Raw genomic sequence first — 107,861 nt, 5'->3', positions numbered from 1 at the left:
GCGTGCTCGTCATCATCGCGTCCCCTGCGGTCGGCATCCTGCCCGGCCCCGGCGGGGTCTTCGTGTTCGCCTTCGGGCTCGCGCTGTGCCTGCGCACCTCGCGCTGGGCGCGACGGCAATATGTGCGCTTCAAGCGCTGGCAGCCCGAGGCGGGGCGCTGGGCCGACTGGGGCCTGCGTCGAAAATCCGCCCGCCGCCGTGCCAAGCTGCGCAAGCAGGGCGCCGACGTCCACGACGCAGCGCGCATCGGCTATCGCGAGGAACAGTCGTGAGCGGTTTGACTTTGCGCGCCGATGACAGTAATGCCGCGCGCAACGGGAGGCCGCCGCAGCGCGGCCCTTTTTCATTCAACCGCTTTTTCGAGGATTTGAGCGATGAAACGCACGTTCCAACCGAGCAACCTGGTCCGCAAGCGTCGTCACGGTTTCCGTACGCGCATGGCCGATGCCAATGGCCGCAAGGTATTGGCGCGTCGCCGCGCCAAGGGCCGCAAGAAGCTCTCGGCCTGACGATTTCGACGGTCCGGGCACGACGCGATTTCCTTGCCGCCAATGCCGGCAAGCGCGTCGCCACCCCGGGCTTCGTCCTCCTCGTCCACGACCGCGGGGACAAGGATGCCGCGATACGCGTCGGCTACACAGTCTCGAAAAAGGTTGGCAATGCCGTGGTGCGCAATCGCACCAAGCGCCGCCTTCGCGAACTGGCCCGCGTGTTGCTGCCCGATCACGGGCGACCCGGCGCCGATCATATCATCATCGCGCGCGCCAAGGCTGCCGAACGCGACTTCTGGCTGCTGCGCGATGAACTCCATCAGGCACTCGATCGGGCGGCGCGATGATTACAAGGGCCCTGATCCTCGTCGCCAAGGCGTGGCAGAAGGGCCCTTCGCGCATCCTGCCGCCGTCCTGCCGATTCACGCCGAGCTGCTCGGCCTATGCGATCACCGCCTGGACGCGCTATGGGCCGGTGAAGGGCAGTTGGCTCGCCACCAAGCGGATCTGCCGCTGCCATCCTTGGGGGGGACAGGGTCATGACCCCGTTCCGTAATCCTTATTAAACGGGGCCTATCCACGTGAACGACAACCGCAACATGATGCTCGCGATCGTGCTGAGCATCCTCGTCCTCATCGGCTGGAGCGTGGTCAGCGACCGCTATTTCCCCACCGCTGCCGACGAGACCGTTACCGTGCAGGACGGCGAAGTCGTTGACGTACCCGGCCCCAGCGATGTCGATATCAGCCCGGCGGGTCCGACCGACACCACCGCGCTTCGCGATTATGACGAGGTCGTGGGCGAGACCGATCGCGTGGCGATCCGGACCCCCAGCCTCACCGGCTCGATCAATCGCACCGGCGCGCGCTTCGACGACCTGATGCTGACGCGCCACACCGAGATGCTCAATGGCGAGGAGCGCATCCACCTTCTCTCGCCGCAGGGCGTGGATAAGAGCTATTTCGCGCAGTTCGGATGGGTTGGAGACGGGATCGAACTGCCCGGCGCCGATACCGTCTGGCAGGCCGACGACACGACGCTGACCACCGAGGATCCCGTCACGCTGCGCTGGCAGAACGGCAGTGGGCAGACCTTCATCCAGCGCATCTCGGTCGACGAGGATTATCTCTTCACCATCGACCAGCGCGTGGAAAACCGCGGCTCGGGTGCGATCGCGGTGCGGCCCTACGCGCTCACGACACGTGCCGAACAACCCGAGACGCTCGGACTGTGGACCGTCCACGTCGGCCCCATGGGCGTCTTCAACGATGCCGCCGAATATGGCGTCGGCTATGATGATCTCGAGGACGCCGGATCGAAGGGCGAGCGTTTCGAGAGCGAAGGCGGCTGGCTGGGGTTCACCGACAAATATTGGCTCACGGCCATCGTCCCCGACCAGTCCTCGAACGTGAACGCGCGCATGGTCGAAACGCCGAGCGGTTCCTATCAGGCCGATTATATCGCCGCTCCCGTCGTGGTGCAGCCTGGACAGGCCACCACCTTCGACGCGCGTTTCTACGCGGGCGCGAAGGAGAAGGGCGTCCTCGACCGCTACGACGCCGAAGGCATTCCGCGTCTCTCCAAGGCGATCGACTGGGGCTGGTTCGAGTGGTTCATGCGCCCGATGTTCGACTTGCTGCGCTTCCTGTTCAAGGTCACCGGCAATTTCGGCGTCGCGATCATCGTCCTGACGTTCCTCGTCCGCCTCGTGCTATTCCCGGTTGCGAACAAGCAGTTCCGCTCGATGGCGGGCATGCGCAAGGTGCAGCCCAAGCTGAAGGCGCTGCAGGAGCGCTACAAGGACGACAAGCAGAAGCTTCAGCAGGAAATGCTCAAGCTCTACCAGACCGAGAAGATCAATCCGCTCGCGGGCTGTCTGCCGATCTTCATCCAGATCCCGATCTTCTACGCGCTCTACAAGGTGCTGCTCGTCAGCGTGGAAATGCGCCACCAGCCCTTCGTGCTCTGGCTTCAGGACCTCTCGGCGCCCGACCCGCTGACCCCCGTCAACCTGTTCGGCCTCCTGCCCTTCACCCCGCCGGGCTTCCTTGCGATCGGCATCCTTCCGATTCTGCTCGGCATCACGATGTGGCTGCAGTTCCGTCTCAACCCCGCGCCGATGGACCCGATGCAGAAGCAGATCTTCTCGATCATGCCCTGGATCCTCATGTTCATCATGGCGCCCTTCGCGGCCGGCCTCCAGCTCTACTGGGTGACCTCAAACATTCTCACGATCGCGCAGCAAAAGTGGCTGTACCGGCGCTACGATCTGGAAGCAGAGGGGATGGGCAAGGCTGCACATCCGGCGACAGAATGAGCGTCGATCCCAACGAGGCGCGGAAGCTTCTGACCGGCAAGGTCGAGTTTCTGCTGTCGGCGCCCTCGCTCAAGTTTCTGCCCGACGCCACCGTTCCGGAAATTGCCTTCGCGGGCCGCTCCAACGTCGGCAAATCCTCGCTTCTCAACGCGCTCACCGGGCGCAAGAAACTCGCGCGCACGTCGAATACGCCGGGGCGCACGCAGGAACTCAATTTCTTCGAGATCGGCGAGCCCGTCGAACTGCGCCTCGTCGACATGCCCGGCTACGGCTTCGCCAAGGCCCCGGTGCAGATGGTGGCGCAGTGGAAAGCGCTGGTGCAGGATTATCTGCGCGGTCGTCAGGTCCTGAAGCGCACCATGCTGCTCATCGACGCGCGGCGCGGCATCAAGGACGTCGACCGCGAGATCATGACGATGCTCGACGGCGCGGCGGTGAATTATCACATTGTCCTCACCAAGGCCGACAAGCTCAAGGCCAGCGAACTCGAAAAGACCCGCGCCGCGACCGAAGCCGAAGCCAAGAAGCACCCTGCCGCCCATCCCGAGATGTTCGTCACCTCGAGCGAAAAGGGCTTGGGCATCGACGAGCTTCGCGCCGCCATTATCGACTCCTCACGGCTCTAGCGCCGGAACCGCTCGACCTGCATCTCGGGAAAGTCGCTCCCGGCAGCGAATGTCGCGACGGTTTTGCGTGCCGCTACGGGCAACTGCTCGTCCAGCCACCGCGCGATGGGCGCCTCGCACCCGGCAGAAACGATCACCGCATCGTCGAGCATGGCGGGATCGACCACGAACTCCCGATCGAGCCCGCGCTCGCGCAGCGTTCGCGGTTCCCACACACGCGTTCTAAATCGCTCTAGCGCTCCCTCCGCCGTGCCGACCGCGACGATCCTCCGTCCGACCGTCAACATCATGTCGCGCTCGGCGTCGCGTGTCCGATATGCGGAGACGAAGGCCGGCAGGTTCCAGTCCGCACAGACGATCACGGGGCCCTCGCCCTCGGCCTCGACCGCCGTCGCCACGCCGCGCCAGTCGGGCTTCTCACGCGCCGTTGAGAACAAGGCCAGCTGCGATCCGATCAGGACCAGCCCGGCGACACCCAAAGCCGTAGAACCGCTGCGCACGATCATGATGGCGCCCGCGAGCGCGATCCCGATCGTGAACGGCAAGAGCGTACGAGGCATCAGCATCGGCGTGACAAGTCCGGCGCCGAAGAGCGCAAGAGGAAACCCCAACGTCACGACGAGACAGAGGATCAGCGCCACCGGCGGCCATTCTGCCGAGCCGTGTTTCTCGGCAAGCCGTCTCTGGACGACGAGCCATGCAGCGAGCGCGAGGACGGATGTTGCGAGGATCGTGAAGATCAAATTCCCGCCCGACCGACCGTCCTCGACCGGCACCGGCAGCACCAGCCCCGCCAGAATGGCAATGACGCCTCCGATGCTCTCCTGCCCGAGCCAGTTGAACTGGCTGATCCTAGCATAAGCGAGCACCCGCAGCGCCTCGGGCAGCACCAGCAGCGCCGCAACGACCAACGCCGCAAGCACCTGCCAAAGAGGCACCGCATCGCGCCGCATCACCATCGACAAGGCGGCGAGCCCCACCGTCCCCACCAGAAGCCATGCCGTGACGTGCGTGTAGATGGCCAGCACCGCGAACAGGATGGCCAGCACCAGCCGCCCTCGCCGGACTGTGTCGCCGGACAGCGCACTCGCCACCGCCGCCAGCATCAGCGTTCCGAGCAGTACGAGCAGCGCATAAGCCCGCGCTTCCTGCGCATAATCGACGAGCGGCGGCATCACCGCCACCAGCGCGGCGCACCACAACCCCGCCGCAGTCGAATGCGCCGCGCGGCCCAACCAGAAGGCCGCGCCGATCGTCGCCGTCCCGAAGACGAGCGCGGGCATCCGCACTACCCAGCCTGCGTCGCCCGCCGGCAGCCACAAATTCTGCACCGCATAATAGAGCCCCGGCGTCGGATCGACCGGCTCGAAAAACAGCTCGTTCAAGGAATAGCGCGCCACGACGAGGCTGAGGCTCTCGTCCCCCCAGAGTGGCTGCGCGCCGATCGCGACCGCGCGAACGAACAGTCCGCCGAGCAGGATCGCGCCCAGCACCGCCCACGTCCGCGACGTCGTCACGCCCCCCTCGCCGCTCACCCTTGTCATCCCCCCTGAACTACGCGATGCGCCCATGCATTGACTGTCTTCGATGTCCTACCCGCAAAAGGTCCGCGCATGAAATTGATTATCGGCAACCGTGCCTATTCCAGCTGGTCGCTGCGCGGCTGGCTGGGGCTGAAGGCCTCGGGGCTCGACTTCGAGGAATTGGTCGTCCCCCTGTTCGATGAGGAATGGGAACAGCGCCGCGAGGGCAACGAATTCGCCCCCGGTGGCGGCAAGGTGCCGCTCTTGTGGGACGGCGATACCGTCATCTGGGACAGCCTTGCCATCATCGAGACCTGCGCCGAGCGATCCGATTATCCCTTCTGGCCCGAGGACCCCGCCGCGCGCGGCATGGCGCGGTCGATGGCCGCCGAAATGCATTCCAGCTTCCCTCATCTGCGCAAGCTGATGCCGATGAATGTGCGCAAGCGCGTCGAAGATTTCCACATCGGGCCCGATCTCATTCCCGAGATCGACCGCATCCTCACGCTCTGGGCGCAGGCCCGGGCGCGACGCACCGGCACGGGCGACTATCTGTTCGGCGAATGGGGCGCGGTCGACATGATGTTCGCTCCCGTCGTCACGCGCTTCGTCACCTACAAGACGCCGCTGCCGTCCTTCGCCGCCCAATATGCGAGCGCCGTCATCCACCATGCGCATGTCGTCGAGTGGATCGAGCTGGCGCAGGAGGAACCCTGGCAGATCGAGGATTACGAGCAGGGAGCGGGAGGATGAGCATCGATCCCGTCGACCTCGCCGCCCGCCTGATCGCCGAGAAAAGCATCACCCCCGCGCGCGGCAAGGTGTTCGACGTCCTCGCCGGCGCCATCGAACCGCTGGGATTCACGATCCACCGCTTCGTGCTCGGCGAGGAACCCGACGGCCCGACCGAGAATATGGTCGCCATCCGCGACACCGGCAAACCGGGCATCCATTTTGCGTTCGCGGGCCATCTCGACGTGGTGCCCGAGGGCAAGGGATGGGCCAGCGACCCGTACGATCCCGTCATCGAGGACGGCATTCTCTACGGTCGTGGTGCCTGCGACATGAAGAGCGCCATCGCCGCCTATGCCGCCGCCATCGCCGATGCGCTGCCCGAAACCGGCATCCAGTCCTTCCTCATCACCGGCGACGAGGAGGGCTATGCCACCTATGGAACCCCGCGCATCATCGACTGGCTCAACGAGCGCGGCATCCGCCCCGATCATTGCCTGATCGGCGAGCCCACGTCGGTCGATCGGCTCGGTGATACCGTCAAGATCGGCCGCCGCGGTTCGCTCAACGTCTGGCTCGAAGTCCCCGGCCATCAGGGACACGTCGCCTACCCGCATCTTGCCGACAATCCGGTGCCGCGGCTCGCGAAAATCATTACCGCGCTCGAAGAATGGGTCATCGACGAGGGCACCGACGAATTCCAGCCATCGAACCTCGAATTCGTCGCGCTGGACACGCCGACCAAGGCGTCGAACGTCATCCCGGGTCATGCCGACGCGCAGTTGAATATCCGTTTTACCAGCCTTCATAAAGGCGAAGACCTCGCGCGCGAACTCGTCGCCCGCGTGAAGGACGTCGATCCGCAGGCCAAGGTGAAGACCCGCGTATCGGGGGAAAGTTTTCTGACGCCCCCCGGCCCGCTCTACGATGCCCTGACACATGCCATTCGCGACGTGACCGGCATCGAGACCGACCTTTCCACCAAGGGCGGTACGTCGGACGGACGATTCATCACCGCGCTCTGCCCCGTCGTCGATTTCGGTTTGCCCAATGCGACCATGCACAAGGTCGGTGAAGCAGCAGCGGTCGAGGACATTCGCGCGCTGGCGCGCATCTACAAGGGCGTGATCGAGCGCATCACGGCCTAGGCCGCCGCGTTACCGCCCGCGATTAATTCGAGCCGCGTCTCGCCAGGCCCGCGCTCGGCATTGCGCACCCAGGCAAAGAATTCCTCCTCGCCCATCGGTTCGGCGAAGACATAGCCCTGGACCACTTGCGCGCCCATCGTGCGGAGAATGTCGGCCTGCGCGGCATTCTCGATCGCTTCGGCCACGATATCGGCGCCCACCGCATGCACCAGAGTGATCACCGACTGGACGATGTTACGCGCTTTTTCCGACCGATCGATGTCCACCACGAGACTGGGATCGAGTTTAACGCGATCGAGCGGCATCGAACGCAAACGCGCGATGTTCGAATAGCCCGTTCCGAAATCGTCGATCGCGATGGTCGCGCCTTCCGCGCGCAGTGCTGCCATCGCAGCGATATTCTCGTCCGAACAGGACATCGCCGCCGTCTCCGACAGCTCCAGTTCGACGAGACTGAGGGGAACGCCGCGGCTGGCGAACGCGTCGCGCACACGCGCGAAGAAATCGGCCCGATCGAGCTGTCGCGGGCTGACGTTAACCGCGAGGCGCCGTGGATTGCCCGACGCCTTCCACTGGGTCAGGATCTCGGCGCATTCCGCCAGCACCCAGTCCCCGATATCGCTGATGACCCCGCAATTCTCGGCAATCTCGATAAAGCTTGACGGCTTGCGGACATCGCCTTGCGGATGATTCCAGCGCAACAGCGCCTCGGCGCCGATGATCTCGCCTGTCTTGAGGCTCATCTGCGGCTGGAGCGCAAGGCTGAATTCACCGCGCTCGAGACCTTCGGTCAGCGCCCGTTCGGTCTCGATCTTGCGCTGATGTTCCTCGCTCAAGGCATCGGAGAAGAGGCAATATTGGCCGCCACCCAGATTCTTCGCCTCATACATCGCGATGTCCGCCGCGCGCATCAGGCTCTCGACACTCGTGCCGTGGCGCGGGCACATGCCGACACCCACCGAGGCGCCGATGTCGATCGAGTGACCGTGAAGTTCGAACGGCTCGGAAATCGCCTGCGCGATCCGGCGCGCGACCCGTTCGACCTGTTTGCGGTCGATCACGCCCGGCAGGAAAATCGTGAACTCATCGCCAGCAAGCCGAGCGACGAGCGGACGTGCGAGGCTATCGGCCTGCATTTCCGCGGTCACGACGATGCGCAGCCGATTGGCGACCATCGTCAGCAGCTGGTCGCCGCGCGCATGTCCGAGGCTATCGTTGACCGCCTTGAATCGATCGAGGTCGACGAAAAGCATCGCCGCTTTCTCCTCGTCCTCGCGCAGCGCCAGCAGGCGATCGACCTCGCCGCGAAAATGCAGCCGGTTGGGGAGCGAGGTGACCGGATCGAACATGCCCAGCGCGTGTGCATTGTCGATCGAGGCCCGCACCTCCGCAAACAGCTTGTCGACCGCTTGCGCCACCGCGGGCATGTTCTTCTGCACGACCTCGGGTGCCGGGCTGGTGAGATCACCGTCCTCGACAGCGAGCAACCGGTCGCCCAGCGCCACCATCGCCCTGGCGCTGCCCGAATTGGGACGCTCCGATGCGATATAGCAAATGAGCAGGCAGAAGGACCCGGCCACCAAGCTGGCGACGATCTGTTCGTCCAGTTCCTTCAGGAACAGGAAGGCGGTCAGCGAGAACAGAAACGAGGCGACCCCTGCCGTGCCCGAGAGCACTGCATTGGAAATCTTCTGCGCTGTCGCCTTGTTGAATTGCACGGGCTCCAGTCCCCTCCTCGCTACGAATCCGATCGCACGTCCGCCATACCGACCGGGCTCCGAGCCCCACGAGACTTAAAGGAAGGGGGTTAAGAAAGTGTCACGTCGAAAAGGTTAACCGGCGTCTGTCAGCGTCGACGCCGCAGCACGATATAGAGGGCACCACGCCCGCCATGCGCGGGCGCTGCCGGACGCACCGCCGCGATCGCATCGGCATGGCGCGAGGCGCCGAGCCAGTCGTGCACCGCGCCGCGAATTCGCCCGCGCGCGATCGGGGGCTCGCCCTTGGGCGGGTGACCGGTGATGAGCAATACGACGCGCGCTCCAGCCGCGATCGCGCTGGCAAGACCCCGGTCGACCGTCTCCCAGGCATCGTCGAGCCCGAAGCCGTGCAGATCGATTCGCCGGTCGGGAGTGATCTTTCCCTGCCGCAATTTCTTGTCCCATCCGCCATCGAGGGTCGCGTCGAGATGGCGTTCGGGCTGTGCGGAATGGATGAGGGGACGCGAGCGTTCGACCGCACTGCGGGCCTTTGCGCGTTGCTTGTGGGTCGGCGCGGGCGCCTCTATCGGCGCAGGTCCCGCGTTTCCGCAGCGTGCGCGCGAAAGCGGCTCGATCGTCGCGGCCACCTTGGCCCAGAGTTGCGCTTCCTCAGCGCTGAGCGAGCGCACGCGCCACCGCCGTTCGCGGCAACAACAGGCGCGCCGTCCCGCTCGAGGACATCTCGCCCGCGATCCGCTTGGCCGCCGCGCCGGCACCCCAAAAGGTGTCGAAGCGGTTGGCGCCCTTGATGGCGCCGCCGGTATCCTGTGCGACCCACAGGCCGTCTGCGACGTCGTTCTGCATGTCGAGCCACACGGGCGCGCCCAGCGGCACGAACTTAGGATCCGCCGCGACCGAACCCAATGGCGTCACCGCTACCTCAAGCGCGCCAAGCGGCCCCGCTCCCGTGAGTTCGCGAAAGAAAATGTAACTCGGATTCTCGTTCATCAGCGCCGCGCCGCGCGCCGGGTCCTCGCGCAGATAATTCTGGATCGCTTCCATCGTGATGGTGCCGCTTTCCATGATGCCTCGCTCCCGCAAGAGCCGCCCGATAGCGACATATTCGCGTCCGTTCTGGTTGGCATAGCCGATCCGCACGACCTCGCCGCCCGGCAGCAGCAGCCGGCCCGAACCCTGGATCTGCAGGAAGAAGAGGTCGACGGGATCGGCATAAGCGATCTCCAGTCCGCGCCCCGCAAGCGCCCCGTTTTCGATTGCCGCACGGTCGAAATAGCGCACGAAATTGCCCGAGGCGTCGCGTCGTCCCCGGCCTTCGCCCGATCCGTCGCTGAATGTCCCCCGCGTCAGGTCGTCGGGCACGCGATAGACAGGCGCGCTCAGCCGCGCGGTCCGCGTTCGGCTACCCTCGATCTGCGGCTCGAAATAGCCCGTCGCGAACGCCTCGCCCCCCGCAATCTCGACCCAGTCGAACTGCCGCTCGAAGAAGGTCGTGGCACTCGCGGGCGACAGGGTGTTCGCTACCGCGCACAGAGGCTCCCAGTCGGAGCGCATCGTCAGGCCCGACTGGTCGGTTCTTGCCAGCAATTTCGGGCAGGAAAGATTGAAGGACGCCAGCGCGCGCTCGGCCTCCTCCTGGCGAAGCGGCACGGCGCTCGCGCGGCGGATCGGCGCACGGCTCGCATTCTCATAAACGGGGGTGGCGGCTTCGACCGTCGGGGGCACTGCCGCACTCGATGTCGTCACGGGTGCGCTTGATGCAGGCGCACGCCCCACCGGCTCCACGCTCGCGGCGCAAGCAGACAGGCTGAAGAGAAAAGCGGCAACGGCCCCGATCCGGGCCGGGGCGGTCAGCGTCATGCTTCTTCGTCGGTCTCGACGAGGATCCAGTTCGGGTCGCGTGCGCCGACGTCGCGGCGGAAGGTCCAGCGGTCGCGCGTCTGGACGGCATCGTCCATCGAGCCGGCCACGACCTCGCCACTTTCATCGCGCGTCACCGCGGCGATATCGGCTTCGAACCGCACCGTCAGTTCGGCGATCGACTGGTCGAGCTTGGCCGCCACGATGATCGCATCCTCGATGGTGATGAGCCGGTTGTCGAGCGTCAGGCCCTGCGCCTGCCGTGCGTCGACGGCACCTGCAAAGGCTTCGTAGACATTGTCGTCAATGAATTCGCGCACCTCGTCGAGGTCGCCGCGCCAGAACGCCTCGAGGATCATCCGGTAGGCACCCTTTGCGCCTTCGAGGAAACGCGCCACGTCGAACTGGGGATCGGCAGCGAGAAGCGCCCGCACGCCCGGTCCGGCCAGCGGCACATACGCCATCTGGCCCTCCTCGTCGAAACTCGGCGACGTTCCCGCGCCCACCTTGGGCTGCTCTTCGGAAAGCTTTGCCTCGGGCTCGGCGGCCTTCACGAGGTTCTGCTCGTGACCTGTCCGCTCGCCAAGCACGCTGAACAGGCGCAGGCCGATGAAGAGGGCGACGAGGGCGAGGATGACGACTGCGGTCAAGAAACTGTCCTACTCGTGAGAATCCAAAGTGATAAGCGACCCTAACATAAGCGTCTTAACCCGCCCTTTCAAAGGCTCGCTACGTTTCCAACGCACGAAACGCGCGTTGCGTCGCATATGCATGACTGCTAGTCGCCCCTCGATACGATCTCAAGGGCTGCGAAGCGGTTCTGGCCGCGCCCGCGCCCGCCCACCTTCAAGGACAGTTTCATCATGGCCGACGATACGCCCAACGACCTTCCCCCCGCCGGTGACCAGCCTGTCGGCAACATGCCGCCTCCGGGCGATGCGCCGCAGGGAGAGATGGGCAACTCCCCCTCGATCGCCAGCCTCGCCCAATATGTGAAGGACCTGTCGGTCGAAAACCCCGGCGCACCCAAGAGCTTCCAGTATCAGGGCAAACCGCAGATCGACCTCGGTTTCAACATTGAGGTCAACAAGGTTTCCGACGATGTCCACGAAGTGACGCTCAAGGTCGATTGCTCGAGCAAGACCGACGAGGGTATCCAGTTCGCCATCGATCTTGCCTATTCGGGCCTGTTCGCGATCCGCAACATTCCCGAAGAGCAGATGCAGCCGATCATGCTCGTGGAACTGCCACGCCAGCTGTTCCCCTTTGCACGCCAGATCATCGCCGAGGCGACCGCCAATGCGGGCTTCCAGCCGCTGCTTCTCGATCCCATCGATTTCGGTGCGGTCTACATGCAGCAGATGCAGGCGATGGCCCAACAGCAGGCAGGCCAGCAGCCCGGCGGTGAAGGTGGCGCTCCCGCCCCCGCACCGACCGCTGACGCGTAACGCGTCGCAAGCGGGGTCGGAAACGACATGAACCTCGTCAAGGCCGGCGGCACCATCGGCGGGCTCACGCTCGTCAGCCGTGTCCTCGGCTTCGTCCGCGAGATGGTCTATTCCAGGGTCATGGGCGCCAATGCGGCGTCCGACCTGTTCCTGTTCGCCTTCATGATACCCAACCTCCTGCGCCGTCTGCTCGGCGAGGGCGCGTTCAGCCAAGGCTTCGTGCCGCTGTTCGCGCGGCTAGTGGGCAAGGACGACGATCTTTCGGAAGCCGAGCGCTTCGCCGAGGAAGTGCAGGCCATTTTCCTGCCCGTCCTCATCGCGCTGACCGTCCTGTTCGTCATCTTCATGCCGGCGATCGTCGCCTTCATCGCCGATGAAAGCTGGGTCGAGAACCCGACTATCTTCGGCAATGCGGTCGACCTCACCCGCATCACCTTCCCCTATCTCATCTTCATCGCGCTGGTGTCGCTCTTCAGCGGCATCCTCAATTCGCTCTCGAAATTCGCGGTCGCCGCCTTCGCCCCTGCATTGCTCAACGTGGCCCTCGTCGGCGCGCTGTTGCTGGTCGACGAGGGCGGACTCGCGACCGCGCGCGCGATGGCATGGGGCGTCGTGGTCGGCGGCGTCATCCAGCTCGCGACGCTCGTCATCGCGACGCGCCGCGCGGGTGTGAAACTCGCCTTCCGGGCTCCCCGCCTCACCCCGCGCGTCAAGGAGATGCTGCGGCTCATGGTCCCCGCGACCATCGCGGCGGGAGGCTATTACCTGAGCCAGTTCTTCTACCTGAAGTTCGCGACCCGCCTGCCGGACGGCAGCCTCCTCTACCTGAGCCAGGCCGACCGCCTCAATCAGCTTCCCCTCGCGCTCATCGGTTCCGCGATCGGGGTCGCCATCCTTCCCGCGCTCAGCCGCCATATCGGCCAGGCCGAGCATAAGCAGGCGAGCAACGTGCAGAGCCGCGCGACCGAGCTGGCGATGCTCCTCACGCTTCCCGCAACCATCGCGCTCATCGTCATCGCCGAGCCGATCATGACCACTCTCTTCGAAGGCGGCCGCTTCACCGAAGAGGATGCGCGCACCTCGGGCCTCGTCCTGTCCTTCATGGTCATGGGACTTCCGGCCTATGTCATGATCAAGATCTTGGCGCCCGGCTTCTTCGCCCGCAAGGACATGAAGACCCCCGCCATCATCACGATGGTTACGCTGGCGGGCGCGGTGGCAGTCTGGTTCGCGCTCATCGACGAGGTCGGCATCGCCATCCTCCCGATCGGCACGGCGGCGGCGGCCTGGGTCAACGCGCTGTCGCTCTACGTCCTGCTCCACCGCCGCGGTCACTTCAGTCTCGAACCCTGGCTCATCGCACGCCTTCTCAAGCAGTTGCTGTGCGCCGGCATCATGGCGGCCATCCTGTACGTGCTCTCGGGCTTCTTCGCCGACTGGTACGCCGCCGACGGCGGGCGCAAGGCGGTCGCGATCCTCGTCACCTGCGGCGCGGGCGGCATCACCTATCTCGTGCTTGCCTGGATCATCGGCGCGATGGACAAGCAGGACATCCTTCTCCTGCTTGGCAAAAAGAAAGCGAAAGACCTCTAACATGCGTGTCATGTCGGGCATCCAGCCCACCGGAAATCTTCATCTCGGTAATCTGCTCGGCGCGATCCTGCGCTGGCGCGACATGCAGGACGATCCGGGCGAACGCTTCTTCTTCATCGTCGATCTGCACGCCATCACCGTCGACATCGATCCCGACCAGCTGCGCTCCAACACGCGCGAGATGGCGGCCGCCCTGCTCGCCAGCGGGATCGACCCCGATCGCTCGGTCCTGGTCGCCCAGTCCGACGTTCCCGCGCATGCCGAGCTGCAATGGCTGCTGTCGTGCACCGCGCGGATGGGCTGGCTCAACCGGATGACGCAGTTCAAGGCGAAATCGGGCAAGAACCGGGAAAATGCCAGCGTCGGACTCTTCACCTATCCGGTGCTGCAGGCCGCCGACGTCCTTCTTTACCAGGCAACCCACGTGCCCGTTGGCGAGGACCAGAAGCAGCATATCGAGTTGGCGCGCGACATCGCGGAGAGCTTCAACCATCGTGCGGGCGAGGAGATCTTCACCGTGCCGCAGCCCTATATCGGGGCCGGACGGGCAGCGCGGGTCATGTCGCTCCGCGATGCGTCGAACAAGATGTCGAAGTCCGATCCCTCGGACATGAGCCGCATTAACCTCCTCGACGACGACGATGCGATCCGCACCAAGATCAAGAAGGCCCGCACCGATCCCGAACCCTTGCCCGACACGCCCGAGGGTCTCGAGGGCCGCGCCGAGGCGGCGAACCTCGTCGGCATCATGGCGGCCGTACAGAACCGCAGCGAGGAAGACGTGCTCGCCGACTTCGCCGGACAGGGCTTCGGCCAGTTCAAACCCGCGCTCGGCGAAGCGCTCGTCCACCTCATCGCACCCATCCGCGAGCGTCTGACCGCCTGGCGCGCCGATCGGGCCCGCCTCGACTCGGTGCTCGACCAAGGGGCGCAAAAGGCGCGCGACACCGCGCAGCCGACACTCGAGAAGGCCTATCGCGCCCTGGGCCTAAGGCGCTGACTTGAAACGTTAATTCAACGTCGTCTACCCGACGTTATCGCTTCATGCGGTGTTCAGTGCGACTTGTGCTATAAGGCGCGCAATCGATCACACCCCAAGGGAGCCCGAGAAGTATTATGCGTAAGCTCATCAAAGCCGCGGCCGCCAGCACCGCGCTCCTTGGCCTGGCCGGCTGCGCGACGGGAGGTTTTCCCGCGCAGGTGAGCCGCTTCCAGGCCATGCCCGCCCCTACAGGCGAAAGTTTCTACATCGTGTCGAAGGAAACCGGCGATGCCGGAGGCCTCGAATTCTCGCGTTATGCGACGATGATCGCGAGTGAACTTGCCGAGGAAGGCTATAGCGCCGCCGCCTCGCCCGACGCCGCCACCATGCTCGTCGAAGTGGGCTACGACGTCGACGATGGACGCCAGCGTATCGTCACCGATCCGTTCGGCGGACGCTACGGCTTCGGTCCCGCCTACGGCCGTCTCGGTTACGGCTACGGACGGATCGGCTATCCTTATCATCGCGCCCTCTTCGCGCGCCGGTACTTCGGCCCGCGCCTCGGCTTCTCCTGGGGCTGGGACGATCCCTTCTGGTACGGTCGTAGCGGCGTTCGCGTCTACGACGAGTATCGCTCGCGGCTTGACGTCGACATCCGTCGCACCGCTGACAATCAGGCGATCTTCGAAGGGACCGCGCTTGCGCGCAGCCGCACCGACAATCTCGGTACGCTCGTGCCCAATCTCATCGAGGCGATGTTCACCGATTTCCCGGGCCGCAATGGCGAGACCGTTCGGATCACCGTCAAGCCCGAAGACTAGGGTCTCGCATCCTTTCCATGACAAGAAGCCCGCCCGGAGCGATCCGAGGCGGGCTTTTTCATGCCGCGATCCGCTGGGACCCGCGCGTCAGGCCGCCGCGGCGTCCTGGATGCTCTCGAGCGGCGCTTCCATGCACCAGTGGAAGCCTTCGGTGCGGTAGGACGCCCTCACCTTCGCATTCATGACGCTTGCTGGATTGCGCTGCGTAAGGATCGTGCCGAAACCCGTTTCCAGCGGCTCTCGAACCGGTGGCCCGTCGCGCTCGCTCCACTCGACCAACAAGCGGGGCGCCCCCTCGTCGTCGAGTACCTTCCAACGAATGCAGACCGAGCCTCCGCCTTGCGACAGGGAGCCATATTTGATGGCATTGGTCGCCAGTTCGTGAATGACCAGCCCGAGCGCTTCGGCAGCTACCGGGCGCAGGATCAGCGCCGTCCGGGGGCCGTCATATTCGATCCTGTCGCCATAGACCTCCGAGATGAAGTCGAGCTGGAAATCGAGCACGTCGCGTACCGACGCGCCGCGCCATCCGCGCTTGATGAGCAGGTCCTGATTGCTGGCGAGCGCGGCGATACGCCGTTCCAGCGAGGTCACGAACGCGGGATCGACATCTTTCGCAGTGCGATGGACGATCGACTGGAGCACCGCGAGCATGTTCTTGGCGCGATGATTGACCTCGCGCATCAAGACCTCGATCTGCTCTTCGTGCTCGCGCTGCTGCGTGACGTCGGTATTGGTACCGAAATAGAGCTTCACGTCGCCCTTCTCGTCGCGCACCGGAAGCGCGCGCGACAGGAACCAGCGATAATCGCCATTGGCACCGCGCAGGGGGAATGTGTCTTCCCAAGCTTCCTGAACGTCGATCGCAGCCTTAAATCGCTCGCGCACGGCGTCGATATGGTCGGGGTGATGAACCTTTTGCCAGCCCCACCCTTCCATCTCGTCGAAAGTGGTGCCCGTGAAATCGTACCAGCGCTGATTATACCAGAATATCGAGCCGTCGCGGTCTGCCATCCAGGCAAGCTGCGGAATATTGTCGGCGAGCGCGCGAAAGCGTTCTTCGGTTTCGGCAGCATCCCGCTCGCTGTCGATCTGGGGACGAAGGTCGCTGACGATCTTCGAGGCTCCGATGACGTCGCCAGCTTCGTCGAGGACGGGCGACACCGTGATCGCGACCGGCACGAGTTTCCCAGCCTTGGAGAGGCGTTGCGTTTTGAACCGCGGCACCTGCTCGCCCGCGCGGACACGCTTAAGGATCTCGTCTTCCTCGCTCTGGAGATCTTCGGGGATGAGCCGCCGAATCGACTCGCCCACCATCTCCTCCGCGCTCCATCCGAAGATACGTTTGGCCGCGGGGTTCCACGATCGCACGATCCCGTCGAGATCCTTCGACACGATCCCGTCGAAGCTCGATTGCACGATCGCGGCAAGATGAGAGTCGGCCAAGGCGCCGCCCGGCGACGACACCGTGAAGCTGTTGCTCTCAGTCTCGGTCGACATCGCAAATACCCGTTCGCTGCGAGAGATCGTCAAGTGCGCCCCCGGCAGACGAATGCAGACGATGCGGTTGGGTTCCGTGCGAGTGCCGGCTGCCGCGGAAATGAAGTGGCGGTCGGTTCTTTACCGCCGCACGACGAAGCTTCGGAAAGGGAACGCGCCTAGTTTTCGAGCGAGCGCTGGAGCATCCGGATATCGGCGTCCAGTTCCGCATCCGCCGCGCGCAGGCTCTCGATCCGCTTCACCGCGTGGATGACCGTCGTATGGTCGCGCCCACCGAAGCGCCGCCCGATGTCGGGCAGGCTCTTGGGGGTCAGCTGCTTTGAAAGATACATCGCCACCTGGCGCGGCCGCGCAACCTCGCGCGCGCGGCGGGCACTGGTCATCTCGGCCTTGCGGATGGAGAAATGCGCCGCGACCCGCGTCTGGATCTCGTCGATCGAGATGCGCCGCTGGTTCGCACGCAGCACATTGGCGAGCACTTCCTCGACAAATGGCACGTCGATCGTCTTGCCCGTCATCATGGCATAGGCCGCAATGCGGTTCAGCGCCCCCTCCAGCTCGCGGATCGAATTGGTGATCCGCCGTGCGAGGAAGTCGATCACGTCGGCGGGCATCTCCACGCCGGTCAGCTGGTCGAGCTTGGCGCGAAGGATGTTCAAGCGAAGCTCGTAATCCGCCGCATTGATGTCGGCGACCAGCCCCCACGACAGGCGCGACAGGATCCGCGGCTCGATACCGTCGAGATCCTGGGGCGCGCGGTCGGAAGTGATGACGAGCCGCCGCCCGGCAGTGATGATCTCGTTCATCGTGTGGAAGAATTCTTCCTGCGTCGACTCCTTGCCGGCGATGAACTGGACATCGTCCACAAGCAGCAGGTCTGCCGAGCGCAAGCGGTTCTTGAAGGCGAACGTGTCGTTCTCACGCAGCGCGGTCACGAACTCGACCATGAACTTTTCCGCCGACATCGACACGACCAGCGCATCGGGGTGGTTGGCGAGGAATTGCTGTCCGATGGCATGCAACAGGTGCGTTTTGCCGCGCCCCGTGCCGCCGTGGATGAAGAGCGGGTTGAAGGTCGCGCGGTCGGCATCGGCGAGCGTACGCGCGGCCGTCGCCGCCACTTCGTTCGCCTTGCCGACGATGAAATGGTCGAACGTCTGGCGATTGTCGAAATTGGGACGCGGATGCTTGGGCGCCGCGCTGACGGGCGGCACATCGGGAGCGGGCGATGGCTTCGACTCGAGCACGAGGATCCCGGTCGGGCGCGGCGCGCCCTGGGCCGCGACGATGCGGACCTCGCGAACGACCGGCAGCAGATGCCGCCACGCCAGCGCGATTCGGTCGCCGAAATGCGACTTGACCCAATCGGCCATGAACTTGGAGGGCATCAGGATGTCGAGCGCCCCGCTCTCGGGATCGAACCCTCCAAGCTCGCTCGGCTTGATCCACCCGTCGAAAGTGCGCGCGCCCAAGTCCTTGCGAAGGCCGGCGCGAATGTCGTTCCACGCGGCGTCGAACGGTGCTTCCACCTGCCCCCCGTCGCCCGAACGCACAGCTTCGCCCTCGCCTTGCACTTGCTCGCGTCTCCTCGTCTGTGTGCGTCGGACAAAACGGCTCTGTTACGCGCGGCGCACCTTCGTGCCCGCGGCGCCTGTGGCTACCGTCTCTGCCCTGCCCCCCGGGGGCGGAATCGCCGCCGGAGAAGCTGTTCTAAAGCTCGAAACGCATCGCGTTCAAGGGCGGTTTTTTCATTTGCGTGAAATAAATAGTATTGACAGCGCAAAGCCGCGAAAAATCCAAAATCCCCAGAAATCCGTGAGTTTTCGATATGCCTCCACAACGGTCGGGAGGCGAATCGCGGGAAAGCCTAGACTTTTTTCTGTCGTCAAAACGAAACCGATTCCGGTCGAACGCAAAACGGGCCGCCCAGCATCCCGGACGGCCCGTCATCTTGTCTCAGGTTAAGACAGGTCTAGGCGAGCGCCGCGACCCGCTTCGACAGGCGGCTCATCTTACGAGCGGCCGTATTCTTGTGCATCACACCCTTGGCGACACCGCGCGCGATCTCAGGCTGCGCGGCACGCAGCGCCTTCTGCGCCTCGTCCTGCTTGCCTTCCTCGATTGCCGCTTCGACCTGCTTGATGAAGGTGCGGATGCGGCTGACGCGCGCGCCGTTGATTTCGGAACGACGTTCGTTGCGACGGATGCGCTTACGTGCTTGCGGCGAATTCGCCATAGATAAAGACCTCGGTTTTCGTTCTGCTATAAAAAGAAACGGCGCCCGGCCCGTAAACGAGCCTGCACCGGCATGGCCGCTCCCTTACAAATCGCGCCGCGATCCGTCAAGCAGATCGCGCGTCTATCGCTGGCAGTGCGGACAATAAAAGGTCGAGCGCCCGCCCTGCACCCGGCGCCGCACCACCCCACCGCAACGCGTGCAATCCTCGCCCTCGCGTCCGTAGACGTCGAACTGCTTCGAGAAATAGCCAAGCTCGCCGTCGGGCCGGGCATAGTCGCGCAAGGTCGATCCTCCTGCGGCGATCGCCTCCTGCAGCACCGCGGAGATCGTCTCCGCCAGCCGCTCGATCCGAGCCTTGCCCACGCTCCCCGCGCGACGTCCCGGCGCGATCCCGGCGCGGAACAGGGCCTCGCATACGTAGATATTGCCCAGCCCCGCGAGCACCCGCTGGTCGAGCAACGCCAGCTTGATCGCGACTTTCTTGCCCGCCAGCCGCGCGCGCAACTCGGTCGTATCGACTTTCGGCAATGGCTCCGGCCCCATCCCCGCAAATCCCGCGAAGTCCGCCTCCGCCTCGCTGCGCACCAGGTCCACAGACCCGAACCGCCGGGGGTCGTTGAGCGCCACGCGCCGCCCCGCACCCGTTTCCAGCACAAGATGGTCGTGCGCGCCCAGATCCTCAGGGTCGATCCGCCACCGCCCGCTCATCCCCAGATGGAAGATCATCGTGTCGCCGCGGTCCGTCCGCACCAGCCCGTATTTCGCCCGCCGCGCCAGCTCGGTTACCCGCGCGCCCGTCAGCGCCTGCCCCAGTCCTTCCGGAAACGGCCGCCGCAGATCCGCGCGCCGCAAGTCGACACGCGCAATCCGCTCGCCCTCCAGTAGGGGGGCCAGACCGCGAACGGTCGTTTCGACTTCGGGAAGCTCGGGCATGGTCGGTTGAGCAGTTAAGACCCGTTCCCCCTGCCCTCAACCCCTGCTAGGCCTTCCCGCCATGACGCAAGACAAAGTCTGGTTCGGCGATACCGCCGTGGACCCTGCCGAAAAAACCCGCCGCGTCGGCGACGTCTTTACGTCGGTCGCCGCGCGCTACGACGTGATGAACGACCTCATGAGCGGCGGCCTGCACCGCCTCTGGAAGGACCGTTTCGTCGCGCGGGTCAAGCCGCGCCCGGGCGAGGCGATCCTCGATATGGCGGGCGGCACCGGGGATATCGCCTTTCGCATGGCGCGCAAGGGCGCCGACGTCACGGTCGCCGACATCAACCCCGACATGCTCGAGGTCGGCCGCCAGCGCGCCGCCAAACGCGGCCTCGACGGCCTCGCCTGGCGCGTCGAGAATGCCGAGGCGTTGACCACCCCCGACGCCGCCTTCGACGCCTACACCATCGCCTTCGGCATCCGGAACGTCACCGACATTCCCGCCGCGCTGCGCGAGGCTCACCGCACCTTGAAGCGCGGCGGCCGCTTCTATTGCCTCGAATTCTCGACCAGCGAATGGCCGGGCTTCGGCACTGCCTACGACGTCTATTCGGAGAATGTCATTCCCAAGGTCGGCAAGGCCGTCACGGGCGATGCCGACAGCTATCAATATCTGGTCGAATCGATCCGCCGCTTCCCGCGCATGCCCGCGTTCGAAGCGATGATCGCCGATGCGGGTTTTGCCAGTACCGGTCACACCCCGATCCTCGGCGGCCTCGTCGCCATCCACTGGGGCTGGAAGGTCTAGACCCAGGTATCATGGCTTCCCGCCTCACCCACCTCTTCCGCATCCTGCGCTGGGGCCGAACGCTCGCCCGCCACGGTGCGCTGCGCGGCATCGAGCGCGATCCGTTGACCCCACCGCACGTCAAGCGCGTCTTGCGTCTGGCCCGCTTCGGCCTGAAACAGCCCAAGACCGCCAATTATGCCGCCGCCTTCCAGGAGATCGGCCCCGCGGCGATCAAGCTCGGCCAGGCGCTCGCCACTCGCCCCGACCTCGTCGGCGAGGAGGCGGCCGAAAACCTTCTTTTCCTTCAGGACGACCTGCCACCTGCTCCCTTCGGCAAGATCCGCGCGCAGGTGGAAGCCTCGCTCGGCGCCCCGCTCGACCAGCTTTTCGCCGAGTTCGACGAAACGCCCGTCGGTGCTGCCTCCATCGCGCAGGTTCACCGGGCCGTCACCACCGAAGGCGCCACCGTCGCGGTCAAGGTGTTGCGCCCCGGTATCGAGGACATGTTCGCCGACGCATTGGAAACCTACGAATGGGCCGCCGCGCAACTCGAAGGCTTCGGTGGCGAAGCCCAGCGCCTGCGCCCCCGCCAGGTGATCGCCCAGTTCAAGCAATGGACCCGCCGCGAGCTCGACTTCCAGCGCGAGGCCGCCAGCGCGTCCGAACTCAGGGAGAATATGATCGCCGAAGCCGGCTTCTACGTCCCCGAGATCGACTGGCGCCGCACCTCGCGCCGAGTCCTCACGATGGAGTGGCTCGAAGGCACCAAGCTCACCAAGCGCCAGCAGCTCCTCGACAAGGGCCATGACGTCCAGCAACTCGCGCAGATCCTCATCCGCGCCTTCCTGCGCCAAGCGGTGGTCGACGGTTTTTTCCACGCCGATCTGCACCAGGGCAACCTTATCGCCCTGGAAGACGGGCGCCTCGCCGCAGTCGATTTCGGCATCATGGGCCGCATCGACCGGCAGGCGCGGCTCTGGCTCGCGGAGATCCTCTACGGCCTCATCACCGGCAACTACCGCCGCGTCGCCGAAATCCATTTCGAAGCGCAATACGTCCCCGCCCACCACAGCGTCGAGGAGTTCGCCACTGCACTGCGCGCCGTCGGCGAGCCCATCCGCGGGCTTCCGGTGAAGGACATCTCGATCGGACAGATGCTCGAAGGCCTTTTCTCGATCACCCGCGACTTCGACATGGCCACACAGCCCCACCTTCTGCTGCTGCAGAAGACGATGGTGATGGAAGAGGGCGTCGTCGTCAGCCTCGATCCCGACATCAACATGTGGGAAGCCGCCGAGCCGTTCCTCAAGGAATGGATGCGCACCGAACTCGGCCCCGAAGTGCTCATCGCCGACAAACTGACCGCCTTCCGGCGCACTCTCCAGCGCCTCCCCCACCTCATTGACAAGATAGACGCCAGCTATCCCGAAAAAGGCGGCGCTCCCCCCATGGCCCCGCTGCCCGAGATCAAGGTCATCGAACGGCCGAACGTGGGCGCTTACATCCTCACCGCGCTGATCGCGGGCGCGGCGGGGGCGGGATTGGTGGCGATTCTCTGATGGCCCGCCTGCTGCTCATCATCGGCGGAGGAATCGCCGCCTACAAGACTGCCGAACTGGTTCGCGCCGTCCGCAAAGAGGGGCATGACGTCACGCCGGTCCTCACCAACGGCGCCCGGCATTTCGTTACCCCGATGAGCCTCGCCGCGCTCGCGGAAAGCCCCGTCTACACCAGCCTGTGGGACCTCAAGGACGAGGTCGAGATGGGGCACATCGAATTGAGCCGTGCTGCCGACCATGTCCTCATCTGTCCGGCCACTGCCGACCTTATCGCCAAGATGGCCGCAGGGCTCGCCACCGACCTTGCCACCACGCTCCTGCTGGCCACCGACAAACCCGTTACTGTGGCCCCTGCGATGAACGTCCGCATGTGGCTGCATCCCGCCACCCAGCGCAACGTCGCGCAGCTCCGAGCCGACGGCATCACCGTGCTTGAGCCCGACGAAGGTGCCATGGCCTGCGGCGAATTCGGCCCGGGTCGGCTGCCCGGCGTCGACGACATTCTCGCCGCTCTGCCCTTCGGCTCCGCAGCAAAACGCGTCGAACCCTCCGCGCCGCCTGTCGGCAAGCTCGCCGGCAAGCATATCCTCATCACCGCCGGCCCGACCCACGAGCCGATCGACCCCGTCCGACTCATCGCCAACCGTTCCTCGGGCAAGCAAGGCTTCGCCATCGCTCATGCCGCCGCCGCTGCCGGTGCCCGCGTCACGCTCGTCGCCGGTCCCGTCCGCCTCGACACTCCGCCCGGCGTTGCCCGGATCGACGTCGAGACCGCGCAGCAAATGCACGACGCCGTCATGGCCGCGATTCCCGCCGACGCCGCTATTCTCGTCGCCGCAGTTGCCGACTGGCGTGTCGAGCAAAGCCCCATCAAGCTGAAGAAAGGCGGCGGCCCGCCCCATCTTACTTTCGTGCCCAACCCCGACATCCTCGCCGCGCTCGGCGACCATCCGAACCGACCGGCCCTACTGGTCGGCTTCGCTGCAGAGACGAACGATGTCGTCGACAACGCCACGTCCAAGCGCCAGCGCAAGAAGGCCGACTGGATCCTCGCCAACGACGTTTCGGGAGACGTCATGGGCGGCGATCACAATCGCATCCGCCTCGTCACCGAAGAGGGCGCCGACGACTGGGGCGACATGACCAAGAAGCGCGTTGCGCAGACCCTCGTCGAAAGAATTGCGGAAAAGCTGACATGACCATTTCGATCCAGTTGAAACGCCTCCCCCACGGTGAGGGCCTTCCCCTCCCCGCCTACGCCACCGATGGCGCGGCGGGGATGGACGTGGTCAGCGCCGAGGACGTCACGATTGCTTCCGGCCAGCGCCATGCCGTCGCCACCGGCCTCTCGGTCGCTATCCCCCAAGGTTACGAGATCCAGGTCCGGCCCCGGTCGGGCCTCGCCTTCAAGCATGGCATTACCGTGCCCAACACGCCCGGCACGATCGACAGCGACTATCGCGGCGAACTTAAAGTGCTGCTCATCAACCATGGTCCGGACGACTTCGACATCAAGCGCGGCGACCGCGTCGCCCAACTCGTCCCTGCCGCGGTGACGAGAGCGACGTTCGATGAAGTCGAGACGCTCGATGAAACCCAGCGCGGCGAAGGTGGGTTCGGCAGCACGGGCACCAAGTGACCCTCAGCGACGACGAACTCGACCGCTACGCCCGCCACATCGTTCTCCCGCAGATCGGTGGTGTCGGACAGAAAAGGCTGAAGGCGGCGCGCGTCGCCCTAATCGGCGCCGGTGGGATCGGATCGGGTGCACTGCCCGCCTTGGTCGGGGCGGGCATCGGTCACATCACGCTCGTCGACGATGATGCCGTCAGCCTCGCCAACCTCCAGCGCCAGCCGCTTTTCACCACCGCCGATGTCGGCAGCGGCAAGGCCGCGCTGGCCCGCCGCTTCGCCGAAGCACGCAACCCGCACGTCACCCTCGACGCTCACGCCACGAAACTGACCGCCGACAATGCCGCCGATCTGCTCCACCAACATGATCTCGTCATCGACGGCACCGACAATTTCATGACCCGCCTCATCGTCAGCGACACGGCGGTGAAGCTCGGCGTGCCCCTCATCAGCGCTGCCGCGCAGCAACTCCAAGGGCAGATCGGACTGTGGCGCGCTCGGCCCTGCTACCGCTGTTTCGTCGGCGACGCCTTTGATGCGGAGGACTGCGACACGTGCGCCGAGACCGGCGTCGTCGGCGCGCTCACCGGCATGGTCGGCAACATGGCCGCATTGATGGCCATCCGCTTCCTATGCAGCATCGGTAACGAGGACGCTGGAACGCTCCACCTCTACGACGGCCTCCAGAACCGCTGGAAGCCGATCCAAATTCCCGCCGATGAAGCGTGCGCTGCCTGTAGCTAGCTCTTCTTCTTCGCCGCAGCCTTCTTCTTGGGCGCCGCCTTCTTCTTGGCCGGTACCTTGCGTTTCTTCTTCGCCGGACCCTTGGCCGCCCGCTCGTCGATCAGCTGCACCGCCTGTTCGAGCGTGACGTCCTTCGGCTCCGTTCCCCTCGGAAGCGTCGCGTTGGTCGTCCCGTCGGTAACGTAGGGGCCGTAGCGCCCGTCCATCACCTTCACGTCTTCCTCGTTGACCGGATGTTTCCCGAGAACCACAAGCGGTTCCCGCTTCCCACGCTGACCGCGCTGCCCCTTGCTCGCCGCCGCTTCCGCAAGCTTGGCGACCGCCGCATTCATGCCCGTCTCGAACACCTCGTCGGTCGACGACAGCCGAGCATAGTTTCCATCGTGCAGCAGATAGGGCCCGTAACGACCGATCGATGCGGAGATCATGTTCCCCGTTTCCGGATGCGCGCCGATCTCGCGCGGTAGGGACAGGAGCTTCTTCGCCCATTCGACATCGATGTCGTCGGCTTTCATGTCGCGCGGAATGGAGGCGCGCTTCTTCTCCCCGTCGACTTCCTGCTCGACATAGGGGCCAAAGCGCCCGACCTTGAGCTCGATCCCTTCGCCGATCTCGCTCGGTCCAGGGTTCGCCGCTTCACCGCGCACGCCGAAGGGGCGCGTGTAATCGCATTCGGGATGGTTCTCGCAGCCGATGAAGGCACCGAACTTGCCGCCCTTCAGCGCCAGTCTACCGCCATCTTTGGGGCATTTGCGCGGATCCTCCCCCTCTTCCGTCTGCGGGAAGAGATAGGGCTCGAGAAACTGGTCGAGCGCGACGGTGATGTCGCTCGGCTTCTGCTCCATCACTTCGCCCGCCTTGGGCTTGAAGTCGCGCCAGAAGGCCTCGAGCATCGCCTGCCAGCCCATCCGACCACCGGACACGTCGTCCAATTCTTCCTCGAGCTCGGCCGTATAATCGTAGCTCACGTAGCGCTCGAAGAAGCGTTCGAGGAACGCCGTCACCAGTCGGCCGCTCTCCTCCGGCAGGAAGCGCTTCTGGTCGAGCGTGACATAGTCGCGGTCCTTCAGCGTCTGCAGCGTCGCCGCATAGGTCGATGGCCGACCGATGCCGAGTTCTTCCAGCCGCTTGACAAGGCTCGCCTCGGAGAAGCGCGGCGGGGGCTGCGTGAAATGCTGCGTCGCCGTGACCTCGCGCTTGGCAGGCGCATCGCCCTCGCGCAGCAGCGGCATCTTGCCGCCGTCCTCGTCGTCCGAGCGGTCGTCGCGCCCTTCTTCGTAGAGCGCGAGGAAGCCGGGGAATTTCACGACCTGCCCCGTCGCACGAAGCGTGGCGCGCCCCGCACCGTCCGACAATTCGACCGTCGTCCGCTCGAGCCGCGCGGCCGCCATCTGGCTCGCCATCGCGCGGTTGTAGATGAGCGTGTACAGCTTTGCCGCATCGCCCGAGCCTGCGCGATCCTTGCGGAAGTTCACCGGTCGGATCGCCTCGTGCGCTTCCTGCGCATTCTTGGCCTTGGATTTGTATTGGCGCGGTTTGTCGGGGAGGTAGCCCGCATCGTAGCGGTCCGCGATCGCGTGCCGCGCCGCGGACAACGCCTCGCCCGCCATCGTGACGCCGTCGGTCCGCATGTAGGTGATCGCGCCGGCCTCGTAGAGTCCCTGCGCCAGGCTCATCGTGTGGCTCGCGGAATAGCCCAGCTTGCGTGCGGCTTCCTGCTGTAGCGTCGACGTGGTGAAGGGCGGCGGCGGATTGCGCGTCAGCGGCTTCTGCTCGACGCTCTCGACCGAGAAGTCGCCGCCCTCGATCACCGCCTTGGCGGCATCGGCCTCGGCCTTGGATCCGATCGTCAGCCGGTCGATCTTCTTCTCGTCGAGCTTGACGAGCCGCGCGTCGAACGCCGTTCCGCCCTGCTCGAAGGTCGCGCCGACCTGCCAATATTCCTGCGGCTTGAAGACCTCGATCTCGCGTTCCCGATCGACGATCAGACGCAGCGCGACCGACTGGACACGCCCCGCCGAGCGCGCGCCCGGCAATTTGCGCCACAGGATCGGCGACAGGGTGAAGCCGACAAGATAATCAAGCGCACGGCGCGCGCGATAGGCATCGATCAGATCGTCATCGAGACCGCGCGGCGCGGCCATCGCTTCGGTGACCGCGCTTTTGGTGATCTGGTTGAAGGTGACGCGCTTGGTATCTTCCGGCAGCGCCTTCTTCTTCGCCAGATATTCCTGGACGTGCCAGCTGATCGCTTCACCCTCGCGGTCAGGGTCGGTCGCGAGAATGAGCGTGTCGGCATTCTTCGCCGCCTCGGTAATGGCCTTCAATTGCTTGGCCTTGTCCGAATTGTTGGACCATTTCATCGCAAAGCCCGCATCGGGATCGACCGATCCATCCTTGGGCGGGAGGTCGCGCACATGGCCGTAGCTGGCGAGCACCTTGTGCCCCGAGCCGAGATACTTCTCGATGGTTTTGGCCTTGGCGGGCGATTCGACGATAACGAGTTTCATAATTTTAAGCGGCTTCCCCATGGGCCCTACACGTACGCGCGATGGTGCGGCGGCCCATGTGGGGGTCAAGCGAAATCAGCGCAAGCTCACTCTTCCGCCTGCATGCCGATCGAGCCTGCCTGCCAGATCGAGCTCCAGCAGGGCCAGCTGCACTTCGGGCGCGGACAAGGCGGACTGGCGGATGAGTTCGTCGACCGACACCGCAACCGGCCCCAGGAGGTTCTCCACCGTCTGGCTGGCGTGCGGATCGGGGTCGGGAAGCGGTTCGGGAGGCGCCGCGCTGTCCTCGCCCACGGCGCGCATGCGCGCATCGAGCGGCGCGAGTTGGGCGAGGATGTCGCCCACGTCCTGCACCAGCGTCGCCCCGTCGCGGATCAGACAGTTGCAGCCCCGTGCTCGCGGATCGAGCGGACTGCCCGGGATCGCCATCACTTCGCGGCCCTGCTCGCCCGCGAGCCGTGCCGTGATGAGACTGCCCGATTTGGGAGCGGCCTCGACGACTACCGTGCCCGCCGCCAGCCCGCTGATGATGCGGTTGCGGTGCGGGAAGTGGCGCGCAGTCGGGCGCGTGCCGGGGGGCATTTCGGCGACCACCAAGCCCTGCTCGGCGATATCGCGCTGCCGTTGTTCGTTTTCGGGCGGGTAGAAGATGTCGATGCCACCTGCGATGACGGCGATTGTCCCGGTCGACAAGGCCCCATCGTGCGCCGCGCTGTCCACGCCGCGCGCCAGGCCTGACACGATGACATGCCCTTCGCGCCCCAGTCCTGCCGCCAGCTCGCGCGAGAGCCGGCAGGCCGCCGCACTCGCATTTCTCGCGCCGACCATCGCAACGGCAGGTCTACCGCCCAAGTCGGCCTCTCCGATGGCCGTCAGGATCGGAGGCGCATCCTCGATTTGCGCCAGAAGCTCGGGATAGTCCGCCTCGCCGATCACCAGATAGCGAGCGCCGATCGCGGCGGTGCGCTCGATCTCGCGCTCGATCTCACCGCGGTCCGCAAGCGCGGGCGGCCTGCCCCGCCCCCTTCGCGCAAGATCCGGAATGGCTTCCAGCGCTGCGCCGGGGGATCCGAAGCGCTGCAGGAGTTGTCGATAACTGACGGGGCCGATCCCGCGACTGCGGATCAGACGGAGGTGGTCAGGAAGACTGGGGTTCGATTTCATCGTCCGCTCGGACTGCGTCTCGTCGGCGGCCGAAGCGCGGTTCCGTGCCGGAGAGGATCCGGCCGATGTTCGCGCGATGCTTCCACCAGATGAGAAGGGTGAATCCGAGCAACAGGGTGAAATAGTCCTCGCGCCCCAGCGCCATGGCACTGGCCGGCGTGGAAGCAGCAGCGAGCAATCCACCCGCCGAAGACATTTTGGTGATGAGGAAGGCTGCCAGCCAGACGACGAGCGCGATCACGCCGATCCGCCAGTCGAGCGCGACGAGGATGCCGAACATCGTCGCCACCCCCTTTCCGCCCCGGAACTTCAGCCAGACGGGATAGAGATGGCCCAGCAGCGCGCCGATCGCCCCGAAGATTTCGGCTCCTTGGGGGAAATAATGCCGCGCGAGAATGACGGCGAGCACGCCCTTGCCGACATCGAAGAACAGGACGAGCAGCCCCACCCATTTGCCGCCTGCGCGCACCGCGTTGGTCGCGCCGATGTTGCCCGAGCCGACCTTGGTAAGGTCGCCCTTGCCGAGAAGGCGGATGATGACGACGCCGAACGGGATGGAGCCCAGCAGATAGCCGATGAGAAGCGGCAGCCATTGGAAGTTCTCGATCATCGCCCTCGTTCCTAGCAGCGCGGCGCGGAGTGGCAAGCCATCTGCCCGATTACGGTTTGTCCGTAGTTCAAACGGGCGGCGAGCGGCGCTAGAACACGCGCCATGCCCGAGCGTGAAATTCCCGATCTGACCGATGCCGAGCGCGAGACGCTCGAGGGTATCCTGTCGCACAAGACCGCAAAGGAAATCGCGCGCGATCTCGACATCTCGCACCATGCGGTCGAAAAGCGTCTTAAGCGCGCCCGAGAGAAGCTCGGCGTGACCACCTCGCTGAAGGCCGCCAGGCTATACGCCTCCCGGTACGGAACCACCGTATCCAAGGATTCGGACCTCGCGGCGCCGGCCTTTTCCCCGCAGGTTTCCTCCCATGCGACGCCAGGTGGCGATCGCCTGTTCACCATAGGAGGAACCAGTCTCATGTTCACATCCATTCTTCTTTTCGCAGCCGTGTCCGGAGCGGGCGGCGCGCCCATCCAGAACGACGGCTTCGACACGCTCGACAAGGACCGTTCTGGCTATATCGAGATCGACGAATTCAGTGCGACCGTCTTTGCCGCGCCGCAGATCACTCGCGTCAAGGTGGTGAAGGGCGAGAGCGCGACCGCCAACACCATCGAGCCCGAGGAAGCGGTCGCGATGATTCAATCGCTCTACGAACGTCTCGACAAGGATGACGACAACCGCCTCAGCCGCGCCGAATATGGCGCCAAGGGCGACACCGGCAACATCCGGGTCATCGCGGTCGAGCGCGACTGACCGAAGCGACGAGGGGCGGGCGCGTCCGGCGGCACGCCTGCCTCTTCCTCTCGCGGGAGTACGGTCCGACCGGATATATCTTCCGGCGCCCCTCGCGATTATGCTCGGCTCCCATGAGCGAGCCCGACGACATGCCCGACCCCCTAACCCGCCGCGAGCGCGAGGTGCTGGAGGGCATTCTCGACCACAAGACCGCCAAACAAATGGGTCTCGAGCATGGCGTTTCGCATCACGCCATCGAGAAACGATTGAAGCGGGCGCGACAGAAGCTTGGCGCGGAGAGCTCGCTCGATGCGGCGAAGCTCTATCGCGAGAGGTATGGGAGGCCCGTATCCGGTCCGCCGGAGCTCGCCGGAGCGGACGAAGACGATCATCGAGTGGACGAGCCGGCGCCTGCCGGGTTCAGATGGATTGGAAAAAGGATGATCGTCATGTCGATGCTGTTCATTGCCGCGCTCGGTGCGGCAGGTTTCGGGCTTCATTCCGCGCAGCCGGCGGACCAACCCACCGGCACAGAGGCGATGGAGAAGTCGCTCGAATCCGAGGTCGAGGCTGCGCATCGTCTGTTCACCCGGATCGATACCGACGGCTCGAGTTTCCTCGACCTACAGGAATTTACGGCGACCTTGTCGATGGAGAACCTGAAGGTCGACAATCTACCGGCAGGCATCGATCTTGAGGCGGCGATGGCCGCCGTCCAGCGTCGCCGTGGCGCGATCTTCGCCGTGTTCGACAGGAACGAGGACGGCAGGATCGATCTCGACGAATTCACGTCCGGCCATCTCGAGGGTTTGGGGCCGCGCTATTTCGATCGTTCGGATCGCGAAGCCTTGCCGGGCGGACTTCCGACCAAATATTCCACCCGCATCGGCATTCGAGCCAAGAACGGCGACGACATCCATCGCGCGGCCTTCAAGATGGCCGATCGCGACCAGTCGGGCGCCATCGACCTCGACGAATTCGTCAATCTCTCGCCCTCGCGTCGCGCGGCGACTTCGGAGCGCTCGCCCGACCAGGTGGCCGCTGCGACAAAGATCTTCCGCTTCATGGATAGCGACGAGAACGGCACGATCGATCGCAACGAATTTGCCACCGTCACCTTTACCGACGACGAAGGCAATGCCTACGAGTTCGAGGTGTTCGACCAAGCGCGCGGTTGAGGCTCGCGCTTGAAAGACGATGAGAGGGCGGGCAGGACGGCGGACATGTCGCCCGACGCCCCCCTCCTCTTCTTCGATTCCGGCATCGGCGGCTTGTCGATCCTCGAGCCCACGCGGGCGCTGCTGCCGACTGCAGCGATCGTCTATGCCGCCGACAATGCCGCCTTCCCCTATGGCACGCGTACAGAAGCGGAAATCGCGGCGCGAGTGCCGGCGCTGCTTGGCCGCCTCGTCGAGCGGGTGCGTCCGAGGCTCGTCACTATCGCCTGCAACACCGCCAGCACGATTGCGCTCGATCATGTCCGCGCCGCGCTCGATGTGCCCGTCGTCGGCACCGTTCCCGCGATCAAGCCCGCCGCCGAGCGATCGCGAACCCGCGTCATCGGCGTGCTCGGGACGCAGGCCACCGTGCGTCAGCCTTATGTCGATGCGCTCGCGAGCGACTTCGCAGGCGACTGCACCGTCCTCCGCTACGGCTCCCCGACGCTCGTCGAACTCGCCGAGCGCCGTCTCTCGGGACGGGAAATTTCGCCCGACGAAGTCGTCACTGCAGCGCAACCCCTGTTCGATCAGCCGGGTGGCGAAAAGCTCGACACGGTCGTGTTGGCCTGCACCCACTTCCCGCTCGTCGCCGACTGGCTTCGCGCGGCGTACCCGGCCGTCACCTTCATCGACGGCGGCGAAGGCATTGCGCGCCGCATCGCCACGCTGACCGAAGACCAGCCTTGGCCCGACACGACTCCGCCGGGCCGCGCTATCTTCACCGGACCAATTCCCGAGGGGCTCGCCGCCCCGCTCGCGCGCTTCGGGATTACCGACTTATCGACCCTTTGACGTCACACGGCTTTCGCAGTAGAGCGCGACCCGAGAGCACCCATGGACTATAATCAGATCTTCCAGTCGGCGATTGATCGCCTGCACGACGAAGGCCGCTATCGCGTCTTCATCGACATTCTGCGCAACAAGGGAAACTACCCCAATGCGCGCTGCTTCGGTGGGCACAATGGCCCCAAGCCGATCACCGTCTGGTGCTCGAACGATTATCTCGGCATGGGCCAGCATGACACCGTCATCCAGGCGATGGAAGAAGCGCTGCACGATGTCGGTGCGGGCTCGGGCGGCACGCGCAACATCGGCGGCAATACCCACCTCCACGTCAATCTCGAGGCCGAACTCGCCGACCTTCACGAGAAGCAAGCCGCGCTGCTCTTCACCTCGGGCTACGTCTCCAACGAGGCCGCGCTCTCGACGCTCGGCAAATTGCTGCCCGGCTGCGTCATCTTCTCCGACGAACTCAACCATGCCTCGATGATTGCGGGCATCCGCAACTCGGGCTGCGAGAAACGCGTCTTCCGTCATAACGACCTGGGGCACCTTGAGGCGATGCTCGCAGCCGTGCCGCGCGACACGCCCAAGCTCATCGCTTTCGAAAGCGTCTATTCGATGGACGGCGACGTCGCGCCGATCGAGGCGATCTGCGACCTTGCCGACCGCTACAATGCGCTGACCTACCTCGACGAGGTCCATGCCGTAGGTATGTACGGCGCGCGCGGTGGCGGCATTTCCGAGCGCGATGGCGTCGCCGATCGCGTGACCCTCATCGAAGGCACGCTCGGCAAGGCGTTCGGCGTGATGGGCGGCTATGTCGCGGCGGACAAGACGATCATCGACTGCATCCGCAGCTACGCGCCCGGCTTCATCTTCACGACCTCGCTCTCCCCGGTTCTGACGGCCGGCGCGCTTGCCAGCGTGAGGCACCTAAAGTCCTCGGCCGTCGAGCGCGACGCGCAGCAGCGCTCCGCCACGGCTCTCAAGCTGAAGATGGCGGACGCCGGCCTGCCCGTCATGGAAAGCGAGACCCACATCGTCCCGCTGATGGTCGGCGATCCGGTAAAGGCCAAGCACATCAGCGACATCCTTCTCGCCGAATATGGCTGCTACGTGCAGCCGATCAATTTCCCCACCGTCCCGCGCGGTACCGAGCGCCTGCGCTTCACGCCCGGCCCGTTCCATACCGAAACGATGATGGACGAGCTGGTGAAGGGCCTGACCGAAATCTGGGATCGCCTCGAACTGCGCGAGACTCGCGCGGCCTGATGGCCGACCCCGATTTCCGACACGAAACGCCCGACTTTTTCGCTCGTGCGTTCGCCGCCGACGACGCCCTGAAAGCGAAATGGGACGATCTCACCGATCTGGCGCGCAACGAATATATCTGCTGGGTGACGTCGGCCAAGCAGCAGGCGACCATCGATAAACGGTTCGAACGCCTCAAGCAGGAGGTTTCCGCCGGCAAACGCCGCCCCTGTTGCTGGCCCGGCTGTCCGCACCGCCGCCAAAGCGCCGCCAGATACTTCGATTGAGGCCTAGTCGTCCTGCCCGACGTCCATCGGGACGGGTGCCGGCCAGTCCGCTTCCTCGGCGACGCGCACGAGCGTCATCTCGAAGAATTTCATGCGACTGCCGTCCTCGGCGACATTGTAGCCGATCTCGTGCCAGATGCCGTCGTGGATGCGGGTTTCGTAGAGGATGTGTACCGGCCCTTCCTCGATCGCCCAGTCGTAGCCGTCCTCGTGCATGGTAACCGGATAAACGCCGGCATCGCCCTGCGCGAACGTATGGAAGCGATAGGCGCCCAGTTCGGGATGCCATTTGATGATCCCCAACGCGTTGAAGACGCTTTGCCCGGTCGCCTCGACATAGCCGCGTCCCTCGACGATCTTGACCGATCCTCCGAGGAAATCGCCGACTCGCTCTACCTGGATCAATTCGCCCTTGCGACCGCCCATGTCGTAGGTCGCCTTGCCCCGCCACAGCCCGTCGGCCCAGTCGAAAGCGTCGATCTTCTCGCGCTGCTCGGCGAGGCTTTCCAGCGTTCGCGCGTCTTGCGCCACCGCCGGCGTCGCCATCAATGCCGCGCAGATCCCTGTCATCCAAATCTTCATGCGTTTTTCCTCCTTAACCCGCCAGCCAACCGCAGGCCATCACAAGCACGCCCAACAGGATCGAAAGCGGCACGCGCAACGTCATCCACCAGCGCGGCGTATAGCGCCGACGCGCGAGCCAGGCGTCGACGAGTGGCGAGGCCAGAATGAGTCCGCCGACCACCAGCCCTGCGGTCATCGGCGAGAGCGCCGCAAAGCTGAAGAGCATGATCAGCAGCACGAAGGTGATCAGACTGGGAAAAACCGAAAGAACAAGTATGCCAGTCGGCAATTTGCGCGGTGGAAACCGGCTTGCAAACGCCCACCAGGTTCCCCCGAGAAAGGTCAGGATCAGCATCCCGTAGACGACGCCCCAGAACTCGATCGAATGGGTCGCGGGATTCTCGATCTGTCCTGCAATGATCAGCGCGAGCGGCGGCAGCAGCCCGCCAAATCCGAGCAGCGCGATCGAAGTGGGAAGCCCGAAAGGTCGCATCGACGACACAAGTGCAATTTTCCCCTCGCTTTGGCTAGCCCTTGCGACACGCGGCGGCTAACAGTGGCGCCCATGAAAATCGCCCTCGCTTCCGATCATGCGGGCTTCAACTTGAAAGCCCTTCTCGTCGATACGCTGACCACCGCTGGCCACGAGGTCGCCGACCTCGGCCCGACCGATACCGACAGCGTCGACTATCCCGATTACGGCACCAAGCTCGCCGACCATATCGCTGCCGGCGAGGCCGAGCGGGGTATTGCGATCTGCGGGTCGGGGATCGGCATCTCGATCGCGGTCAATCGCAATCCCGCCTGCCGCTGCGCGCGCGTATCGGAGCCGCTTTCCGCCGCGCTCGCCCGCCAGCACAACGACGCCAACGTCATCGCATTGGGCGAACGGCTCATCGGCGCGGATATGGCCAAGGCGATCGTCGAGGCGTTTCTCACCACCGAATTCGAAGGCGGGCGTCACCAGCGCCGCGTCGACAAACTGGGGAATTGTTGATGAACGAGATCCGGAGCGGAGGCTTCTTCACCGACGGCGTGGCGACGAGCGATCCCGACGTCGCCGCGGCATTGAAGAGCGAACTGACCCGTGAACAGAGGCAGATCGAACTGATCGCGTCGGAGAATATCGTCAGCCAGGCGGTGCTCGAGGCGCAGGGCTCGGTGCTGACCAACAAATATGCCGAGGGCTATCCGGGCAAGCGCTACTACCAGGGCTGCGCGCCTTCGGATGCGGTCGAGCAACTCGCGATCGACCGCGCGAAACAATTGTTCGACTGCGCCTATGTCAACGTGCAGCCGCATTCGGGCGCGCAGGCCAACGGCGCCGTCAATCTCGCGCTGCTGACGCCCGGCGACACCATCCTCGGAATGAGCCTCGATGCGGGCGGTCACCTCACGCACGGCGCCAAGCCCGCACAGTCGGGCAAATGGTTCAACGCCGTGCAATATCGCGTGCGCGAGGACGATCATCTCATCGACTATGACGAGGTCGAGCGGCTGGCGAAGGAACATCGCCCCAAGCTCATCATCGCGGGTGGCAGCGCCTATCCGCGCATCATCGACTTCGAGCGCTTCCGCGATATCGCCGATGCCGTCGATGCCTATCTCCATGTCGACATGGCGCATTTCGCGGGGCTGGTCGCGGCGGGCGAACATCCCTCCCCCCTGCCCCATGCCCATGTCGTGACGACGACCACGCACAAGACCCTTCGCGGCCCGCGCGGGGGCATGATCCTATCCAACGACGAGGCGCTGGGGAAGAAGTTCAACAGCGCGGTCTTCCCCGGGCTGCAGGGCGGGCCGCTGATGCATGTCATCGCCGCCAAGGCGGTTGCGTTCGGCGAGGCGCTGCGCCCCGAGTTCAAGACCTATTCGAAGGCGGTCATCGTAAACGCCAAGGTGCTGTGCGAAACGCTCAAAAGCCGCGGCGCCGACCTCATCTCGGGCGGCACCGACACCCATGTCGGCCTCATCGACCTTCGCCCACTGGGCATTTCGGGCAGGGATGCCGACGAAGCGCTCGAGCGCGCGGGCATCACCTGCAACAAGAACGGTGTCCCCAACGACCCGCTCCCCCCGATGAAGACGAGTGGCATCCGCGTCGGTTCGCCCGCGGGCACGACGCGCGGGTTCGGCGAGGATGAATTCCGACAGATCGGCGAGATGGTCGCGGACGTCCTCGACGGCGTCGCCAAAACCGACGGTGCGGGGGACGCGGAAGTCGAGGCCGCTGTAAAAGCCCGCGTGGAGGCGCTTTGCGACCGCTTTCCCATCTATCAGAATCGCTAGATGCGCTGCCCCTTCTGCACCCATGACACCAGCGGCGTGAAGGATTCGCGCCCGTCCGAGGACGGCGCGGCGATCCGTCGTCGGCGCCAGTGCGAGGGGTGCGGCGCGCGCTTCACGACGTTCGAGCGCGTGCAGCTGCGCGACCTTACGGTCGTCAAGAAGGACGGCAAGCGCGAGCCGTTCGAGCAGGCCAAGCTCCAGGCCTCGATCCGCCATGCCTGCCGCAAGCGCAACATTTCCGAAGGCCAGATCGAGCGGCTCGCCCATTCGATCCAGCGGCAGCTGGAGACGCAGGGCGACGAGGTGCCCGCCGACATGATCGGCGAGGCGGTGATGGACGGATTGAAGCAACTCGACGACGTCGCCTACATTCGGTTCGCGAGCGTCTATCGCGACTTCAAGGAAGCAGGCGATTTCGCGACCATCGCAGGTTCGGTCGACGAATGAACGAGCCCGTCATCGTGCTGGTTCGGCCCCAGCTCGGCCAGAATATCGGCAAGGCAGCGCGGGCCATGCTCAATTTCGGGCTCACGGAAATGCGCCTCGTCGCTCCGCGCGACGGATGGCCCAACCCCGAGGCCGGGCCGGCAGCGTCGGGCGCCGATGCGGTTCTCGACCGCGCGCAGGTTTTCGACACCGTCCATGACGCGCTTGCCGATTGCACGCACGTCTATGCCTCGACCGTGCGCCGCCGCGACCTTCACACGCCGGTCGTCGATCCCGAAGCGATGGCCCGCGAGATCCATGCGATCGATCCGCACGGAGGCGGCCGCGCCGCCATCCTCTTCGGCCCCGAACGCTCGGGCCTCGAGAGCGAGGACGTCAATCTCGCGCAGAAGATCGTGACCGTCCCGATCAATCCCGAGTTCGGAAGTCTCAACCTGGCGCAGGCCGTCATTCTGCTCGCCTACGAATGGTCACGCGGCGCCGCCCTCGCGCAACCGACGGTGAAGGAGGTCGAGCCGCCCGCCCAGCGCCACGAACTCGACGCGCTCATTAGCCATCTCGAAGGCGCGCTCGACGAGGCGGGCTATTTCTATCCTCCCGATCGCACGCCGGCGACCAAGGCCACCATCCGCACGATCCTCACCAAGCCTCACTGGTCCGCGCGCGAGATGAAGGCGCTACACGGCATGATCCGCGCCCTGACCAAGCGGTAGAGGTCGAAGCGCTAGACGAGGCTCGGCGCGTCGCCCGAGACGGGGTTGGCGAGCCGTTCCGGCAGTCCGCTCGCATCCCAACGCTCCTCCACCCACCGGCGCGCCTCGGCGATCGAATCCGAGAGATGCCATCCGGGGCGCGACATGTTGCAGCGCATGAAAGCGGCGCATCAGGACGAACCAAAGCGCCGTAGCCTTTTGGGAAACGGAAGGCTCGATCATGGCACAGGCTGCGACATAATCGCCACTCGCGTTCCGACGGGGCCGATGTTAGCCAGCTATTTGAACATCAAAGACTTCTTATCGGAAGGATCGCCATGTTGTCGCTGTTTTTCGTATCGCTTTCCATTTCCCAGCCGCAGGAACTCCCCGATGTCGAGGGCGCGGACAAGATCGACTGGAACGAGGTCGAATGCCGCAAAGTGCGCAACGAGGCGCAGACCGGATCGCGCCTGCGCCGTGCGAGGACCGAGGAAGTTTGCCACACCAAGCTCGACTGGTACGAAATCGATCAGGCCAAGGAAGAATTGATGCGACGCGTCAACGAGAACGCCGGCACGGGTGACGATGTCCCCGGCGGAATGGTCGGCGGCAACCCCGCCAACTAAGGCTCCAGTTCAGCCTTCCCTCAATCCATCCCAGCGGCGCAGTTCGTGCGCGATGCTGGTTTCGATAAGATCTTCATAGAGGCGCGCGCACAGGTCGGGATCGACCCCGGCAGCGCGCGCCGATGCATCAACCTTGTCCTTGACGTCCTGCTTTCGCCATTCGTCGCGCACCGCGTCGCGGTCGGGCTTGATGCGAGCGGCGGCATCCATATAGCCGAAGCGCCGTTCCAGAAGCGCGACGATCTGACGATCGACATCGTCCACGCCGAGCCGCACCTCGGCCATCGTTTCGCAATCGGTCGGTTGCTTGATATCGGTCATGCGCGGCTTCCTACCCGCTCGAGCCGCCGGCTTCCACCCGTTTAACACTTTCAACTTCCTAGCCGTTCATATGCCGTTCATCGAAAATTCAGCGGACGGGCGCTCTTCTCGACATGCCAGAGAGGAGAACGAGGATGATTGATCTTTTACTTTCCGCTTTGTTTGTCGAGCCGCCGCAGAAGCGTGCCAACCAGCCGTCCAGCGAGGAAATGGTGGTCGTCTGCTGGAAGAAGACGATCTCGAACCTGCTCGACCAATGTGCGCGGATCCCAGCATCCAAGGTCGACACGTTCATTCCGCCTGAAGAAGCGTTCGTCATGAACAGCTATGGCCTCTACGCGCTGCTCGACCGGCGGGGCGGCGGGGTGCAGAAAGCCTATCAGATCGTTGCCCGAACGCGTGCGCATGTGCCCATCGACGATGCGCCGCGGATCGCCGACGACTAGAGCGCGTCTCTACGAGCGAAATGTTGACGTGACGACGCGTCTGGGCTAGGCGCGCCCTCGCAATTGATCCCACATGTCCGGTGAAGTGGTGATCGCGGCTGGCCGACAGGCTGCCGGAGCGGTCCGGACATTTTGAAACCAGCTGATTGGAGAAACAGCATGTCGAAGCGCACGAGCGCCAAGTATAAACTCGACCGCCGCATGGGCGAAAACGTCTTCGGACGTCCCAAGAGCCCGGTCAACAAGCGCGAATATGGTCCCGGCCAGCACGGCCAGCGCCGCAAGGGCAAGATGTCCGACTACGGCCTGCAGCTGCGCGCCAAGCAGAAGCTCAAGGGCTATTACGGCGACGTGACCGAAAAGCAGTTCAAGCGCACCTTCCAGGACGCGTCGAACATGAAGGGCGATACGAGCCAGAACCTCATCGGCCTGCTCGAGCGTCGTCTCGACATGATCGTCTACCGCGCCAAGTTCGCGCCGACGATCTGGGCTGCGCGTCAACTGGTCAGCCACGGCCACATCCGGGTCAACGGCGTGAAGTGCAACATCGCCAGCCGCCGCTGCGACGTCGGCGACGAGATCTCGCTGGGCGACAAGGCCAAGGAAATGGCGCTGGTGCTCGAGGCGCAGAGCCTCGCCGAGCGCGACATCCCCGATTATGTGTCGGTCGATAGCGATCACCAGATCACCTACACCCGCGTTCCCACGCTCGACGAGGTGCCCTACCCCGTCCGCATGGAACCGAACCTCGTGGTCGAATTCTACTCGCGCTAATCCTCAGCGATCTGCGCACGAAAAAGGGCGGTGCCGGACCATCCGGCGCCGCCCTTTTTCTATTCCGGGTTCTCTTCTAACCGGGGAAGGGCACTTCGAGCCACGCTTCGAACAGTTTCGTCTGGCGTGCAGTCGCCTTCTTCAGCGGACGGATGGTCGGCGCGGACGCATAGGTGTTTCCCACCGGCACATCGAGCGTCAGGCTGCGCCCACGGCGCAGGACGTCGATTTTGAGGGTGGTCGTCGAGCCTGCATAGTCGAGGCTCTCCTCGAGCAGTTCGGCGGTGGCGGGCTTTCTGTCGATCGACGTGATGACATCGCCGTCGGTCAGGCCGCCGCGCCATGCCGCGCCATCCTTGACGAGACTGCGCACCTCGAGCCCACCGCGCGACGCCGTCGCCAGCATCGCATCCAGCGTTTTCGCCCGTTCGCTCTCCACCATCTCCAGCCCCACCGTCGCGAGCAACGCGCGATAGTCGGGATCGACCGGTTGATGCACGTGGCGCTGCCACCAGCCCGACCAGTCGCGGCCCGTCAGTTCGGCCATGATCGCGAGCATGTCCGCTTCGCCGAAGCCCTGTTGGCCCGCCTTCGCCCGTGCGTAGAGCGCCTGGTGCACGTCGCGATAGGCGACCCGACCATCGGTGGCGTCGAGCAGCGCAAGGTCGAGCATCCAGCTGATCATCTGCCCTTCGGAATAGATGTTCACCCAGTCGTTGCGGCTACGGTCCGGGCTCTCGGGCGAAATCCACTCGTCGAACGAGGCTTCCGCTACCGATTGGACCAACCGCCCGGGACGATTGCGATTGCCGTGGATGAGCTGCCCGACGCTTTCGAGCATCTCCTCGGTGTCGATGAGGCCGGCCTGCAGCAGGAGAGGATCGGTGAAATAGCTGGTCGAACCCTCGGCTACCCAGAACAAGGTGGTGTAGTTGGGTGCGTCGTAATCGTAGGGCACCAACGCCTCGGGACGATAGGCCTTCACGTTCCAGGTATGGACGAACTCGTGGCTCGCAGTGCCGAGGAAGCTCGCATAACCCCGATCCGAAAGGAAGGCCTGCCGAGGCAACTGGATGACGGTCGAATTCATATGCTCGGTCGCGCCGCCCCCGCTTTCGGTGCCGTGGACCATGAAGACGTAACGATCGAACGGATAGTCGCTCCAGAAGCCCGGTACCGCGGCGGCGACCAGCGTTTCGAGGTCGGCGGCCATCTTGTCGACATCGCCCGGCATTTCGGTGGCGACGAGAACATAGTCCTTGCCCCCCACGCTGAACGTCCGGCTCTCGTTGACGCCCGTGTCGATCGGGCTGTCGACCAGCACGTCGAAGTTGGCGGCGCGAAAACCGTTGGTGCCCGCCGCGTCCATCCCCGAAAAGCTGCGCCAGTCGTCGGGCGTGTCGAGCGTGACCGTCACCGGCTCGCCTCGATGCGCGTCGGCATAGACGAAGGTCGCGCTCGCATCGAGAAAGGCGTGCGTATCGTTGATCTGGCGCGTGCGCTTCGTGAGCTCGTTGGCATAGAGCTCGTACGAGACCGTGACCGGCCCCGATCCGCGATCGATGCGCCATGTCTGCTTGTCGATCTTGCGCGCGGGCAGCGGCTTGCCCGCCGAGTCCATCGCGCGGAACTGCGAGACCCCGTTAGCCAGATCGCGGATCTCGTAGGCGCCGGTGCGCCAGTCGGGCATCTTGACGTCGAGCGTGTCGCCCGCAGCGGCCGGGAAAGTCGCGCTGACCATTGCACGGTGGTGCACCGGATCGGTGAAATCGACATGATAGGCGACCTGCGCCCCCGCCGATCCCGCGGTCATCACCCACACTGCCGCACTCGCTACCAAAATTGCCTTCATCGCCGTCCACCTTCCTCGGATACGCTGTCGTGGCGCACGATGGCGAAGCCGGTGGCACGCTGCAAGCCATGCCCGATTGGCGTTCGACGAACGGCCTGCTAGGCGCTCGTTCCATGACTACGCCACCGCTCCCGGAATGGGCACCGCACGCCGCCATGTGGATCGGCTTTCCGAGCCATCCCGACCTGTGGGAAGACGACCTCGCCCCCGCGCAGGCCGAAGTGGCGCTGCTCGCCGCCGCGCTATGGCAGGACGGTAAGGGCGAGGAGATCGTGCTCGTCGCCGCAAATGACGACGCTGCCGCCGCTGCCCGCAAGCTCGCCCCCTTCGCGACTGTCATCGTCGAACCGTTCGGCGACATCTGGCTGCGCGACACGGGGCCGATCGTGTTGCCCGGGGGGAAGGCGCAGGGCTTCGGCTTCAACGGCTGGGGCGGCAAATACGAGCTCGAGGGCGATGACAGCATCGGCGAGCGGCTCGCGGGCAGCCGATCGCTGACTTACGACAAGGCCGACTGGATCCTCGAGGGAGGCGCCATCGACGGCGACGGATCGGGCGTCTTCATCACGACCGAGCAATGCCTGCTCAACCCCAACCGCAATCCCGGCCTTGCGCGCGAGGAGATCGAGGCGCGGCTGACACGGGACCTTGGCGCGAGCCGCGTCGTCTGGCTGGGCGAGGGCCTCGCCAACGACCATACCGACGGCCATGTCGACAATCTCGCGCGCTTCGTGGCGCCCGGCACGGTCGCGGTGCCCGAGCCCGACGGCGAGGACGATCCCAACGCCGACGTCTACGGCGATGCGATGGCTCGCCTGCTGGATGCGGACCTCGACGTCGTCGCCATCCCCTCCCCCGGCAAGGTGGAACGGGGCGGCGAGGTCGTGCCGGCGAGCTACATGAACTTCCTCATCGGCAATGCCGCGGTCGCCGTGCCGCTCTACGGCGCGGCCAACGACATGGCGGCGCTGGAGACGATCGGCGCGCTTTTCCCCGACCATATTGTCGTCGGCGTGCGGGCGGACCATATCCTTACCGGTGGAGGCAGCCTCCACTGTATTTCCCAGCAGGTACCGCAATGACCGACATCACCGTCGCCGCCCTCCAGCTCGAACTGGGCGGGAACACGAACGACAACATCGCCGCCGTCAGCGAGCTCGTCCGCGAGGCCGCGGGAAAGGGCGCGCAGGTCGTGCTGCCCCCCGAACTGTTCGAGGGACCCTACTTCTGCCGCACGGAGGACGAAGGCCATTTCGCCACCGCGCTGCCGACCGCAAAGCATCCGAGCGTCATGGGGATGCAGAAGCTTGCCGACGAACTCGGCATCTTCATCCCGACCAGCTTCTTCGAGGCCGACGGGCACCATCATTACAACTCGCTCGCGTGGATCGCGCCGGGCGGCAAGATTGAGGGCGTCTATCGCAAGAGCCACATTCCCGACGGGCCGGGCTATGAAGAAAAATTCTACTTCCGCCCCGGGAACACCGGTTTCAAGGTGTGGGACGGCCCCGCCGAGCGGACGATGGGCGTCGGCATCTGCTGGGACCAATGGTATCCCGAAACCGCGCGCGCGATGATGCTCATGGGCGCCGAAATCCTCTTCTACCCGACCGCCATCGGCACCGAACCGCACGACCCCGACCTCGACACGAGCCGCCTGTGGCGCCGCGCGATGATCGGCCATGCGGTCAGCAACGTCGTCCCCGTAGTCGCCGCCAACCGTATCGGCACCGAGGGCGGACAACGCTTTTATGGCCACAGCTTCATCTGCGACGAGCGCGGCGACCTGGTGGCCGAGTTCGGCGCTACCGAGACGGGCGTGCTCACCGCCAGCTTCGACATTGCGCAGATCAAGCGCCACCGCGCCGCCTTCGGCTTCTTCCGCGACCGGCGACCGGAATTATACGGCAGGCTCGCCGAGGACTTCTAAAGGTCGCGCCGCAGGAAGACGCTGTCGACCATGCGCCCGTCATATTCCATCGCTTCGGCCTCGAAGCCCGAACGGGCGAATCCTGCTTTCTCCATGATGCGCAGCGACGCCTTGTTGGCGGGATCGACGTCGGCCACGAGATAGGGCATGCCGCGAGCGCGCATATAGTCGATGTAGGCTTCCAGCGCCTCGCTCGCCAATCCCATGCCCCACAGGTCGCGGCGCACGAGGATTCCGAACTCGGGCAACTGATAGGCGCCGACCTTGCCGACCGCCTCGCCGTCATACTCGATGATGAAATCCTCGACATGGGTGTCGCCACCCTCGATCATGCTGCGAAGCCACGCACGGCTCTGGTCGAGCGAGGCGTGTACCGGGGTCGACCAGTGGGCCATCGTCTGCGCGTCGGTGAAGATGGCATGGAGCGGCTCGAGATCGCTCTCCCGCGCCCGGCGCAGCAGCAGTCGGTCGGTTCTCAATTCTGGCGCTTTCTCCCCGACCAGCCCGGGGACGGCAGCAATGCGCATCGCGTCCATGAACATTTCGTCGGTAAGCCGGCCCGTATTCTGGTTGTAGCGCGAGCAATGATAGCTATCGACGAGCCGCAGCCCATCGGGTCCCGCGTGCACCGCTCCATGGCCGAACTTGTTGGCATTGAGCGTCATCCCCAAGGTCTTGCAGGCTGCATCGTGCGCGATCTTGCCGAGGCAGAAGAGCGTATGCACTCGCGGCAATCTGCCGAGCATGTCTTGCAGGAACGGTCGGCAATTGGTCGCTTCCTCGCCTGTCGGCTTGTTCTCCGGCGGCAGGCATTTGACCGCGTTGAGGATGATCGCGCCCTTGAGTTCGACGCCGTCGTCGATCCGTCCCTCATAATCGCCTACCGACAGCCCCAGGCGCCGGAACGTATCGAACAGGAGGTCCCCCGCATAATCGCCCGTGAAGGGCCGCCCCGTCCGGTTGGCGCCGTGCTTTCCCGGCGCGAGCCCGATCACAGCCACGCCTGCGTTCCGGTCTCCGAAAGCGGGCACCGGCGCGTTGTACCAGTCGGGAAATTCGCCGCGCAGCGCCATCCGCAGGTCGACGAGCCTTGGGCACAGCGGACAATCGCGCGACGGTTCGCTTTCCGGGAGCGGCGACAGGTCGGCGGGTCTGGTGTTGTTCATGCCCCTGCCCTATCGGCGAAGCATGGCGAGCGACAAGCATCTTTACGGGATCGGGATCGGGTCCAACCGAGTCCATGGACGCCATGGACGCCCGCAGAGGATTGTCGAAGCCGCCATTGCGAGGCTCGAGGCGGACTACGATCTCTTCGACGCCAGCGCGATTATCGGCAATCCGGCGTTCGGCGGCGCGGGGCGTGATTTCGCCAATGCCGCCGTCCTTCTCGAAAGCGAGCTCGATCCCGAGGCGATGCTGGCCGCCCTCAAGATGCTCGAGTTCGAGTTCGGTCGTCGCGCAGGCAAGCGCTGGGGACCGCGCGTGCTCGATCTCGATATTCTCGCATGGGATGGCGGAGATTATGCGAGCGCCGCGCTCGTCATTCCGCATTCGGCGCTGTTCTCGCGCCAAAGCGCGCTCTTTCCGCTGGCGCAGATCGCGCCCGACTGGCGTATCCACGGCAGTCTGCAGGCCAAGCATCTCGCCGCCCGCTTGCGCGCACCGAAGCGAAAATTCCACCAGACCGCTTGAACCCGCCGCACGACGCGGCTAGGGCCACCCACGGCTGGTAAGGGCCGTTAGCTCAGTCGGTAGAGCAACTGACTTTTAATCAGTAGGTCGCAGGTTCGACCCCTGCACGGCTCACCAGCCACCCTTCCCCATCGAGACGCGGCCGGAATACGGCCTTTGGACCGAAATGCACCAAATTGGCGCAACTTGCGTCCGATTTCGCCCGATGCGGTGCGTTCTCTAACGAGTTGGTAATCGCTTCGGCGGTACGTTTTGCGTAGACGACGCAATCCAACGTCTTGGGAGACGCTTTCGTGACCGATCGGATGATGGAAACGACACTCTATTCGCTCGATGATGCGGCGCCCTCTCCCGACCGCGCGGACCGGCGTGAAGACGAGCGGCATCTCACGCTTTATCGCGTCGGATCGATCGAGCTCGATGACCGTCGCGAACTGTGTCTCATCAAGAATATCTCGGCCGGCGGAATGATGATCCGCGCCTATTGCGAACTCCAGGTGGGCGATGCCTTGCGGGTCGAACTCAAGAACGGCGAACCGATCGAAGGGCGCGCCACATGGATCAAGGGGCAGAATGTCGGGGTCGCCTTCGAGAAACCGATCGACATCCTCGACATCCTGTCGACATCTCTGTCCGGGCCCCGACCTCGGATGCCCCGGATCGAGGTCGCCTGCCCCGTCACGGTCTTCATCGACAGCCAGCCGACCCAGGCCATGGCGGTCGACGTCAGCCAGGGAGGAGTGAAGCTCGCGATCACAGAGAGGCTGCCGCGCAACGACAAGGATATCGGGATCGGTCTGCCTGGATTGGCACCGATCCGCGCCTCGGTTCGCTGGCAGGACGAGGAGTATGCGGGCATCACCTTCAATCGGCTGCTTCCGCTTGGCGACCTCGTCGCCTGGCTCGAAAAGTGCCGCGCACCCTCGCGCAAGGCCAGCTGAGTCGCGGCTAGAAATCCTTGGCAGCAGGCATGAACGCTTAGCTCTGAGGGCCGATCCAGTCTTCGACGTAGCGCTTTTCCCCCGCACTCAATTGCGAAGAGCGAACGCTCGGACGGCGTGATTGCTTTTCGAAACGCGGGCGCGGCTGCGGCACGTGCCGCAGCACCACGTCGGGTTCGAGCGCCTGGGCGAAGGAAATGCCGGCCCGGTTGTCGGCGAGCCATGCGACGCGCGCCGGCACCGTGAGCTTGTCCTTGCGGAACAACAGTTCCACACCTTCGACCGGAAGGCCCTCGCCCTCGACCAGCGCGCCTTCGGCCGAAAGATTGCGCAGTTTCACGTCGATCTGACGGCCGCCAACTTCGAGCGCAGCCTTCATGAAGAGATGTGAGCGGGGGTTGCGGCGATTCTGGTCCATGAATGATGCGTAGAAGAAAAGCGGTAAAAGACTGCTTAAATTCCCCGCCGGTCGAACCGCAGCATGAGATTGTTCGCGGGCATCTGCCGACATTCCATGAGATCGAAGCCCGCGACCTGCGCCAGGCGCTCGAGATCTTCCACTGCGCGCAGCCCCCAGCGCGTATCGCGGCTGCGCAGTTGCTCGTCGAACGCAAGGTTCGAGGGCGCGGTCTCTACATCCGCCTGCAACCACGGCCCGTAGAAGATCAGCCGCCCGCCGTCGGGCAGCAGGTTCGCTGCATGCTCGACGAGCGATCGGGTCGCCTCCCAGGGCGCGATGTGCGCCATATTCACCGAGAGCAGCACATCGGCGGACGCGATCGGCCAATCGTCCGAGCGGACGTCGATAAGGAGCGGCGCGCGAAGATTGTCGGGACCACCCGTTCGCCATGCGGCAATCGAGCGAAGCGCCGCCGGGTCGCAGTCGCTCGGCTGCCATTCCAGATCCGCAAACCGACGCGCGAAGGCGAGCGCATGTTCGCCCGTCCCGCTGGAGGTTTCGAGCACCCGCCCCGTCGGGGGAAGCCACGCGTCGAGCACGTCGCCGATCGCCTGGACATTGCGCGCGGCGGCGGGCGCCTCACGCCGGTCCTCCGCGCCGAGATCCGCCATCTCGTAAGGCGGAATGGGATCGCTCATGCGCGGCTCTTCAGTCCCGCCATCGCCCGTGCGCGACGCTCGCGCACCAGCATCCAGACGAACAGGCCGAGCGGCCCCGCCATCAGAACCAGGAACAGGATCGGCCCCTGCACCCATCGCGAGACCATCTTGTGATCCGCATCCTTGGCGACCCATTGACCGACGAAAAGGTCGAAGGCGAGATAATGGATCCAGCCGATCGTGACCCCCGCGTCGCTTGCGAACAGGCCGCGCACGCCGTCTACCGTTCCCATCGCCTGCCAGTCGATGCCGGCGGGCGAGAATAAGGCGAGGACGATCCCGACGCTGTAGATCGCCGCCAGCAGGCCGATCCCGAGATAGAAGATCAGCGCATGGAGCTTGGGACCCCGCGGCAGGAAGATGAGTGCGAACCACGGGATGAGAACGCCCGTCGTGCAGAGAGAGAACAGCGTCCCCCAATCCATCACTGGCCTCCGACTTCGCTGCGTGCCGCCGGTCCCCCCGGAACATCGCCCCCCTTGTACGCCAGACGCGGTGAGCGCGCGGCCTGCGTTTCGTCGAGGCGGCGACGGGGCGCGTAATAGGGCGCCGCCTTCAACGTCTCGTCGCCGGCCTTCGCGCGTTCGGCCACCGAGCGCAGGGCCGCGATGAACTGATCGAGCGTCGCCTTCGATTCGGTTTCGGTGGGTTCGATCAGCATCGCTCCGTGGACGACCAGCGGGAAATACATCGTCATGGGATGGAAGCCCTCGTCGATGAGGCCTTTCGCGAGGTCGAGCGTCGAAAGATCGTTGGAGAAGCCTTTATCGCTGAACAGGGCTTCGTGCATGCACGGCCCGCTATTCCCGAACGGCGCCTCCAAAACGTCCTCGATCGAGCGCAGGACATAATTGGCGTTGAGCACCGCATCCTCCGCGACCTGCCGCAGGCCGTCCGCTCCGTGGCTGAGGATGTAGGCAAGCGCCCGGGTGAACATGCCCATCTGTCCGTGGAACGCCGTCATCCGTCCGAAGCTCTGCAGCGGTCCGCCCAGATGCTCCTTGGCGAACCTGTCCGCCGTTTCCTCTTCGACGAGATGCACGACCCCGTCCGCCGTCCGCGCCGTGTAGGGCAGCGGCGCAAAGGGGCTCAATGCTTTCGAAAGCACGACCGGCCCCGAGCCTGGCCCCCCGCCACCGTGCGGCGTCGAGAAAGTCTTGTGCAGGTTGATGTGCATCGCATCGACGCCAAGGTCGCCGGGGCGCACCTTCCCCACGATGGCGTTGAAGTTCGCGCCGTCGCAATAGACGAACCCGCCCGCTGCATGGACGGCATCCGAAATCGCCTTCATGTCCGGTTCGAACAGCCCGCAGGTGTTGGGGTTGGTGATCATCACCCCCGCGACATCGGGTCCGAGCCGCTCCTTGAGTGCGTCGAGATCCACCCGGCCGCGCGCGTTGGCGGGGATATTCTCGACCCGGTAGCCGGCGAAAGCGGCAGTGGCGGGATTGGTGCCGTGCGCACTTTCGGGAACGAGGATGACCTCGCGCGCATCGCCGCGGGCTTCCAGCGCGGCACGGATGCACAGGATGCCGCAAAGCTCGCCATGCGCGCCCGCCTTGGGGCTCATGGCGACGCCATGCATTCCGGTCAGCTCGATGAGCCAGAAGGCAAGTTCGTTGATGACCTCGAGCGCACCGCGAACCGTATCGACGGGCTGCAACGGATGGACGTCGGCGAAACCCGGCATCCGCGCGATCTTTTCGTTGAGCCGAGGGTTGTGCTTCATCGTGCACGACCCGAGCGGGAAGAGCCCGAGATCGATGGCATAATTCTGGCGGCTGAGGCGCGTGTAATGGCGCACTGCTGTCGGCTCGCTCAGTCCCGGAAGCCCGATGCTCGCCTTGCGGGCGAATTTACCGAGCCGTCCCGGCGCCTCTTCTTCGGGCGCGCGCGGCGCCGGTTCGACACCGGCGAGATCCATCGGCTGGGGCGATACGAAATCCACGCCCGTCGTATCGGCATCGCCGATCTCGAAGATCAGCGGCTCCTCGAGCATCAGCGCGCGATTGCGCGTGATGGTGTCGGGTGCATCCGCTTCGTCGCCCGCGTGGCGAGGCGATCCGGGCTTCCAACCGGAGACATTCGGATTGCTCATGACAGCGCCTCCTTCAGCGCATCGCACAGCGTATCGATATCCTCCTCGCTGACGGTCTCGGTGACCGCGACGAGAAGCGCATCGTCGAGCCCCGCGCTGTCGGGATAGAGACGCCCCAGCGACACCCCCGCCAGCACGCCCTTGTCGGCAAGATTGCGCACGAGGTCGCGCGCGTCGCGCCCGACCTTGATCGTGAATTCGTTGAAGAAATTCTCGTTGAGAACCGACACCCCGGGCACCTGCGCCAACCGCTTCGCTGCCACGCAGGCAAGGCGGTGATTCTCTTCGGCGAGCTTTCGCAGGCCCTTCTCGCCCAGCAACGTCAGGTGCACGCTGAACGCCAGCGCGCACAGACCCGAGTTCGTGCAGATGTTGCTCGTCGCTTTCTCGCGGCGGATATGCTGCTCGCGCGTCGACAGCGTCAGGACGAAGCCGCGCTTGCCCGCCGCATCGGAGGTCTGACCGCACAGCCGTCCCGGCATCTGGCGCACATGCTTCTCATCGCGGATCGCGAAGAGACCGAGATAGGGTCCGCCGAACTGGAGCCCGACGCCGATCGACTGCCCTTCGCCGACGACGATGTCTGCGCCCAGGTCGCCGGGAGCCTCGATCGCGCCCAGTGCCACCGGCTCGGTGTTGACCGCGATCAGCAGCGCGCCCTTCGCATGCGCCGCCTCGGCGATCCGCTCAAGATCGGGAATACGGCCGAGGATGTCGGGATATTGCACCACCACGCAACTGGTGTCGTCGTCGATCCGCGCGATCAGCCCGTCGTCGTCGGGAAGCGCGGTCAGGCTCGGCGGCGCGCCCGCGATCTCGTCGTCGGTGAACTTGGCCATCGTCCGCACCACTTCGGCATAATGCGGGTGGAGCGCGCCCGAGAGGACGACCTTCTTCTTCTTTCCGCGCGCGATGCGGCTCGCCATCGCCACCGCTTCCCAGCAGGCGGTCGAGCCGTCGTACATCGAGGCATTGGCGACCGCGCAGCCATAGAGCCGCGCGACCTGGCTCTGGAATTCGAACAGCATCTGCAGCGTGCCCTGCGCGATTTCCGGCTGGTAGGGCGTATAGGCGGTCAGGAACTCGCCGCGCTGGATGATATGGTCGACCGATGCTGGCACATGATGTCGATACGCGCCCGCCCCCAGGAAGAAAGGCGCATCGGCCGCCGCCAGATTCTTCTTCGACAGCCGCCGCATGTGGCGTTCGACCGCCATCTCGCTGGCATGCGTCGGCAAGTTCGCGATCGGCCCGTCGAGCCGCGCCTCCTCCGGCACGTCGATGAAGAGATCGTCGATGCTGGAGGCACCGACTTTCTCGAGCATTGCCGCACGATCGGCAGGGGTCAGCGGCAGATAGCGCATCGCGTCGGTCCTTATCGAATTAGAGGGTGGCGACCCATTCCTTGTAGGCGGCCTCGTCCATCAGGCCGTCGAGTTCGCCCGCGTCCGACAGCTTCAGCTTGAAGAACCAGCCCTCGCCCTCGGGATCGCTGTTGACCAGAGCCGGCTCGCCGTCGAGCGCGGCATTGCCCTCGACGATCTCGCCCGACACGGGCGCATAGACATCGCTTGCGGCCTTGACGCTCTCGACCACCGCCGCATCGTCGCCCTTGGCAACCTCGCGTCCCGCCTCGGGAACTTCAGCGAAGACCACGTCGCCCAACTGGTCGGCGGCATGCTTCGAAATCCCGACGGTCGCCACGTCGCCCTCGACGCGGATCCACTCATGTTCCTTGGTGAAATAGAGGCTCATCAGGCTTTTCCCTTCGACTTGCGGTAATAATTGTGGGGCACGAACGGCATCGCCGTCACGGTAAGATCGAACAGCTTGCCGCGCTGCTCGGCCTTGATGACCGCGCCCTCCGTGGCGAGATGCGAGGCCAGATAGCCCATCGCGATCGGCCGCTCGAGCGTGGGCGAAAAGCCGCCGCTGGTGATCTTGCCGACGACATTGCCTTCATCGTCGAGGAGTGGCGCGCCCTCGCGGACCGGCTGACGCCCCTCGAGCGTGAAACCGACGCGTCGCGTGATCGGCCCGTCTTTCAGTTCGGCGAGGATGCGATCGGCACCGGGAAAACCGCCTTCCTCGCGGCGACGCTTGGAGATCGCGAAACCGAGGTCGGCCATGATGGGGGTAGTCTCGGTATCGAGGTCGTGCCCGTAAAGCGGCAGGCCCGCCTCGAGCCGAAGCGAGTCGCGCGCACCCAGCCCGATCGGCCGCACGCGATCGTCGCCCACCAGCGCATCGGCCATCTCACGCGCGCGATCCTTGTGCACCGCGATCTCGTAGCCGTCCTCGCCTGTATAGCCAGAGCGGCTGATCCAGATGTACCCGCCGCGCCAGTCCGCCAGCCCCGCCTGCATGAACGCAAGATCCGGCGCGCCCTTGATGCCGAGCGTCTCGGTTACGACCGCTTCGGCCTCCGGCCCCTGAATAGCCAGGAGCGCCTGGTCGTCGTGATGTTCGAGACCGACACCGTCGGGTAGATGCTTGCGCATGTGCGCGATATCGCCCTGCTTCACCGCGCCGTTGACGACGAGGATGAAGGTTTCTCCCGCATTGGTGACGATGAGATCGTCGATGACCCCGCCATCGTCGTCGAGCAGCAGCGAATAGCGCGAGCGACCGGGTCTCAGATTCCTAAAGTCTCCCGGCATCAGCGCCTCAAGCGCCGCCGCCGCATTATCGCCCCGAATTGAGACCTGTCCCATGTGGCTGACGTCGAACAGGCCCGCATGCTCGCGCGTCCACAGATGTTCGGCGATGATGCCTTCGTACTGGATCGGCATCTCATAGCCCGCGAACGGCACCATCCGTGCGCCGTGATCGCGGTGCCAGGCATCGAGGGGGAGGGTCTTGATATCGCTCATCGCATGCGCATCCTTGAAAGCCCGGACACGGCTCCGCCCATCGCAGCCGCGCATCTCTTCGGGCCTCCGCCTGTCGCATGGACCTGAGAGTTTCAGGTAGTTGCCCCAAGGCCCTACCCTACCCCGTCGGTGGTGACGCCACAGTAGTGCCGTCACGCTTTCCAGGCTGCTTGAATAGAGCCAGGCGGTCCCTGTCGCCTGAGAGATTCCGGAGGCGGTTGCTCCTTCGGCGCCGGACGCCGAGGCGCCCGAACTCTCCCGCATGGCCCCCCGGCAATGGTCACACCGCCGGAAGCCCCGCCGGTGTGCGCGGCGCGCCGATTCGAGTCAATCGCCCACGCGCGTGCGCGTGAAGGCTTAACGTGTGGCGTTGTAGCGCAGCTGGTCGGCGGTGAGCTGGAAGCCGATGAGCTGCTCGAAGCTCGCATTGGCGACCGCGGCGCGAATTTCGGGCTTGGAGAGCGGGTCGATCGCGGCATCCACGTCGCCGGCCTTGCGCTTGCGCGTCAGTTCGCGACGGACGTCCGCCGGCAAGGTGGCCGCCGCACGGCTGATGCTCGCCTGCGCCTGCCCGGAAGCCTCGGCCCGCAGGCCGCCTTCGGGGAACTGGAGCGTGACCTGCCCGACCTTTTTCGAGATGACCGCCTCGCCGCCCCGCATCACGGTGTTGAACACGGGCAGGCTGACCGTGCGCGCGGGACCGGCCTGGCGGCGCTGCGCATAGACGTCGTAGCTCGTGACCGAGACGATCTCGCTCGCATTCTCGTAGCATTGGGGCGACACGTTGGTGATCGCCGCCGTCACGTCGAGCGCGTCCTGCGTCGTATTTCCGGGCATGGTGAACAAGGTGATCGATCCGGTTCCGGCGGGGATGGCGACCTGAGGACACAGGTCGCGCGCGACGACCACCCCCCCGCTTTCGATCGAGCCTTCCTGGGAACAGGCGGCGAGACCCAGCGCAGTGAGGCCGAGAAGAACAGTGCGAACCATGCGAAACACCCTTTGAAATGCGATAAATCGGTCGATCGGTCGGCTCCATCCATAGGTAGCCCCTTCACGCTTGCCAAGCGATGCCTTACCTCGGCCCACATGAACGCATCACGACCTGCCCTCGACGTCCTCATTGCGGCCCCGCGCGGCTTCTGCGCCGGTGTGGACCGCGCCATCAACATCGTCGAGCTCGCGCTCGAGCGGTACGGCCCCCCGGTCTACGTCCGCCACGAGATCGTCCACAACAAGTTCGTCGTCGACCGGCTGCGCGGCCTCGGCGCGGTCTTCGTCGAAACGCTGGACGGCGTGCCCGACGGCAAGCCCGTCGTCTTTTCCGCGCACGGCGTGCCCAAATCGGTGCCGCGCGCCGCCGAAGCGCGCGGGCTCGACTATCTCGACGCGACCTGCCCGCTGGTCAGCAAGGTGCACCGCCAGGCCGAACGGATGATCGAGAACGGCCGGCACATCCTCTTCATCGGGCACGAAGGCCATCCCGAGGTCATCGGCACCTTCGGCCAGGTTCCCGAAGGATCGATGACGCTGGTGGAAACCGAAGAGGATGCCGAGCGGGTCGAGGTAGCGGATCCCGCCTGCCTCGGTTTCCTCACACAGACGACGCTGTCGGTCGACGACACCGACGCGATCATCGAAGTCTTGAAGCGGCGCTTTCCCGCCATCGTCGGACCCAAGGGCGAGGATATCTGCTACGCGACGTCCAACCGTCAGGCTGCGGTCAAGGAACTCGTGCCGCAGGTCGAGAAGATGCTCGTCATCGGTGCGCCCAATTCCTCGAACAGCCGCCGTCTTGCCGAGGTTGCCCAGCGCCTCGACGTGCCCTCGCGCCTCATCGGACGCGCCGCCGATATCGATTGGGAATGGTTCGGAACACCCAGCACCGTCGGGATTACGGCGGGTGCTTCGGCGCCCGAAATCCTCGTGCGCGAGGTCGTCGACGCGCTTGGCGACCGGTTCGACGTGAACGAGCGCGAAGTGCACCATGTCGAGGAAAACATGGTGTTCAAGCTCCCACGCGAATTGGTCGCCTGACGCTTCGTTTTGTACGTGGACAAGGTCGAAATCTTCACCGACGGCGCCTGCAAGGGCAACCCCGGCCCCGGCGGTTGGGGCGCGATCCTGCGCATGGGAGAGCATGAGAAGGAACTGTGCGGCTCGGAAGCGGACAGTACCAACAACCGCATGGAGATGATGGCTGCCATCGCCGCGCTCGAGGCGCTGAAACGCCCCTGCAAGGTCATCCTCACGACCGACAGCACCTACGTGCGCGACGGCATCACCAAATGGATCCACGGCTGGAAGAAGAACGGCTGGCGCACCGCCGCGAAAAAGCCGGTCAAGAATGCCGAACTCTGGCAGCGGCTCGACGCCGCCGCTGCCCGCCACGACGTGGACTGGCACTGGGTCAAAGGCCACGCCGGCCACCCCGAGAACGAACGCGCCGATGAAATCGCGACGCGGGAAGCGGAACTGGAAGCGGAGAGCTAGAGAAAGCGCGCGGGGTCGAACGGCGCGGCACGAAGACCCGCCGCCGGTCCCCCAGGGTTTTCTCCCATGAACAGCGATCGCGCCAGCGCAGAAGCCGCCGGTTGCGTCTGGATGCCCGTTCCCCCCTGCCCCGCGTACCAGAAGAAGCTCGGGCACCGCGGATCGGGTCCCATTACCAGCAGGCGGTCGGGTGCGAAGGTGCGAAGGCCCGACCATGCCCGCTCGACCCGCTCGGGTGTCCAATCGACCACCTCTTCGAGCCGTGCGATGGCGGTCGCCACATCGACTTCCTCCGGCGCGCTGTCGCCCGGTTCCGCGTCCTGCTCGTCGTGCGGGCTGAGCCAGATGGTGCGCTCGCCCTCCCCGCGGAAGTAGAAGCGGCCGCGCGCATCGAGCACCAGCGGCAAGGTCGCGCAATCATCACGGTTGACCCGGAGCTGCACCATCGTCCGGCGCTTCGGGCGGAGGCCGATGGCGCCGACGCCGCACCGCTCTGCCACCTCGTCCGCCCAGGCGCCGGCCGCATTGACGATCCTTCCCGCAACAAGGGTCCGACCATTCTCCAGATCGATCGACCAGATTCCGTGGCCCACGACGGCCTTCGCCATACGGGAATCACATCGGATCTCCCCGCCGGCGCGTCGCAGGGAGGCGAGGTACGCCTGGTGGAGCCCCGCGACGTCGATTTCGCGGCACGAGGGTTCGGCGAGGCCGAGCGTCCATTCGCTGCGTAAGCCCGGGACGAGGCCGCGAAGTCGTGCCGGGTCCAGCGGCTCCGTCGCGATGGTGCGCGGGAGGTCGGCGAATGCGGCTTCATCGCCCGTTCGCGCCACATGGATCGCGCCCCGCGGCGCCAGGAAGCCTCGCGCGGAAAAATTCGCCGGCGGCTGCTCGAGAAAGGCGCGACTCGCTGCCGCCAGCGGCGCCATCACCGGTCCGCCATAACTCTCCAGCCAGAAGGCCGCCGAACGCCCCGTCGCGTGGTATCCGGGCTGCGCTTCGGCTTCGAGAACGACGACCGACAGGCCCCGCCGCGCCAGATGCGCGCCCAGCGCCGCCCCCGCGATCCCGGCGCCGATCACGGCGACGTCATATGTTTTTTCCAAAGCCACGGCGGGCTGGTTACGGTTTGGAAAGAGCTGCCGTCTAGACCGGGCGACATGATGAACGTGGATTTTACCTTGATCCTGACCGGCCTGCTCGCCGCGCTCATGCTCTACATGGCGGTGCGCGACGTGCAGACCTACCGCATCCGCAACTGGATCGTCGCCGCGACGGCGCTGGGCGGCATCGCCTGGTGGGTCGCCATCGGACTGCCGCTCTGGCCCGACGCCGCGATCCGCGTCGGCGTCGCGCTGGGCGTGTTCGTGCTGCTCTACGTCCTGTTCCTGATCGGCGTTATGGGCGGTGGCGACGTGAAGCTCGCGACCGCCTTGTCGCTGTGGTTCACCTGGGCGGGCACGATCAAGTTCCTCGTCATCATGTCGCTGGCCGGCGGGGTTCTCAGCCTCATCGTGCTGGCCCGCCACAAAATCAGCAGAAATCCGGAGAAAGCCGAGGTTCCCTACGGCGTCGCGATCGCCTTCGCGACACTATGGTTACTCACCCAACGCTTTCTTAACCATTTTGCCGGATGAATGGGGACCATTGGATGGGACCCACTTGGGGAGGGCGAATTCGCCATGAACGCTAAGAAAGTCATGCTGCTCGTTGGAGCATTGGTCATCGCGGTCGTCACCGCATTCATGGCCCGGTCGATGTTCACGGGGGCTGGCGCCTCCGAAGCTCAGGCCGCCGCCGTACCGCAGGGCCCGAAGGTCCTCGTCGCGCGAAAGGCGCTGCCCGTGGGCACGCTGATCGATGCGGAGAGCCTCACCTATCAGGCGTGGCCCGAAGAACTCGTTCAGGGCGTCTATTACACCGAAGCGGACGAGGACAGCGATCCGTCGGCGCTCATCGGCACCGTGGTCCGCAACGCGATCACCGCCGGTTCGCCGATCACCCGCGGCAGCCTTGTCGGCCCCAACGATCGTGGCTTCCTTGCCGCGGCGCTCGGCCCGGGCATGCGCGCCATGACCGTCCCCATCGACGCCTCGCGCGGCGCCGGCGGGTTCATCATGCCGGGTGACCGTGTCGACATGATCCTCACGCAGGACGTGCCTTCGACCGACGAGGGTCCGCCGCTCAAGGCCGCCGAGACGATCATCCGCAACCTGCGTGTGCTCGCCACCGACCAGCGGACCGACAGCAAGGACGCCGAGGGCAACACCGTCGTCCAGACCTACGGCATGGTCACCTTCGAAGTGACGCCGAAGATTGCGGAAAAGATCAACGTCGCGCAGAACTTCGGTTCGTTGAGCCTCGTGCTGCGCTCGATCGCGGACAACGAAGCCGAGCTGGAACGTGCGGTCGCCGCTGGCACCGTCCAGGTTCCCGAAGGCGTCACGCCCAGCGAGGAACGCCGTATCCTGTTGCAGGTCGCCAATCGCCCGATCGACACCAATGTCACCGCCACCACCGGCGGCCAGGTGTCACGCTTCCAGCGCTCGAGCATGGCGCCTGTTCGCAAGGCTGCGCCGCAGCCCACTTCGTACGCGGCCGCTCCGGCCCCGGCGCCGCAGGGCCAAGCTGCCCCTGCCCAGCCGACCGGTCCGACCGTCCGTATCGCGCGCGGCAATGCCGTGACCGTCGTTCCTGTCGGGAGCCGTTAAGATGAAGAAGCTTTCCACCAAAACCGCCGTCGGGATCGCGCTCGCCACGCTGGCGCTGACCCCCTTCGCCGCCGCCGCGCCTGCCTTCGGTCAGTCGATGGAGATCGCGCCCTCGGAAACGCTCACGCTGAGCCAAGACAGCGGGCGTCTCGTCCGCCTCCCCGAGCGCATCAGCGACGTCTTCATCGCCAATGATTCCATTGCCGATGTCACGGTCCGCTCGAACCGCCAGATCTACATCTTCGGCAAGAGCGCGGGCGAGACGACCATCTATGCCACGGATGCCTCGGGCAATGCGGTCTATGCCGCGCGTGTCCAGGTCGGGAACAATATCGCGTCGGTCGACCAGATGCTCGACCTGGCGATGCCCGAAGCAAACATTCGCGCGACGCCCATGAACAATCTCGTGCTGCTCACCGGCACGGTGGCCTCGCCGAGCGACGCGCAGGAAGCCGAACGCCTCGTGCAGGCGTATGTCGGAACGGACATGCAGGTCGTCAGCCGGCTGCGCCAGGCAACGCCGCTGCAGGTCAACCTCAAGGTCCGCGTCGCCGAGGTAAACCGGACGTTGCTCAAGAATGTCGGCGTCAATCTCGACTTCGAGGACACGACCGGCGGGTTCACGTTCGGCCTCGGCCAGGGCAGCGCCCAGCTGGAGAACGGCGTCGGCACTGTCGCGCGTTCGACGCTCGGGACCACGATCTCCGCCCTCACGGGTGCCTTCGGCCTCGACATCCTGGGATCGCTCGATCTCGCCGAGAGCGACGGTTTCGTGACCACGCTCGCCGAGCCCAACCTCACGGCCCTTTCGGGCGAAACCGCCAGCTTCCTTGCGGGCGGCGAATTCCCGATCCCGATCAGCCAGGCGGTCGGCGCCGTCGCGATCGAGTACAAGAGCTACGGTGTCGGCCTCGCCTTCACGCCGATCGTCCTCGCCGATGGCCGCATCTCGATGCGCGTGCGCCCCGAAGTGTCCGAACTGTCGACCGAAGGCGCGCTCCAGCTCAACGGCTACGATGTGCCGGCGCTCGTCACCCGGCGCGCGGAAACGACCGTGGAACTGGGATCGGGCCAGAGCTTCATGATCGCGGGCCTGCTCCGTCAGACCGGGTCCAACACGATCAGCAAGGCACCGTTCCTCGGCGATCTGCCGATCCTAGGCGCGCTCTTCCGCTCGACGTCGTTCCGGAAGAACGAAACCGAACTGGTGATCGTCGTGACCCCCTATCTGGTCAAGCCGGTCTCGGGCCAACTCCCGCTGCCGACCGATGGCTACCGCCATCCGAACGATGTCGAACGCATCATCGAGGGGCAGCCCTATGCAGGGGTGTCGGGTCAGCGAAACGTCCAGCCGGTCGCCCGCGTCGGCGCCAACGTGCCCGCCACCGCCGCTCCGGTCCGCCCCGGTTTCAGTCTCTAAGTCCCCCGCGAAAAAGGATATCAAGATGAACAAGCATCTCGTCCTCGTCGGCTCTGCCCTCGTCCTCGCGGGCTGCCAGAGTGCCGGCAACAGCTATCTCTACGACGGTCGCAAGAGCGCCTCCGCGCTCGGATCGGTCAACGTCCCGGTCGTCACGCAGACCAACTACGCCTTCGATGTCGCGGCTCCGGGCGGCAACGTCCCTCCCGCGGAAGCGGCGCGTCTGTCGGCCTGGTTCGACTCGCTGGGGCTGCAATATGGCGACGTGGTCTACGTCGAAGGCGACTCCATGGCGCGCTCCGACGTCGCCGCGGTCGCGGGCCGTTATGGCCTGCTGCTGTCCAACGGCGCTCCGGTAACCGAGGGTGCCCTTAGCCCGGGTTCGGTCCGCGTCATCGTCGGCCGCGCCACGGCAAGCGTTCCCAACTGCCCCAACTGGCGCCGGGACGGTCAGCCCAATCCCCAGAACATGAGCTCGCCCAATTACGGCTGCGGGGTCAATGGCGCGCTCGCGGCGATGATCGCGAACCCCAACGACCTCGTCTACGGACGCGAAGGCACGGGTCTTGCCGACACGGTCACCGCCGCACGCGCCATCGAAACCTATCGTGAAAACGAGGCGCGCAGCGCCGGCGAAGTTCGCGAAGTCGCAACCAGTGGAGGAGGCAACTAATGAACGCTCCGTTCCAAGCACGCGCAGGTCTGCGTGAACCGTTCACCGCTTTCGTCTGCGACGAGGAAACCGCGGACATGCTCCGCCCCGTCGCGGTCGAGCATGGCTGGAGCCCCGACAAGGTCAACAAGGGCGGTCTGCGCAATGCCGTCCAGTCGCTTTCGGTCTCGGCCAGCCCCAACGTGCTGTTCGTCGATCTGTCGGAGAGCGCCGATCCCTTGAACGACATCAACAGTCTCGCGGAAGTCTGCGAGCCGGGCACGATCGTGATCGCGGCGGGTCAGGTCAACGATGTCCGCCTCTACCGCGACCTCGTCGCGAGCGGCATCCACGACTATCTGCTCAAGCCCTTCACGGTCGACCAGCTGCGCGAGACCTTTGCGCAAGCCCAGTCGATCCTGTCGGGTCCGCGCGGCGAAACGCAAGCCGAAAAGCCCCATGTGATGACAGCCGTCATCGGCGTACGCGGCGGCGTCGGTGCCTCGACCATCGCGACCAGCCTTGCCTGGATGCTCGGCGAGAAAGCCAACCGTTCGACGGCGCTGCTCGACCTCGACATCCACTTCGGCACCGGCGCGCTGGCGCTCGACCTCGAGCCGGGCCGCGGCCTCACCGACGCGATCGAGAACCCCAGCCGTATCGACGGCCTGTTCATCGAGCGCGCCATGGTCCGCGCCAACGACAAGCTCTCGGTCCTCTCGGCCGAAGCGCCGATCAGCCAGCCGATGATCACCGACGGCACCGCTTTCTTCCAGCTTCAGGAAGAAATGAAGAACGCCTTCGAATCGACCGTGATCGATACGCCGCGCCATATGCTGATCCAGTATCCGCACATGGTCCACGACGCGCACGTCGCCGTGGTCGTCAGCGAGCTTACCCTCGCCGCGACGCGCGACACGATCCGACTGCTCGCCTGGCTCAAGTCCAACGCGCCGCAGACCAAGGTCGTCGTCGTCGCCAATGCGGTGCCCTCGGGCGGTGCGCTCGAGATCAGCCGCAAGGACTTCGAGCAGTCGATCGAACGGGGTGTCGATATCGTCTTCCCCGAGGACGCGAAGGCCGCCGCGCAGGCCGCCAAGCTCGGCAAGCCGCTTGCGGAAATCGCGACGGGCAAGCTCGCGCAGCCGTTCGCGTCGCTTTCGAACACCGTCCTGAGCCATGCCAGCGAAGAGGGCGCCGAAAGCGTCAGCGCCGCCGACGGCACCAAGAAATCGGTCATGAACAGCCTCAAGGGCATGCTCGGACCCAAGGAAAAGGCCGCGGCCTGACGAAGGGCCCGAGCCGTGGGGGGCCGGGCGCCGGCACGTCGTCCTCCCCCCGCACCCTTCGCCGCCGGTAGCGGCGACCAGCGTTGAACCGAAAAGGATAGCCCGCAATGTCTTCACTCTTCCCGATCGTCCTTATCGTCGGACTGGTGGCGACGCTCGGCATGGCCTTCATCGCCTTCCGGGGCCCCTCGACCGGCAAGGCCTTGAAGCGCCGCGTCGAAGCGGTGCGCGAGCGCCACGCCGAGGGCGGCGCATTGCAGGCGAATGCCAAGGCGCAAATCCGCAAGTTGATGGAACGGCGCAACAATCGTGCGGAAAGCCTCGCCGCGCGGCTGATGCCCAATCCCACGATGATGCAGCGTCGTCTCGACCGCACGGGCAAGGACATCACCCTGGGGCGCTATGCGCTCATCAATGTCGTCATCACGGTCGTCATTGCGGCACTCCTGATGCTGCGCGGCGCGCCGGTGCTGCTCGCGCTTCTCTTCGGCATGTTCGTCGGAATCGGCGTCCCGCATTTCGTGACCGGCAAGATGATCGTGAAGCGTATCAACAAGTTCACGACCAACTTCCCCGACGCCATCGAACTGATGGTGCGCGGTTTGCGCTCGGGTCTTCCGATCACCGAAACGCTCGCCATCGTGGCCAAGGAAATCAAGGGCCCCGTCGCGGTCGAGTTCAAGCAGGTCAACGAGGGCATGAAGATCGGCAAGACCATGGAGGCCTCGCTTCAGGAGGCCGCCAACCGCATCAACACGCCCGAGTTCCAGTTCTTCGTCATCACGCTCGCGATCCAGCGCGAAACGGGTGGCAACCTCGCCGAAACGCTGTCGAACCTTGCCGACGTGCTGCGCAAGCGCGCGCAGATGAAGCTCAAGATCAAGGCGATGAGCTCGGAATCGAAGGCATCGGCGATGATCGTCGGCGCGCTGCCCTTCATCGTCTTCGCACTGATCATGATGATCAACCCGCCCTACATGATGGGCTTCTTCGAGGACGAGCGCCTCATCATCGCGGGCCTTGGCGGCCTCTGCTGGATGGGCATCGGCGTCTACATCATGAGCCGCATGGTCAACTTCGAGATCTAAGGAAAAGAGCGACCAATGGAAGCACAGGGCCCCACCCTCCTCGGAATCGACGTCATCATGGTTGCGACCATGCTGTCGGCAGTCGCAGTCTTCGCCGTCCTCGTCGCCATCTATGCGGCGACCACCGCGAAGGACCCGATGGCCAAGCGCGTCAAGGCACTCAATGCCCGCCGCGAGCAACTCAAGGCCGGCATCGTCGCCTCGACCAACAAGCGCAAGAGCATCGTCAACAAGAACAAGTCGGCCGACAACGTCCGCAACCTCTTGTCGCAGTTCAAGATGCTGCAGGCCGACCAGGTCGAGAAGACCCAGCAGCGCCTCGGACAGGCGGGCATCCGCTCCAAGGAACTCGCCTACTTCATCATCATGGCGCGTTTCCTGATGCCCGTCGTGCTCGGTACGGTGGCGGTCGTCCTCATCTATGTCGTGGACATCAAGCCCGACTGGAGTGCGTTCAAGAAATATGCGGCCGTCGCGGGCACCACGTTCCTCGCCTACAAGGCGCCCGACCTCTGGCTTTCCAACAAGGTCACCAAGCGCAGCCAGGCGATCCAGAAGGGCCTGCCCGATGCGCTCGATCTGCTCGTCATCTGCGCCGAAGCCGGTCTGACCGTCGACGCCGCCTTCAGCCGCGTCTCGAAGGAATTGGGCAAGGCCTATCCCGAACTGGGCGACGAATTCGGCCTTACCGCGATCGAACTGGGCTTTCTCGCCGAACGCCGCATCGCGTTCGAGAATCTCGCCTATCGCGTCGATCTGGAAGCCGTACGCGGGGTCGTCACGACCATGATCCAGACCGAGAAATACGGCACGCCGCTGGCCTCCGCCTTGCGCGTCCTGTCGGCGGAATTCCGCAACGAGCGCATGATGCGCGCCGAAGAAAAGGCCGCGCGCCTGCCGGCCATCATGACCGTGCCGCTCATTCTCTTCATTCTGCCGACCCTGTTCGTGGTCATTCTCGGACCGGCGGCCTGCTCGATCTCCGACAACCTCATGAACGGATAAGGGATCGAATCCACGAGCTTCCCTGGTGGGGGGAAGGGAATCGCCGTCGCTCGCTCGAGCGGCGGCGATTTTCGTTCGAGCATTGACGGGAACCGCGTGCCCCGCAAACCTGTTCTAGGAACGAAACAAGGGGATTTTTCGCCATGCTCGACTTTACGCAAGACCAATGGATCTCGATCGGCCTTATCTTCCTGCTGGGGATCATCATCGGGGCCTTCCTGTTCGCCGGCTCGGGCCGCAAATGGAAGGAGCGCTACAAAGCCGAAGTTGCGCATCGCGAGCGTATCGAAAATGATTACCGTGCCGCGGAAAAAGACTGGCGCGACCAGGACAGCCGCCGCGCCGCCGCCCTTCGCGACAATGACCGCCGCACCGTGCGCGATCAGGATACCGATGGCGACGGCGTCCCCGACCGCCGTGACGACGCGCCGACCAAGCCCGGCGACGCGTAGATTTCTGAAGATGGTCGCCCCAGCGCAGGCTGGGGCCCATATTCTCGCTAGCTAGGGCGATGCGCGAAGGACATGGATCCCAGCCTGCGCTGGGATGACGACTGAGACTAGTCGCCCTACCCCTCGATCTTCGAGAAATCCGCGACCCCGCCGACGAGGCTGCGGAACCGCGCCAGCAGGCCCAGCCGCCGCGCCTTCACCGCATCGTCGTCGACCGCGACCATCACGCCCTCGAAGAAGGCATCGATCGGCCCGCGCAGGCCCGCCAGCGCTTCCATCGCCGCGACGAAGTCCTCGTCGTCCAGCGCCTGGGAGACCACCGGGCCCGTCTTGACGAGCGTATCGGCCAATGCGGCTTCCTCGCCTTGCAGTTCCTCATGGTCCCAGGCTGCCACCGCCCGGTCGAACGCCTGGCTCTCGCCGACGAGCGCGAGCGGGTCTTCTTCGCCCGTCTGCTCGAGTTCGCCCGGTAGCTCGCCCGCACCCTCGTAGCCCTGTTGCTTCAAGATGTTCGACGCGCGCTTGTAGGCGGCGAGCAAGTCAGCACCCGCATCGGTTTCGGCGAAAGCCTGCAGCGCCCTCACACGCGCGAGCAAACGGACCAGATCGTCCTCGGCCCCTAAAGCGGTCACGGCATCGATCAGATCGTGCCGAATTCCTGCTTCACGCTGCTGCACCTTTAGCCGGTCGACAAAGAAAGCCAGCAAGTCATTCTCGGCGACGGCCATGCGGAGACCATTTTCCTCGATCAGGCGGATCGATCCGAGTGCGGCCCTGCGAAGTGCAAACGGATCCTTCGATCCGGTCGGCTTCTCATCGATACGAAAGAATTCGCGGAGGCTATCCAGCTTGTCCGCCAAGCTGACCGCCACCGTCACCGGCGCGGTCGGGACCTCGTCACCCTGCCCCACCGGCTTGTAATGATCGCGCACCGCGTCGGCGACCGCATCGCTCTTGCCTTGCGCGCGCGCCAGATAGCCGCCGATCACGCCCTGCAGTTCGGGGAACTCGCCGACCATTCCGGTGACCAGATCGTTCTTCGCCAGCCGCGCAGCCCGTTCGGCCGCGTCCGGATCGGCATCGACGATCTTCTCCTCCGCCAGCCAGCGCGCCAACTCCGCCACCCGCTCGACCTTGTCGGCGACAGTGCCCAGCTTCTCGTGGAAGACGATATCGCCGAGCTTTGCGCCGAGGCTCTCGAGCGGAACCTTGAGATCATTCTCCCAAAAGAAGCGCGCATCCGAAAGCCTTGCCGCCAGCACCCGCTGGTTGCCCGCGACGACCGCATCGGGGTCCGAACTTTCGATATTGGCCGTGCACACGAACGCCGGCGCCAAACGCCCGTCGCTGCCCCGCATCACGAAATATTTCTGGTCGGTTCGCGCGGTCAGCTGGATGACTTCTTCGGGCACGTCGAGAAAATCCGCATCGAACCGGCCGAGCAGCGGCACCGGCCATTCGGTCAGCCCCGCATTCTCGATCACCAGCCCCTCGTCCTCGATCAGCGCATAGCCAGCGCCTTCCGCCGCTGCCTTCGCGCCGTCACGAACGATCGCCTCGCGCTCTTCATGATCGACCAGCACATGGCAGGCGCGCAGCTTCTCGACATAATCGTCCGCCCCGCCGATCGTGATCTCGCCGGGATGATGGAAGCGATGCCCGAGCGTCGCCGCTCCGCACGATACGCCTTCGATCTCGACCGGCACGATGTCGCCGCCGAGCAGCGCGACGATGCGGTGCAACGGTCGCACCCAGCGAAGGCTCTCGTTCGACGACGAGGCTGCGCCCCAGCGCATCGACTTGGGCCAGGGAAAATCGCGGACGATCGCCGCGATTGCCGGCCCCAGAATCTCCGCTGTCGACTGCCCCGGCTTGTCGATCACCGCGAAATAGGTTTCGCGACCCTTCACGTCGCGGACTTCCAGCGCGTCGCGCTCCATGCCGACCTTGCGCAGGAAGCCCTCGACTGCCTGGTCGGGCGCGGCGGTGGGTGGGCCCTTCATTTCCTCGCGCACCGCCTCGGTCTGCTCCGGCAGTCCGCGCGCAATCAGTGCGAGCCGCCGGGGGGTCGAATAGGTCGTGATCGCCTCCGCAGCGATCCCCGCCTCCTTCAACCGCTCGGCAAACAAGCGCTCCAGATCGCCGCGCGCCTTGGCCTGCATCCGCGCCGGAATTTCCTCGGAAAAAAGTTCGAGCAGGAAATCAGCCATTGGCCGTCTCCATCTCGCGCTCGAGCCAGGCGGCGCACGCCCCCTTCGCCAGATCGCGCACTCGGCCGATATAGGCCTGCCGCTCGGCGACCGAAATCACGCCCCGCGCCTGCAGCGTATTGAAGATGTGGCTCGCCTTGATCGCCTGCTCGTAGGCAGCCAGCGGCACGTCATGATCGAGCGCGTTCTGCGCCTCGGCTGAGGCCTTCCTGAAAGCATCGAACAGCATGTCCGTATCGGCGACCTCGAAGTGATATTTGCTCATCTGGCGCTCGTTCTCGAGAAAGACGTCGCGATAGGTCATCCCGTCGTTGTTGAACGCGAGGTCGAAGACATTGTCGACGCCCTGGATGTACATCGCCAGCCGCTCGAGCCCGTAGGTCAGTTCGCCCGCGACCGGCTTGCAGTCGAACCCGCCGACCTGCTGGAAATAGGTGAACTGTGTCACTTCCATCCCGTCGCACCAGACTTCCCAGCCCAGCCCCCAGGCGCCCAGCGTCGGGCTTTCCCAATCGTCTTCCACGAAACGGATGTCGTGCTTCAACGGATCGATGCCGATCTCGCGAAGGCTCCCGAGGTAGAGATCCTGCAAATTCGCCGGACTGGGCTTCAGCATCACCTGATATTGGTAATAGTGCCCCAGCCGGTTGGGGTTCTCGCCATAGCGGCCATCGGTCGGGCGGCGGCATGGCTGCACATAAGCCGCCTTCCATGGCTTGGGCCCCAACGCGCGCAGCGTCGTCGCCGGATGGAACGTTCCTGCCCCCATTTCCAGATCGTAGGGCTGGAGAATGGCGCATCCCTGCCCGCCCCAATAGGCGTGCAGCGTCAGGATCAGATCTTGAAAACTCAGCATGGCCAGCGCTTTGCGCGAGGCGGATGGCGCCGTCAAGCAAGGCACAGCTTCCAACGAAAAAGGAAGGTCAACGCAACATTTTGTCAGGTCATGTTGACAATGACAGCGAATCACGACATAAAGTCAGCATAACCTGACAAAAAGGGAAGTAGACATGACCAACGAAGATCAGATCCGCGACACGATACAGCGCATCCTCAAACCGCAGACGGATGCCGACCGCCTGCTGATGTGGACGGCGATCAGCGCATTCGTGCTCGGCGCCCTCATCTTCTGAGCAGGGAAGCCGTCGTGAAGAACGACCTTCGCGTCCTGCGCGCCATCAACGGCTGGAGCCAGGCGGAACTGGCGGGGCGGCTCGACGTGTCACGGCAGGCGGTCAACGCCATCGAGACCGGCAAGCACGACCCCTCCCTCCCCCTCGCCTTCAGGATCGCGCGATTGTTCGAAAAGCCGATCGAGGAGATTTTCGATGACGGACAAGGCTGAACTCTCGGGCGAGGACCGCGCGCGTCGCCGTTCCCGTTTCCTGTTCGCACTCAAGGCCGCCTCCTTCGTCATCGGCCTTGCGGTGGGACTGGTCCTCGTCTGGTACGGGGACCTGCCCGACCCTGAACCGAGCGACCGTCTCATCGTCGGGATCGTCACAATTCTCGGCTTCCTCATCCTCTCGCCCGTGCTCACCTTTCTGTGGTGGCGGCGTCTCGACGAGGTCGACCGCCTCGACCAGCTCTGGGCCGGCAGCATCGGTTTTCTCACCTACATCACGGGCTTCGCCCTGCTGCTCGTGACCGAGGAACTGGGTCTGACGCAGGATGGCCCCGTGCTCGCGTGGCAGGAATTCCCGCTGTTCCTGCTCTCCTTTCTCGCCGCCGCCGCCACGCTGCTGGCGCGCAAGCTCCTCAACCGCTTCTGAATGACCGGAGACGATCGAATGACGACCTCTTCCCCTCAAGCGCCGACCGGCGAAGCGCGCGAAGCCCGGCGCGTCCGCCTGCAAAAGATCATCATCGGGCTTGCCATCGGGCTCGGTGCCATCGTCGGCGCCACGCTTGCCGTGACCACCGATGGCCTGTTCGCTTCATCGGGCGGCGGCTGGCCTCCGATCGTCGCGATCGGCGTCGTCATCAACGTCCTGGTGGTGATCCCGCTGCTGATACTCGCCGCCACGAAGACGACCGACGAGATCGAGCTCTCGCACCAGGCCTGGGCGGTGCAGGCCGGCGGCTTCGCGCTCATCTGCCTGTACCCCGCCTGGTACGCGCTCTGGAAAGGCGGCTTCGTTGCCGAGCCACTGCACGAGGCGGTCTATGTCGCTTTCTTCGCTGTCACAATGCTCGGCTATCTTTTCCACCGATACAAATGAACCATTCATCAAACCTATGATAAAAAAGGACGATTCCATGATCAAGAAGACCCTCCTCCTCGCCGCCACCGCGCTCGGCCTTTCCGCCTGCGCCACCTATGACGACGGCATGTCGGTCAGCGCCGCCCCCGCCACCGGCAATGTCGCGCCCGAAGGCACGATCGACCCCGCCATCTGGCGCGTCGCCGACGAGGACACGACCGTCTATCTGCTCGGCACGTTCCACCTGCTGCCCGAGGGCTACAACTGGCGCACCGACACGATCGACGCCGCCCTCGCCGCCTCGGACGAAGTCTATTTTGAGATCGCCGACGATCTTTCTAATCCGGCGGCACTTCAGCCGCTGATTATGGAATTGGCGATTTCGCCCGGCCAGCCCTCGCTAGCCGAACGTCTCGGCGCCGAGAATGCGGCCCGTGTCGTCGAGCTGGTCAAGCCGCTGGGCGTTCCCGCTCAGGCGCTCGACGTCATGGAGACGTGGTTTGTCGGACTGACACTCGCCAATGCGATCGCCACCAAGGCGGGCATGTCCGGCGAGGCCGGTGTCGAGATGACGCTGCGTAATCTGGTCGAGGAACGCGGCCTTCCCATCAAGGGCCTCGAAACCGCCCGCGAGCAGCTCAGCTATTTCGACACGATGTCACCCGAGGCGCAGGTCGCCTTCACCAACGGCAGCCTCGACGATACGACCGACGAGGAAATCGTCGCGATGCTCAACGCCATGCAGGTTGCCTGGTCGCGCGGTGACGAAGCCGGCATCGCGGATGTCTTCAACGAGGATCTCGAGATGGGCTCCGAGGTGCGAGGCGCGCTCCTCACCCGACGCAACGCGGACTGGACCGGCGATATCGTGACGCGGATGGGCCAGCCGGGCACCGTTTTCGTCGCGGTCGGCGCGGGTCACCTCGTCGGCGGCGACAGCGTCGTCTCCATGCTTCGCGAGCGCGGCTACACCGTCACGCGCATCGACGACTGATCTTTCACGCACACACACAATTCGGAGAAAAATCATCATGTTCGTATCCAATATCAAGAAAGCCCTCGGCCTCTCCACCGCCGCATTGGCGCTGATCGCCGCGCCGGCCTGCGCGCAGGAGCAGATCGACGCCGATCCCGCGCTGTGGAAGGTCGCCGACGAGGACACCACCATCTATCTGTTCGGCACCTTCCATTTCCTCGAGGGCAACGAAGTCTGGTTCGACGGCGCCGTGCGCGATGCCTATGACGCATCGAGCGAAGTCTATATCGAGGCGGTGCCCGAAACCGACGCGAGCGTTATCCAGGCCGCGATGATGGAGCATGTCATGCTCTCGGGCGATCAGACGCTCGAAAGCCTCGTCGCACCCGAAGCCTATGCGCTGTTCGTCGAGAAGGCCGAGACGGTCGGCCTCCCCGCGATGGCGGTCGCCAAGATGGAGCCGACGATGGCGAGCTTCACCCTGACGCAGATGAGCCTGCCCGGCATGGGCCTCACGATGGACAAGGGCGCCGACATGACCATCCTCAACTCCGCCAACGAAGACGGCAAGACGCTGGGCGGGTTGGAGACGACCGTCGAGCAGCTCGCCGCCCTCGGCGGCGTGAGCCTCGAAGCGCAGGCCAAGGTGTTCAACGAAGGCATGGCAGAGTTCGACGACTTGCCGGAGATGTTCGAGACGATGCGTACGAACTGGGCCACCGGCAACACCGCGGGTTTCGAAGAAGTCTTCAAGGAAATGAACGACGGTTCGCCTGAAAGCTATCAGGCGATCCTCGTCGATCGTAACGCCAAGTGGACCCAGACGCTGGCCGAACGGATGGACCAGCCCGGCACCGTGTTCGTCGCCGTCGGCACCGGCCATCTCGTCGGCGGCGACAGCGTCCAGTCGATGCTCGAAGCCAAGGGGTTCACGATCGAGCGCGTCCAGTAAGCCATCGCATCCTCTTCCAGACCGCCTCGTCGCTATCCAGCGGCGGGGCGGTTTTGCGATAGGGCTTGCGCTGGCCGACGCCTCGGGCGCATCATCGCGGCCATGAAGAGCCTTCTCGTCAGCGCCGCCGCCCTTGCGCTCACCGCCTGTGCCACCGCGGGCAATCGCGATCTCGACGATTATGACGCCAGCCGCGCCATCTCGGTCGACGCGCCCCGATCTGCCGCTGCGACGGTGGAATCGACCAACCCCGCCCTTTGGCAGGTCCGCGATGAAGACACGACGCTCTACCTGCTCGGCACCTTCGCTTATTTGCCCGAAACCTACGAATGGCGCACGCCCGCCATCGACGCTGCCATCGCCGCCAGCGACACGCTGGTTCTCGAGACATTGATCGACCGCAGCGATCAGGCCAGCGCCGGCCGCCTGATGGCCGACCTCGGTCTTGCGCGCGATCTTCCGCCGCTGCTCAATCGTGTCGATCCGGCGCTCCGACCCACGCTGTCCAACCTCATGGCCCGCTCGGGCGTCGAGACTGCGACCTACGACATCATGGAGAACTGGGCCGCCGCCTTCACGCTCTACTCGGCGCATATGCAGCTCTTGGGCCTCAGCGGCGCGGCGGGTGTCGCACCCGACCTGCGCGCGGCCTTTTCCGGCAAACGCCTCGACCAGCTCGAGACCAACCGCCAGCAGCTGGAAGCCTATGACGCGCTTCCCATCGAAGCGCAGCGCCAGCTCCTCGAATCGGTGATCCTCGGCCCCGACGCCATCAAGACGCGCTTCACCGACATGCTGGCGGCATGGAGCAGCGGTGATCTCGACGCGATCGACGCGACCTTCAACATGGGGATCGCCCCCGGTACCGCGCTCCATGCAGCGCTGGTTACCCAGCGAAACCGACGCCTCGCCGACCTGGTCCGAGCCCGTCTTGCCACGCCCGGCACGCAGATGGTCGCCGTCAACGCGGGTGCGCTCGTCGGACCGTCGGGAGTTCTTGCCGCGCTCGAGGCTGCCGGCCTCACGGTCAGCCGCGTCGCCAGCTAGAGCTTGCGCGCAGGACCGCCGCGCCCTATAGCGCGCCGGTTGCAGCTCTGGTCATCCCTGGAGGCGGTGCTGCACGGCAAGATACATCTAAAGGAAACAAGCATATGAGCGATCAGCTGACGCTGCCCGCCGAGCTGCGCGAACAGGCTGGCAAGGGAGCCTCCCGTGAATTGCGCCGCGAAGGTCGGGTCCCCGCCGTAGTCTACGGCGGCAAGACGGAACCCCTCGGCATCCATATCGAGGAAAAGCAACTGGTGAAGATGCTCCAGACCGGACACTTCATGAACTCGGTCGTCCGGGTCGAGGTCGATGGCGACAGCCACCGGACCCTCCCCAAGGACATCCAGTTCCACCCGGTCACGAGCCGCCCGATCCACGTCGACTTCTTCCGCCTCGTCAAGGGCGCGTTCGTCGAGGTGAAGATCCCGGTCCGCTTCGTCGACGAGGAAGCCTCGCCCGGCATGAAGGCCGGCGGTGTGCTCAACGTCGTGCGTCACGAGCTCGAACTGCTGGTCGATGCCGGCGACATTCCCGATGAGGTCGTCATCAGCCTCGACGGCATGGAAATCGGCGATGCGATCCACATCAGCCAGGTCGATCTTCCCGAAGGCGCCAAGCCGACGGTCGATCGCGACTATACGGTGCTGACGATGGTGGCGCCGCGCGTTCTCAAGGCCGCTTCGGAAGAAGAAGAAGACGAAGAGGCCGTCGATCCGAGCGAAGTCCCCGCGACCGAGCAGAGCGACGATGCCGAAGGCGGCGACGAAGGCGGCGAATAAGCCCGCTTTCGCGCCCATCGCGAACAGACGGAACCGCCGCTCCGCCCCCGGGCTGGGCGGCGGTTTCTTTTTTGGCTAGGAGGCCGCCATGCAATTGTGGGCAGGGCTCGGCAATCCGGGCGGAAAATATCAGGCACACCGGCACAATGTCGGCTTCATGGCGCTGGACACGATCGCCGAGGAACATGGTTTCTCGCCGTGGAAGAAGCAGTTCCGCGGCCAGACCGCCGAGGGCCGCATCGGGCAGACGAAGATCATTCTTCTCAAGCCCGAAACCTTCATGAACGAGAGCGGCCAGTCGGTTCGTGCCGCGCTCGACTTCTACAAACTGGACGTCGAGGCCCTCACGGTCTTCCATGACGAGCTCGATCTTGCGCCGATGAAGGTCAAGGTGCGCGACGGCGGAGGCCTTGCCGGGCACAACGGCCTGCGCTCGATCAACGCGCATCTCGGCCCCGACTTCCGCCGCGTACGGATCGGCATCGGGCACCCCGGCTCCAAGGATCGCGTCACCGGCCACGTCCTCGGCAATTACGCCAAAAGCGAAATCGACGACCTTGCGCATATGCTCGTGTCGATGGCCGCCGAGGCGCATTGGCTAGCGGAAAAGGAAGGCGTGCGCTTCATGAACGATGTCGCGCTGCGGCAGGGAGACTGACGATGGCCGACACCCGCCTCCTATTCGCGACGCCGCTCCACCGCAGCGAAATGCTCGACGCCGAGCGTCTCGACGAGCTTGCCGACACCATCCGCTATCTCGCCGAGGAGGACGAGGCCGGGCAGGAATGGGCCGAAGAGAAGAACTATAGGGGCTACACCAGCTACGCCTCGTTGGACGATCTCGTCACGCGCGATCCGGTCATCGGGGACCTCAAACCGCTCCTCACCCGCCGCGCCCGCGCTTTTGCGAAGGATATCGGCTGGGATTACCGACCGACCCTGGACCATTTGTGGGTCAACCTCATGGAGCCGGGCGCGCATCATAGCTCGCATCTCCATCCCCACAGCGTCCTCTCGGGAACGCTTTACGTCGAAATCCCCGAGGGCGCGGGGGCGATCCGGTTCGAGGATCCGCGCCACGCCATGATGATGGCCGCTCCCTTGCGCCGCGACGACGCGCCCGAGCATCTCCAGCCCTTCGTCACCATCGCCCCAAAGGCGGGGACGCTGCTGTTATGGGAAAGTTTCCTGCGCCACGAGGTGCTTCCCCATCCCGGCCCCGGCGAGCGCCTCTCCATCAGCTTCAACTTCGCCTGACGTCCCGTGCCATCATGCGTTTCAGGCGTCCCAGCGCCACGACGTCGTAGAGCGCATGCGCGATGACGGCGGCGAGCAGGCTGCCCGTCCACCAGTATAGCGCGCCGAGAAAGCAGCCGATCACGAAGGCATAAGCGACATAGGCGCGGCTGAAAGGGTGCAACACGGCGAAGAGCAGCGCCGGCCCGACGATGGCGAGCCACAGCGGTACCTCGCTCGCCAACCAGCCCTGCAAGGCGCCGCGAAAAAGAAGCTCCTCGCCGATCCCAGCGCTTGCCGAGACCAGCAGGATCGTCGGCCAGCCAAGCGACAGTCCACTCTCCCCGAACACCTCGCGCACGAGCTTGTCGAGATCAACCCAGACTCGCGGCAGAAGTGTCCGCGACCCGTAGACGAGCGCGAGCATTGCCGCCGCTCCCGCCACGCCCCAAGCGAGGGCTTCGGGCGCGAAGCGGAGCGCCTCGAACAGCGCGACGTCCTGCCATCGGGCGATCGCATAGGCGAAGCCGACGAACCCCAGTTGGGTCGCGACGATCGTCGAGGTCGCCTGCCACGGTTTCATCGGTGGCCTCGTCGCATTTTCGGGCATGAAACCTCCCCACTCCCCTCCGTCCCGCGCTTGTCGAAAGTCCGTCCTTCTCCTAAGGCACCGGCCAACGGAAAGAAGCACGCGATGCAGATCGCGGCAAACCAAAAGAGTAGAAAATCATGGGTTTCAAATGCGGCATCGTCGGCCTGCCCAACGTCGGCAAATCGACGCTTTTCAACGCGCTCACCGAAACACAGGCCGCGCAGGCCGCCAACTATCCCTTCTGCACCATCGAGCCCAATGTCGGACAGGTCGCGGTCCCCGATCCGCGGCTCGATGAAATCGCCAGGATCGCGGGCAGCGCCAAGATCGTCCCCACCCAGCTCGCCTTCGTCGACATTGCGGGGCTCGTGACGGGCGCCAGCAAGGGCGAAGGGCTCGGCAACCAGTTTCTCGCCAATATCCGCGAGGTCGATGCCATCGTCCATGTCCTGCGCTGCTTCGAGGACGACGACATCCAGCATGTCGCCAACAAGGTCGACCCGCTCGCCGATGCCGAAGTGGTCGAGACCGAACTGTTGCTCGCCGACATGGAAAGCCTCGAGAAGCGCGTGCCCAATGCCCAGAAGCGCGCCACCGGCGGCGACAAGGACGCCAAGATCATGGCAAGCGTATTGGGCAAGGCGCTCGACCTGCTCCGCGAAGGCAAGCCCGCCCGCCTCACCGACGTCAACGACGAGGAGGAAGCCAAGCATTTCGCGCAGGCGCAGCTCCTGACTGCCAAACCCGTCCTCTACGTCTGCAACGTCAACGAAGAGGATGCCGCGAACGGCAACGAATTGTCCGCCAAGGTCTTCGCCAAGGCCGAGGCCGAGGGCGCCGAGGCGGTCATCGTCTCCGCCGCGATCGAAGCCGACATGGTGGGAATGGAACGCGACGAGCGCCTCGAATTCCTGCAAGAGATGGGGCTTGAGGAAACCGGCCTCAACCGCATCATCCGCGCGGGCTACGAGCTGCTCAATCTGCACACCTTCTTCACCGCGGGTCCCAAGGAAGCGCGGGCCTGGACGGTCTTCCGCGGCGCCAAGGCACCGCAGGCCGCGGGCGAGATCCACACCGATTTCGAGCGCGGCTTCATTCGCGCCGAAACCATCGCCTTCGACGATTATGTGGGCCTCGGCGGCGAAAGCGGAGCGCGCGATGCCGGCAAGCTGCGGCAGGAAGGCAAGGAATATGTCGTCCATGACGGCGACGTGATGCTCTTCAAGTTCAACGTGTGATGCCGATGCGCATCATCGGCATCGGCTGGATGGGGGTCGGCACCGACGATCATGCGGAGATGCACCGCTTCTTTTCCGAGACGCTCGGGCTGACGGTCGACGAGACCGCCGCCGACCAGTCGATCCTCTCGATGCCCTCGGGCCAGCAGGTCGAGATCTTCGGGCGCGACGGGCCGGGCAAGCGCAACAACACACCCCCGACGATCGCCTTCACGGTCGAGGACTTCGACGACGCGCGCGACCACCTCGTCGCCGAGGGCGTCGAGCTGGTCGGCGAGCCGGGCAGTTGGGCCGGCCATCGCTGGCAATATTTCCGCGGGCCCGATGGCACGCTCTTCTTCATCAAGGTCATGCCATGATCTACTGGGAAGATGTCGAGGTCGGCGCGGTCGAGCGCTTCGGCGCCTATGAAGTCACCCGCGAGGAAGTGCTCGCCTTCGCGCGTGCCTACGACCCGCAGCCCTTCCACCTCGACGACGAGGCCGCCGCGCGAAGCCTGTTCGGCCGCCTTTCGGCTTCGGGCTGGCACACCTGTGCGATGACCATGCGGATGCTCGTCGATCGTATGACCGAGCAGAAGATGGCCAGCCTCGGTTCGCCGGGCGTGGATGAATTACGCTGGCCGCGGCCCGTCCACCCGGGAGACACGCTCTCGGTGGAGATGGAAATCCTGTCCAAACGCCGGCTCGACAGTCGACCCGGTGTGGGGATCCACAAGAGCCGTATCATTGTCTTCAACCAGGATCAGGTCGAGGTGATGCAATTCACGGCCAGCATGCTCTCGCACTGTCGCCCGGCCTAGTCGCCGGCAAATTCCATCAGGCTCCAGCTTTCGACCCCGAGGTCGCGCAGTTTGCGAGTGCCACCGAGTTCGGGAAGCTCGATGAGGAAGCGCGCACCCACCAGGCGCCCGCCCGCGCGTTCGACCAGTTTCACCGCCGCGCCGGTCGTCCCGCCGGTGGCGATCAGATCGTCGACGAGTAGTACCCGCGACCCCGTTGGCACCGAGCCTTCGTGCAGCGTCAGCGCATCCTTGCCATATTCCAGCGTGTAGGGTTCGCGGATCGTCTCGCCCGGCAGCTTGCCGTCCTTGCGAATGAGAAGAAGGCCCGCGCCGAGACGCTCCGCGACGGCGCCGCCGATCGCGAAGCCGCGAGCATCGATGGCCGCCACCAGATCGACGGGCACGGTCACACTTTCGACGAGACGCTCGACGCTGGCGCGGAACCCCGCGGGGTCGAGAAACAGGGTCGTCAGATCGCGAAACTGCACGCCCTGGCGCGGAAAGTCGGGAATCGTGCGAACGAGTTTGCGTAGATCATCGTTCCGGTCCGATGCGGCGGACAATCTGCTCATGACAGGTCTCCTGAAACCCTGCGGTGAAGCGTGCGACTATCCGCCATGCCAGTGCTGTTCGCCCGGGTCCACATCTCGCACCCCCGAAAAGCAGAACGGCCCGGCAGGGAAGTCCTGCCGAGCCGTCGCTACTTGGTCGCTAAGGACGAAGCGGGTTTCTAGCCCTTCACGCCGCGTCCGTGCTCGGCGGCTTCGTCCTTGGCCTCTTCACGCTCCGCCATATTCTCGGGGTCCAGCGGACCCTTCGCCACGACCTTGCGCTTCGCCTCGGCCCAGATCTGGCGATAGCTGAGGTAAGCAAACACCGTCGCAAAGGCGAGGAAGACGAGGACCGCAATCCCGGCATTCTTGCGCGTGTCCGCCTTGGGCTCGGCCGCCCAGGCGAGATAGGCCGCAACGTCCGCCGACATCTGCTCGACCGTCGCCGCGGGTGCCCCCTCGGGATAGGTCACCTGCCCGTCCGAGGTGATCGGCGCCGGCATGGCGATGTTGAGGTTGGCGAAATAGGGATTGTGATAGAGACCCTCGCCCGGTGCTGCCGAGGGGAATTCCTCCGCCAGCTCGGCGGCCGGCCGGTCATAGCCCTGATAGGGCTGCTGGTAGCCGGTGAGCAGCGAGTAGATGTACGGCGCCCCACCCTCGCGGGCCTTCACGATCAGGCTGAGATCGGGCGGATAAGCATTGTTGTTCGCCGCGCGCGCCGCAACCTCGTTATCGTACGGGCTCGGGATGCGATCGGACGGGATCGCCGGACGCGTGGCACGTTCGCCCGTGTCGGGATTCAGGGTCGGCACCTCGATCGGCCAGTTGGCGGCGAACGCCTTCACCTGGTCGGGCGTGTAGCCGAGATCCTCGAAATTGCGGAACGCGACATATTGCATGCCGTGACACGAGGAACAGACTTCCTGGTAGACCTGAAGCCCGCGCTGAAGCTGTGCCTGGTCGTAGCGACCGAAGGGGCCGTCGAAGGTGAAGCCGATATCTTTGGCTTCCTTGTGCAGCACATGCTCGGCCGTCTCGGGCGGCGGGTTCTTCAGGTAGGTCGACAGGTCGCCGATCAGCGCGATCGCCAGGACGAGGATGAAGCCCGCGCCGACGAGGAAGGCGATGCCGCGGACACCGATGAATTTCAGGATCTGACCCATGTTCTAATCTCTTCTCGCGTCCCGTGTCTTACGCCTTGGCGAGCCCGTAGGGCGCGCTTTCCTCCGCCTCGCCGTGCAGCGTCGAACTCGAGATCGAGTTGGGCAGCGGCAGCGGCTTCTCGAACTTCGAGATGAGCGGCAGGATGATGAGGAAGTGGGCGAAATAATAGATGGTGCCGAGCTGGCTCAAGGCCACCCAGGGCTGTTCGGCCGGCATCACCCCGCAGGTGGCGAGAAGCACGATGTCGGCGACGAAGATGAAGAAGAACACCTTGAACAGCGGGCGATAATGACCCGAGCGCACCGGCGAACGATCCAGCCACGGCAGGAAGAAGAGCAGCAGGATCGCCGCGAACATCGCGAGCACGCCCCACAGCTTTGCCGGCAGGATGAAGTCCGCGGTGAACGCACGCAGGATCGCGTAGAACGGCCAGAAGTACCATTCGGGAACGATGTGCGCGGGCGTCGCCAGCGGGTTCGCCTCGATATAGTTGTCGGCATGGCCGAGCGCGTTCGGCAGGAAGAAGGTCACGGTGACGTAGACCATCAGCACCGCGAGCACGAACCAGCCGTCCTTCGCGGTGAAGAAGGGGTGGAAGGGCAGCGTATCCTTTTCCGTCTTCACGTCGACGCCCGTGGGGTTCGACGAACCCGGAATATGCAGCGCCCACGTCTTGAGGATCACGACACCCGCGATCACGAACGGCATGAGATAATGGAGGCTGAAGAAGCGCGTCAGCGCCGCCTGGTCGGGCGCATAGCCGCCCAGGAGCCAGACGCGCAGCGGTTCGCCGATCAAGGGGAACGCACTGAAGAAGCCGGTGATGACCTGCGCGCCCCAATAGCTCATCTGGCCCCAGGGAAGCACATAGCCCATGAAGGCGGTCGCCATCATCAGGAGGTAGACGACGAGACCCAGCATCCAGACGAGTTCGCGCGGCGCCTTGTAGGAGCCGTAGAAGAGCCCGCGGAAGATGTGGATGTAGACGACGATGAAGAAGAAGCTCGCGCCGTTGGCGTGCGCATAGCGCAGGAACCAGCCCGAATTCACGTCGCGCATGATGTGCTCGACCGAACTGAAGGCGGTACCCGTATTGCTGTTGTACCACATCGCCAGCACGATACCGGTGACGATCTGGATCATCAGGAAGACACCCGCCAGAACGCCGAAGTTCCACGCATAGTTGAGGTTGCGCGGCACCGGATAGCCCCCGCCGACCGCGCCGTAGATCATGCGCGGAAGCGGGAGGCGCTGGTCGACCCAGTGGCCCAGCTGCGTCTTGGGTTCGTAAGGCTTGGCCCAGGCGAAACTCATGGCGTTGTCCTTTAGTCCTTTAGCCGATGCGGATCAGCGTATCGGAAACGAATTCATATTCGGGAACGACGAGGTTGGTCGGCGCGGGTCCTTTGCGGATGCGTCCGGCCGTGTCGTAGTGCGAGCCGTGGCACGGGCAGAAATAGCCGCCATACTCGCCCTTGTTCTCGCCCTCGGCGACGCCCAGCGGCACACAGCCAAGGTGCGTGCAGACGCCGAGCGTCACGAGCCAGTTGCGATGCCCTTCCTGCGTGCGCTCTTCGAGGCTCTGCTGGTCGCGAAGGCTGCCGACCGGCACCGAATCCGCCTCGGCGATCTCGGCCTTCGTCAGGTTGCGGATGAAGACCGGCTGCTTTCGCCAGCTGGTCTTGATCGCCTGCCCCTCGGCGATGCGAGAGAGATCGACCTCGATCGAGGCCAGCGCCAGCACGTCGGCGGGCGGGCTCATCTGGTTGATCAGCGGAAAGGCCACCGCGCCCACGCCTACCGCACCGAAGCTCAGCGCGGCGATATCGAGAAAGTCGCGTCGACGAACGCCGCCCTCGGGGGCGCCGTCATCTTCCTTCAGGAGGGGGTCCGGCTGTTCCGGTTGTGCAGTCGTGGCCATCGAATGTCCCGTAGATGGTTCGTAAACGTGAAGGGCGGATCGCTCGAGAGTATCAGCGCCACCCCTTCGGTTGGGCGCCTGATAGCCTCGCACCGCCCCGTTTGCCAAGGCATGATTTTGGCCGTCGTCGATCTGGCGCCTTGCACGCTCGCGCAGCCTCGCTAAACCGGCGCCCCATGCAACCCCTAGACCCCCAGCAACAGGCCGCGCGCGACTGGTTCGAGGCGCTGCGCACCCGCATCTGCACCGAATTCGAGACGATCGAGGCCGAAGCCGGATCGGACGCGACGTTCGACTATACTTCTTGGGAACGCGAGGACCCGTCGGGCGAGGATGGCGGCGGCGGCGTGCGCGGCACGATGAAGGGCAAGGTCTTCGAAAAGGTCGGCGTCAACGTCTCGACCGTCGGTGGCACCTTTTCCGAGGAATTCGCCAAATCGATTCCCGGTACCGAAAACGACCCCTCGTTCTTCGCGACCGGCATCAGCCTTGTCGCGCACATGGCCAATCCGCACGTCCCCGCCGTCCATATGAACACGCGGATGATCACGACGACCAAGCGCTGGTTCGGCGGCGGCGCGGATCTCAACCCCGCCATCCCCTACGCCGAGGACACGGATGCGTTTCACGCGCGGTTGCGCGCCGCCTGTGCCGCGCACGACCCCACCTATTACGAACGTTTCAAGAAATGGGCGGACGATTATTTCTATCTGCCGCATCGCGAGCGGCACCGCGGCGTCGGCGGCATCTTCTATGATCGCCTCGATGCCGAAGGCGCGCTGTTCGAGCCGCATTTCGCCTTCACCCGCGACGTCGGCGAGGCCTTTCTCGACATTTTCCCCAAGATCGTTCGCGCCCGCATGCACGCCGATTGGACCGACGCGGACATGGACGCGCTGCTCGACTTTCGCGGCCGCTACGTCGAGTTCAACCTGCTCTACGACCGCGGGACCTTGTTCGGCCTCAAGACAGGCGGCAACGTCGATGCCATCCTCATGAGCCTGCCACCGTTGGCGCGCTGGAGCTGACGGCTTACTCCGCCGTCGGCGGCACGCTCGCATGCAATTCGGCTGCGTCCGGATCGGCGGGACGTCCTGCGAGCTGGAGATAGATGCGGGCGACGATCGTCGAATAGACGACCGTGATCAGCGCCCCCGCCAGACCGCTTCCCAGCCCGAGAAACAAGGCCGACACGCTCATCGGTTCGGGCTCGCCGAACATCAGCGTCACCGCCAGGCCGAAGATGAGCGAGGCCGCGCCCATGATGACGAGCAGGCCGAGCACGAACAGGATGATAAAGCCGAGGATGCGCCAGAATTGCCCCTTGGTCAGCGCCCAGCTGCGCTTGAGAATATGCAACGGCCCGCCGTCCTCCGCCGCGATGACGGGCGTGACGAGCAGGAATCGCACCGAAACCCAGAGGATGAAGGCGATGAGGCCGATGATCGCCAGCGCGGCTGCGGGCGAGATCTGCTCGGCAGTCAGCGCTTCGGGATTGTCAAGCGCGGCAAGGCTCACCCCCGCGATCATCACGATCACGACGAAAGCCACCGCCATCACGGCGATCACCGCCACGAGGAACGTGCCGATCGTCGGCAGCAATCGCTGCAAGCCGCGCCGCAATCCGTCCCCGACGCTCGCGCCTTTGGTGAGCGCCAGATAGCTGATCGCGATCGACCCGACGATATTCACCAGGCTGAAAACGATGCCCAGCAGCGACTTCCAGCCCTCGTCCGCAGCGACCGCCGCCGCCTCGCCCTGCTCCGGCGCGACCAGCATCATGATCGCCTGCGGCAACACTACGGTGGCCAGCGCGATGATGAACATCAGCCGCCCGTCGCGCGCGATAATCGGCCGCGCGTCGTCCCAAGCCTTACTGATCGAAAGTCGTGCCATCGTTAGTGCTCCCCTGTCGGGTGCTACCCTAACAGCCGCGCGCCCCTTGCCAAGCCCGCGCGTCCGCCGCACATCGCGGGCCATGTCGCCCGAATGGACCGTTTCCCCTACACTCGTCGCCTACGAGGATGCGCTGGCCGAGATGGAGGCACGCGCCGCCGCGATCCGCGAGAGCGATGCGCCCGAGCGGGTCTGGCTCCTGGAACATCCGCCCCTCTTCACCGCCGGCACCAGCGCCGATGCGGCCGAACTGACGAACCCCGACGATTTCCCCGTTTACGATGCCGGGCGCGGCGGGCGCTACACCTATCACGGCCCCGGGCAGCGCGTGGGCTATCTGAACCTCGACCTCGCAAGGCGCGGCAAGGACATCCGCCGCTTCGTTCATAGCCTCGAGGGGTGGATGATCGAGGCGCTCGGCACCCTGGGCGTCGCCGCTCGGCGCGAGCCCGGGCGCATCGGCATCTGGGTCGGCAGCGGCGTGGAGGAAGCCAAGATCGGTGCGATCGGCGTGCGGGTGAAACGCTGGGTCACGCTCCACGGTTTCTCGATCAACGTCGCGCCCGACCTCGCCCATTTCGGTGGCATCGTGCCGTGCGGTATTTCCGATTATGGCGTAACCAGCCTCCAGAAACTCGGCACCGGCGTCACCATGGCAGACGTGGACGACGCGCTAGAAAAGCATTTCCCCGCCTTCCTCGCCGCGCTAGGCGAGACCCAAGGAGATTGATGATGCGTTTGTTGATGCTCGCCCCGATCGCTTTTCTGACCGCCTGCGGCGGCGCTGCCGATGAGGCAGACGCACCCGAGGACACGCCGCAGATCGAAGAGATCGAAACGCCGCGCGCCCGCGACATCACCGCCATCGACGCGGCCACCGACTATGACGCCGGCCTTGCTGATGAAGACGTCCCCGGCCTTGACGAGCCGGCGGAAGAGGAAGAATAAGCTAGGCCAGTCCCAGCAACTTGTGCGTCTGGAGCGTCAGGCGCCACTTGGGCCGCTCCATCACCAGGGCAATCGCCGCTTCGGTCGCTTCCTCGACTGCTTCGCCGTCCATCGGCTGAAGCAGGAAATGATCGAAGTCGAGCGCTTCCAGTTCATCGAGATCGAACGGCTGCGGCCAGACGAGCTTCAGTTCGTCTCCCGAATGCTGCACCAGTTCCGACCCGAACTTGGGCGAGATGCACAGCCAGTCGATGCCCTCGGGCGCTGCAATCGTCCCGTTCGATTCCACCGAGATACGAAAGCCGCGATCGTGCAGCGCATCGATCAGCGGCGCATCGAGTTGCAACAGGGGCTCGCCCCCCGTCACCACCACCATCCGGTCTGACCCGCCCGCGCCCCACAGCCCTGCGACCGCATCGGCCAGCGCGTTCGGCTCGGCAAACTTGCCCCCGTTGACGCCGTCGACCCCGACGAAATCGGTGTCGCAAAACCGACAGATCGCCTTCGCGCGGTCGCGTTCCAGCCCGCTCCACAGGTTGCACCCCGCAAAACGCAGGAACACCGCCCGCGCCCCCGATTGCATCCCCTCGCCCTGCAGCGTGAGGAACATCTCTTTCACCGTATAGGCCATCACGCGCCCGCCGCGTATCGCGTCGGGTCGGGCAGCCCCGCGTCCTCGAAGCCCTTGGCGCGCAGGCGGCAACTGTCGCACAGTCCGCAGGCACCCCCGTCCGCGCCGGGATCGTAACAGCTGTGACTGAGCCCCGCGTCCATCCCGAGCCGGTCGGCCTCGCGCGCGATGTCGGCCTTGGTCATGTCCTGAAGCGGCGTGCGGATCGTCACCAGCGCGCCTTCGTCGCCTGCCTTGGTCGCCAGACGCGCCAGCTTCTGGAACTGGGCGATGAATTCGGGCCGGCAATCGGGATAGCCGGAATAATCCAGGCTGTTCACGCCGATGAAGATGTCGTCCGCCCCGCGCGTTTCGGCGAAGGCGAGGCACAGGGAGAGGAACACCGTGTTGCGCGCGGGCACATAGGTGACCGGAATGCCCTCACCGACGCCCTCCTTGGGCACGTCGATATCCGCCGTCAGCGCGGACCCGCCGAACACCGTCAGGTCGAGCGGCATCACGACATGCTCCGCCGCGCCCACGTCGGCCGCGATGCGCTTCGCCGCTTCCAACTCGACGCGATGCCGCTGGCCATAGTCGATGGTCAGCGCATGGACGGCAAAGCCTTCCTCGCGCGCCAGCCCCGCGCAAACCATCGAGTCCAGTCCGCCCGACAAGAGAACGACCGCCGGTTTCATACCCGGAACCCTAGACGCGACAGGCCGTAGAAACTGAGGGCATAGAGCGCGAGCGTCGCTGCCACCCCGACCGTCATCGACACGCCAAACGACACGCCCTGCCGCAACAGTGTCGGCAGCAGGATGAAGAACGGAATGCTCGGCAGGATGAATGCGAGGATCGACGTCGACAGCGCGGCGACCTTCTCGCCGTCGCGCGTGTCGTAATAGAGCAGGCTCAGCGCAAGGATCGAGGTCAACGGCAGCGCCGCCACCAACCCGCCCCAGCTGGGATAGCGTTTGGCGATCGCGACGATCAGCGCGGTCACGACGCCCGCAAAGGCGGCCTTGGCGATGAAGGACAACATGGCCGCGCCTTTAGCGCGAGGACATTATAATCAGCAAGCGCCCGTGCGTCGTGCGATCAGCGTGCGGTTGAACGGCAGTCCGTCCTTGATGCCCTGCGTGCGGATAGTGAGCGATCGGGGCGTCGTCACTTCGATCTCGCTCGTCCCGAACCCGCCCTTCGTGCAGGTGTAACGGATGAGCGCCTTCTTCCCGCTCTCCGACACCGTCACCCGCGTACATTGGTTGCCGCGATGCTCGTATTGCGCGAGTGCCGAGACGTCGGCGACGCACAGTTTGCGGCCCGAGCCTTCCTTGCCGACATCGCTCACCTGCCAGCTACCCCCCGGTATCGGGGCGAGGATCCGCGGCGCACTTGCGCTATCGGCGGCCATCGCACCGGCACCCATGAGCGCCAGCGCCGCTCCACTCATCGCTATCAAGGCTCGTTTCATCGTCGTCATCCCTAGAGATATGGGGATGAACGGGAGTGAAACAATATCACACGATTATTTAGTCTGCGCCGCCCACGCGCTCGGGCGAGATCGGGAAGCTGGTCGCGCAGAAGGCGCAATCGACGCGGATCATGCCGTCTTCCGCCACCATCGCTTCCTGCTCCTCGGGAGGGAAACGCGCGATGACGCTGGCGATATAGTCGGGACTGCAGCGGCACCCCTTGGAGAGCCGCACCGGTTCGGTCAGCCGCACTTCGTCCTCTTCGTGGAACAACCGCCACACCAAGGCATCGAGCGTGAGCGAGGGGTCGACCAGTTCCTCGTTCTTCACGCTGCCGCCAAGAATGGCGACATGCGGCCAGTCGGGATGATCGAGCTTGGTGTGCAAGCGCTCGCGCCCTTCCTCGCCCTCCGGGAGATGCTGGAGCATCAGCCCGCCGACATGCCAGCGCCCGTCCTGCTTGTCGGCATGGATGCGCACGAGGCTCGGGATCTGCTCCGACTGCGCGAAATAGCTCTGCGCCACCTCGCCCAGTGTCTTGCCCTCGATCGGCGCAATGCCCTGATAGCGTTCCTTGCGCGTCGGCTGGTCGAAGGTGATGGCCAGATAGCCCTTGCCGAACAGCGCCTCGAGGTCCGCCTCGGGGCCGAGGTCCGCCAAGCGGTCGCCGTCATATTTCACATGGCCGCGCAGTTCGCCCGCCAGCCAATCGCACACCATCAGCTCGACCACGCCGCCCTCGGTCTGCGCCTGCATGGTAATCTGCCCCTTCTCGTCCTTGAGAAGCGAGCCCAGCAGCGCCGTCAGCGCGAGCGCCTCAGCGAGCAGTTTCTCGATGATCGGCGGATAGGCATGCGGTCCGAGGATCGCGTCGACACTCTTGGTCAGCCGCGCCACCCGTCCCCGCGCCCCGCGCGAGGGCAGGATCAGCCCGACGACGACATCCTCATCCAGCGGCAGCGCCGTTTCGGTCATGCCTCTTCCTTGGCCGCTTCCGCCTTATACTCGCCCGCCGCGGCCGACAGCGTATCGACGAATTCGCGGATATGCTCTTCGGTGATGTTGAGCGGCGGCAGCACGCGCACGACATTGTCGCCCGCCGCGACCGCGAGCAGGCCCTTGCCGCGCAGCCAGCCGACGAAGCTGCGCGAGACATAATCCTCGTGCATCTTCACGCCCAGCATCAGCCCCATGCCGCGCACCGACAGGAACATGTCGGAATGATTGCCGATCATCTGCTCCAGCGCCCCGCGCAGCCGTTCGCCCGTGGCCTTGACCTGCGCAAGGAACTCGGGCTCCGAAACGACGTCGAGCACCGCCTGGCAGGCGGCCATCGCCAGCGGGTTGCCGCCGTAGGTCGACCCGTGCGTGCCGAAGGTCATGCCCTTGGCCGCATGTTCGGTGGCGAGACACGCTCCCATTGGGAAACCACCGCCCAGCCCCTTCGCGCTCGCCAGCACGTCGGGCGTGATTCCATATTGTTCATAGGCGTAGAGCGTGCCCGTGCGCGCGACGCCGCACTGCACTTCGTCCAGCGCCAGCAGCAGCCCACGCTCGTCCGCCAGCTTACGCAGGCCGGTCATGAATTCATGACTGGCCGGACGGATACCGCCCTCGCCCTGGATGGGCTCGACGAGGAACCCGGCTGTGCGCTCGTTGATTGCCGCCTTGGCCGCGTCCAGATCGTCGAAATCGACATAGGTGAAGCCCGGCAGCAGCGGCTCGAACCCGTCGTGCAGCTTTTCCTGGTTCGCCGCGCTGACCGTCGCCATCGTCCGCCCGTGGAAAGCATTCTTGAAGGTGATGATTTCCTTCTTGTGCGGATTGCCGTCCACCACGTGGAAGCGCCGCACCGTCTTTATCGCGCACTCGACACTCTCGGCGCCCGAATTGGTGAAGAATACCGTGTCGGCGAAGGTCAGGTCGCACAGACGCTGTGCCAGCGCCTCGCCCTGCGGACTGCCGTAGAGGTTCGAAACGTGCATCAGCTTGGCGGCCTGATCCTGGATCGCCTTGGTGAGATGCGGATGATTATGCCCCAGCAGGTTCACCGCGATTCCGCTCGCGAAATCGAGATACTTCTCGCCCTGCTCGCCCCAAAGATAGGGCCCCTCGCCCTTGACCGGCCGGACGTCGCAACGGGGATAGACCGGCATCAGCGCGGGAAAAGACATAGCGAATGATCTCCTGAAGGTGTTCAAAATCGATAGGTGGGCAGCCCTAGCGCCAAAGAAAAGGCGCCGCCACCCACCTGTAGGGTGCCGGCGCCCGATCCTGTCAGCCGTAATCGGCTAAGGAGACTCAATCGTCCCAGTCATCGTCGTCGCGGTCGCGGCGATCGTAGCGACGGTCGCCCCAGCGACGGTCGTTGCCGTAGCGATCATCGTCGTTCCAATAGCGGTCGCGATCGCCGCGATAACCGTATCCGTAGTTTGAATATCGGCGGCCGTCCTGCAGTTCGCGGCTGATCGACTGGCGAAGGTTGCGAATGCCCTGGATGGCCCGGCGATATTCATTCCGGTTCAGGCCGCGATACGCCATCCGGTCGATCCGCTGCTGCAGGTTGGCCGCCTGCTTCTGGAGCCTGGAATATTCACCACGCGACAGCGCACCCTGCCGTCCGAAATAGAGAATGTCCTGGCGCATATGCCCCACGCGCTGCTGCAACTCGCGAACCTTGTTATAGGCGAAATGCTGCTGCCCGTAGCCATAGTTGGCATAGCGGTTCGTGCCGCGAGGGTCGTACCGATCGTAACCATATCCGCGATAGGGCTGGCTGTAGCCGTTGCCGATCCCGATACTGACACCGACGCGCGGCCCGCTGTCGGCGGCGATGGCGGGGGTGGCGGCGAGACCCGCTGCGCCGAGCGCGGCGAGGCTGAACATCTTGATACGCATGGGCCCTACTCCTCTTGGTCCTCGAATGATGAGACGCAAGATGGAGGGAGCACCGTGTGAACTCGCTGAATGTGGATGTTATCTGCGGTTCAGCGAGGTAAACGGCGCGCAGGAGAAGCGTTTAACTCTTAATTTTCCAGCCCGTGTCGAGCAGCCGGTAGCAGAGCGCCGCCAGCGCGATGTTGAGTGTGATGAGCACGATGGCTCCCACCGTCACCGGCGAGTCCGCCACGCCGATGAAGCCATAGCGGAAGCCCGAGATGATATAGAAGAAGGGGTTGGCATGGCTTGCCGCCTGGAAATTCTCGGGCAGCGCATCGACCGAATAGAAGGTCCCGGACAGCAGGGCGAGCGGCGCGACCACGAAATTGGTGACCATCGCGGCATGATCGAACTTTTCTGCCCAGAAGCTCGTCAGCAGTCCGAAGAAGGACAGAAGCAGCGATCCCATCAGGCCGAAGAACAGAACGACGAGCAGGTGCACCGGGGTCACGTCGACCCCCGGCCATAGCGCCATGACCAGCCACACCGCGCCGCCGACCATGAAGGCGCGCGTCACGCTCGCCCCGATCAGCCCGACGAGCAGTTCCAGCGTCGACAGGGGCGGCATCAGATAGTCGACGATCGTGCCCTGCAGCTTGCCCACCAGCAGCGCGAAGCTCGCATTGGCGAAGGCCGCCTGGATCATTCCCATGACGATCAGCCCCGGCGCGAGGAAATCGGTGAACGGGACCCCCATCACTTCGCGCCCGCCGCGTGCCAGTGCGATCGTGAAAATGGCAAGATACAGGAGCGTCGTGACCGCCGGCCCCCAAACCGTCTGCAGCTGCACCTTGAAAAAGCGCCGCACCTCCTTGACATAGAGGGTCTTCAACCCGCCCCAGTTGACGCGCCCCAGAACGGGTTCGCCATATGGAGCGTTCGACCATGGGGCCGCGTTGCCCCCTTGCGACTTTTCGTTGTGAGCCATCGCCGCCTCGCCTATCGGGACCGCGCGATGATTACAATGCACCTGACTGCCGAGATTTGCGGAGAATTGAATTGAGCTGGACCGACGAACGGATCGACCGACTGAAAGCGATGTGGGCCGAGGGCAAGACCGCCTCGCAGATTGCGGAGGATCTGGGCGGGGTCAGCCGCAATGCCGTCATCGGCAAGGCGCATCGCCTCGGCCTCGAGTCCCGCCCCTCGCCCGTCAAGTCCGGCGAGAAGAAGAAGGCAGCGCCCAAGAAGAAAGCTGCGCCCAAACCGGCAGCGAAGAAAGCCGCGCCGGTCAAGGCCGCTGCGAAGAAGGAGCCGCCAGCGGTTCCTGCTGCCGCGAAGAAGGCCGCCGCCACGCCGGATCCCGATCGCGCCGCGCGTCCCGAACCCGAAAAGGCGACCGCATCCTCCAAGGACGACAAGCAGGCACCCGCGGTTGCCGCGTCGGGCTCGGGCAACCCGCAGTATCGCAGCGTCGGCCCCGGCGGTTTCGTTCGACAGGGCCCCAGCGATCAGCAGGCACCGATTCCGCCCGCCCCGCCGCGCCGCCTGATCCCCGAGAAGCCGTCCGCCGAAGTTGCCGACAAGACCTCGCTGCTCGACCTGAACGAGCGGATCTGCCGCTGGCCGATGGGGCACCCGGGCGAGAGCGATTTCCATTTCTGCGGCGAGAAGGCCAACCCCGGCTTTCCCTATTGCGTCGACCATTGCGGGGTCGCCTATCAGGCGCAGCTTCCGCGCCGCGATCGCAAGCCCCCGCCCCCGCTCCCCTTCGGCGGCCCACGGGTTCGTTAGTCCACGTCGCATCGCCTCGCGATGCCGCATAAGCGTGGATCGTTAGCGAGGCGTAACGGGGTAACAATGACGGACCAAGCAGACGAGCGCGATCTGGAAATTCAGCGATTGCGCGCACGCGTCGCAGAGCTCGAGACCGCGCAGAAAACCCAGACGTCCCAGCTTGGCGAGAAACTCAATCTGTTCGGCGCCATGCTGGAGACGGTGCCGGTCGGGCTCGTGGTCGCCGATAACGAGGGCCGCGTTCTGTACGGCAACAGCCAAATCGAGAAAATGCTGCGCCATCCTGTCCTCAAGTCGGCGGATGCCGAAAGCTACGGCGAATGGGTTTCCTATCACGAGGACGGCAGCCGGGTTCGCAGCGAGGAGTATCCGCTCGCGAAGGTCGTCAACGGCGAGAGCGATCATGCGCAGCTCGAGGTGCATTACGAGCGCGGCGACGGCACGCGTTTCTGGATGCAGATCATCGGCGAACCGGTATTCGACGACGATGGCAACCGTATCGGTGCTGCCGTTGCCTGCATCGACATCGACGAGCAGCGCAAGTTGCAGCTGGCGCAGACGATCCTGATCGGAGAGCTCAATCATCGCGTGAAGAACGCGTTTTCGGTCACGCAGTCGATCGTCAATCGTACGCTCCGCAAGGCCGGCGTCGGCCACGATCTTCGGCTCGATCTCGACAAGCGTCTTTTTGCCTATGCGCAAGCCCATGCGCGGCTGGTCGGACGCAAGTGGGGCTATGCGCCGCTGGAAGGTGTCGCGCCCGAAGTCCTTATCGAGACGATCCGCGAGGTCTATCCGCAGGCCTGATCGAGCGCGCGCATTTCGTCGAAGCGCGATTGTCGGCTCGCGACGATGATGCTTTGATCCTCCTTCACCCATCGAAGGATGTCGCAGATGCTCGATCGTCGCTCGTTTATCGCTTCCACCACCGCCGCAGCGACCGCGCTGGCGGTGCGCCCCGCCGCTGCTCAGGTGTTCACCCCCGACGGCGCTTACGGAACGCCGGGCCCGACCTTCCCCTTTCCTCCGCAGGTCTATGCCGCGCGTCGCAGGAAGCTGGCAGAGATGCTCGATGGCGGGGTCGCCGTCATCTTTGCTGCGACCAAGATCGATGCGACCAGCCAGGTGACGATGGCGGGTAACGGGCTCCAGGATCAGGATTTCGCCTGGCTCACCGGCATTCAGGACGAGGCCAATGCGGCGATCATCCTTTCTCCGTCCGAACGCCATGACAAGGAATCGCTTCATCTCGCGAGCCGCAATCTCGATACCGAGCGATGGGAAGGCGAGCGCCTCTCCGTGGGCGCGGCGCTTCGCGAGCGCACCGGCTTCGACAAGATCTCCGGCATCAACTCCGTGCCCTATCAGGCGACCATGCTCGCGGCCGAGCACAAGCGGCTCGTGACGCTCTCGCCGGTCACGCCTCCGGGCGCTCCGACGCCGAAAGATCTCGAACTGTTCCGCAACATCGCCGCGCGCGGCATTCCGGGCGTGCAGGTCGTCAACCGGCCCGACATCCTGCCGGCGATGCGCGCCGCCAAGGAACCGCGCGAGATCGAACTGATCGAGAAGGCCGTCGCCGCCACCGCGGCCGGCCACCTTGCAGCCATGCGTGCAGCGCGCCCCGGAATGAACGAGCGCGAATTGATGAACATCATCGAAAATGCGTTTCGCGAGGCGGGCGCCGAACGCCTCGCCTTCCCCTCGATCGTCGGCGCGGGACGATCGGGCGCGACCGTGCATTACATGGGCCGCGACAATGTCATCCGCGACGGCGACCTCGTTCTCAACGACATCGGTTCGGCCTACCGCACCTATGCCAGCGACATCACCCGCACCTTCCCCGTGTCGGGCACCTTCTCCCCGGCGCAGCGCGCGGCCTATGAAGCCGTTCTCGACGCGCAGATGGCGGCGGCGAAGGAATTGAAGCCCGGAACCTACTACCAGGATCTCAACCAGATCGCGATCGGTCGACTGGAAGCGCGCGGCTATCGCGACGACTTCTGGCACGGGCTCGGCCATTTCGTCGGTCTCGATGTCCATGACGTTGGCGACTACCGCCGTCCGCTCCCGGAAAATGCCGTCGTCACGATCGAACCCGGCGTCTACCGGCCGCAAGACAATTTCGGCATTCGCATCGAGGACATGTTCCGCACGGTCCCGGGCGGCAATATCCGCATGAGCGAGGCCGTCCCCTACCGGCCCGACGACGTGGAAGCCGCCGTCCGCTCGGGTCGCTAGCCAAGGGTTCTACAGTTTCATTCCCAGCTGCAACCCGACGCTGCGCGGATCCGAACGGAACATATTATAGCCGATGAAGCCGTATCCCGAGACGGCGGTGTCGCGGTTCGTGAGGTTGCGTCCCCACAGGGTTACGCTCAGCCCGCTTCTCTCGAAGGCGAAACCTGCCTGCGCCTGGACGGTCGCGAACCCTGGCTGGCTGCGTTCGTCGAGGCCTTCGGGGTCGAGGTAGTAGCGGCTACGGGCCTTGATGTTCGTACCGAGCGACATCGTCACGTCCTTCGATAGGGCGGTATCGTATCGCACGCCCAGCCGACCGGACACGCGCGGCGCGAAGGGCAGCGAATTGCCGTCGAACAGCGCCGCATTCCCGCCGACGTCGCTTTTCTGGTCGATCCGCGTTTCGTTGAAGATGCCCGCCAACTCGAGCGTGAGACCGGGCGCAACGTCCACCTCGATCTCCGCCTCCGCCCCTAGCGACGTCGCCGCGTCGAGATTGGACAGCGAATTCGAAACGATCGTCGAGCCATCGGGTAGCGGGAAGGTGACGAAGATGCGCGCCTGCGGCGAGCGATAATCCTGGTAGAAGGCGGCCACCGACCCTCGAAGCGCATTGCTGAAACGGGCTTTGTAGCCAAGTTCGTAGGCTGTGACCGTCTCGGGTCCGAACAGTCCTTCGTCGGCATAGAAGGTCGCATTGTTGGCGACCTCGCCGTTGAAACCGCCCGACTTGTAGCTGTTGGCGATCGAGACATAGGCCCGCCCCGGCCCGACGTGGGCACTGAGGGCGGCATTGCCACTCAACCGCGTGTCGACGATCCGGTTGGCGCCGATCGCATCGCCGAGCCCGCCGCGATCGTTGAAGGCGCGCGTGCCATTCTCGAAGACGTGGATACCCTGCCCCGCTCCATCGATGACCTCGTGATTGAGTCGTGCGCCCACCGTCATGACGATTCGATCCGACAGCGCAATCTCGTTGAAGGTGAAGGTGGCGAGCGCCAACCGCTCCTGCTCGATGTCGGTCACGAGGCTGAAGGCGCGCGTTTCGCTTGCGGGCGTCGGCCCCACGCGGCCAGGAGCGCCGACATAGGGGCAGGTGCCGAGCAACCGCTCCTCGTCGAGCGTCCCGCACCAGATGACGTAGCGCTGCGAAAAGTCCTCGTGCGCCACATACAGCCCAGCCATGCTCGAGCCCCACGTCGTCTCCCGCGCGAGGCGGATTTCCTGCGAGAGCTGGAGGAAACTGCGGTCGTAGAGAAGATTGGCGTTGAGGTTGGAATTGCCGAAGGGCGCGGGCGTGCCGTCGAAATCGAACCCGTAATTCTGCCGATAGCCCTCCAATGCGCTCAGGGCTTTCAGCGACCACGCGCCGAGCGGCACCGTCACATCGGCGGCCAGCCCGTAGAAGGCATTGCGCGTGTCGCGGATGCCCGTGCCCTCGCTGGCGATCTCATGGCGATCGAGATCGAGCGCATCGTTGCGCGGGGTCGTGTTGACGCCGTCGTCGCGCTCGTAATGGGCGCGCAGCAGGACTTCGCCATCGCGGGGCGTCCACAGGGCCGACAAGCGGGCGCCATAATCCTCGCGCTCGCCACCGGCGGCCTTGGGGCCGGCGACATTGTCGAGCACCGGATCGCGGCGCCCCATGCTGGTCGCGACCCGCACGTCGAGATCGCGCGCGACGGGGCCGCTGGCGATGAAGTCCGCGTCGTAGCGTCCATATGTGCCTACACCGATCGCAGCGCGCACCTCGCGTTCCGCCGTCGGCCGCTTTGAGACGAGGTTGATCGCCCCGCCCGAGGCGTTGCGTCCGTACAGCGTTCCCTGCGGCCCCTTGAGCATTTCGACGCGTTCTAGGTCGTAGAGCATCAGCCCCGTCTGGACATTGGTGGCGAGATAGACGCCGTCGGCGTGCACCGCCGCCGCCGTGGGGGTAAGCGCCTGATGATCGACCGCGCCGATACCGCGGATCTGGAAGGCGACCTGCGTCCCGTTCGCAACCGCTGCCTCGACCCCGACGAGCAGGTCGGTCAGGTCCTCGGCGCGGTGATGGCCGATAGCGGCTTCCAGAGCCTCGGCGTCGAGCAGGCTCACCGAGAAAGGTACCGCTTCAAGCGGTGTTGGCGTTCGCGTGGCGGTGATGACGATCTCGTCCGGCGCCTCGTCCGTTTCGGCAGGCTCGGGTTGCAGATTCCAGTGCAGGCTGGCGAGCAGAAGCGATGACAGGACGGTCACAAGGGCCCCCTCGAAATGGGAATCGACGCTGAAAAAGACGGCCGCGCGGCTGCGCGATCCGGTCGGAGCGGGCGCTATAAGCAGACCTGGAACGCCCCGCCAACCCCGTCGAAAGGCTCGCTTAACGGGTTCGCACTATCGCCATCGCACAGGGAGGAGCGCCAACATTGTCACGCGAAGAATTCAGCATCTTCGGCTTCGTCGCGCTCTTCGCGGCGATGGTTCTGCTCGGCGCAATCTTCAATGTTCTGCAAAAATCATCGTCACGCATGGCGAGCGCGGCCAAGAAGCTTCTCGGCTGGCTTGTCCTTGCCGCCCTCGCCACCGCAGCGACGCTCTGGTTCCTCGACAATCGTGGCGGCTGGCGCAGCGTCGAACAATCCTACGACCGATTCTTCGCCCTCACCGGTCTCGTCATGCAGGAACCGCGCTGGGACCACCGCTGGGACAATCGCTGCTCGTCCAACCTCGACCAGAACCGCCACCTCCCCATTTCCATCGAAGGCGACAGGCTCGACCCGCGCACCCGCGCCGCGCTCCCCGACCGCCTCCTCGCCTATCTCCTCGATTATCACGACCTTCCCCGCAGCGCGGCCAGCATCGAAGAAGGCGCGCTCGACTGGCGGCGCGTGAATGCATGGGATTACGATCCCGACAAACCCATGTATCCCGAACGCTACACCCGCATCACCAATGAATTCGTCTGCGCCACCCTCGACCGCAACGGGGACACTCTGACGCTGACCCCCTGCAACCCGGTGCGCACCTACGAGCCCCGCGGCAATGCGGGCTACGTCCTCGCCGTCGATGACGATCTGCGCGACCTCCTCAAGATCGACCTAGTCCACGCCGCCCGCGCACCCTACTGGTGCGAGAACCCCGTCCGCCGCGCGGTCAATGGCGCATTGGGCCTCGACCATCCCGACTGAGCTAGTCGCTTGGCAGGGCCGCACCTACGGCCCTATACCCGACCATAATGTCCGACGACCTCTTCGACTCCGCTTCGCCCGAAAAAGCTTCCGCCGATTATGACGCCTCCTCGATCGAGGTGCTCGAGGGGCTGGAGCCCGTACGCCGTCGCCCCGGCATGTATATCGGCGGCACCGACGCGCGCGCGCTCCATCACCTCGCCGCCGAAGTCATCGACAATTCGATGGACGAGGCGGTCGCGGGCCACGCCAACCGCATCGAGATCGAACTGGACGAAGGCAACCGCCTCAGCGTCGCCGACAATGGCCGCGGGATCCCAATCGACCCGCACCCCAAATTCAAGGACAAGAGCGCACTCGAGGTGATCCTCACCACGCTCCACTCGGGCGGCAAGTTCGAGGGCAAGGCCTATGCCACGTCGGGCGGCCTCCACGGCGTCGGCGTCAGCGTCGTAAACGCATTGTCCACCGGCACGGTCGTCGAAGTCGCCCGCGACAAAAAGGTCTACCGCCAGACCTTTTCGAAAGGCCATGCGACCTCGAAACTCGAGGAAGTGGGCGCCGCCCCCAATCGCCGCGGCACCAAGGTCGTATTCACCCCTGATCCCGAGATCTTCGGTGCCGACGCGAAGTTCAGTCCCAAGCGCCTCCACGACCTAGCCCGCTCCAAGGCCTATCTCTACGGCGGCGTCGAGATCCGCTGGAAATGCGCCCCCAGCCTCGCCTCCGACGACGTTCCCGAGCAGGCTACCTTCAAGTTCGACAATGGCCTTGCCGACCATCTCGACGACATGCTCGGCGAGCGCGGCACCATCACCTCGCCGCCCTTCACGGGAAAGCAGGATTTTCCCGACGACCAGGGCCGCTGCGAATGGGCGATCGCCTGGCCTTTGTGGACCGACGGCTACCAGCGTTATTACTGCAACACGATCCCCACTCCCGACGGCGGCACCCACGAAGCGGGCCTGCGCGCGGCGCTCACCAAGGGCCTGCGCGCCTTCGGCGACCTCGTGAATGAGAAGAAGGCCGCGAAGATCACCGCCGACGACATTTTCGGCGGCATCGAGTGCATGCTCTCGGTGTTCATCCGCGATCCGCACTTCCAGTCGCAAACCAAGGACCGCCTCACCAGTCTCGAGGCCGCGCGCTTCGTCGAAAATGCCGTGCGCGACCATTTCGACCATTATCTCGCCGACAATATGGACCGCGGCCGCGCGCTCCTCGGCAGCGTCATCGAGCGGATGGACGAGCGCCTCAAGCGCCGCGCGGAGCGCGAGGTCAAACGCAAGACCGCCACCAGCGCCAAGAAGCTCCGTCTCCCCGGCAAGCTCACCGATTGCGCCAATTCGGGCGGCGAGGATGGCGAGACCGAACTGTTCATCGTCGAAGGCGACAGCGCGGGCGGCAGCGCCAAGCAGGCGCGCAACCGCAAGACGCAGGCCATCCTCCCCATCCGCGGCAAAATCCTCAACGTCGCGAGCGCCACCAAGGAGAAGATCCGCGCCAACGCCGAAATCGCCGACCTCGCGCTCGCGCTCGGGTCCGGCATGGGCGAGCAATATGACGACGACGCGCTGCGCTACGACAAGATCATCATCATGACCGACGCCGACGTCGACGGCGCGCACATCGCCACCTTGCTGATGACCTTCTTCTTCCAGGAAATGCCCGAGCTCGTGAAGCGCGGCCGCCTCTACCTCGCTCAGCCCCCGCTCTACCGCCTCACCGCGGGCACCAAGTCGCTCTACGCCCGCGACGACGCCCACCGCGCGGAACTTGAGGAAAGCGAATTCAAGGGCAAGAAGGTCGATGTCGGCCGCTTCAAAGGCCTCGGCGAGATGAACCCCAACCAGCTCAAGGAAACCACCATGGACCCCGCGAGCCGCAGCCTCATCCGCATCACCCTGCCGCCCGAATATCAGGACCAGCAGGGCGCCCGCGACATCGTCGAGCGCCTCATGGGCAAGAAGCCCGAACATCGCTTCGAATTCATCCAGTCCGAAGCCGCTGGTTTCGACGATGCGGCGATCGATGCGTGAAGAAGGAATTGGCCGATGACTGGCATAAACTACGATCCACGAGACCTCCCCGGCGCCATTTTTCTGAAAGAAGACGGTAAGGGCGATTTCGTTTGGGATGAAGAGATCGAGCGTTTGTCGCGCAATGGGCGCAGCGAAACTTATCACTATGTGTCGCGACGGGGCTTTCTGGTAAGCAATTTTACCGAGGGCACCTACATCCTCACACCTGCGATGACTTACTTCGACGCGGATACACAAACGAGCGTCCTGATGTTCTTCCAGGCGGAAGCAGGAGAGCTTCGTAACGGCGACAGAGGCGCCATGACCGATCTAAATCCTTCACCCGAAGAATTGTCGGTTCTGGCGACCGCGCACAAAGGATGGGTCGAGTACATGAAGGACCTTAGAAACAAGCAAGGTTGGGATCCGGCACGTATTGCTCATCACTATCAAGCGGTTGATCTCAGACAAGTCACGGAGGCCGATTTGGCAGCTGCGATGGAGCAGGGAGAACAGGGCAAATGAGCGTATCCCACACTCCAAACATCAGGCCGAACATCACCCGCGACGTCGTCGAGCGTCTGATGGGCAAGAAACCCGAACATCGCTTCGAATTCATCCAGTCCGAAGCCGCTGGTTTCGACGACGAGGCGATCGATGCCTGATCGGGTTTCAATGCGTCTGAAAGCCGCCTAGAAGCGCCCCCATGGAACGCCGCCAGCCACGCCAGCTTCCCCCCGCCACCTCGCGCACCTTGCCGCAGGTACCGCTTCTGCGCCAGAAGTCGCCGCTGTCGGGCTGGGCACAGTTCGCGATCCGTGTCGGCCTGCTTTTCGCGCTGCTGGGCTTCATCATCGCGGTCCACTGGATCGAGCGCGACAGTTTCGTCGACAATGCCGATGGCGAACTCTCGTTCGCCGACGTCATCTATTTCACGATGATCTCCGCTACCACCACGGGCTATGGCGACATCGTGCCCGTCACCGAGCGCGCGCGCCTCTTCGACGCCTTGGTCGTCACGCCCGCGCGCATCTTCTTCATCTTGATTCTGGCAGGCACCGCCTACACCTTCGTTATCAAGCGATCCTGGGACACCTATCTCATGCGACGACTTCAACGCACCCTTACCGACCACATCGTCGTGGCGGGCTACGGCACCTCCGGCGGCGAGGCGGTCGACGAACTGATCGCGCGCGGAGAGGACCCGCGCAAGATCGTCGTCATCGACCAAAACCCCGAGAGCATCGCCAAGGCAGAAAGGCTGGGCTGTATCGTGCTTCAGGCCGATGCCACGCGCGATGAAACCATGGAAGCCGTGCGCCTGCGCCAGGCCTCGACCATGATCATCTCGGCGGGCCGCGACGATACCTCGATCCTCATCTGCCTGACCGCGCGGCACCTGTGTCCCAAGCTGCAGATTTCGATGGCCGTGCGTGCCGAGGACAACGAATTTCCCGCGCGTGCAGCGGGCGCCAACACGGTCATCAACCCGACCAGCTTCGCTGGCCTCCTGCTCGCAGGCTCCGCGCACGGCGCAGGCATCGCCGATTATATGGCCGACCTTGCGAGCGCCACCGGCCGCGTCCGCCTCCACGAGCGCGAGATCGAACCGTTCGAGGCGGGGAAGAGCCTGTCCGAAGTCGCGATCGGCCTCGGCGTCCGCATCCTCCGCGACGGCAAGTCGATCGGTTTTTGGGAAGAGGGCGCAAAGGCCCTCCAGCAAGGAGACCACATCATCGAAATCATCCCCGGCTTCGCCTTTCCGCCCTGCAATACGGGGACGTGAGCGCTTCGACGCTAGCGATCACGAGCGGGCTGGATTGCGGGCACTTCTCGGAAAATCATTTGCGGATGTGGTCAGCCACAATCGTCATCGTTTCGCTCCTAGTTTGTGGGTGCGCAACAAAGCGTTCTATCGATTGCGATGACGCTGGCGTATCGATCGGATGCGAGAATAGCCGCGCATACGAGACTTACATGAACGGTGGCAGCGCAAGAAAATTTTACGAAGAATGCGTCCCAATGTCCGAGCCTGAGGTTCTCCATGGGACATGGTCGACGGCGTTCGAGTTCAACGTCTTCTACGAGGACGAAGTCCTGACAGGTGAACCAGCGTTTCGGCTCCCTGCCAGCTGGAACGAATTATTGATTGAGGGCACTCGCTTCGAAGCACTTTGGACTAATGAAGCTCAGGTCTATGAAGTCAAGTTCATTGGCAGAAAGCCTGTTTGCGATGTCGATGACCCAGTAGCAATCATATTCGTCGATAAGGTCATTTCAGCCCGACTACTGGAGTCGCATCCGTAGAACGTGCGCGATTTAGCGGCGTCGCGTCGCCGCCACCTCTCCCCACAGTAAACCCTTCCTCAACCCCTTGCGTCCAGAAAGGACCTCGCTAGCGAAGCGGGGAAGACGAGGGCCATGTTCAAGAACCTGTTGGGATTGAACAAGAAAGCGGAAGTGGAGAGCGAGGACGGGCAGCCGCTCGATCCGGCGCAGTCGCGCATGCAGCGGCTCGCCGAGCGCGGCCAGTCGATGGCGAAACAGGAAAAGTTCGCCAAGGCCCCGCCCGTTCCCAAACTCGCCCCCCGCCCCACTTCCGCCGAGGACGACGCCGCGCCGGAAGCAACAGACGCCACCGTCACCCCGCTGCACGAGGACGCCGCCACCGCCGACCCCGCGCCCTCCGAAGACAACCATGTCCACGACATGCTCGACACGCTCGAGCAGGAACTCGCCGCCCCCGTCCCCCGCCGCGGCCCGCACCCCGCGCTCCGCAAGGCCCGCCGCCAGGCGATCATGTTCCGCCAGCATCTGCCCCCGCGTCCCAACCCGACGCAGCTGAGCTTCTGGGGCGGCAAGCCGCTGCTTCCCGCCGACTTCGTCTGGCCGAGCTTCACCGCGTCGGACGGCACCACCCGCGCCCTCTCCTTCATCGGCCAGATCGACTGCGCGACCATTCCCGCCGACGCGGGCTTCCATCTGCTTCCCGACCACGGCGTCCTCGCCTTCTTCATGGACCTGCACTGGGGCGCCTATTGGCAATGGAAGGTCGTCCACCACGCGGGCTTCACCCCCGACTTCATCGAGCACGATCCGCCCGAAACACTCCCCCGCGCCTTCGCCGATCCCGGCGTCTGGGGCGCTGCCGCCGACTGGCCGCGCCTCCTGCCCAAATGGACCATGGACCCGATCGTCGTGCGCGCCGAGGCCGATGCGCCCGACCCCGACACGCCTTTCTGGCCCGGCGCGATCGACCGCGACACCGCCACCGCTGCCGTCGCCGATGTCGAAGCGGGCCTTCCCGAGCCGCAGCCCTACGTCCTCGTCCGCGACGCCAGGGGCAAGCTCGAACTTCCCTACGCCACCTTCCCGCACGACTGGAACGCGCTCGCCGTCGCGCTCGCCCACCTCGAGCGCGCCGTCGACGACGTCGATCTCAAGATCACCAAAAAGGCCCGCAAGGCCGTCACCGCCGATCTCGCCGACTGGCGCCGCAAATTCGAACGCGCACGGAAAGCCGGCCGCCCCATTTCCAAGACCGCCCGCGCCGACTTCTGGAAGATGCTCCGCGCCCACGAGACGTTCGCCGATGCCACCCTCCCCGCACTCGTCCCGGCGGGCATCGAAGCCGCGCTCGCCGCTGGCAACGGCGCCGATCTGCCGGCCGAGGCCCTCGCCATGATCGTCGACCGCCACCGCTTCTCCGCTGGCGATGAACGCATGCTCTGCGCTCCGACCTTCGTTGAGATGGAAGCCGAAGAGCGCAGTCCCGACTGGCTCTGCCTCCTCGAACTCGGTGCCAACCCCGGGCTCGGCCACCATTTCGCCGAGGGCGTCTACCAATTCTGGATCAAGCCCGAGGACCTCGCGGCTGCCGACTTCGACGCGGTCGAGCTTTCCGCCGAAACCTATTAAGACTGGCGCGCCAGACGCTTAACGCCTAAGGGCGAGCGCCAAATGGCTACGCAAATTCCCAATCCCAAAAAGGTCGGCATGGTCAGCCTCGGCTGTCCCAAGGCGCTGGTCGATTCCGAACGCATCCTCACGCGCCTGCGCGCCGACGGCTATCAGATGAGCCCCGACTATGACGGCGCCGACGTCGTGCTCGTGAACACCTGCGGGTTCCTCGACAGCGCCAAGGAAGAAAGCCTCGACGCCATCGGCGAGGCGATCGCCGAGAATGGCCGCGTCATCGTCACCGGCTGCCTCGGCAACGAGGCCGACCTCATCCGCGCCAAGCACCCCAATGTGCTCGCCATCACCGGCCCCCAGCAGTACGAGAAGGTCGTCGAAGCCGTCCACGAGGCCGTGCCGCCCGAGATCAGCCCCTACGTCGACCTCATCCCCCAGCCCGACACCAAGCTGACCCCGCGCCACTACAGCTACGTCAAGATTTCCGAGGGCTGTAACCATCGCTGCGCCTTCTGCATCATCCCCTCGATCCGCGGCGACCTCGCGTCGCGCCGCCCCGACGCGGTGCTGCGCGAGGCGGAAAAGCTCGTCGCCGCCGGGACGAAGGAACTGCTGATCATCAGCCAGGACACCAGCGCCTACGGAATCGATCTCAAGAACCAGACGTGGAACTGGAAGGGCGAGGAGATCGACGCCCGCATGCACACGCTCGCCGACAAGCTTGGCGATCTGCGCACGCCGGATGGCGACACCCCATGGGTTCGCCTCCACTACGTCTACCCCTATCCCCATGTCGATCGCACCGTCGACCTCATGGCCGCGGGCAAGCTGACGCCCTATCTCGATATCCCCTTCCAGCACGCCAGCCCGAAGATCCTGAAGTCGATGAAGCGTCCTGCCAACGAAGCGAAGGTGCTGGAGCGTCTCGCCAAGTGGCGCGAAATCTGCCCCGACATCGCGGTCCGCTCGAGCTTTGTCGTCGGCTTCCCCGGCGAGACCGAAGAGGATTTCCAGTATCTTCTCGACTGGCTCACCGAAGCCCAGCTCGATCGCGTCGGCGCCTTCCGCTTCGAGCCCGTCGAGGGCGCAGAGGCCAACGCCTTCCCGGGCGCCGTGCCCGAGGATGTGAAGGAAGAGCGCTACGCTCGCATCATGAAGCATTCGGCAAAGATCAGCGCCGCCAAACTGCAGGCGAAGGTCGGCAAGACGCTTCCCGTCATCATCGACCTCGTCGATGCGGAAACCGGCGGCGCCACCGGCCGCAGCCAGGCCGACGCCCCCGAAATCGACGGCGAAGTGCACCTGCGCGACGCGGGTCACCTCGCCCCCGGCGACTTCGCAACGGTGACGATCGAAGAGGCCGACGAGCATGACCTGTTCGGCGTGCCCTCCGCCTGATTGCGCGCATTTTCATCGTCGGTTCAGCGACCCCGGACTTGAGAAGACCGATGCGCCGCATTCTCGCCGCCAGCCTCTCGGCACTGCTCCTCGCCGCTCCCGCCAGCGCGGGCCCGGTGAGCGACCGCGTCTTTCGCCCCGACCCGCTTCCCGCCAAACTCGACTGGCAGGGCCTACCGCCGCCGGCCGAGATCGCGGTCACCACAGACGACGGATTGACGGTCAGGGGCTACCGCTGGGCCGCCGCCTGCCGCCCGCGCGCGGTCATGGTCTATTTTCACGGCAATGGCGGCAACCGCTACGACGCCGCGCTCCACGCGGCCCCGCTGCGCCGCGACGACGTCGACCTCATCGTCGCCGACTATCGCGGCTATGGCGACAATCCGGGCGCGCCCGACCCCGACGGCCTGGCCGCGGACGCGCGCGCCTTCACCGACCTCGCGCTCGCGACCGGCGCGGACAAGACCTATCTGTTCGGTTTCTCGCTGGGCGGCGCGGTTGCCCTGCGCGCTGCCAACGAGCGCCCCGTCGATGCGTTCGCCACGCTCGGCGCGTTTACGAACGTGCGCGACGCCGCGCCCAAGCTCGCCCGCGCCTTCGTCCCCAAATGGTTCGACAATCGTGCCGAAGCCGCCCGCCTCGCGACCCCGTGGCTGCTGATGCACGGCACCAAGGACGAAACCGTCGATCCTTCGCACGGTCTCGAACTCAAGGAAATCGCCGGCGATCGGGTCACCCACGTCAATCTTACCGGCGCGCCCCACAACATTCTCTACGATCCGATCGCGGAGCGTCTCTGGTCCGCCCTCGACGGTTTGGCGAAGGCCGAGCCCACAGGCGCATCCTGTCGGCCCCGATCCGATCCACCAGGCAAAACCCCGTTTGCCGAGTGACGAACCCGCCAGGGCGCGAGCAACGTAACGAAGTGCATGCCCGATACGCAAAGCGCCGCCCAGAGGGCGACGCTTCGTTAACCGTATTGTAGCTGCCGTATTAGTTGGGGCGGCGTTCGTTGAATTCGCCGCTACGACGCGCATCCTGAACGACTCCGCCACAAGCCACGGGTAGGACGACCTTGTAGCCAGCAGTGCCATCCGCTTCGCCACCGTTAGCACCGTCACCTTCTTCAAGGGTCAGGCCGTGGAGGACGATCTCGCGAAGTTCGAGCGGCAGCAGGTCGTCCTTGTCCATGCCGTCGCCATAAGCCGAGCTGTTGTTGAGATTGAACGTCATCTCGTAATCGACCACGCCGTCATTGTCCGGATCGACATCGCCGAGCTCGAGCAGGATCGGGCCATAAACGATCGCGCCTTCAGCGAGTTCGATAAAGCCGTCATTGTCGCCCTCGACGTCCTGCTGGATCGTCGGGCACGTCGCTTCCATGCCGGAAAGGCCGTGGATATGCGCGACATGCGGCTGATCCGTCACCTCGAGGCCGCTCGCCTGGATCATCACACGGATCTGTCCTTGCCCGCGTTGTTCGATCGTGAAGCTTCCGGTCACACCGGAATCATTGAGTGGCGAGAGGACCCCGCTGTAGGTATTCGTCCTGTTGGGTTCCTGCTGCGCCGCGGCGGGCATCGCAGAGAGGCTTGTCGCAGCCAACGCGATCATCATCGTTTTCATCATCATTGAATTCCTTGGTTAAATCGTCCGTCAAGCTGCGGGTGTCTCCACGCATCTCATATGGTTAACGGCAATTTAACACGTAAGTTCAATCTTTTGTCCGTAAATCAGGCAGGCCGAGTGTCTAAGGCGGCACAATATACTTGCGAGCAGAAAAAAGGATACTTGCGAGCAGAAAAAAGGAGGCTGTTCGAGATGTTACCGGAACGCTGCTGACGTATCGGCATCGATTGAACCCGCAAACCGCCTCGCTCATTACATCGGCATGACCGATCTTCTGAAAGCCGACCAAGGCCAGTCCGCCCACACCATTCATCTCGTCGACGCTGAAAGTTTCGATGAGTGGATAAAGGGTCAACCGCAGCGCGTCCGCTCACTGTTGGAGGCTGCGCGCTACGACGGAAAGACCGGCTACGCCTATCAGATCTTGCCTGGCGCGAAAGACGACGAATGGGCGGTCGTGACCACCGTCGCCGATGTCGAAGACTTGTCTCCATGGTGCCTCGCCAAACTCGGCGAAGTTCTTCCCGAGGGCAGCTACCGCCTCGCAAACGACAAGGATCCCGGCCCCGCGATGCTGGGATGGATACTCGCCCAGCACCGCTTCGACGCCTATCTGACCGAGAAGCCGGGCCATGGCCCGCGCACGCTCCTTACCGCCAACCCCGGAAAGATCGACGCCATCCGCCGCGCCGCGGAGGCCACGCTGCTGGTCCGCGACATGGTCGATACGCCTCCCGAAGACATGGGCCCCGCCGCCATCGAGCAGCGCGCCCGCGATATCGCCGAGCGTCATTCCGCCAAGGTGACGGTCACTGCGGGGGACGCGCTCGAGCAGGGCTACCCCATGATCCACGCCGTCGGCCGCGCCGCCACCCGGTCTCACGCTCCCCGCCTCGTCGAAGTCGAGTGGGGCGATGAAGCGCACCCGCGCCTCGCCATCGTCGGCAAGGGCGTCAGCTTCGACAGCGGCGGGCTCGACATCAAGTCGTCCAAGGGCATGGCGCTCATGAAGAAGGACATGGGCGGCAGCGCTCACGCGCTCGCGCTCGCACAGATGGTGATGGACGCGCGTCTCCCCGTCCGGCTGCACCTCCTTATCCCGACGGTCGAGAATGCCATCGCGGGCAATGCCTTTCGTCCCGGCGACGTCCTCAAGAGCCGCAAGGGCATCACGGTCGAAATCGATAATACCGATGCCGAGGGACGCCTTATCCTTGGCGACGCGCTCGCAAAGGCCGGTGAGAACAAGCCCGATTTCATTATCGACTTCGCCACACTGACCGGCGCCGCCCGTGTCGCGCTCGGTCCCGACCTCCCGGTCCTGTTCGCCAACGACGACGCCATCGCCGAGACGATCGAAAAGGCCGGCAGCGACGTCGGCGACCCGCTTTGGCGGCTTCCGCTTTGGGACGGCTATGACGAGATGCTTTCGTCGAGCCTCGCGGACATGGTCAATTCGGGCGGCAGCGGGTTTGCGGGGTCGATCACCGCAGCGCTGTTCCTGCGCCGGTTCGTTCCGGACGACACGGATTGGATTCATTTTGACACTTTTGCCTGGCGCCCCGCGGCCAAACCCGGGCGCCCCAAGGGTGGCGAGGCTCTCGGCCTGCGCGCAGCCTTTGCACTTCTGGAGCATCGCTACGGCTCTTAGTCCGTAGGGCCTTCGGCTCAACCGATTGGGATTCGCGACAGAATTGATGATGCCAGCGAAACAATGTCGGCTAACCGACCGTTTTTCCCATGTACGCGACGTAAACCAAAAAATAACGAGGCAAGACCATGGGCGATATGACCCTGGCGACTTGGATGCGCACCCTGACCGGCTATGTCCGCTCCGGCTCGCCTGATTTGACCAACCGACAGATGGCGCTTCTGCTCGTCGTCTATCTTACCCCCGGCCCGCACACGGTGCGTGGCCTGGCACAGACACTGAATGTTTCCAAACCCGTGGTAACGCGGGCCTTGAATACATTGGGCGGGCTCGGCTATCTGCGGCGCGAGCGCGATCAGGACGATCGAAGAAACATCTTCATCGTGCGCACCGAAGAGGGGGCAGAGTTTCTTGAGCAGTTCCAAAAGCTCTTCCGAGGGCAGGTCGCAAGCGGCCATGCCAACGGAGCAAGCGTCCAGGACGCCGCCAGAGCCCGCATCCTCGAAACCGCCCATTAGGCAATTTGCGCTGTCGGGACGTTCCAACGACCCCGACCCCGCCGTCCACGCCTATCGAAGCGATCTGGCCGATGTCTCGCTGGCGGGACGCGTCATCGCATCCCATTACGCCGCGCCCGTGACTCGCGAGCTCCGCCGGGCGGTACGGCTTTGGGCGCAACCCAATCGTGACGGCGAGGCGATCTGCGAACTCGACGCAGGCGCGCGGTTCGAACTGCTCGACAGTCGCGGCGGCTGGGCATGGGGCTATGGCGGCGAAGACCGCCTCGTCGGCTATCTGCCGGAGGAAGCGCTCGTCTGACTTGCGTCACGGTCTGCCCTGCGCGGCAACGGCCGTCACCCAAAGGCTAGGCTACATTTCGCCGCGCTGGCGCCGAATGGCATACCATTTCGCGACGTTGCGGTTATGCTCCTCGAGCGTATCCGCGAAGATATGCCCGCCCGTCCCGTCCGCCACGAAGTACAGCGCATCGGTCTGCGCCGGATCGAGCACCGCGGCGATGCTTTCGCGCCCCGGGTTTGCGATCGGCCCTGCCGGCAATCCTGCCATGGCATAGGTGTTGTAGTCGTTGACGTCCTGGAGCTCCGAGCGTCGGATCCGGCGTCCGAGAGGCGTACCCTTGGTGATCGGGTAAATGACCGTCGGGTCGGCATCGAGCTTCATGCCGATGCGGACGCGGTTGGAATAGACACCCGCTACCATACGTCGCTCGGACGGCTTTGCCGTTTCCTTTTCAACGATTGAGGCGAGAATGACCGCCTCCGCCGGCGTCTGGACGACCGACCGCGCGGTGCGTGTCGGCCAGAGTTCCTCGAGCGTCTTGCTCATCGCTTCCTGCATCCGGGCAATCAACGCCTCCCGCGTGTCGCCGCGCTGGAAGCTGTAGGTCTGCGGCAGGATCGTCCCTTCGGGCGGAAGCGGTGCCTCTCCTTCGAGCAGGTCGGTGTCCGCGACCTTCTCCTGCACGAGAATCGACGGCCACCCCTCGGGAATGGTGACGAAGCGCTGCACCGGCGTCCCATGCTGGACGATATCGAGGATTCCCGCGGCGCTGGTGCCCGGCGGGATGGTGAACTCCCCCGCCTGAATGGGGTCGCTGCTGCCAAGGCCACGCGCCATCAGGCTCCATAGCCCCGGCGAAAGCGAAATCTGGTCATTGTCGGCGAGTTCCGCGCCGAGGCCGCTGACGCTCTGCCCTTCGGTGACGATCAGCCCCGTTTCCTCGTCGGTCGGGCCGCTGCCCCACCACATATAGGAAAGCGCCGCAGCGGCGATCACGCCCAAAAGGACGAGGACGATGAGCAGCCGCTTGAGCATGGCCTAGTCCTCGACCCGCTTGACGATCAGGCTCGCATTGGTGCCGCCAAAGCCGAAGCTGTTGTTGAGCGCCGCGCGCACCTCGCGCTTCTTGGCGGTCAGCGGCACGAGATCGACACCTTCGGTACCCTCGTCGGGGTTGTGCAGGTTGAGCGTGGGCGGAACGATCTGGTCGCGGATCGCGAGGATGCAGAAGATCGATTCCACTGCGCCCGCACCGCCAAGGAGGTGGCCGATCGCCGACTTTGTCGAGCTCATCGACGCACCGCCGATATCGTCGCCGAACAGCCGCTTCACCGCGCCGAGCTCGATCGTATCGGCCATCGTCGAGGTCCCGTGAGCGTTGATATAGTCGATGTCCGACGGCTCCATGCCGGCCTTCTTGAGTGCCGCTTCCATCGAGCGGTACGCGCCGTCGCCATCGGGGGCCGGAGCAGTCACATGATGCGCGTCGCCCGACAGGCCGTAGCCGACGACTTCGGCATAGATTTTCGCGCCGCGCGCCTTGGCATGCTCGTATTCCTCGAGCACGACGACGCCCGCGCCCTCGCCCATGACGAAGCCGTCGCGGTCCTTGTCGTAGGGGCGAGAAGCCTCGGTCGGCCGGTCGTTGAATGACGAGTTGAGCGCGCGCGCCTGCGCGAAGCCCGCCACGCCGATCGGGCAGATGGTCGCTTCGGCGCCGCCCGCCAGCATGATGTCGGCATCGTCGTCGCGGATCATCCGCGCCGCATCGCCGATCGAATGCGCGCCGGTCGAGCAGGCGGTGACGACGGCGTGGTTGGGGCCCTTCAGTCCGTACTTGATCGAGACCTGCCCCGAGATGAGGTTGATGAGACGCCCGTGGACGAAGTGCGGGCTGACGCGGCCCGGCCCCTTCTCCGCCAGCACGAGGCTCTCGCTCTCGATGCCCGGCAGGCCGCCGATGCCCGAGCCGATCGAACAGCCCGCGCGCAGCTTCATCTCCTCGGACATGTCCTCGAGACCCGCATCCTCGATCGCCTGCCCTGCGGCGTCGATGCCGTAGACGATGAACGGATCGACCTGTCGCTGGACCTTGTGATCGACGCGCTTGTCGGGATCGAACCCATCTTCATGGTCGGCCGGTTTCACCTCGCAGGCGATGTGGCATTTGTGGCCTTCGGTGTCGAAGCGGGTGATCTTGCCCGCGCCGGACTTGCCCGCGATGATATTCTTCCAGCTGGTCTCGACGTCGCCCCCCAAAGGAGTGACGAGCCCGAGCCCGGTGATCACGACACGCCGCATAGATCGCTCTCCAATACGCAAAGGCCCGACCCCTCGCTTTCCGAGGAGCCGGGCCAGAGCATTCGCTTCCCGGCCCCTCGTCGGGGGTCGGCGGGGCGCTTAGCCCTTGTTGTTCTCGATGTAGACGATCGCGTCGTTGACGGTCGCGATGTCCTCGGCCGCGTCGTCGGGAATTTCGACGCCGAATTCTTCCTCGAACGCCATGACCAGCTCGACGATGTCGAGGCTGTCGGCACCGAGATCATCGATGAAGCGCGCGTCCTTGGTGACCTTCTCGGCATCGACGCCGAGATGCTCGACGACGATCTTCTTCACCCGATCGGCAGTATCGCTCATGAAATATTCCTCCATTGAAAAGTTGAGGATGCCCTAGCGTGGGGTGCTGCCTTGGGCAAGTGGTTGGCGAACGGAGGGCTCTCGACTAGGGAATCATGGCAATGAGCGAGCGCCGCCCCCTGACGCCCGGAGAGATCGAGCTCGCGCGAACCA

At 64.8% G+C, this 107,861-nt stretch carries 123 protein-coding genes, 1 tRNA gene, 1 pseudogene and 2 riboswitches (2 of these 127 running past the window's edge); of the genes and pseudogenes, 76 read left to right on the top strand and 49 right to left on the bottom strand.

Going from position 1 to position 107,861, the window contains the following annotated elements; all coding sequences use genetic code 11:
- The 6 genes from WJS89_RS00890 to yihA form a co-directional block, all read left to right on the top strand.
- Positions 1-272, top strand: partial view of a hypothetical protein gene (locus WJS89_RS00890; RefSeq protein WP_346339049.1) — the 3' portion only. 64 nt of this gene lie to the left of the window's left edge; 272 of the gene's 336 nt are visible here — the last part of the coding sequence; its start codon lies off the left edge, out of view; its stop codon occupies positions 270-272.
- A 102-nt stretch (positions 273-374) separates the two neighbouring features.
- A complete protein-coding gene (rpmH, locus tag WJS89_RS00885) occupies positions 375-509 on the top strand; it encodes a 50S ribosomal protein L34 (RefSeq protein WP_252115532.1) in 135 nt (44 codons plus the stop codon).
- Positions 464-838: a ribonuclease P protein component gene (gene rnpA / locus WJS89_RS00880; protein ID WP_346340058.1), complete on the top strand. Its 375-nt coding sequence runs from the start codon at positions 464-466 to the stop codon at positions 836-838. The genes rpmH and rnpA overlap by 46 nt, the downstream gene beginning before the upstream one ends.
- Positions 835-1,047, top strand: a complete 213-nt coding sequence (gene yidD, locus WJS89_RS00875) for a membrane protein insertion efficiency factor YidD (protein WP_346339048.1) — start codon at positions 835-837, stop codon at positions 1,045-1,047. Before rnpA ends, yidD begins: the two co-directional genes overlap by 4 nt.
- 25 nt (positions 1,048-1,072) lie before the next feature.
- The gene (gene yidC / locus WJS89_RS00870) at positions 1,073-2,809 is read left to right on the top strand and encodes a membrane protein insertase YidC (RefSeq protein ID WP_346339047.1); all 1,737 of its coding nucleotides are present in this window, start codon (positions 1,073-1,075) and stop codon (positions 2,807-2,809) included.
- The gene (gene yihA / locus WJS89_RS00865) at positions 2,806-3,435 is read left to right on the top strand and encodes a ribosome biogenesis GTP-binding protein YihA/YsxC (protein ID WP_346339046.1); all 630 of its coding nucleotides are present in this window, start codon (positions 2,806-2,808) and stop codon (positions 3,433-3,435) included. Before yidC ends, yihA begins: the two co-directional genes overlap by 4 nt.
- Here the strand turns inward: yihA and WJS89_RS00860 are convergent.
- Positions 3,432-4,970, bottom strand: coding sequence for a glycosyltransferase family 39 protein (locus WJS89_RS00860; protein ID WP_346339045.1), 1,539 nt, complete (start codon positions 4,968-4,970; stop codon positions 3,432-3,434). The two genes, yihA and WJS89_RS00860, sit on opposite strands and share 4 nt — an antisense overlap.
- A 78-nt stretch (positions 4,971-5,048) precedes the next feature.
- Here WJS89_RS00860 and WJS89_RS00855 point away from each other — a divergent pair, with 78 nt between their 5' ends.
- Complete coding sequence (locus WJS89_RS00855; RefSeq protein WP_346339044.1) at positions 5,049-5,711, top strand: glutathione S-transferase family protein; 663 nt, start codon at positions 5,049-5,051, stop codon at positions 5,709-5,711.
- Entirely contained in the window at positions 5,708-6,838 is a 1,131-nt protein-coding gene (gene dapE, locus WJS89_RS00850; RefSeq protein WP_346339043.1) for a succinyl-diaminopimelate desuccinylase, read from the top strand. Before WJS89_RS00855 ends, dapE begins: the two co-directional genes overlap by 4 nt.
- On the opposite strand, the gene WJS89_RS00845 is transcribed toward dapE, so the two are convergent.
- From WJS89_RS00845 to WJS89_RS00830, 4 genes are all read right to left on the bottom strand, one after another.
- Complete coding sequence (locus WJS89_RS00845; RefSeq protein WP_346339042.1) at positions 6,835-8,556, bottom strand: putative bifunctional diguanylate cyclase/phosphodiesterase; 1,722 nt, start codon at positions 8,554-8,556, stop codon at positions 6,835-6,837. The genes dapE and WJS89_RS00845 overlap by 4 nt on opposite strands.
- Before the next feature lie 128 nt (positions 8,557-8,684).
- Positions 8,685-9,227 (bottom strand): Smr/MutS family protein, encoded by a 543-nt coding sequence (locus WJS89_RS00840; RefSeq protein WP_346339041.1) that lies wholly within the window; start codon positions 9,225-9,227, stop codon positions 8,685-8,687.
- Entirely contained in the window at positions 9,208-10,416 is a 1,209-nt protein-coding gene (gene mltA, locus WJS89_RS00835; RefSeq protein ID WP_346339040.1) for a murein transglycosylase A, read from the bottom strand. The genes WJS89_RS00840 and mltA overlap by 20 nt, the downstream gene beginning before the upstream one ends.
- A complete protein-coding gene (locus WJS89_RS00830) occupies positions 10,413-11,066 on the bottom strand; it encodes a Tim44/TimA family putative adaptor protein (protein WP_346339039.1) in 654 nt (217 codons plus the stop codon). Before WJS89_RS00830 ends, mltA begins: the two co-directional genes overlap by 4 nt.
- A 213-nt stretch (positions 11,067-11,279) precedes the next feature.
- Between WJS89_RS00830 and secB the strand changes: the two genes are divergently transcribed.
- The 4 genes from secB to WJS89_RS00810 all read left to right on the top strand — a co-directional run bounded on the left by secB (position 11,280) and on the right by WJS89_RS00810 (position 15,260).
- The gene (secB, locus tag WJS89_RS00825; protein ID WP_431993443.1) at positions 11,280-11,864 is read left to right on the top strand and encodes a protein-export chaperone SecB; all 585 of its coding nucleotides are present in this window, start codon (positions 11,280-11,282) and stop codon (positions 11,862-11,864) included.
- A gap of 27 nt (positions 11,865-11,891) precedes the next feature.
- Positions 11,892-13,457, top strand: coding sequence for a murein biosynthesis integral membrane protein MurJ (murJ, locus tag WJS89_RS00820; RefSeq protein ID WP_346339038.1), 1,566 nt, complete (start codon positions 11,892-11,894; stop codon positions 13,455-13,457).
- A 1-nt stretch (position 13,458) separates the two neighbouring features.
- Entirely contained in the window at positions 13,459-14,457 is a 999-nt protein-coding gene (trpS, locus tag WJS89_RS00815) for a tryptophan--tRNA ligase (RefSeq protein WP_346339037.1), read from the top strand.
- 116 nt (positions 14,458-14,573) lie between these two features.
- Positions 14,574-15,260 carry a DUF4136 domain-containing protein gene (locus WJS89_RS00810; RefSeq protein WP_346339036.1) on the top strand — a complete coding sequence of 229 codons (687 nt, stop codon included), beginning with the start codon at positions 14,574-14,576 and terminating at the stop codon, positions 15,258-15,260.
- 87 nt (positions 15,261-15,347) lie between these two features.
- On the opposite strand, the gene WJS89_RS00805 is transcribed toward WJS89_RS00810, so the two are convergent.
- The 4 genes from WJS89_RS00805 to mutM all read right to left on the bottom strand — a co-directional run bounded on the left by WJS89_RS00805 (position 15,348) and on the right by mutM (position 19,932).
- Positions 15,348-16,760 (bottom strand): PAS domain S-box protein, encoded by a 1,413-nt coding sequence (locus WJS89_RS00805; RefSeq protein WP_346339035.1) that lies wholly within the window; start codon positions 16,758-16,760, stop codon positions 15,348-15,350.
- A gap of 158 nt (positions 16,761-16,918) precedes the next feature.
- Positions 16,919-18,334 (bottom strand): chromosomal replication initiator protein DnaA, encoded by a 1,416-nt coding sequence (dnaA, locus tag WJS89_RS00800; RefSeq protein WP_431993439.1) that lies wholly within the window; start codon positions 18,332-18,334, stop codon positions 16,919-16,921.
- A 398-nt stretch (positions 18,335-18,732) separates the two neighbouring features.
- Positions 18,733-18,996 carry a 30S ribosomal protein S20 gene (gene rpsT / locus WJS89_RS00795; protein ID WP_346339034.1) on the bottom strand — a complete coding sequence of 88 codons (264 nt, stop codon included), beginning with the start codon at positions 18,994-18,996 and terminating at the stop codon, positions 18,733-18,735.
- Positions 18,997-19,119: 123 nt separating this feature from the next.
- Positions 19,120-19,932 carry a bifunctional DNA-formamidopyrimidine glycosylase/DNA-(apurinic or apyrimidinic site) lyase gene (gene mutM, locus WJS89_RS00790; RefSeq protein ID WP_346339033.1) on the bottom strand — a complete coding sequence of 271 codons (813 nt, stop codon included), beginning with the start codon at positions 19,930-19,932 and terminating at the stop codon, positions 19,120-19,122.
- 61 nt (positions 19,933-19,993) lie between these two features.
- On the opposite strand from mutM, the gene WJS89_RS00785 reads away from it, so the two are divergent.
- The 5 genes from WJS89_RS00785 to WJS89_RS00765 are packed head-to-tail and all read left to right on the top strand — an operon-like array spanning position 19,994 to position 24,645.
- The gene (locus WJS89_RS00785) at positions 19,994-20,728 is read left to right on the top strand and encodes a class I SAM-dependent methyltransferase (RefSeq protein WP_346339032.1); all 735 of its coding nucleotides are present in this window, start codon (positions 19,994-19,996) and stop codon (positions 20,726-20,728) included.
- 11 nt (positions 20,729-20,739) lie between these two features.
- The gene (gene ubiB, locus WJS89_RS00780; protein ID WP_346339031.1) at positions 20,740-22,269 is read left to right on the top strand and encodes a 2-polyprenylphenol 6-hydroxylase; all 1,530 of its coding nucleotides are present in this window, start codon (positions 20,740-20,742) and stop codon (positions 22,267-22,269) included.
- Positions 22,269-23,468 (top strand): bifunctional phosphopantothenoylcysteine decarboxylase/phosphopantothenate--cysteine ligase CoaBC, encoded by a 1,200-nt coding sequence (coaBC, locus tag WJS89_RS00775; RefSeq protein WP_346339030.1) that lies wholly within the window; start codon positions 22,269-22,271, stop codon positions 23,466-23,468. The genes ubiB and coaBC overlap by 1 nt, the downstream gene beginning before the upstream one ends.
- Entirely contained in the window at positions 23,465-23,908 is a 444-nt protein-coding gene (dut, locus tag WJS89_RS00770) for a dUTP diphosphatase (RefSeq protein WP_346339029.1), read from the top strand. Before coaBC ends, dut begins: the two co-directional genes overlap by 4 nt.
- The gene (locus WJS89_RS00765) at positions 23,905-24,645 is read left to right on the top strand and encodes a HesA/MoeB/ThiF family protein (protein ID WP_346339028.1); all 741 of its coding nucleotides are present in this window, start codon (positions 23,905-23,907) and stop codon (positions 24,643-24,645) included. The genes dut and WJS89_RS00765 overlap by 4 nt, the downstream gene beginning before the upstream one ends.
- Here the strand turns inward: WJS89_RS00765 and topA are convergent.
- The 3 genes from topA to plsY form a co-directional block, all read right to left on the bottom strand.
- Positions 24,642-27,155, bottom strand: coding sequence for a type I DNA topoisomerase (gene topA, locus WJS89_RS00760; RefSeq protein ID WP_346339027.1), 2,514 nt, complete (start codon positions 27,153-27,155; stop codon positions 24,642-24,644). The genes WJS89_RS00765 and topA overlap by 4 nt on opposite strands.
- 75 nt (positions 27,156-27,230) lie before the next feature.
- Entirely contained in the window at positions 27,231-28,319 is a 1,089-nt protein-coding gene (dprA, locus tag WJS89_RS00755; protein ID WP_346339026.1) for a DNA-processing protein DprA, read from the bottom strand.
- A complete protein-coding gene (plsY, locus tag WJS89_RS00750) occupies positions 28,294-28,929 on the bottom strand; it encodes a glycerol-3-phosphate 1-O-acyltransferase PlsY (protein ID WP_346339025.1) in 636 nt (211 codons plus the stop codon). Before plsY ends, dprA begins: the two co-directional genes overlap by 26 nt.
- A 102-nt stretch (positions 28,930-29,031) precedes the next feature.
- Between plsY and WJS89_RS00745 the strand changes: the two genes are divergently transcribed.
- The 5 genes from WJS89_RS00745 to WJS89_RS00725 all read left to right on the top strand — a co-directional run bounded on the left by WJS89_RS00745 (position 29,032) and on the right by WJS89_RS00725 (position 33,208).
- Positions 29,032-29,685 (top strand): EF-hand domain-containing protein, encoded by a 654-nt coding sequence (locus tag WJS89_RS00745; RefSeq protein ID WP_346339024.1) that lies wholly within the window; start codon positions 29,032-29,034, stop codon positions 29,683-29,685.
- A gap of 113 nt (positions 29,686-29,798) precedes the next feature.
- Positions 29,799-30,845 (top strand): EF-hand domain-containing protein, encoded by a 1,047-nt coding sequence (locus WJS89_RS00740; protein ID WP_346339023.1) that lies wholly within the window; start codon positions 29,799-29,801, stop codon positions 30,843-30,845.
- 45 nt (positions 30,846-30,890) lie between these two features.
- Positions 30,891-31,679 carry a glutamate racemase gene (gene murI, locus WJS89_RS00735; RefSeq protein ID WP_346339022.1) on the top strand — a complete coding sequence of 263 codons (789 nt, stop codon included), beginning with the start codon at positions 30,891-30,893 and terminating at the stop codon, positions 31,677-31,679.
- A 42-nt stretch (positions 31,680-31,721) separates the two neighbouring features.
- Entirely contained in the window at positions 31,722-32,942 is a 1,221-nt protein-coding gene (gene hemA, locus WJS89_RS00730) for a 5-aminolevulinate synthase (protein ID WP_346339021.1), read from the top strand.
- On the top strand, positions 32,942-33,208 hold the full coding sequence (locus tag WJS89_RS00725; protein ID WP_346339020.1) for a YdeI/OmpD-associated family protein: 267 nt from the start codon (positions 32,942-32,944) through the stop codon (positions 33,206-33,208). Before hemA ends, WJS89_RS00725 begins: the two co-directional genes overlap by 1 nt.
- Positions 33,209-33,211: 3 nt before the next feature.
- On the opposite strand, the gene WJS89_RS00720 is transcribed toward WJS89_RS00725, so the two are convergent.
- Positions 33,212-33,790: a hypothetical protein gene (locus WJS89_RS00720; RefSeq protein WP_346339019.1), complete on the bottom strand. Its 579-nt coding sequence runs from the start codon at positions 33,788-33,790 to the stop codon at positions 33,212-33,214.
- Between the two features lie 13 nt (positions 33,791-33,803).
- On the bottom strand, positions 33,804-34,265 hold the full coding sequence (locus tag WJS89_RS00715) for a DUF3429 domain-containing protein (RefSeq protein ID WP_346339018.1): 462 nt from the start codon (positions 34,263-34,265) through the stop codon (positions 33,804-33,806).
- A 72-nt stretch (positions 34,266-34,337) separates the two neighbouring features.
- Between WJS89_RS00715 and rpiB the strand changes: the two genes are divergently transcribed.
- Genes rpiB through WJS89_RS00695 form a run of 4 tightly spaced genes read left to right on the top strand, consistent with a single transcriptional unit; the run spans position 34,338 to position 37,221 of the window.
- Positions 34,338-34,769: a ribose 5-phosphate isomerase B gene (gene rpiB / locus WJS89_RS00710; protein ID WP_346339017.1), complete on the top strand. Its 432-nt coding sequence runs from the start codon at positions 34,338-34,340 to the stop codon at positions 34,767-34,769.
- A complete protein-coding gene (gene glyA, locus WJS89_RS00705; protein ID WP_346339016.1) occupies positions 34,769-36,061 on the top strand; it encodes a serine hydroxymethyltransferase in 1,293 nt (430 codons plus the stop codon). The genes rpiB and glyA overlap by 1 nt, the downstream gene beginning before the upstream one ends.
- Positions 36,062-36,508, top strand: coding sequence for a transcriptional regulator NrdR (gene nrdR / locus WJS89_RS00700; protein WP_346339015.1), 447 nt, complete (start codon positions 36,062-36,064; stop codon positions 36,506-36,508).
- Positions 36,505-37,221: an RNA methyltransferase gene (locus tag WJS89_RS00695; protein WP_346339014.1), complete on the top strand. Its 717-nt coding sequence runs from the start codon at positions 36,505-36,507 to the stop codon at positions 37,219-37,221. The genes nrdR and WJS89_RS00695 overlap by 4 nt, the downstream gene beginning before the upstream one ends.
- 11 nt (positions 37,222-37,232) lie before the next feature.
- On the opposite strand, the gene WJS89_RS00690 is transcribed toward WJS89_RS00695, so the two are convergent.
- Positions 37,233-37,367: a hypothetical protein gene (locus WJS89_RS00690; RefSeq protein ID WP_346339013.1), complete on the bottom strand. Its 135-nt coding sequence runs from the start codon at positions 37,365-37,367 to the stop codon at positions 37,233-37,235.
- 171 nt (positions 37,368-37,538) lie between these two features.
- Here WJS89_RS00690 and WJS89_RS00685 point away from each other — a divergent pair, with 171 nt between their 5' ends.
- Positions 37,539-37,829: a hypothetical protein gene (locus tag WJS89_RS00685; protein WP_346339012.1), complete on the top strand. Its 291-nt coding sequence runs from the start codon at positions 37,539-37,541 to the stop codon at positions 37,827-37,829.
- 9 nt (positions 37,830-37,838) lie between these two features.
- Here WJS89_RS00685 and WJS89_RS00680 read toward each other — a convergent pair whose 3' ends face one another.
- Positions 37,839-38,150: a chorismate mutase gene (locus WJS89_RS00680; protein ID WP_346339011.1), complete on the bottom strand. Its 312-nt coding sequence runs from the start codon at positions 38,148-38,150 to the stop codon at positions 37,839-37,841.
- Positions 38,151-38,284: 134 nt separating this feature from the next.
- Between WJS89_RS00680 and WJS89_RS00675 the strand changes: the two genes are divergently transcribed.
- Both WJS89_RS00675 and rpsD read left to right on the top strand, forming a co-directional pair.
- Positions 38,285-38,596 carry a hypothetical protein gene (locus WJS89_RS00675; protein WP_346339010.1) on the top strand — a complete coding sequence of 104 codons (312 nt, stop codon included), beginning with the start codon at positions 38,285-38,287 and terminating at the stop codon, positions 38,594-38,596.
- Positions 38,597-38,755: 159 nt separating this feature from the next.
- Positions 38,756-39,370, top strand: a complete 615-nt coding sequence (rpsD, locus tag WJS89_RS00670; RefSeq protein ID WP_346339009.1) for a 30S ribosomal protein S4 — start codon at positions 38,756-38,758, stop codon at positions 39,368-39,370.
- A 76-nt stretch (positions 39,371-39,446) separates the two neighbouring features.
- On the opposite strand, the gene WJS89_RS00665 is transcribed toward rpsD, so the two are convergent.
- A complete protein-coding gene (locus tag WJS89_RS00665; protein ID WP_346339008.1) occupies positions 39,447-41,222 on the bottom strand; it encodes a M61 family metallopeptidase in 1,776 nt (591 codons plus the stop codon).
- A 113-nt stretch (positions 41,223-41,335) separates the two neighbouring features.
- On the opposite strand from WJS89_RS00665, the gene WJS89_RS00660 reads away from it, so the two are divergent.
- On the top strand, positions 41,336-42,304 hold the full coding sequence (locus WJS89_RS00660; protein ID WP_346339007.1) for an agmatine deiminase family protein: 969 nt from the start codon (positions 41,336-41,338) through the stop codon (positions 42,302-42,304).
- Positions 42,301-43,152, top strand: a complete 852-nt coding sequence (gene aguB / locus WJS89_RS00655) for an N-carbamoylputrescine amidase (RefSeq protein ID WP_346339006.1) — start codon at positions 42,301-42,303, stop codon at positions 43,150-43,152. The genes WJS89_RS00660 and aguB overlap by 4 nt, the downstream gene beginning before the upstream one ends.
- Here aguB and WJS89_RS00650 read toward each other — a convergent pair.
- On the bottom strand, positions 43,149-43,679 hold the full coding sequence (locus WJS89_RS00650) for a GNAT family N-acetyltransferase (RefSeq protein ID WP_346340055.1): 531 nt from the start codon (positions 43,677-43,679) through the stop codon (positions 43,149-43,151). The genes aguB and WJS89_RS00650 overlap by 4 nt on opposite strands.
- A 9-nt stretch (positions 43,680-43,688) precedes the next feature.
- A pseudogene (locus WJS89_RS00645) lies at positions 43,689-44,318 on the bottom strand (uracil-DNA glycosylase); the annotation flags it as partial.
- On the opposite strand from WJS89_RS00645, the gene folK reads away from it, so the two are divergent.
- The 3 genes from folK to WJS89_RS00630 all read left to right on the top strand — a co-directional run bounded on the left by folK (position 44,317) and on the right by WJS89_RS00630 (position 45,785).
- On the top strand, positions 44,317-44,844 hold the full coding sequence (gene folK / locus WJS89_RS00640) for a 2-amino-4-hydroxy-6-hydroxymethyldihydropteridine diphosphokinase (protein ID WP_346340054.1): 528 nt from the start codon (positions 44,317-44,319) through the stop codon (positions 44,842-44,844). The pseudogene WJS89_RS00645 and the gene folK sit on opposite strands and share 2 nt — an antisense overlap.
- Before the next feature lie 41 nt (positions 44,845-44,885).
- Positions 44,886-44,961: transfer RNA gene (locus tag WJS89_RS00635), tRNA-Lys, on the top strand.
- A 176-nt stretch (positions 44,962-45,137) separates the two neighbouring features.
- On the top strand, positions 45,138-45,785 hold the full coding sequence (locus WJS89_RS00630; RefSeq protein WP_346339005.1) for a PilZ domain-containing protein: 648 nt from the start codon (positions 45,138-45,140) through the stop codon (positions 45,783-45,785).
- A gap of 37 nt (positions 45,786-45,822) precedes the next feature.
- On the opposite strand, the gene WJS89_RS00625 is transcribed toward WJS89_RS00630, so the two are convergent.
- The 8 genes from WJS89_RS00625 to WJS89_RS00590 all read right to left on the bottom strand — a co-directional run bounded on the left by WJS89_RS00625 (position 45,823) and on the right by WJS89_RS00590 (position 52,865).
- Positions 45,823-46,203, bottom strand: coding sequence for a PilZ domain-containing protein (locus tag WJS89_RS00625; protein ID WP_346339004.1), 381 nt, complete (start codon positions 46,201-46,203; stop codon positions 45,823-45,825).
- Positions 46,204-46,238: 35 nt separating this feature from the next.
- Positions 46,239-46,883, bottom strand: coding sequence for a DUF938 domain-containing protein (locus tag WJS89_RS00620; RefSeq protein ID WP_346339003.1), 645 nt, complete (start codon positions 46,881-46,883; stop codon positions 46,239-46,241).
- Entirely contained in the window at positions 46,880-47,329 is a 450-nt protein-coding gene (locus tag WJS89_RS00615; RefSeq protein WP_346339002.1) for an ABA4-like family protein, read from the bottom strand. Before WJS89_RS00615 ends, WJS89_RS00620 begins: the two co-directional genes overlap by 4 nt.
- Positions 47,329-49,002, bottom strand: a complete 1,674-nt coding sequence (gene gcvPB / locus WJS89_RS00610) for an aminomethyl-transferring glycine dehydrogenase subunit GcvPB (protein ID WP_346339001.1) — start codon at positions 49,000-49,002, stop codon at positions 47,329-47,331. Before gcvPB ends, WJS89_RS00615 begins: the two co-directional genes overlap by 1 nt.
- A complete protein-coding gene (gcvPA, locus tag WJS89_RS00605; RefSeq protein ID WP_346339000.1) occupies positions 48,999-50,366 on the bottom strand; it encodes an aminomethyl-transferring glycine dehydrogenase subunit GcvPA in 1,368 nt (455 codons plus the stop codon). The genes gcvPB and gcvPA overlap by 4 nt, the downstream gene beginning before the upstream one ends.
- 19 nt (positions 50,367-50,385) lie before the next feature.
- A complete protein-coding gene (gene gcvH / locus WJS89_RS00600) occupies positions 50,386-50,757 on the bottom strand; it encodes a glycine cleavage system protein GcvH (RefSeq protein WP_346338999.1) in 372 nt (123 codons plus the stop codon).
- On the bottom strand, positions 50,757-51,875 hold the full coding sequence (gene gcvT, locus WJS89_RS00595; protein WP_346338998.1) for a glycine cleavage system aminomethyltransferase GcvT: 1,119 nt from the start codon (positions 51,873-51,875) through the stop codon (positions 50,757-50,759). The genes gcvH and gcvT overlap by 1 nt, the downstream gene beginning before the upstream one ends.
- A 60-nt stretch (positions 51,876-51,935) precedes the next feature.
- Positions 51,936-52,050: riboswitch (glycine riboswitch) on the bottom strand.
- A riboswitch (glycine riboswitch) is annotated at positions 52,051-52,146 on the bottom strand.
- Positions 52,147-52,232: 86 nt separating this feature from the next.
- Positions 52,233-52,865 carry a hypothetical protein gene (locus WJS89_RS00590; RefSeq protein WP_346338997.1) on the bottom strand — a complete coding sequence of 211 codons (633 nt, stop codon included), beginning with the start codon at positions 52,863-52,865 and terminating at the stop codon, positions 52,233-52,235.
- Between the two features lie 99 nt (positions 52,866-52,964).
- Here WJS89_RS00590 and ispH point away from each other — a divergent pair, with 99 nt between their 5' ends.
- Both ispH and rnhA read left to right on the top strand, forming a co-directional pair.
- Positions 52,965-53,912, top strand: coding sequence for a 4-hydroxy-3-methylbut-2-enyl diphosphate reductase (ispH, locus tag WJS89_RS00585; protein WP_346338996.1), 948 nt, complete (start codon positions 52,965-52,967; stop codon positions 53,910-53,912).
- A 15-nt stretch (positions 53,913-53,927) separates the two neighbouring features.
- Positions 53,928-54,368: a ribonuclease HI gene (gene rnhA / locus WJS89_RS00580; protein WP_346338995.1), complete on the top strand. Its 441-nt coding sequence runs from the start codon at positions 53,928-53,930 to the stop codon at positions 54,366-54,368.
- Here the strand turns inward: rnhA and WJS89_RS00575 are convergent.
- Positions 54,365-55,480, bottom strand: a complete 1,116-nt coding sequence (locus WJS89_RS00575) for an NAD(P)/FAD-dependent oxidoreductase (RefSeq protein ID WP_346338994.1) — start codon at positions 55,478-55,480, stop codon at positions 54,365-54,367. The genes rnhA and WJS89_RS00575 overlap by 4 nt on opposite strands.
- A gap of 48 nt (positions 55,481-55,528) precedes the next feature.
- Between WJS89_RS00575 and WJS89_RS00570 the strand changes: the two genes are divergently transcribed.
- The 8 genes from WJS89_RS00570 to WJS89_RS00535 all read left to right on the top strand — a co-directional run bounded on the left by WJS89_RS00570 (position 55,529) and on the right by WJS89_RS00535 (position 62,985).
- On the top strand, positions 55,529-56,005 hold the full coding sequence (locus WJS89_RS00570) for an A24 family peptidase (RefSeq protein ID WP_346338993.1): 477 nt from the start codon (positions 55,529-55,531) through the stop codon (positions 56,003-56,005).
- A gap of 45 nt (positions 56,006-56,050) precedes the next feature.
- The gene (cpaB, locus tag WJS89_RS00565) at positions 56,051-57,079 is read left to right on the top strand and encodes a Flp pilus assembly protein CpaB (protein WP_346338992.1); all 1,029 of its coding nucleotides are present in this window, start codon (positions 56,051-56,053) and stop codon (positions 57,077-57,079) included.
- Position 57,080: 1 nt separating this feature from the next.
- Complete coding sequence (locus WJS89_RS00560; protein WP_346338991.1) at positions 57,081-58,499, top strand: type II and III secretion system protein family protein; 1,419 nt, start codon at positions 57,081-57,083, stop codon at positions 58,497-58,499.
- A gap of 25 nt (positions 58,500-58,524) precedes the next feature.
- The gene (locus WJS89_RS00555; RefSeq protein ID WP_346338990.1) at positions 58,525-59,172 is read left to right on the top strand and encodes a CpaD family pilus assembly protein; all 648 of its coding nucleotides are present in this window, start codon (positions 58,525-58,527) and stop codon (positions 59,170-59,172) included.
- On the top strand, positions 59,172-60,440 hold the full coding sequence (locus tag WJS89_RS00550) for a pilus assembly protein CpaE (RefSeq protein WP_346338989.1): 1,269 nt from the start codon (positions 59,172-59,174) through the stop codon (positions 60,438-60,440). Before WJS89_RS00555 ends, WJS89_RS00550 begins: the two co-directional genes overlap by 1 nt.
- A 107-nt stretch (positions 60,441-60,547) precedes the next feature.
- Complete coding sequence (locus tag WJS89_RS00545; RefSeq protein WP_346338988.1) at positions 60,548-61,528, top strand: type II secretion system F family protein; 981 nt, start codon at positions 60,548-60,550, stop codon at positions 61,526-61,528.
- A 15-nt stretch (positions 61,529-61,543) separates the two neighbouring features.
- The gene (locus tag WJS89_RS00540; protein ID WP_346338987.1) at positions 61,544-62,533 is read left to right on the top strand and encodes a type II secretion system F family protein; all 990 of its coding nucleotides are present in this window, start codon (positions 61,544-61,546) and stop codon (positions 62,531-62,533) included.
- A gap of 143 nt (positions 62,534-62,676) precedes the next feature.
- Positions 62,677-62,985 carry a Z-ring associated ZapG family protein gene (locus WJS89_RS00535; protein ID WP_346338986.1) on the top strand — a complete coding sequence of 103 codons (309 nt, stop codon included), beginning with the start codon at positions 62,677-62,679 and terminating at the stop codon, positions 62,983-62,985.
- A gap of 116 nt (positions 62,986-63,101) precedes the next feature.
- On the opposite strand, the gene glyS is transcribed toward WJS89_RS00535, so the two are convergent.
- Together glyS and WJS89_RS00525 are read right to left on the bottom strand one after the other, a co-directional pair.
- Positions 63,102-65,195, bottom strand: coding sequence for a glycine--tRNA ligase subunit beta (glyS, locus tag WJS89_RS00530; protein ID WP_346338985.1), 2,094 nt, complete (start codon positions 65,193-65,195; stop codon positions 63,102-63,104).
- Positions 65,188-66,051, bottom strand: a complete 864-nt coding sequence (locus WJS89_RS00525; RefSeq protein WP_346338984.1) for a glycine--tRNA ligase subunit alpha — start codon at positions 66,049-66,051, stop codon at positions 65,188-65,190. Before WJS89_RS00525 ends, glyS begins: the two co-directional genes overlap by 8 nt.
- Positions 66,052-66,205: 154 nt before the next feature.
- Between WJS89_RS00525 and WJS89_RS00520 the strand changes: the two genes are divergently transcribed.
- The 10 genes from WJS89_RS00520 (at position 66,206) to WJS89_RS00475 (ending at position 72,410) form a co-directional block, all read left to right on the top strand.
- Positions 66,206-66,328 (top strand): hypothetical protein, encoded by a 123-nt coding sequence (locus WJS89_RS00520; RefSeq protein ID WP_346338983.1) that lies wholly within the window; start codon positions 66,206-66,208, stop codon positions 66,326-66,328.
- A 14-nt stretch (positions 66,329-66,342) separates the two neighbouring features.
- Positions 66,343-66,540 carry a helix-turn-helix transcriptional regulator gene (locus WJS89_RS00515; RefSeq protein WP_346338982.1) on the top strand — a complete coding sequence of 66 codons (198 nt, stop codon included), beginning with the start codon at positions 66,343-66,345 and terminating at the stop codon, positions 66,538-66,540.
- Positions 66,524-66,967: a hypothetical protein gene (locus WJS89_RS00510; protein ID WP_346338981.1), complete on the top strand. Its 444-nt coding sequence runs from the start codon at positions 66,524-66,526 to the stop codon at positions 66,965-66,967. Before WJS89_RS00515 ends, WJS89_RS00510 begins: the two co-directional genes overlap by 17 nt.
- 18 nt (positions 66,968-66,985) lie before the next feature.
- Positions 66,986-67,417 carry a hypothetical protein gene (locus WJS89_RS00505; protein WP_346338980.1) on the top strand — a complete coding sequence of 144 codons (432 nt, stop codon included), beginning with the start codon at positions 66,986-66,988 and terminating at the stop codon, positions 67,415-67,417.
- Positions 67,418-67,454: 37 nt separating this feature from the next.
- Positions 67,455-68,393, top strand: coding sequence for a TraB/GumN family protein (locus tag WJS89_RS00500; RefSeq protein ID WP_346338979.1), 939 nt, complete (start codon positions 67,455-67,457; stop codon positions 68,391-68,393).
- A gap of 37 nt (positions 68,394-68,430) precedes the next feature.
- The gene (locus tag WJS89_RS00495) at positions 68,431-69,327 is read left to right on the top strand and encodes a TraB/GumN family protein (protein WP_346338978.1); all 897 of its coding nucleotides are present in this window, start codon (positions 68,431-68,433) and stop codon (positions 69,325-69,327) included.
- A gap of 102 nt (positions 69,328-69,429) precedes the next feature.
- Entirely contained in the window at positions 69,430-70,374 is a 945-nt protein-coding gene (locus WJS89_RS00490) for a TraB/GumN family protein (RefSeq protein WP_346338977.1), read from the top strand.
- Between the two features lie 104 nt (positions 70,375-70,478).
- The gene (locus WJS89_RS00485; RefSeq protein WP_346338976.1) at positions 70,479-71,153 is read left to right on the top strand and encodes a 50S ribosomal protein L25/general stress protein Ctc; all 675 of its coding nucleotides are present in this window, start codon (positions 70,479-70,481) and stop codon (positions 71,151-71,153) included.
- 88 nt (positions 71,154-71,241) lie between these two features.
- A complete protein-coding gene (gene pth / locus WJS89_RS00480) occupies positions 71,242-71,811 on the top strand; it encodes an aminoacyl-tRNA hydrolase (protein ID WP_346338975.1) in 570 nt (189 codons plus the stop codon).
- 2 nt (positions 71,812-71,813) lie between these two features.
- Positions 71,814-72,410, top strand: a complete 597-nt coding sequence (locus WJS89_RS00475; protein WP_346338974.1) for a TIGR02466 family protein — start codon at positions 71,814-71,816, stop codon at positions 72,408-72,410.
- Here WJS89_RS00475 and WJS89_RS00470 read toward each other — a convergent pair.
- The gene (locus WJS89_RS00470) at positions 72,397-72,972 is read right to left on the bottom strand and encodes a CPBP family intramembrane glutamic endopeptidase (protein WP_346338973.1); all 576 of its coding nucleotides are present in this window, start codon (positions 72,970-72,972) and stop codon (positions 72,397-72,399) included. The genes WJS89_RS00475 and WJS89_RS00470 overlap by 14 nt on opposite strands.
- Before the next feature lie 146 nt (positions 72,973-73,118).
- Between WJS89_RS00470 and ychF the strand changes: the two genes are divergently transcribed.
- Genes ychF through WJS89_RS00455 form a run of 3 tightly spaced genes read left to right on the top strand, consistent with a single transcriptional unit; the run spans position 73,119 to position 75,021 of the window.
- Positions 73,119-74,219, top strand: coding sequence for a redox-regulated ATPase YchF (gene ychF / locus WJS89_RS00465; RefSeq protein ID WP_346338972.1), 1,101 nt, complete (start codon positions 73,119-73,121; stop codon positions 74,217-74,219).
- Complete coding sequence (locus WJS89_RS00460; protein ID WP_346338971.1) at positions 74,219-74,578, top strand: VOC family protein; 360 nt, start codon at positions 74,219-74,221, stop codon at positions 74,576-74,578. The genes ychF and WJS89_RS00460 overlap by 1 nt, the downstream gene beginning before the upstream one ends.
- On the top strand, positions 74,575-75,021 hold the full coding sequence (locus WJS89_RS00455; protein ID WP_346338970.1) for a MaoC family dehydratase: 447 nt from the start codon (positions 74,575-74,577) through the stop codon (positions 75,019-75,021). The genes WJS89_RS00460 and WJS89_RS00455 overlap by 4 nt, the downstream gene beginning before the upstream one ends.
- Here WJS89_RS00455 and WJS89_RS00450 read toward each other — a convergent pair.
- The 4 genes from WJS89_RS00450 to petA form a co-directional block, all read right to left on the bottom strand.
- A complete protein-coding gene (locus WJS89_RS00450; protein ID WP_346338969.1) occupies positions 75,018-75,575 on the bottom strand; it encodes an adenine phosphoribosyltransferase in 558 nt (185 codons plus the stop codon). The genes WJS89_RS00455 and WJS89_RS00450 overlap by 4 nt on opposite strands.
- A gap of 158 nt (positions 75,576-75,733) precedes the next feature.
- Positions 75,734-76,720 carry a cytochrome c1 gene (locus WJS89_RS00445; protein WP_346338968.1) on the bottom strand — a complete coding sequence of 329 codons (987 nt, stop codon included), beginning with the start codon at positions 76,718-76,720 and terminating at the stop codon, positions 75,734-75,736.
- A 28-nt stretch (positions 76,721-76,748) separates the two neighbouring features.
- Positions 76,749-78,035 (bottom strand): cytochrome b, encoded by a 1,287-nt coding sequence (locus WJS89_RS00440; RefSeq protein ID WP_346338967.1) that lies wholly within the window; start codon positions 78,033-78,035, stop codon positions 76,749-76,751.
- Positions 78,036-78,054: 19 nt separating this feature from the next.
- On the bottom strand, positions 78,055-78,642 hold the full coding sequence (petA, locus tag WJS89_RS00435) for a ubiquinol-cytochrome c reductase iron-sulfur subunit (protein WP_346338966.1): 588 nt from the start codon (positions 78,640-78,642) through the stop codon (positions 78,055-78,057).
- A 176-nt stretch (positions 78,643-78,818) separates the two neighbouring features.
- Here petA and hemF point away from each other — a divergent pair, with 176 nt between their 5' ends.
- Positions 78,819-79,670 carry an oxygen-dependent coproporphyrinogen oxidase gene (gene hemF / locus WJS89_RS00430; protein ID WP_346338965.1) on the top strand — a complete coding sequence of 284 codons (852 nt, stop codon included), beginning with the start codon at positions 78,819-78,821 and terminating at the stop codon, positions 79,668-79,670.
- Between the two features lie 4 nt (positions 79,671-79,674).
- Here the strand turns inward: hemF and WJS89_RS00425 are convergent, their stop codons facing one another.
- On the bottom strand, positions 79,675-80,538 hold the full coding sequence (locus WJS89_RS00425; protein WP_346338964.1) for a DUF7847 domain-containing protein: 864 nt from the start codon (positions 80,536-80,538) through the stop codon (positions 79,675-79,677).
- An 82-nt stretch (positions 80,539-80,620) separates the two neighbouring features.
- Between WJS89_RS00425 and lipB the strand changes: the two genes are divergently transcribed.
- The gene (gene lipB, locus WJS89_RS00420; RefSeq protein WP_346338963.1) at positions 80,621-81,268 is read left to right on the top strand and encodes a lipoyl(octanoyl) transferase LipB; all 648 of its coding nucleotides are present in this window, start codon (positions 80,621-80,623) and stop codon (positions 81,266-81,268) included.
- Positions 81,268-81,486: a hypothetical protein gene (locus WJS89_RS00415; RefSeq protein ID WP_346338962.1), complete on the top strand. Its 219-nt coding sequence runs from the start codon at positions 81,268-81,270 to the stop codon at positions 81,484-81,486. The genes lipB and WJS89_RS00415 overlap by 1 nt, the downstream gene beginning before the upstream one ends.
- Before the next feature lies 1 nt (position 81,487).
- Here the strand turns inward: WJS89_RS00415 and queE are convergent, their stop codons facing one another.
- From queE to WJS89_RS00375, 8 genes are all read right to left on the bottom strand, one after another.
- Entirely contained in the window at positions 81,488-82,117 is a 630-nt protein-coding gene (gene queE / locus WJS89_RS00410; protein WP_346340053.1) for a 7-carboxy-7-deazaguanine synthase, read from the bottom strand.
- On the bottom strand, positions 82,117-82,794 hold the full coding sequence (gene queC / locus WJS89_RS00405; protein WP_346338961.1) for a 7-cyano-7-deazaguanine synthase QueC: 678 nt from the start codon (positions 82,792-82,794) through the stop codon (positions 82,117-82,119). Before queC ends, queE begins: the two co-directional genes overlap by 1 nt.
- Positions 82,791-83,141 (bottom strand): DUF3147 family protein, encoded by a 351-nt coding sequence (locus WJS89_RS00400; protein WP_346338960.1) that lies wholly within the window; start codon positions 83,139-83,141, stop codon positions 82,791-82,793. The genes queC and WJS89_RS00400 overlap by 4 nt, the downstream gene beginning before the upstream one ends.
- A gap of 30 nt (positions 83,142-83,171) precedes the next feature.
- Complete coding sequence (locus tag WJS89_RS00395) at positions 83,172-83,573, bottom strand: DUF3617 domain-containing protein (RefSeq protein WP_346338959.1); 402 nt, start codon at positions 83,571-83,573, stop codon at positions 83,172-83,174.
- Positions 83,574-83,631: 58 nt separating this feature from the next.
- Positions 83,632-84,549 carry an Hsp33 family molecular chaperone HslO gene (gene hslO, locus WJS89_RS00390; protein WP_346338958.1) on the bottom strand — a complete coding sequence of 306 codons (918 nt, stop codon included), beginning with the start codon at positions 84,547-84,549 and terminating at the stop codon, positions 83,632-83,634.
- Positions 84,546-85,748, bottom strand: coding sequence for an aspartate aminotransferase family protein (locus tag WJS89_RS00385; protein WP_346338957.1), 1,203 nt, complete (start codon positions 85,746-85,748; stop codon positions 84,546-84,548). Before WJS89_RS00385 ends, hslO begins: the two co-directional genes overlap by 4 nt.
- Positions 85,749-85,875: 127 nt before the next feature.
- Complete coding sequence (locus tag WJS89_RS00380) at positions 85,876-86,472, bottom strand: hypothetical protein (RefSeq protein ID WP_346338956.1); 597 nt, start codon at positions 86,470-86,472, stop codon at positions 85,876-85,878.
- A gap of 121 nt (positions 86,473-86,593) precedes the next feature.
- Positions 86,594-87,442 (bottom strand): ABC transporter permease, encoded by an 849-nt coding sequence (locus WJS89_RS00375; protein ID WP_346338955.1) that lies wholly within the window; start codon positions 87,440-87,442, stop codon positions 86,594-86,596.
- A gap of 71 nt (positions 87,443-87,513) precedes the next feature.
- On the opposite strand from WJS89_RS00375, the gene WJS89_RS00370 reads away from it, so the two are divergent.
- The 3 genes from WJS89_RS00370 to WJS89_RS00360 all read left to right on the top strand — a co-directional run bounded on the left by WJS89_RS00370 (position 87,514) and on the right by WJS89_RS00360 (position 90,492).
- On the top strand, positions 87,514-88,248 hold the full coding sequence (locus WJS89_RS00370; RefSeq protein WP_346338954.1) for a GcrA family cell cycle regulator: 735 nt from the start codon (positions 87,514-87,516) through the stop codon (positions 88,246-88,248).
- A 66-nt stretch (positions 88,249-88,314) separates the two neighbouring features.
- Positions 88,315-89,058, top strand: coding sequence for an HWE histidine kinase domain-containing protein (locus tag WJS89_RS00365; RefSeq protein ID WP_346338953.1), 744 nt, complete (start codon positions 88,315-88,317; stop codon positions 89,056-89,058).
- Between the two features lie 87 nt (positions 89,059-89,145).
- Positions 89,146-90,492 carry an aminopeptidase P N-terminal domain-containing protein gene (locus WJS89_RS00360; protein ID WP_346338952.1) on the top strand — a complete coding sequence of 449 codons (1,347 nt, stop codon included), beginning with the start codon at positions 89,146-89,148 and terminating at the stop codon, positions 90,490-90,492.
- A gap of 9 nt (positions 90,493-90,501) precedes the next feature.
- Here WJS89_RS00360 and WJS89_RS00355 read toward each other — a convergent pair whose 3' ends face one another.
- Entirely contained in the window at positions 90,502-92,727 is a 2,226-nt protein-coding gene (locus WJS89_RS00355) for a TonB-dependent receptor (protein ID WP_346338951.1), read from the bottom strand.
- 167 nt (positions 92,728-92,894) lie between these two features.
- On the opposite strand from WJS89_RS00355, the gene WJS89_RS00350 reads away from it, so the two are divergent.
- The 9 genes from WJS89_RS00350 to WJS89_RS00310 all read left to right on the top strand — a co-directional run bounded on the left by WJS89_RS00350 (position 92,895) and on the right by WJS89_RS00310 (position 101,883).
- Positions 92,895-93,656 (top strand): hypothetical protein, encoded by a 762-nt coding sequence (locus tag WJS89_RS00350; RefSeq protein WP_346338950.1) that lies wholly within the window; start codon positions 92,895-92,897, stop codon positions 93,654-93,656.
- Positions 93,657-93,703: 47 nt separating this feature from the next.
- Entirely contained in the window at positions 93,704-95,695 is a 1,992-nt protein-coding gene (parE, locus tag WJS89_RS00345) for a DNA topoisomerase IV subunit B (RefSeq protein WP_346338949.1), read from the top strand.
- A gap of 15 nt (positions 95,696-95,710) precedes the next feature.
- Positions 95,711-96,202: a hypothetical protein gene (locus WJS89_RS00340; RefSeq protein ID WP_346338948.1), complete on the top strand. Its 492-nt coding sequence runs from the start codon at positions 95,711-95,713 to the stop codon at positions 96,200-96,202.
- Positions 96,199-96,342, top strand: a complete 144-nt coding sequence (locus WJS89_RS00335) for a hypothetical protein (protein WP_346338947.1) — start codon at positions 96,199-96,201, stop codon at positions 96,340-96,342. The genes WJS89_RS00340 and WJS89_RS00335 overlap by 4 nt, the downstream gene beginning before the upstream one ends.
- 41 nt (positions 96,343-96,383) lie before the next feature.
- The gene (locus WJS89_RS00330; RefSeq protein WP_346338946.1) at positions 96,384-97,463 is read left to right on the top strand and encodes a potassium channel family protein; all 1,080 of its coding nucleotides are present in this window, start codon (positions 96,384-96,386) and stop codon (positions 97,461-97,463) included.
- Between the two features lie 191 nt (positions 97,464-97,654).
- Positions 97,655-97,984, top strand: coding sequence for a hypothetical protein (locus WJS89_RS00325; protein ID WP_346338945.1), 330 nt, complete (start codon positions 97,655-97,657; stop codon positions 97,982-97,984).
- A gap of 114 nt (positions 97,985-98,098) precedes the next feature.
- Positions 98,099-99,595, top strand: a complete 1,497-nt coding sequence (locus WJS89_RS00320; protein WP_346338944.1) for a DUF1963 domain-containing protein — start codon at positions 98,099-98,101, stop codon at positions 99,593-99,595.
- Positions 99,596-99,637: 42 nt separating this feature from the next.
- The gene (rimO, locus tag WJS89_RS00315) at positions 99,638-100,990 is read left to right on the top strand and encodes a 30S ribosomal protein S12 methylthiotransferase RimO (RefSeq protein ID WP_346338943.1); all 1,353 of its coding nucleotides are present in this window, start codon (positions 99,638-99,640) and stop codon (positions 100,988-100,990) included.
- Positions 100,991-101,028: 38 nt separating this feature from the next.
- The gene (locus WJS89_RS00310; RefSeq protein ID WP_346338942.1) at positions 101,029-101,883 is read left to right on the top strand and encodes an alpha/beta hydrolase; all 855 of its coding nucleotides are present in this window, start codon (positions 101,029-101,031) and stop codon (positions 101,881-101,883) included.
- A 100-nt stretch (positions 101,884-101,983) separates the two neighbouring features.
- Here WJS89_RS00310 and WJS89_RS00305 read toward each other — a convergent pair whose 3' ends face one another.
- Positions 101,984-102,622, bottom strand: coding sequence for a hypothetical protein (locus WJS89_RS00305; RefSeq protein WP_346338941.1), 639 nt, complete (start codon positions 102,620-102,622; stop codon positions 101,984-101,986).
- Between the two features lie 259 nt (positions 102,623-102,881).
- Here WJS89_RS00305 and WJS89_RS00300 point away from each other — a divergent pair, with 259 nt between their 5' ends.
- The 3 genes from WJS89_RS00300 to WJS89_RS00290 all read left to right on the top strand — a co-directional run bounded on the left by WJS89_RS00300 (position 102,882) and on the right by WJS89_RS00290 (position 105,089).
- Positions 102,882-104,270 (top strand): leucyl aminopeptidase family protein, encoded by a 1,389-nt coding sequence (locus WJS89_RS00300; protein WP_346338940.1) that lies wholly within the window; start codon positions 102,882-102,884, stop codon positions 104,268-104,270.
- A 128-nt stretch (positions 104,271-104,398) separates the two neighbouring features.
- Positions 104,399-104,788, top strand: coding sequence for a MarR family transcriptional regulator (locus tag WJS89_RS00295; protein WP_346338939.1), 390 nt, complete (start codon positions 104,399-104,401; stop codon positions 104,786-104,788).
- A 118-nt stretch (positions 104,789-104,906) separates the two neighbouring features.
- A complete protein-coding gene (locus WJS89_RS00290; RefSeq protein ID WP_346338938.1) occupies positions 104,907-105,089 on the top strand; it encodes a hypothetical protein in 183 nt (60 codons plus the stop codon).
- A 51-nt stretch (positions 105,090-105,140) separates the two neighbouring features.
- Here WJS89_RS00290 and mltG read toward each other — a convergent pair whose 3' ends face one another.
- The 3 genes from mltG to WJS89_RS00275 all read right to left on the bottom strand — a co-directional run bounded on the left by mltG (position 105,141) and on the right by WJS89_RS00275 (position 107,708).
- Entirely contained in the window at positions 105,141-106,106 is a 966-nt protein-coding gene (gene mltG / locus WJS89_RS00285; protein WP_346338937.1) for an endolytic transglycosylase MltG, read from the bottom strand.
- 3 nt (positions 106,107-106,109) lie between these two features.
- A complete protein-coding gene (gene fabF / locus WJS89_RS00280) occupies positions 106,110-107,372 on the bottom strand; it encodes a beta-ketoacyl-ACP synthase II (RefSeq protein ID WP_346338936.1) in 1,263 nt (420 codons plus the stop codon).
- A 99-nt stretch (positions 107,373-107,471) separates the two neighbouring features.
- Positions 107,472-107,708: an acyl carrier protein gene (locus tag WJS89_RS00275; RefSeq protein ID WP_346338935.1), complete on the bottom strand. Its 237-nt coding sequence runs from the start codon at positions 107,706-107,708 to the stop codon at positions 107,472-107,474.
- Between the two features lie 95 nt (positions 107,709-107,803).
- Between WJS89_RS00275 and WJS89_RS00270 the strand changes: the two genes are divergently transcribed.
- Positions 107,804-107,861, top strand: the 5' end (the start) of a protein-coding gene (locus tag WJS89_RS00270; protein WP_431993407.1) for a vgr related protein. The gene runs 398 nt beyond the window's last position; only the first 58 of its 456 coding nucleotides appear in the window; it begins with the start codon at positions 107,804-107,806; its stop codon lies off the right edge, out of view.

Source organism: Sphingomicrobium aquimarinum (assembly GCF_039655735.1).
Taxonomy (GTDB): Bacteria; Pseudomonadota; Alphaproteobacteria; order Sphingomonadales; family Sphingomonadaceae; genus Sphingomicrobium; species Sphingomicrobium aquimarinum.
The sequence above is the reverse complement of the archived record's forward strand: the minus strand, read 5'-3'. Positions and strand labels throughout refer to the sequence as shown.

What these genes read in the sequence shown, in the direction of transcription:
- pth (WP_346338975.1), top strand. Translation starts at nt 71,242, where the DNA reads ATGCAATTGTGGGCAGGGCTCGGCAATCCGGGCGGAAAATATCAGGCA.
- gcvPA (WP_346339000.1), bottom strand. Translation starts at nt 50,366, where the DNA reads ATGCGCTATCTGCCGCTGACCCCTGCCGATCGTGCGGCAATGCTCGAG.
- WJS89_RS00300 (WP_346338940.1), top strand. Translation starts at nt 102,882, where the DNA reads ATGACCGATCTTCTGAAAGCCGACCAAGGCCAGTCCGCCCACACCATT.
- topA (WP_346339027.1), bottom strand. Translation starts at nt 27,155, where the DNA reads ATGAAACTCGTTATCGTCGAATCGCCCGCCAAGGCCAAAACCATCGAG.
- gcvPB (WP_346339001.1), bottom strand. Translation starts at nt 49,002, where the DNA reads ATGAGCAATCCGAATGTCTCCGGTTGGAAGCCCGGATCGCCTCGCCAC.
- WJS89_RS00740 (WP_346339023.1), top strand. Translation starts at nt 29,799, where the DNA reads ATGAGCGAGCCCGACGACATGCCCGACCCCCTAACCCGCCGCGAGCGC.
- gcvH (WP_346338999.1), bottom strand. Translation starts at nt 50,757, where the DNA reads ATGAGCCTCTATTTCACCAAGGAACATGAGTGGATCCGCGTCGAGGGC.
- nrdR (WP_346339015.1), top strand. Translation starts at nt 36,062, where the DNA reads ATGCGCTGCCCCTTCTGCACCCATGACACCAGCGGCGTGAAGGATTCG.
- WJS89_RS00440 (WP_346338967.1), bottom strand. Translation starts at nt 78,035, where the DNA reads ATGAGTTTCGCCTGGGCCAAGCCTTACGAACCCAAGACGCAGCTGGGC.
- WJS89_RS00490 (WP_346338977.1), top strand. Translation starts at nt 69,430, where the DNA reads ATGAAGAGCCTTCTCGTCAGCGCCGCCGCCCTTGCGCTCACCGCCTGT.
- WJS89_RS00535 (WP_346338986.1), top strand. Translation starts at nt 62,677, where the DNA reads ATGCTCGACTTTACGCAAGACCAATGGATCTCGATCGGCCTTATCTTC.
- WJS89_RS00570 (WP_346338993.1), top strand. Translation starts at nt 55,529, where the DNA reads ATGATGAACGTGGATTTTACCTTGATCCTGACCGGCCTGCTCGCCGCG.
- petA (WP_346338966.1), bottom strand. Translation starts at nt 78,642, where the DNA reads ATGGCCACGACTGCACAACCGGAACAGCCGGACCCCCTCCTGAAGGAA.
- WJS89_RS00590 (WP_346338997.1), bottom strand. Translation starts at nt 52,865, where the DNA reads ATGGTTCGCACTGTTCTTCTCGGCCTCACTGCGCTGGGTCTCGCCGCC.
- plsY (WP_346339025.1), bottom strand. Translation starts at nt 28,929, where the DNA reads ATGATCGAGAACTTCCAATGGCTGCCGCTTCTCATCGGCTATCTGCTG.
- WJS89_RS00340 (WP_346338948.1), top strand. Translation starts at nt 95,711, where the DNA reads ATGACTGGCATAAACTACGATCCACGAGACCTCCCCGGCGCCATTTTT.
- WJS89_RS00495 (WP_346338978.1), top strand. Translation starts at nt 68,431, where the DNA reads ATGTTCGTATCCAATATCAAGAAAGCCCTCGGCCTCTCCACCGCCGCA.
- WJS89_RS00395 (WP_346338959.1), bottom strand. Translation starts at nt 83,573, where the DNA reads ATGAAACGAGCCTTGATAGCGATGAGTGGAGCGGCGCTGGCGCTCATG.
- WJS89_RS00500 (WP_346338979.1), top strand. Translation starts at nt 67,455, where the DNA reads ATGATCAAGAAGACCCTCCTCCTCGCCGCCACCGCGCTCGGCCTTTCC.
- WJS89_RS00275 (WP_346338935.1), bottom strand. Translation starts at nt 107,708, where the DNA reads ATGAGCGATACTGCCGATCGGGTGAAGAAGATCGTCGTCGAGCATCTC.
- WJS89_RS00445 (WP_346338968.1), bottom strand. Translation starts at nt 76,720, where the DNA reads ATGGGTCAGATCCTGAAATTCATCGGTGTCCGCGGCATCGCCTTCCTC.
- coaBC (WP_346339030.1), top strand. Translation starts at nt 22,269, where the DNA reads ATGGCCCGCCTGCTGCTCATCATCGGCGGAGGAATCGCCGCCTACAAG.
- WJS89_RS00455 (WP_346338970.1), top strand. Translation starts at nt 74,575, where the DNA reads ATGATCTACTGGGAAGATGTCGAGGTCGGCGCGGTCGAGCGCTTCGGC.
- aguB (WP_346339006.1), top strand. Translation starts at nt 42,301, where the DNA reads ATGACCGACATCACCGTCGCCGCCCTCCAGCTCGAACTGGGCGGGAAC.
- WJS89_RS00690 (WP_346339013.1), bottom strand. Translation starts at nt 37,367, where the DNA reads ATGTCGCGCCCCGGATGGCATCTCTCGGATTCGATCGCCGAGGCGCGC.
- hemA (WP_346339021.1), top strand. Translation starts at nt 31,722, where the DNA reads ATGGACTATAATCAGATCTTCCAGTCGGCGATTGATCGCCTGCACGAC.
- WJS89_RS00320 (WP_346338944.1), top strand. Translation starts at nt 98,099, where the DNA reads ATGTTCAAGAACCTGTTGGGATTGAACAAGAAAGCGGAAGTGGAGAGC.
- trpS (WP_346339037.1), top strand. Translation starts at nt 13,459, where the DNA reads ATGCGTGTCATGTCGGGCATCCAGCCCACCGGAAATCTTCATCTCGGT.
- ubiB (WP_346339031.1), top strand. Translation starts at nt 20,740, where the DNA reads ATGGCTTCCCGCCTCACCCACCTCTTCCGCATCCTGCGCTGGGGCCGA.
- WJS89_RS00505 (WP_346338980.1), top strand. Translation starts at nt 66,986, where the DNA reads ATGACGACCTCTTCCCCTCAAGCGCCGACCGGCGAAGCGCGCGAAGCC.
- WJS89_RS00305 (WP_346338941.1), bottom strand. Translation starts at nt 102,622, where the DNA reads ATGATGATGAAAACGATGATGATCGCGTTGGCTGCGACAAGCCTCTCT.
- WJS89_RS00450 (WP_346338969.1), bottom strand. Translation starts at nt 75,575, where the DNA reads ATGAGCAGATTGTCCGCCGCATCGGACCGGAACGATGATCTACGCAAA.
- WJS89_RS00330 (WP_346338946.1), top strand. Translation starts at nt 96,384, where the DNA reads ATGGAACGCCGCCAGCCACGCCAGCTTCCCCCCGCCACCTCGCGCACC.
- WJS89_RS00680 (WP_346339011.1), bottom strand. Translation starts at nt 38,150, where the DNA reads ATGACCGATATCAAGCAACCGACCGATTGCGAAACGATGGCCGAGGTG.
- ispH (WP_346338996.1), top strand. Translation starts at nt 52,965, where the DNA reads ATGAACGCATCACGACCTGCCCTCGACGTCCTCATTGCGGCCCCGCGC.
- WJS89_RS00675 (WP_346339010.1), top strand. Translation starts at nt 38,285, where the DNA reads ATGATTGATCTTTTACTTTCCGCTTTGTTTGTCGAGCCGCCGCAGAAG.
- queE (WP_346340053.1), bottom strand. Translation starts at nt 82,117, where the DNA reads ATGGCCTATACGGTGAAAGAGATGTTCCTCACGCTGCAGGGCGAGGGG.
- hslO (WP_346338958.1), bottom strand. Translation starts at nt 84,549, where the DNA reads ATGACCGAAACGGCGCTGCCGCTGGATGAGGATGTCGTCGTCGGGCTG.
- WJS89_RS00625 (WP_346339004.1), bottom strand. Translation starts at nt 46,203, where the DNA reads ATGGACCAGAATCGCCGCAACCCCCGCTCACATCTCTTCATGAAGGCT.
- WJS89_RS00400 (WP_346338960.1), bottom strand. Translation starts at nt 83,141, where the DNA reads ATGTTGTCCTTCATCGCCAAGGCCGCCTTTGCGGGCGTCGTGACCGCG.
- WJS89_RS00810 (WP_346339036.1), top strand. Translation starts at nt 14,574, where the DNA reads ATGCGTAAGCTCATCAAAGCCGCGGCCGCCAGCACCGCGCTCCTTGGC.
- WJS89_RS00460 (WP_346338971.1), top strand. Translation starts at nt 74,219, where the DNA reads ATGCCGATGCGCATCATCGGCATCGGCTGGATGGGGGTCGGCACCGAC.
- WJS89_RS00545 (WP_346338988.1), top strand. Translation starts at nt 60,548, where the DNA reads ATGTCTTCACTCTTCCCGATCGTCCTTATCGTCGGACTGGTGGCGACG.
- WJS89_RS00715 (WP_346339018.1), bottom strand. Translation starts at nt 34,265, where the DNA reads ATGCGACCTTTCGGGCTTCCCACTTCGATCGCGCTGCTCGGATTTGGC.
- WJS89_RS00470 (WP_346338973.1), bottom strand. Translation starts at nt 72,972, where the DNA reads ATGAAACCGTGGCAGGCGACCTCGACGATCGTCGCGACCCAACTGGGG.
- lipB (WP_346338963.1), top strand. Translation starts at nt 80,621, where the DNA reads ATGTCGCCCGAATGGACCGTTTCCCCTACACTCGTCGCCTACGAGGAT.
- WJS89_RS00510 (WP_346338981.1), top strand. Translation starts at nt 66,524, where the DNA reads ATGACGGACAAGGCTGAACTCTCGGGCGAGGACCGCGCGCGTCGCCGT.
- WJS89_RS00560 (WP_346338991.1), top strand. Translation starts at nt 57,081, where the DNA reads ATGAAGAAGCTTTCCACCAAAACCGCCGTCGGGATCGCGCTCGCCACG.
- fabF (WP_346338936.1), bottom strand. Translation starts at nt 107,372, where the DNA reads ATGCGGCGTGTCGTGATCACCGGGCTCGGGCTCGTCACTCCTTTGGGG.
- WJS89_RS00295 (WP_346338939.1), top strand. Translation starts at nt 104,399, where the DNA reads ATGGGCGATATGACCCTGGCGACTTGGATGCGCACCCTGACCGGCTAT.
- rpiB (WP_346339017.1), top strand. Translation starts at nt 34,338, where the DNA reads ATGAAAATCGCCCTCGCTTCCGATCATGCGGGCTTCAACTTGAAAGCC.
- mltG (WP_346338937.1), bottom strand. Translation starts at nt 106,106, where the DNA reads ATGCTCAAGCGGCTGCTCATCGTCCTCGTCCTTTTGGGCGTGATCGCC.
- WJS89_RS00365 (WP_346338953.1), top strand. Translation starts at nt 88,315, where the DNA reads ATGACGGACCAAGCAGACGAGCGCGATCTGGAAATTCAGCGATTGCGC.
- ychF (WP_346338972.1), top strand. Translation starts at nt 73,119, where the DNA reads ATGGGTTTCAAATGCGGCATCGTCGGCCTGCCCAACGTCGGCAAATCG.
- WJS89_RS00335 (WP_346338947.1), top strand. Translation starts at nt 96,199, where the DNA reads ATGAGCGTATCCCACACTCCAAACATCAGGCCGAACATCACCCGCGAC.
- WJS89_RS00325 (WP_346338945.1), top strand. Translation starts at nt 97,655, where the DNA reads ATGAACGGTGGCAGCGCAAGAAAATTTTACGAAGAATGCGTCCCAATG.
- WJS89_RS00615 (WP_346339002.1), bottom strand. Translation starts at nt 47,329, where the DNA reads ATGGATTGGGGGACGCTGTTCTCTCTCTGCACGACGGGCGTTCTCATC.
- glyA (WP_346339016.1), top strand. Translation starts at nt 34,769, where the DNA reads ATGAACGAGATCCGGAGCGGAGGCTTCTTCACCGACGGCGTGGCGACG.
- mutM (WP_346339033.1), bottom strand. Translation starts at nt 19,932, where the DNA reads ATGCCCGAGCTTCCCGAAGTCGAAACGACCGTTCGCGGTCTGGCCCCC.
- WJS89_RS00725 (WP_346339020.1), top strand. Translation starts at nt 32,942, where the DNA reads ATGGCCGACCCCGATTTCCGACACGAAACGCCCGACTTTTTCGCTCGT.
- yihA (WP_346339046.1), top strand. Translation starts at nt 2,806, where the DNA reads ATGAGCGTCGATCCCAACGAGGCGCGGAAGCTTCTGACCGGCAAGGTC.
- mltA (WP_346339040.1), bottom strand. Translation starts at nt 10,416, where the DNA reads ATGACGCTGACCGCCCCGGCCCGGATCGGGGCCGTTGCCGCTTTTCTC.
- WJS89_RS00660 (WP_346339007.1), top strand. Translation starts at nt 41,336, where the DNA reads ATGACTACGCCACCGCTCCCGGAATGGGCACCGCACGCCGCCATGTGG.
- yidD (WP_346339048.1), top strand. Translation starts at nt 835, where the DNA reads ATGATTACAAGGGCCCTGATCCTCGTCGCCAAGGCGTGGCAGAAGGGC.
- WJS89_RS00385 (WP_346338957.1), bottom strand. Translation starts at nt 85,748, where the DNA reads ATGTCTTTTCCCGCGCTGATGCCGGTCTATCCCCGTTGCGACGTCCGG.
- WJS89_RS00720 (WP_346339019.1), bottom strand. Translation starts at nt 33,790, where the DNA reads ATGAAGATTTGGATGACAGGGATCTGCGCGGCATTGATGGCGACGCCG.
- folK (WP_346340054.1), top strand. Translation starts at nt 44,317, where the DNA reads ATGCCCCTGCCCTATCGGCGAAGCATGGCGAGCGACAAGCATCTTTAC.
- WJS89_RS00620 (WP_346339003.1), bottom strand. Translation starts at nt 46,883, where the DNA reads ATGAGCGATCCCATTCCGCCTTACGAGATGGCGGATCTCGGCGCGGAG.
- dapE (WP_346339043.1), top strand. Translation starts at nt 5,708, where the DNA reads ATGAGCATCGATCCCGTCGACCTCGCCGCCCGCCTGATCGCCGAGAAA.
- WJS89_RS00855 (WP_346339044.1), top strand. Translation starts at nt 5,049, where the DNA reads ATGAAATTGATTATCGGCAACCGTGCCTATTCCAGCTGGTCGCTGCGC.
- gcvT (WP_346338998.1), bottom strand. Translation starts at nt 51,875, where the DNA reads ATGAGCGATATCAAGACCCTCCCCCTCGATGCCTGGCACCGCGATCAC.
- WJS89_RS00415 (WP_346338962.1), top strand. Translation starts at nt 81,268, where the DNA reads ATGATGCGTTTGTTGATGCTCGCCCCGATCGCTTTTCTGACCGCCTGC.
- cpaB (WP_346338992.1), top strand. Translation starts at nt 56,051, where the DNA reads ATGAACGCTAAGAAAGTCATGCTGCTCGTTGGAGCATTGGTCATCGCG.
- WJS89_RS00520 (WP_346338983.1), top strand. Translation starts at nt 66,206, where the DNA reads ATGACCAACGAAGATCAGATCCGCGACACGATACAGCGCATCCTCAAA.
- dut (WP_346339029.1), top strand. Translation starts at nt 23,465, where the DNA reads ATGACCATTTCGATCCAGTTGAAACGCCTCCCCCACGGTGAGGGCCTT.
- WJS89_RS00745 (WP_346339024.1), top strand. Translation starts at nt 29,032, where the DNA reads ATGCCCGAGCGTGAAATTCCCGATCTGACCGATGCCGAGCGCGAGACG.
- WJS89_RS00785 (WP_346339032.1), top strand. Translation starts at nt 19,994, where the DNA reads ATGACGCAAGACAAAGTCTGGTTCGGCGATACCGCCGTGGACCCTGCC.
- WJS89_RS00360 (WP_346338952.1), top strand. Translation starts at nt 89,146, where the DNA reads ATGCTCGATCGTCGCTCGTTTATCGCTTCCACCACCGCCGCAGCGACC.
- dprA (WP_346339026.1), bottom strand. Translation starts at nt 28,319, where the DNA reads ATGAAATCGAACCCCAGTCTTCCTGACCACCTCCGTCTGATCCGCAGT.
- WJS89_RS00375 (WP_346338955.1), bottom strand. Translation starts at nt 87,442, where the DNA reads ATGGCTCACAACGAAAAGTCGCAAGGGGGCAACGCGGCCCCATGGTCG.
- WJS89_RS00695 (WP_346339014.1), top strand. Translation starts at nt 36,505, where the DNA reads ATGAACGAGCCCGTCATCGTGCTGGTTCGGCCCCAGCTCGGCCAGAAT.
- WJS89_RS00485 (WP_346338976.1), top strand. Translation starts at nt 70,479, where the DNA reads ATGAGCGATCAGCTGACGCTGCCCGCCGAGCTGCGCGAACAGGCTGGC.
- WJS89_RS00650 (WP_346340055.1), bottom strand. Translation starts at nt 43,679, where the DNA reads ATGCGCATTGCTGCCGTCCCCGGGCTGGTCGGGGAGAAAGCGCCAGAA.
- rpsD (WP_346339009.1), top strand. Translation starts at nt 38,756, where the DNA reads ATGTCGAAGCGCACGAGCGCCAAGTATAAACTCGACCGCCGCATGGGC.
- murI (WP_346339022.1), top strand. Translation starts at nt 30,891, where the DNA reads ATGTCGCCCGACGCCCCCCTCCTCTTCTTCGATTCCGGCATCGGCGGC.
- secB (WP_431993443.1), top strand. Translation starts at nt 11,280, where the DNA reads ATGGCCGACGATACGCCCAACGACCTTCCCCCCGCCGGTGACCAGCCT.
- WJS89_RS00805 (WP_346339035.1), bottom strand. Translation starts at nt 16,760, where the DNA reads ATGTCGACCGAGACTGAGAGCAACAGCTTCACGGTGTCGTCGCCGGGC.
- WJS89_RS00550 (WP_346338989.1), top strand. Translation starts at nt 59,172, where the DNA reads ATGAACGCTCCGTTCCAAGCACGCGCAGGTCTGCGTGAACCGTTCACC.
- WJS89_RS00425 (WP_346338964.1), bottom strand. Translation starts at nt 80,538, where the DNA reads ATGGCACGACTTTCGATCAGTAAGGCTTGGGACGACGCGCGGCCGATT.
- hemF (WP_346338965.1), top strand. Translation starts at nt 78,819, where the DNA reads ATGCAACCCCTAGACCCCCAGCAACAGGCCGCGCGCGACTGGTTCGAG.
- rpsT (WP_346339034.1), bottom strand. Translation starts at nt 18,996, where the DNA reads ATGGCGAATTCGCCGCAAGCACGTAAGCGCATCCGTCGCAACGAACGT.
- WJS89_RS00555 (WP_346338990.1), top strand. Translation starts at nt 58,525, where the DNA reads ATGAACAAGCATCTCGTCCTCGTCGGCTCTGCCCTCGTCCTCGCGGGC.
- parE (WP_346338949.1), top strand. Translation starts at nt 93,704, where the DNA reads ATGTCCGACGACCTCTTCGACTCCGCTTCGCCCGAAAAAGCTTCCGCC.
- WJS89_RS00475 (WP_346338974.1), top strand. Translation starts at nt 71,814, where the DNA reads ATGGCCGACACCCGCCTCCTATTCGCGACGCCGCTCCACCGCAGCGAA.
- glyS (WP_346338985.1), bottom strand. Translation starts at nt 65,195, where the DNA reads ATGGCTGATTTCCTGCTCGAACTTTTTTCCGAGGAAATTCCGGCGCGG.
- queC (WP_346338961.1), bottom strand. Translation starts at nt 82,794, where the DNA reads ATGAAACCGGCGGTCGTTCTCTTGTCGGGCGGACTGGACTCGATGGTT.
- WJS89_RS00525 (WP_346338984.1), bottom strand. Translation starts at nt 66,051, where the DNA reads ATGCTGAGTTTTCAAGATCTGATCCTGACGCTGCACGCCTATTGGGGC.
- rpmH (WP_252115532.1), top strand. Translation starts at nt 375, where the DNA reads ATGAAACGCACGTTCCAACCGAGCAACCTGGTCCGCAAGCGTCGTCAC.
- WJS89_RS00540 (WP_346338987.1), top strand. Translation starts at nt 61,544, where the DNA reads ATGGAAGCACAGGGCCCCACCCTCCTCGGAATCGACGTCATCATGGTT.
- rimO (WP_346338943.1), top strand. Translation starts at nt 99,638, where the DNA reads ATGGCTACGCAAATTCCCAATCCCAAAAAGGTCGGCATGGTCAGCCTC.
- WJS89_RS00685 (WP_346339012.1), top strand. Translation starts at nt 37,539, where the DNA reads ATGTTGTCGCTGTTTTTCGTATCGCTTTCCATTTCCCAGCCGCAGGAA.
- murJ (WP_346339038.1), top strand. Translation starts at nt 11,892, where the DNA reads ATGAACCTCGTCAAGGCCGGCGGCACCATCGGCGGGCTCACGCTCGTC.
- WJS89_RS00380 (WP_346338956.1), bottom strand. Translation starts at nt 86,472, where the DNA reads ATGCGTATCAAGATGTTCAGCCTCGCCGCGCTCGGCGCAGCGGGTCTC.
- WJS89_RS00665 (WP_346339008.1), bottom strand. Translation starts at nt 41,222, where the DNA reads ATGAAGGCAATTTTGGTAGCGAGTGCGGCAGTGTGGGTGATGACCGCG.